Source organism: Sphingomonas lutea, assembly GCF_014396785.1.
GTDB classification, from domain to species: Bacteria; Pseudomonadota; Alphaproteobacteria; order Sphingomonadales; family Sphingomonadaceae; genus Sphingomicrobium; species Sphingomicrobium luteum.
The window spans coordinates 111,479-224,292 of record NZ_CP060718.1; the positions used below are offsets into that span (position 1 = coordinate 111,479).

At 66.3% G+C, this 112,814-nt stretch carries 105 protein-coding genes and 4 pseudogenes (2 of these 109 running past the window's edge); 67 read left to right on the plus strand and 42 right to left on the minus strand.

Annotated elements, in window-relative coordinates; genetic code table 11:
* Together H9L13_RS00580 and H9L13_RS00585 are read right to left on the minus strand one after the other, a co-directional pair.
* Positions 1-1,281 carry the beginning of a DUF5801 repeats-in-toxin domain-containing protein gene (locus tag H9L13_RS00580; RefSeq protein ID WP_425326503.1) on the minus strand. Its footprint begins 5,592 nt before the window's first position, so only the first 1,281 of its 6,873 coding nucleotides appear in the window; the start codon lies at positions 1,279-1,281; the stop codon falls past the left edge of the window.
* Entirely contained in the window at positions 1,176-6,128 is a 4,953-nt protein-coding gene (locus H9L13_RS00585; RefSeq protein ID WP_187538108.1) for a beta strand repeat-containing protein, read from the minus strand. The genes H9L13_RS00580 and H9L13_RS00585 overlap by 106 nt, the downstream gene beginning before the upstream one ends.
* 619 nt (positions 6,129-6,747) lie before the next feature.
* On the opposite strand from H9L13_RS00585, the gene H9L13_RS00590 reads away from it, so the two are divergent.
* Positions 6,748-7,737: a histone deacetylase family protein gene (locus H9L13_RS00590; protein WP_187538110.1), complete on the plus strand. Its 990-nt coding sequence runs from the start codon at positions 6,748-6,750 to the stop codon at positions 7,735-7,737.
* Positions 7,737-9,218, plus strand: a complete 1,482-nt coding sequence (locus H9L13_RS00595; protein WP_187538112.1) for a M20/M25/M40 family metallo-hydrolase — start codon at positions 7,737-7,739, stop codon at positions 9,216-9,218. Before H9L13_RS00590 ends, H9L13_RS00595 begins: the two co-directional genes overlap by 1 nt.
* Here H9L13_RS00595 and H9L13_RS00600 read toward each other — a convergent pair.
* The 3 genes from H9L13_RS00600 to sucC all read right to left on the minus strand — a co-directional run bounded on the left by H9L13_RS00600 (position 9,215) and on the right by sucC (position 12,233).
* Complete coding sequence (locus H9L13_RS00600; RefSeq protein ID WP_187538114.1) at positions 9,215-10,144, minus strand: electron transfer flavoprotein subunit alpha/FixB family protein; 930 nt, start codon at positions 10,142-10,144, stop codon at positions 9,215-9,217. The two genes, H9L13_RS00595 and H9L13_RS00600, sit on opposite strands and share 4 nt — an antisense overlap.
* Positions 10,141-10,890 (minus strand): electron transfer flavoprotein subunit beta/FixA family protein, encoded by a 750-nt coding sequence (locus H9L13_RS00605; protein WP_187538116.1) that lies wholly within the window; start codon positions 10,888-10,890, stop codon positions 10,141-10,143. The genes H9L13_RS00600 and H9L13_RS00605 overlap by 4 nt, the downstream gene beginning before the upstream one ends.
* A 137-nt stretch (positions 10,891-11,027) precedes the next feature.
* The gene (sucC, locus tag H9L13_RS00610; protein WP_187538118.1) at positions 11,028-12,233 is read right to left on the minus strand and encodes an ADP-forming succinate--CoA ligase subunit beta; all 1,206 of its coding nucleotides are present in this window, start codon (positions 12,231-12,233) and stop codon (positions 11,028-11,030) included.
* 243 nt (positions 12,234-12,476) lie between these two features.
* Here sucC and dinB point away from each other — a divergent pair, with 243 nt between their 5' ends.
* Positions 12,477-13,559 (plus strand): DNA polymerase IV, encoded by a 1,083-nt coding sequence (gene dinB, locus H9L13_RS00615; protein ID WP_235091025.1) that lies wholly within the window; start codon positions 12,477-12,479, stop codon positions 13,557-13,559.
* Positions 13,560-13,722: 163 nt separating this feature from the next.
* Positions 13,723-14,256 carry a CarD family transcriptional regulator gene (locus tag H9L13_RS00620; RefSeq protein WP_187538121.1) on the plus strand — a complete coding sequence of 178 codons (534 nt, stop codon included), beginning with the start codon at positions 13,723-13,725 and terminating at the stop codon, positions 14,254-14,256.
* 127 nt (positions 14,257-14,383) lie between these two features.
* Here the strand turns inward: H9L13_RS00620 and H9L13_RS00625 are convergent, their stop codons facing one another.
* Positions 14,384-15,712: a tetratricopeptide repeat protein gene (locus H9L13_RS00625; RefSeq protein ID WP_235091027.1), complete on the minus strand. Its 1,329-nt coding sequence runs from the start codon at positions 15,710-15,712 to the stop codon at positions 14,384-14,386.
* A gap of 235 nt (positions 15,713-15,947) precedes the next feature.
* A pseudogene (locus H9L13_RS12970) lies at positions 15,948-16,247 on the minus strand (toll/interleukin-1 receptor domain-containing protein); the annotation flags it as partial.
* A gap of 736 nt (positions 16,248-16,983) precedes the next feature.
* Here H9L13_RS12970 and H9L13_RS00635 point away from each other — a divergent pair.
* Together H9L13_RS00635 and H9L13_RS00640 are read left to right on the plus strand one after the other, a co-directional pair.
* Entirely contained in the window at positions 16,984-17,715 is a 732-nt protein-coding gene (locus H9L13_RS00635) for a head GIN domain-containing protein (RefSeq protein WP_187538127.1), read from the plus strand.
* Between the two features lie 36 nt (positions 17,716-17,751).
* Entirely contained in the window at positions 17,752-18,456 is a 705-nt protein-coding gene (locus tag H9L13_RS00640; RefSeq protein ID WP_187538129.1) for a GIN domain-containing protein, read from the plus strand.
* Here H9L13_RS00640 and H9L13_RS00645 read toward each other — a convergent pair.
* A complete protein-coding gene (locus H9L13_RS00645; RefSeq protein ID WP_187538131.1) occupies positions 18,453-19,127 on the minus strand; it encodes a CADD family putative folate metabolism protein in 675 nt (224 codons plus the stop codon). The genes H9L13_RS00640 and H9L13_RS00645 overlap by 4 nt on opposite strands.
* A 75-nt stretch (positions 19,128-19,202) precedes the next feature.
* On the opposite strand from H9L13_RS00645, the gene H9L13_RS00650 reads away from it, so the two are divergent.
* Entirely contained in the window at positions 19,203-19,526 is a 324-nt protein-coding gene (locus tag H9L13_RS00650) for a GNAT family N-acetyltransferase (protein ID WP_187538133.1), read from the plus strand.
* On the opposite strand, the gene H9L13_RS00655 is transcribed toward H9L13_RS00650, so the two are convergent.
* Positions 19,523-19,918 carry a DUF1489 family protein gene (locus tag H9L13_RS00655; RefSeq protein WP_187538135.1) on the minus strand — a complete coding sequence of 132 codons (396 nt, stop codon included), beginning with the start codon at positions 19,916-19,918 and terminating at the stop codon, positions 19,523-19,525. The two genes, H9L13_RS00650 and H9L13_RS00655, sit on opposite strands and share 4 nt — an antisense overlap.
* A gap of 39 nt (positions 19,919-19,957) precedes the next feature.
* On the minus strand, positions 19,958-21,370 hold the full coding sequence (mgtE, locus tag H9L13_RS00660) for a magnesium transporter (RefSeq protein WP_187538137.1): 1,413 nt from the start codon (positions 21,368-21,370) through the stop codon (positions 19,958-19,960).
* 118 nt (positions 21,371-21,488) lie between these two features.
* On the opposite strand from mgtE, the gene H9L13_RS00665 reads away from it, so the two are divergent.
* From H9L13_RS00665 to H9L13_RS00675, 3 genes and pseudogenes are all read left to right on the plus strand, one after another.
* Positions 21,489-21,944 (plus strand): peptidylprolyl isomerase, encoded by a 456-nt coding sequence (locus tag H9L13_RS00665; RefSeq protein ID WP_187538139.1) that lies wholly within the window; start codon positions 21,489-21,491, stop codon positions 21,942-21,944.
* 137 nt (positions 21,945-22,081) lie between these two features.
* Positions 22,082-22,843 carry an SDR family NAD(P)-dependent oxidoreductase gene (locus tag H9L13_RS00670; protein ID WP_187538141.1) on the plus strand — a complete coding sequence of 254 codons (762 nt, stop codon included), beginning with the start codon at positions 22,082-22,084 and terminating at the stop codon, positions 22,841-22,843.
* A gap of 15 nt (positions 22,844-22,858) precedes the next feature.
* Positions 22,859-25,173 (plus strand): annotated as a pseudogene (locus H9L13_RS00675) (CDC48 family AAA ATPase).
* Here the strand turns inward: H9L13_RS00675 and H9L13_RS00680 are convergent.
* Positions 25,170-26,471, minus strand: a complete 1,302-nt coding sequence (locus tag H9L13_RS00680) for an MFS transporter (RefSeq protein WP_187538143.1) — start codon at positions 26,469-26,471, stop codon at positions 25,170-25,172. The pseudogene H9L13_RS00675 and the gene H9L13_RS00680 sit on opposite strands and share 4 nt — an antisense overlap.
* Before the next feature lie 183 nt (positions 26,472-26,654).
* On the opposite strand from H9L13_RS00680, the gene H9L13_RS00685 reads away from it, so the two are divergent.
* Entirely contained in the window at positions 26,655-27,284 is a 630-nt protein-coding gene (locus H9L13_RS00685) for a class I SAM-dependent methyltransferase (RefSeq protein ID WP_187538144.1), read from the plus strand.
* On the opposite strand, the gene H9L13_RS00690 is transcribed toward H9L13_RS00685, so the two are convergent.
* A complete protein-coding gene (locus H9L13_RS00690; protein ID WP_235091030.1) occupies positions 27,281-28,453 on the minus strand; it encodes a phospholipase D-like domain-containing protein in 1,173 nt (390 codons plus the stop codon). The two genes, H9L13_RS00685 and H9L13_RS00690, sit on opposite strands and share 4 nt — an antisense overlap.
* Positions 28,454-28,553: 100 nt before the next feature.
* On the opposite strand from H9L13_RS00690, the gene rpoZ reads away from it, so the two are divergent.
* Positions 28,554-28,895 (plus strand): DNA-directed RNA polymerase subunit omega, encoded by a 342-nt coding sequence (gene rpoZ / locus H9L13_RS00695; RefSeq protein WP_187538146.1) that lies wholly within the window; start codon positions 28,554-28,556, stop codon positions 28,893-28,895.
* Here the strand turns inward: rpoZ and H9L13_RS00700 are convergent, their stop codons facing one another.
* Entirely contained in the window at positions 28,896-29,381 is a 486-nt protein-coding gene (locus H9L13_RS00700) for a winged helix-turn-helix transcriptional regulator (protein WP_187538148.1), read from the minus strand.
* A gap of 123 nt (positions 29,382-29,504) precedes the next feature.
* On the opposite strand from H9L13_RS00700, the gene H9L13_RS00705 reads away from it, so the two are divergent.
* Positions 29,505-31,595 (plus strand): RelA/SpoT family protein, encoded by a 2,091-nt coding sequence (locus H9L13_RS00705; protein WP_187538150.1) that lies wholly within the window; start codon positions 29,505-29,507, stop codon positions 31,593-31,595.
* A 38-nt stretch (positions 31,596-31,633) separates the two neighbouring features.
* Here H9L13_RS00705 and H9L13_RS00710 read toward each other — a convergent pair whose 3' ends face one another.
* Positions 31,634-33,928, minus strand: a complete 2,295-nt coding sequence (locus H9L13_RS00710) for an NADP-dependent malic enzyme (RefSeq protein WP_187538152.1) — start codon at positions 33,926-33,928, stop codon at positions 31,634-31,636.
* Positions 33,929-34,065: 137 nt separating this feature from the next.
* Between H9L13_RS00710 and mutS the strand changes: the two genes are divergently transcribed.
* Positions 34,066-36,657, plus strand: a complete 2,592-nt coding sequence (gene mutS, locus H9L13_RS00715; RefSeq protein ID WP_235091031.1) for a DNA mismatch repair protein MutS — start codon at positions 34,066-34,068, stop codon at positions 36,655-36,657.
* Here the strand turns inward: mutS and H9L13_RS00720 are convergent.
* Positions 36,654-37,811, minus strand: a complete 1,158-nt coding sequence (locus H9L13_RS00720; RefSeq protein ID WP_187538154.1) for an aspartyl/asparaginyl beta-hydroxylase domain-containing protein — start codon at positions 37,809-37,811, stop codon at positions 36,654-36,656. The two genes, mutS and H9L13_RS00720, sit on opposite strands and share 4 nt — an antisense overlap.
* An 88-nt stretch (positions 37,812-37,899) precedes the next feature.
* On the opposite strand from H9L13_RS00720, the pseudogene H9L13_RS00725 reads away from it, so the two are divergent.
* Positions 37,900-40,625, plus strand: a pseudogene (locus H9L13_RS00725) ([protein-PII] uridylyltransferase).
* A 135-nt stretch (positions 40,626-40,760) separates the two neighbouring features.
* On the opposite strand, the gene H9L13_RS00730 reads toward H9L13_RS00725, so the two are convergent.
* The 3 genes from H9L13_RS00730 to thrS all read right to left on the minus strand — a co-directional run bounded on the left by H9L13_RS00730 (position 40,761) and on the right by thrS (position 46,702).
* Positions 40,761-43,829 carry a TonB-dependent receptor gene (locus tag H9L13_RS00730; RefSeq protein ID WP_280528169.1) on the minus strand — a complete coding sequence of 1,023 codons (3,069 nt, stop codon included), beginning with the start codon at positions 43,827-43,829 and terminating at the stop codon, positions 40,761-40,763.
* 192 nt (positions 43,830-44,021) lie between these two features.
* On the minus strand, positions 44,022-44,525 hold the full coding sequence (infC, locus tag H9L13_RS00735) for a translation initiation factor IF-3 (protein WP_235091035.1): 504 nt from the start codon (positions 44,523-44,525) through the stop codon (positions 44,022-44,024).
* A gap of 167 nt (positions 44,526-44,692) precedes the next feature.
* Positions 44,693-46,702, minus strand: coding sequence for a threonine--tRNA ligase (gene thrS / locus H9L13_RS00740; RefSeq protein ID WP_187538158.1), 2,010 nt, complete (start codon positions 46,700-46,702; stop codon positions 44,693-44,695).
* A 195-nt stretch (positions 46,703-46,897) separates the two neighbouring features.
* On the opposite strand from thrS, the gene H9L13_RS00745 reads away from it, so the two are divergent.
* The 7 genes and pseudogenes from H9L13_RS00745 (at position 46,898) to H9L13_RS00775 (ending at position 51,014) form a co-directional block, all read left to right on the plus strand.
* On the plus strand, positions 46,898-47,338 hold the full coding sequence (locus H9L13_RS00745; protein ID WP_187538160.1) for a hypothetical protein: 441 nt from the start codon (positions 46,898-46,900) through the stop codon (positions 47,336-47,338).
* A 68-nt stretch (positions 47,339-47,406) separates the two neighbouring features.
* Complete coding sequence (locus tag H9L13_RS00750) at positions 47,407-47,970, plus strand: uL30 family ribosomal protein (RefSeq protein WP_187538162.1); 564 nt, start codon at positions 47,407-47,409, stop codon at positions 47,968-47,970.
* A pseudogene (locus tag H9L13_RS00755) lies at positions 47,913-48,715 on the plus strand (alpha/beta fold hydrolase). Before H9L13_RS00750 ends, H9L13_RS00755 begins: the two are co-directional and overlap by 58 nt.
* Entirely contained in the window at positions 48,712-49,410 is a 699-nt protein-coding gene (locus tag H9L13_RS00760; protein WP_187538164.1) for a tetratricopeptide repeat protein, read from the plus strand. The pseudogene H9L13_RS00755 and the gene H9L13_RS00760 overlap by 4 nt, the downstream one beginning before the upstream one ends.
* Before the next feature lie 5 nt (positions 49,411-49,415).
* The gene (locus H9L13_RS00765) at positions 49,416-49,832 is read left to right on the plus strand and encodes a VOC family protein (RefSeq protein WP_187538166.1); all 417 of its coding nucleotides are present in this window, start codon (positions 49,416-49,418) and stop codon (positions 49,830-49,832) included.
* The gene (gene gloB / locus H9L13_RS00770) at positions 49,832-50,551 is read left to right on the plus strand and encodes a hydroxyacylglutathione hydrolase (RefSeq protein WP_187540006.1); all 720 of its coding nucleotides are present in this window, start codon (positions 49,832-49,834) and stop codon (positions 50,549-50,551) included. Before H9L13_RS00765 ends, gloB begins: the two co-directional genes overlap by 1 nt.
* 49 nt (positions 50,552-50,600) lie before the next feature.
* Positions 50,601-51,014: a DUF6491 family protein gene (locus tag H9L13_RS00775; protein WP_187538168.1), complete on the plus strand. Its 414-nt coding sequence runs from the start codon at positions 50,601-50,603 to the stop codon at positions 51,012-51,014.
* A gap of 2 nt (positions 51,015-51,016) precedes the next feature.
* Here the strand turns inward: H9L13_RS00775 and H9L13_RS00780 are convergent, their stop codons facing one another.
* Positions 51,017-52,762, minus strand: a complete 1,746-nt coding sequence (locus H9L13_RS00780) for an AMP-dependent synthetase/ligase (RefSeq protein ID WP_187538170.1) — start codon at positions 52,760-52,762, stop codon at positions 51,017-51,019.
* A 96-nt stretch (positions 52,763-52,858) separates the two neighbouring features.
* Between H9L13_RS00780 and H9L13_RS00785 the strand changes: the two genes are divergently transcribed.
* On the plus strand, positions 52,859-54,571 hold the full coding sequence (locus H9L13_RS00785; RefSeq protein WP_187538172.1) for a gamma-glutamyltransferase family protein: 1,713 nt from the start codon (positions 52,859-52,861) through the stop codon (positions 54,569-54,571).
* On the opposite strand, the gene H9L13_RS00790 is transcribed toward H9L13_RS00785, so the two are convergent.
* Entirely contained in the window at positions 54,568-55,599 is a 1,032-nt protein-coding gene (locus H9L13_RS00790; protein WP_187538174.1) for a quinone-dependent dihydroorotate dehydrogenase, read from the minus strand. The two genes, H9L13_RS00785 and H9L13_RS00790, sit on opposite strands and share 4 nt — an antisense overlap.
* 168 nt (positions 55,600-55,767) lie before the next feature.
* Between H9L13_RS00790 and H9L13_RS00795 the strand changes: the two genes are divergently transcribed.
* The 10 genes from H9L13_RS00795 (at position 55,768) to H9L13_RS00840 (ending at position 62,430) form a co-directional block, all read left to right on the plus strand.
* Positions 55,768-56,172, plus strand: a complete 405-nt coding sequence (locus H9L13_RS00795) for an SUF system Fe-S cluster assembly regulator (RefSeq protein ID WP_187538176.1) — start codon at positions 55,768-55,770, stop codon at positions 56,170-56,172.
* Positions 56,169-57,644 carry a Fe-S cluster assembly protein SufB gene (gene sufB, locus H9L13_RS00800; RefSeq protein WP_187538178.1) on the plus strand — a complete coding sequence of 492 codons (1,476 nt, stop codon included), beginning with the start codon at positions 56,169-56,171 and terminating at the stop codon, positions 57,642-57,644. Before H9L13_RS00795 ends, sufB begins: the two co-directional genes overlap by 4 nt.
* Complete coding sequence (locus H9L13_RS00805; RefSeq protein ID WP_187538180.1) at positions 57,641-57,898, plus strand: hypothetical protein; 258 nt, start codon at positions 57,641-57,643, stop codon at positions 57,896-57,898. The genes sufB and H9L13_RS00805 overlap by 4 nt, the downstream gene beginning before the upstream one ends.
* Before the next feature lie 8 nt (positions 57,899-57,906).
* Positions 57,907-58,716: a Fe-S cluster assembly ATPase SufC gene (gene sufC / locus H9L13_RS00810; protein WP_187538182.1), complete on the plus strand. Its 810-nt coding sequence runs from the start codon at positions 57,907-57,909 to the stop codon at positions 58,714-58,716.
* On the plus strand, positions 58,713-59,012 hold the full coding sequence (locus H9L13_RS00815; protein WP_187538184.1) for a hypothetical protein: 300 nt from the start codon (positions 58,713-58,715) through the stop codon (positions 59,010-59,012). The genes sufC and H9L13_RS00815 overlap by 4 nt, the downstream gene beginning before the upstream one ends.
* On the plus strand, positions 59,009-59,749 hold the full coding sequence (locus H9L13_RS00820) for a SufD family Fe-S cluster assembly protein (RefSeq protein ID WP_187538185.1): 741 nt from the start codon (positions 59,009-59,011) through the stop codon (positions 59,747-59,749). Before H9L13_RS00815 ends, H9L13_RS00820 begins: the two co-directional genes overlap by 4 nt.
* Before the next feature lie 124 nt (positions 59,750-59,873).
* Positions 59,874-61,064, plus strand: a complete 1,191-nt coding sequence (locus H9L13_RS00825; protein WP_187538187.1) for a cysteine desulfurase — start codon at positions 59,874-59,876, stop codon at positions 61,062-61,064.
* A complete protein-coding gene (locus H9L13_RS00830) occupies positions 61,061-61,519 on the plus strand; it encodes an SUF system Fe-S cluster assembly protein (RefSeq protein ID WP_187538189.1) in 459 nt (152 codons plus the stop codon). Before H9L13_RS00825 ends, H9L13_RS00830 begins: the two co-directional genes overlap by 4 nt.
* Before the next feature lie 123 nt (positions 61,520-61,642).
* Positions 61,643-61,999 carry a HesB/IscA family protein gene (locus H9L13_RS00835; protein ID WP_187538191.1) on the plus strand — a complete coding sequence of 119 codons (357 nt, stop codon included), beginning with the start codon at positions 61,643-61,645 and terminating at the stop codon, positions 61,997-61,999.
* Complete coding sequence (locus H9L13_RS00840; protein WP_187538193.1) at positions 61,996-62,430, plus strand: GNAT family N-acetyltransferase; 435 nt, start codon at positions 61,996-61,998, stop codon at positions 62,428-62,430. Before H9L13_RS00835 ends, H9L13_RS00840 begins: the two co-directional genes overlap by 4 nt.
* Here the strand turns inward: H9L13_RS00840 and H9L13_RS00845 are convergent, their stop codons facing one another.
* Complete coding sequence (locus H9L13_RS00845) at positions 62,431-64,767, minus strand: S8 family peptidase (protein WP_187538195.1); 2,337 nt, start codon at positions 64,765-64,767, stop codon at positions 62,431-62,433.
* A gap of 111 nt (positions 64,768-64,878) precedes the next feature.
* On the opposite strand from H9L13_RS00845, the gene H9L13_RS00850 reads away from it, so the two are divergent.
* The 3 genes from H9L13_RS00850 (at position 64,879) to H9L13_RS00860 (ending at position 67,515) form a co-directional block, all read left to right on the plus strand.
* Entirely contained in the window at positions 64,879-65,547 is a 669-nt protein-coding gene (locus tag H9L13_RS00850; protein WP_187538197.1) for a pyrimidine 5'-nucleotidase, read from the plus strand.
* On the plus strand, positions 65,547-66,359 hold the full coding sequence (dapD, locus tag H9L13_RS00855) for a 2,3,4,5-tetrahydropyridine-2,6-dicarboxylate N-succinyltransferase (protein ID WP_223176460.1): 813 nt from the start codon (positions 65,547-65,549) through the stop codon (positions 66,357-66,359). Before H9L13_RS00850 ends, dapD begins: the two co-directional genes overlap by 1 nt.
* A gap of 226 nt (positions 66,360-66,585) precedes the next feature.
* Complete coding sequence (locus tag H9L13_RS00860) at positions 66,586-67,515, plus strand: DMT family transporter (protein WP_223176461.1); 930 nt, start codon at positions 66,586-66,588, stop codon at positions 67,513-67,515.
* On the opposite strand, the gene H9L13_RS00865 is transcribed toward H9L13_RS00860, so the two are convergent.
* On the minus strand, positions 67,475-68,050 hold the full coding sequence (locus H9L13_RS00865; RefSeq protein WP_187538201.1) for a TlpA family protein disulfide reductase: 576 nt from the start codon (positions 68,048-68,050) through the stop codon (positions 67,475-67,477). The genes H9L13_RS00860 and H9L13_RS00865 overlap by 41 nt on opposite strands.
* 70 nt (positions 68,051-68,120) lie before the next feature.
* Here H9L13_RS00865 and H9L13_RS00870 point away from each other — a divergent pair, with 70 nt between their 5' ends.
* Together H9L13_RS00870 and H9L13_RS00875 are read left to right on the plus strand one after the other, a co-directional pair.
* Positions 68,121-68,447, plus strand: coding sequence for a hypothetical protein (locus H9L13_RS00870; RefSeq protein WP_342354484.1), 327 nt, complete (start codon positions 68,121-68,123; stop codon positions 68,445-68,447).
* Positions 68,444-69,304: a UTP--glucose-1-phosphate uridylyltransferase gene (locus H9L13_RS00875; protein WP_187538203.1), complete on the plus strand. Its 861-nt coding sequence runs from the start codon at positions 68,444-68,446 to the stop codon at positions 69,302-69,304. Before H9L13_RS00870 ends, H9L13_RS00875 begins: the two co-directional genes overlap by 4 nt.
* On the opposite strand, the gene H9L13_RS00880 is transcribed toward H9L13_RS00875, so the two are convergent.
* A complete protein-coding gene (locus tag H9L13_RS00880; protein WP_187538205.1) occupies positions 69,288-69,785 on the minus strand; it encodes a response regulator transcription factor in 498 nt (165 codons plus the stop codon). The two genes, H9L13_RS00875 and H9L13_RS00880, sit on opposite strands and share 17 nt — an antisense overlap.
* Positions 69,786-69,828: 43 nt before the next feature.
* On the minus strand, positions 69,829-70,395 hold the full coding sequence (locus H9L13_RS00885) for an HNH endonuclease (RefSeq protein ID WP_187538207.1): 567 nt from the start codon (positions 70,393-70,395) through the stop codon (positions 69,829-69,831).
* 179 nt (positions 70,396-70,574) lie between these two features.
* Here H9L13_RS00885 and gluQRS point away from each other — a divergent pair, with 179 nt between their 5' ends.
* The 9 genes from gluQRS to H9L13_RS00930 all read left to right on the plus strand — a co-directional run bounded on the left by gluQRS (position 70,575) and on the right by H9L13_RS00930 (position 76,935).
* The gene (gene gluQRS / locus H9L13_RS00890) at positions 70,575-71,420 is read left to right on the plus strand and encodes a tRNA glutamyl-Q(34) synthetase GluQRS (RefSeq protein WP_187538209.1); all 846 of its coding nucleotides are present in this window, start codon (positions 70,575-70,577) and stop codon (positions 71,418-71,420) included.
* Positions 71,421-71,430: 10 nt separating this feature from the next.
* Positions 71,431-71,634 (plus strand): twin transmembrane helix small protein, encoded by a 204-nt coding sequence (locus H9L13_RS00895; protein ID WP_187538211.1) that lies wholly within the window; start codon positions 71,431-71,433, stop codon positions 71,632-71,634.
* Positions 71,635-71,637: 3 nt separating this feature from the next.
* Entirely contained in the window at positions 71,638-72,198 is a 561-nt protein-coding gene (locus H9L13_RS00900) for a cob(I)yrinic acid a,c-diamide adenosyltransferase (RefSeq protein WP_187538213.1), read from the plus strand.
* A gap of 65 nt (positions 72,199-72,263) precedes the next feature.
* Positions 72,264-73,499 (plus strand): ergothioneine biosynthesis protein EgtB, encoded by a 1,236-nt coding sequence (gene egtB, locus H9L13_RS00905; protein ID WP_187538215.1) that lies wholly within the window; start codon positions 72,264-72,266, stop codon positions 73,497-73,499.
* Positions 73,483-74,442, plus strand: a complete 960-nt coding sequence (gene egtD / locus H9L13_RS00910; protein ID WP_187538217.1) for an L-histidine N(alpha)-methyltransferase — start codon at positions 73,483-73,485, stop codon at positions 74,440-74,442. The genes egtB and egtD overlap by 17 nt, the downstream gene beginning before the upstream one ends.
* 36 nt (positions 74,443-74,478) lie before the next feature.
* Positions 74,479-74,775: a YggT family protein gene (locus H9L13_RS00915; RefSeq protein ID WP_187538219.1), complete on the plus strand. Its 297-nt coding sequence runs from the start codon at positions 74,479-74,481 to the stop codon at positions 74,773-74,775.
* A complete protein-coding gene (gene folD, locus H9L13_RS00920) occupies positions 74,775-75,662 on the plus strand; it encodes a bifunctional methylenetetrahydrofolate dehydrogenase/methenyltetrahydrofolate cyclohydrolase FolD (RefSeq protein ID WP_187538221.1) in 888 nt (295 codons plus the stop codon). The genes H9L13_RS00915 and folD overlap by 1 nt, the downstream gene beginning before the upstream one ends.
* Positions 75,659-76,303 carry a hypothetical protein gene (locus H9L13_RS00925; protein ID WP_187538223.1) on the plus strand — a complete coding sequence of 215 codons (645 nt, stop codon included), beginning with the start codon at positions 75,659-75,661 and terminating at the stop codon, positions 76,301-76,303. The genes folD and H9L13_RS00925 overlap by 4 nt, the downstream gene beginning before the upstream one ends.
* Positions 76,300-76,935, plus strand: a complete 636-nt coding sequence (locus H9L13_RS00930) for a MarC family protein (protein WP_187538225.1) — start codon at positions 76,300-76,302, stop codon at positions 76,933-76,935. Before H9L13_RS00925 ends, H9L13_RS00930 begins: the two co-directional genes overlap by 4 nt.
* On the opposite strand, the gene H9L13_RS00935 is transcribed toward H9L13_RS00930, so the two are convergent.
* Positions 76,932-78,731 (minus strand): AcrB/AcrD/AcrF family protein, encoded by a 1,800-nt coding sequence (locus H9L13_RS00935; RefSeq protein ID WP_187538227.1) that lies wholly within the window; start codon positions 78,729-78,731, stop codon positions 76,932-76,934. The genes H9L13_RS00930 and H9L13_RS00935 overlap by 4 nt on opposite strands.
* Positions 78,732-78,791: 60 nt before the next feature.
* Here H9L13_RS00935 and H9L13_RS00940 point away from each other — a divergent pair, with 60 nt between their 5' ends.
* Both H9L13_RS00940 and H9L13_RS00945 read left to right on the plus strand, forming a co-directional pair.
* Entirely contained in the window at positions 78,792-79,205 is a 414-nt protein-coding gene (locus H9L13_RS00940) for a GtrA family protein (RefSeq protein ID WP_235091037.1), read from the plus strand.
* Positions 79,205-79,933 carry a class I SAM-dependent methyltransferase gene (locus H9L13_RS00945; protein WP_187538229.1) on the plus strand — a complete coding sequence of 243 codons (729 nt, stop codon included), beginning with the start codon at positions 79,205-79,207 and terminating at the stop codon, positions 79,931-79,933. The genes H9L13_RS00940 and H9L13_RS00945 overlap by 1 nt, the downstream gene beginning before the upstream one ends.
* Here the strand turns inward: H9L13_RS00945 and H9L13_RS00950 are convergent.
* A complete protein-coding gene (locus H9L13_RS00950; protein ID WP_187538231.1) occupies positions 79,867-80,883 on the minus strand; it encodes a glycosyltransferase family 2 protein in 1,017 nt (338 codons plus the stop codon). The two genes, H9L13_RS00945 and H9L13_RS00950, sit on opposite strands and share 67 nt — an antisense overlap.
* Complete coding sequence (locus H9L13_RS00955; RefSeq protein WP_187538233.1) at positions 80,883-82,439, minus strand: hypothetical protein; 1,557 nt, start codon at positions 82,437-82,439, stop codon at positions 80,883-80,885. Before H9L13_RS00955 ends, H9L13_RS00950 begins: the two co-directional genes overlap by 1 nt.
* Positions 82,440-82,573: 134 nt before the next feature.
* Here H9L13_RS00955 and H9L13_RS00960 point away from each other — a divergent pair, with 134 nt between their 5' ends.
* Positions 82,574-83,560, plus strand: coding sequence for a phosphatase PAP2 family protein (locus H9L13_RS00960; RefSeq protein ID WP_187538235.1), 987 nt, complete (start codon positions 82,574-82,576; stop codon positions 83,558-83,560).
* A 70-nt stretch (positions 83,561-83,630) separates the two neighbouring features.
* Entirely contained in the window at positions 83,631-84,224 is a 594-nt protein-coding gene (locus tag H9L13_RS00965; protein ID WP_187538237.1) for an EF-hand domain-containing protein, read from the plus strand.
* Between the two features lie 34 nt (positions 84,225-84,258).
* On the opposite strand, the gene H9L13_RS00970 is transcribed toward H9L13_RS00965, so the two are convergent.
* Positions 84,259-85,434, minus strand: a complete 1,176-nt coding sequence (locus tag H9L13_RS00970; RefSeq protein ID WP_187540013.1) for an SAM-dependent methyltransferase — start codon at positions 85,432-85,434, stop codon at positions 84,259-84,261.
* A 162-nt stretch (positions 85,435-85,596) separates the two neighbouring features.
* Between H9L13_RS00970 and H9L13_RS00975 the strand changes: the two genes are divergently transcribed.
* Genes H9L13_RS00975 through H9L13_RS00995 form a run of 5 tightly spaced genes read left to right on the plus strand, consistent with a single transcriptional unit; the run spans position 85,597 to position 91,216 of the window.
* Positions 85,597-86,592 carry a glycosyltransferase family 2 protein gene (locus H9L13_RS00975; protein ID WP_187538238.1) on the plus strand — a complete coding sequence of 332 codons (996 nt, stop codon included), beginning with the start codon at positions 85,597-85,599 and terminating at the stop codon, positions 86,590-86,592.
* Positions 86,593-86,599: 7 nt separating this feature from the next.
* Positions 86,600-88,312, plus strand: a complete 1,713-nt coding sequence (locus tag H9L13_RS00980; RefSeq protein WP_187538240.1) for a hypothetical protein — start codon at positions 86,600-86,602, stop codon at positions 88,310-88,312.
* A 14-nt stretch (positions 88,313-88,326) separates the two neighbouring features.
* On the plus strand, positions 88,327-89,472 hold the full coding sequence (locus H9L13_RS00985) for a glycosyltransferase (protein WP_187538242.1): 1,146 nt from the start codon (positions 88,327-88,329) through the stop codon (positions 89,470-89,472).
* Positions 89,469-90,275: a class I SAM-dependent methyltransferase gene (locus H9L13_RS00990; RefSeq protein WP_187538244.1), complete on the plus strand. Its 807-nt coding sequence runs from the start codon at positions 89,469-89,471 to the stop codon at positions 90,273-90,275. Before H9L13_RS00985 ends, H9L13_RS00990 begins: the two co-directional genes overlap by 4 nt.
* Complete coding sequence (locus H9L13_RS00995) at positions 90,272-91,216, plus strand: lysylphosphatidylglycerol synthase domain-containing protein (protein ID WP_187538246.1); 945 nt, start codon at positions 90,272-90,274, stop codon at positions 91,214-91,216. The genes H9L13_RS00990 and H9L13_RS00995 overlap by 4 nt, the downstream gene beginning before the upstream one ends.
* On the opposite strand, the gene rlmN is transcribed toward H9L13_RS00995, so the two are convergent.
* Genes rlmN through H9L13_RS01020 form a run of 5 tightly spaced genes read right to left on the minus strand, consistent with a single transcriptional unit; the run spans position 91,213 to position 93,943 of the window.
* Positions 91,213-92,388: a dual-specificity RNA methyltransferase RlmN gene (rlmN, locus tag H9L13_RS01000; protein WP_235091038.1), complete on the minus strand. Its 1,176-nt coding sequence runs from the start codon at positions 92,386-92,388 to the stop codon at positions 91,213-91,215. The genes H9L13_RS00995 and rlmN overlap by 4 nt on opposite strands.
* Before the next feature lie 38 nt (positions 92,389-92,426).
* On the minus strand, positions 92,427-92,930 hold the full coding sequence (locus H9L13_RS01005; RefSeq protein WP_187538248.1) for a hypothetical protein: 504 nt from the start codon (positions 92,928-92,930) through the stop codon (positions 92,427-92,429).
* Positions 92,931-92,934: 4 nt separating this feature from the next.
* A complete protein-coding gene (locus tag H9L13_RS01010) occupies positions 92,935-93,432 on the minus strand; it encodes a hypothetical protein (RefSeq protein WP_187538250.1) in 498 nt (165 codons plus the stop codon).
* Positions 93,419-93,718: a CcdB family protein gene (locus H9L13_RS01015; RefSeq protein WP_187538251.1), complete on the minus strand. Its 300-nt coding sequence runs from the start codon at positions 93,716-93,718 to the stop codon at positions 93,419-93,421. The genes H9L13_RS01010 and H9L13_RS01015 overlap by 14 nt, the downstream gene beginning before the upstream one ends.
* A gap of 12 nt (positions 93,719-93,730) precedes the next feature.
* Positions 93,731-93,943, minus strand: a complete 213-nt coding sequence (locus H9L13_RS01020; protein ID WP_244954817.1) for a type II toxin-antitoxin system CcdA family antitoxin — start codon at positions 93,941-93,943, stop codon at positions 93,731-93,733.
* Positions 93,944-94,193: 250 nt separating this feature from the next.
* Between H9L13_RS01020 and H9L13_RS01025 the strand changes: the two genes are divergently transcribed.
* From H9L13_RS01025 to H9L13_RS01050, 6 genes are all read left to right on the plus strand, one after another.
* Positions 94,194-95,564: a glycosyl transferase family protein gene (locus H9L13_RS01025; RefSeq protein WP_187538253.1), complete on the plus strand. Its 1,371-nt coding sequence runs from the start codon at positions 94,194-94,196 to the stop codon at positions 95,562-95,564.
* Positions 95,561-96,649 (plus strand): hypothetical protein, encoded by a 1,089-nt coding sequence (locus H9L13_RS01030; RefSeq protein ID WP_187538255.1) that lies wholly within the window; start codon positions 95,561-95,563, stop codon positions 96,647-96,649. The genes H9L13_RS01025 and H9L13_RS01030 overlap by 4 nt, the downstream gene beginning before the upstream one ends.
* A gap of 100 nt (positions 96,650-96,749) precedes the next feature.
* A complete protein-coding gene (locus H9L13_RS01035) occupies positions 96,750-97,658 on the plus strand; it encodes a sulfite exporter TauE/SafE family protein (RefSeq protein WP_187538257.1) in 909 nt (302 codons plus the stop codon).
* Positions 97,659-97,705: 47 nt separating this feature from the next.
* Complete coding sequence (locus H9L13_RS01040; protein WP_187540022.1) at positions 97,706-98,422, plus strand: TIGR02186 family protein; 717 nt, start codon at positions 97,706-97,708, stop codon at positions 98,420-98,422.
* Between the two features lie 75 nt (positions 98,423-98,497).
* The gene (locus H9L13_RS01045) at positions 98,498-100,183 is read left to right on the plus strand and encodes an ATP-binding protein (protein WP_187538259.1); all 1,686 of its coding nucleotides are present in this window, start codon (positions 98,498-98,500) and stop codon (positions 100,181-100,183) included.
* A gap of 66 nt (positions 100,184-100,249) precedes the next feature.
* Entirely contained in the window at positions 100,250-101,041 is a 792-nt protein-coding gene (locus H9L13_RS01050) for a hypothetical protein (RefSeq protein WP_187538261.1), read from the plus strand.
* Here the strand turns inward: H9L13_RS01050 and H9L13_RS01055 are convergent.
* The 4 genes from H9L13_RS01055 to H9L13_RS01070 are packed head-to-tail and all read right to left on the minus strand — an operon-like array spanning position 101,029 to position 103,704.
* Positions 101,029-101,391 carry a hypothetical protein gene (locus tag H9L13_RS01055; RefSeq protein WP_187538263.1) on the minus strand — a complete coding sequence of 121 codons (363 nt, stop codon included), beginning with the start codon at positions 101,389-101,391 and terminating at the stop codon, positions 101,029-101,031. The genes H9L13_RS01050 and H9L13_RS01055 overlap by 13 nt on opposite strands.
* The gene (locus H9L13_RS01060) at positions 101,388-102,002 is read right to left on the minus strand and encodes an alpha/beta hydrolase-fold protein (RefSeq protein ID WP_187538265.1); all 615 of its coding nucleotides are present in this window, start codon (positions 102,000-102,002) and stop codon (positions 101,388-101,390) included. Before H9L13_RS01060 ends, H9L13_RS01055 begins: the two co-directional genes overlap by 4 nt.
* Before the next feature lie 53 nt (positions 102,003-102,055).
* The gene (locus H9L13_RS01065) at positions 102,056-102,790 is read right to left on the minus strand and encodes an ABC transporter permease (protein WP_187538266.1); all 735 of its coding nucleotides are present in this window, start codon (positions 102,788-102,790) and stop codon (positions 102,056-102,058) included.
* Positions 102,787-103,704, minus strand: a complete 918-nt coding sequence (locus tag H9L13_RS01070) for an ABC transporter ATP-binding protein (RefSeq protein ID WP_187538268.1) — start codon at positions 103,702-103,704, stop codon at positions 102,787-102,789. The genes H9L13_RS01065 and H9L13_RS01070 overlap by 4 nt, the downstream gene beginning before the upstream one ends.
* Positions 103,705-103,775: 71 nt before the next feature.
* Here H9L13_RS01070 and H9L13_RS01075 point away from each other — a divergent pair, with 71 nt between their 5' ends.
* Positions 103,776-104,267: a DUF2975 domain-containing protein gene (locus H9L13_RS01075; RefSeq protein WP_187538270.1), complete on the plus strand. Its 492-nt coding sequence runs from the start codon at positions 103,776-103,778 to the stop codon at positions 104,265-104,267.
* A 2-nt stretch (positions 104,268-104,269) separates the two neighbouring features.
* The gene (locus tag H9L13_RS01080; protein WP_187538272.1) at positions 104,270-104,506 is read left to right on the plus strand and encodes a helix-turn-helix domain-containing protein; all 237 of its coding nucleotides are present in this window, start codon (positions 104,270-104,272) and stop codon (positions 104,504-104,506) included.
* Here H9L13_RS01080 and H9L13_RS01085 read toward each other — a convergent pair.
* Positions 104,503-105,654, minus strand: a complete 1,152-nt coding sequence (locus tag H9L13_RS01085) for a M23 family metallopeptidase (RefSeq protein WP_187538274.1) — start codon at positions 105,652-105,654, stop codon at positions 104,503-104,505. The two genes, H9L13_RS01080 and H9L13_RS01085, sit on opposite strands and share 4 nt — an antisense overlap.
* 84 nt (positions 105,655-105,738) lie before the next feature.
* Here H9L13_RS01085 and H9L13_RS01090 point away from each other — a divergent pair, with 84 nt between their 5' ends.
* From H9L13_RS01090 to fdxA, 3 genes are read left to right on the plus strand one after another with little or no spacing between them, the layout of a single operon-like run.
* On the plus strand, positions 105,739-108,279 hold the full coding sequence (locus tag H9L13_RS01090) for a helicase-related protein (RefSeq protein WP_187540024.1): 2,541 nt from the start codon (positions 105,739-105,741) through the stop codon (positions 108,277-108,279).
* Between the two features lie 45 nt (positions 108,280-108,324).
* Entirely contained in the window at positions 108,325-108,597 is a 273-nt protein-coding gene (locus H9L13_RS01095; RefSeq protein ID WP_187538276.1) for an RNA-binding S4 domain-containing protein, read from the plus strand.
* Positions 108,598-108,623: 26 nt separating this feature from the next.
* On the plus strand, positions 108,624-108,962 hold the full coding sequence (gene fdxA / locus H9L13_RS01100) for a ferredoxin FdxA (protein ID WP_187538278.1): 339 nt from the start codon (positions 108,624-108,626) through the stop codon (positions 108,960-108,962).
* Between the two features lie 52 nt (positions 108,963-109,014).
* On the opposite strand, the gene H9L13_RS01105 is transcribed toward fdxA, so the two are convergent.
* The 4 genes in view from H9L13_RS01105 to H9L13_RS01120 are tightly spaced (at most 53 nt apart) and all read right to left on the minus strand, a layout consistent with a single transcriptional unit that may run on beyond the window.
* Complete coding sequence (locus H9L13_RS01105; protein ID WP_187538280.1) at positions 109,015-109,794, minus strand: MipA/OmpV family protein; 780 nt, start codon at positions 109,792-109,794, stop codon at positions 109,015-109,017.
* A gap of 53 nt (positions 109,795-109,847) precedes the next feature.
* On the minus strand, positions 109,848-111,713 hold the full coding sequence (gene cysN, locus H9L13_RS01110) for a sulfate adenylyltransferase subunit CysN (RefSeq protein ID WP_187540026.1): 1,866 nt from the start codon (positions 111,711-111,713) through the stop codon (positions 109,848-109,850).
* A 41-nt stretch (positions 111,714-111,754) separates the two neighbouring features.
* Positions 111,755-112,654: a sulfate adenylyltransferase subunit CysD gene (gene cysD / locus H9L13_RS01115; RefSeq protein WP_235091041.1), complete on the minus strand. Its 900-nt coding sequence runs from the start codon at positions 112,652-112,654 to the stop codon at positions 111,755-111,757.
* Positions 112,655-112,689: 35 nt separating this feature from the next.
* Positions 112,690-112,814: the 3' end of an autotransporter outer membrane beta-barrel domain-containing protein gene (locus H9L13_RS01120; protein WP_187538284.1), read on the minus strand. 4,147 nt of this gene lie beyond the right edge of the window; the window shows 125 of its 4,272 coding nt (coding positions 4,148-4,272); its start codon lies beyond the right edge, outside the window; the stop codon is at positions 112,690-112,692.

Below are 112,814 nucleotides of genomic sequence, written 5' to 3' on the forward strand. Positions count from 1 at the left end.
GTCGCCAGGCCCGTCGGCGTTGCCGCCGAGCGTATCGTCGTCGAGCCAGACTTCGTCGGGCTGCGTCGCGATCGGCGTGCGATTGTTGTTGGTCAGGTTGATGGTCAGCGTCGTCGTCGACGTATCCCCATCCGCGTCGCGGATGGTGTAGACGAACGTATCCGTGGCGCCCGCCGCCGGCACCAGCCCATCCGTGCTGACATAGGTATAGCTGCCGTCCGCATTCAGCGTCAGCTTGCCGAAGTCACCGTTGATCTGCACGCCGACATTGCCCGTCACCACCGTATTGACGTTGGTGCCCTTGGCGACGCCGATGATCGTGCCGGGACCATCCGTCCCGAAATCGTCGTCGGCGCGAACGCCATTTGCCGGGACGACCAGAGTCTGGCCCTCGACAACCGTGCCCGTGTCGGGGTCGGCCGTCGGACCATCGTCCTCAAAGCGGAAGACGTTCTGCGACAGGTCGATCTCCGCCTTGGCGGTGTCGCCGTCGGCATCCGTGACCGTCTTTTCGAGCTTCAGCGTACCGGTGGCGGCAAGCAGGAACTCGGGATCGTCATGCGCCGCAGCGCTGCTGCCCGCATCGTCGTGCCACATGTTGAGCGTCGCGCTTCGGGTCAGCGTCACATCGCCCGCGCCATCCACCGAAATGGTGAAGTAGGTGTTCCCCGGAAGGACTCCCGCGACATCCGCCGCGGTCGAACCGTAGATCACGCCGCCGATCTCATAGAGCACGATGGCCGCGCCCTTGCCGAGGCCGCCGGCAGGATCGGTGTCCGCCGGGTTGAGCGCGAACAAGCCCGTCGCCGACCCTTGGGCCAGCAGCAAGAACTTGTATCCAACCTTGCCCGCACCGTCCGTGCCGTAATCCGGCGATGCCGGCGGCGAGGGCGTGAATGCGCCCGCGAACGATTCGGTATCCGAATTGTCGCCGTCGTTGCCGACCCCGGCCAGCGGGCTTTCGTCAACGATCAGGACCGGCTTTTGGAAACCAGTCGTCAGGCCGACAGCCGGTCCATCATCCTGGATTATGAAGCGACCGCTGAGGTTCAGCCCCTGCGAATCCTTGTCGCCGTCGCCGTCGGTGATAGTCTGGACGAGCGTCAGCGTCCCGCCATTCGGAACCAGCGATTGCGCATCGTCGTGGTTGGCCGAATCCGGGTGCCAGATGTTGATCAGTTGCGTGAACGTGACCTTGCCATCGCCGTTGACCGAGATGCGGAAATATTCCGTCGTGCCGATGCGACCCTCAATGGTCGTGCCGTCCGTATAGAGCAGGATCTCCGCGCCCTTCCCGAGACCCCCGCGGGGTCGACATCGAGGGGATTGAGCGCGAACAGGCCCGAACCGATTCCTTCGGCGCTCAGGATCAGCGCATAATCATCGCCGCCGTTACCGTCCGCGCCGAAGATCGTCGTGAACGCAGGCGAGAAGTCGACCTGAAGGCTCGCGACGCCGTTGGGCAGGACGCCCCCGGTGCTGTCCGTGCTCGCGTCGCTTTCGTCGAGCGTGATCGTCGGATTGGCCTGCGAAAGCTCGGTGTTCGGGACATCGTCGCGAACGTTGACGGTGATCGTGCCCTGGCTCTTCGCGCCGGTGGAGTCGGTCGCTTCATAGGTGAAGACGACGACGCCCGGCTCGACATTGATGCCGTCATTGGCATCGGGCTGGCTGTCGAACGGCGCAGTCAGCGTGAAGCTGTAGGTGCCGTCAGGATTGAGCGTGAGCGTGCCATAAGGCGACGTGCCGCCCCCGACCAGGGCGAAGGTGTACGGGCCGACGCCGCCGGTGACGAGCCCCGCAAGGCTTCCGCCCTGAGTCTCATTCGGGCTGCCGGGGTTGCTGCCAACCGAATTGAGCGCCGCTTCGTCGACGAGGATCGTGACATTGGGGGTGTTCGACGGTGCGCCGAGATCGACGTGGATGTCGCAATAAACGGAATCGTTGTCGAAGTCGGTGAACTTGATCGGCACCGAGAAGGCAACATCCGTCTGGATGGTCGACGTGATGTCGATGAAGCCGAGCTTGAACGTTCCCGTGCCTGTCGTCGCTTCGATCTGCACCGCGTTGAACGGCGTCGCCGAAACGATCTCATAGTCGTAATTGTTGGGCAGGCCGGTGACCTGCCAGCCGGTCACGACGCTGGTCACGGTGATGCCGAGCCCGGCATAGCTAGCCGGACTGACCAGCACGCCCGCATCATTGTAGATGTTGAGCGTGGTTCCCGTCAGGAAGGTGTCATTGCCGTCGCCGAAGAAAACGTCGTCCCCGTCCGCCGGGTCGCCCGGAACGCTGCCCGCCGCCTCATTGACGTCGACCGCGCGGATGATGAAGTTGGCCCGCTGCCCGCCGGCTAAGCCGGAGACATCCTGGCGGAAGGCATTGGCGGTGTAATATTCGCCGAAGTTCAGGACCTCACTTCCGCCCGACCCGCTCTGGAACACGTTCTGCACCAGGTCGATGCGCAGGACTTCGCCGTTCTTGAAGCTGTTTCCGTCGGAAATGCCAATCTCGGTCGCATTCGTATTGACGCTTTCACCGGCCGCCGTGGTGAGGATCAGGTCGAACGGCGAATCCGGGACGTTGATGCCCTTGGCATCGACGTTGCCGCCGCCGACGCTCGACAGATTGGTGATGCTGAGCGTCGTCGTCGAACTGATGTCCTCGATCTGCTCATACAAATAGGTACCGTTCGGATTGAGCGTGATGCGGAAGACCACGTCCCCGGCAGCATTGGTTTCGCGCGCTTCGAGCACGTTGCCATTGACGAAGTAGAACAACAGGTTGCCGTCGGAGCTCAGCTGCTTGCCGGCGGAATCGAGCACCGGATCGCCATTGCTGACGTCGAAGCTCGCGACCCCGGGTTCATCCGCACCGACGGGGGGCAGGTTGAGGCTGCCCGAGTCGCTGGCACCAGCCGCGTTGGTTACCTCAACATCGTCGGGGCAGATCTCGCCGAACGACTTGGGCATGTCGTCATCGACATCGATCACGAACAGGTTCGCAGGCAGGCTTGCAGTATCGCCGTCGGCATCGACCGCCAGGATGACGGAGCTGAAATCGATCAGCAGATTGTCTTCGGTATCCGCCCCGTCCACCCGATTATGGTCGAGCTGGTCGGCGAGGTCGAATTTCCAGGTACCGTTCTGATTGGCCGTGAGCGTGAAGACGACACGGTCCTGTCCTGCCTGGAACCCGGCGGTCGCACCGCTTTCGACATAGCCAGTAAGGACGCCAGTATCGACGTTGACGTTGTAGGCCAGCGCCGCGCCCTTCGAGGTCAGGCCTTGCGAAACGAGGCCCGAGACATTGGTCGACAAAAGGATCTTGATTGGCTGGTCGGCCCCGCCGTCGAACAGCGTGTTGAGGTTCGTGCCGTTGCCGCCGGTCGTCGTGCCGTCGCCGTCGCCGTCGAGATTGCCCGGATCGTCGTCGCCCGGCGCCAGGTCGTCATTGCCGGTCGGGAGGTTGTCCTCGTCCACCAGCCCCTTGATCTGCCTCGGCTCGGGAGCGGCGACCGGCAGGTCGTCGTCGACGTCGACGACGAACTTGTTGGCGCCAAGGCCGGCACGGTCGCCATCGGAATCTTCCGCGACGATGACGCCGGAGAAGTCGATCAGGATGTTATCTTCGGTGTTCTTGCCGGCGACCGGGTCATGGTCGAGCTGGTCCTTGAGAAGGAACGTCCAGCTGCCGTCGGGATTGACGGTGAGCGTGAAGACTTCGGTCTCCCCGCCGTCGATCGACCCGTTGCCGTTGAGGTCGGCGACCGCCGTCAGCACGCCCGTCGCGACGTTTACCGTGTACAGCAGCGCTTTGCCGTTCGAGGTCAGGCCCTGCGCGGTCAGACTCGACGTGCTGCCGGTGAAGAGGATCTTCAGCGGCAGGTCGGCGCCTGGATTGAACAAGGCGGTCAGGCTGCCGGCGAGACCGCTCGCGGTCGTCGTGCCCGGATCGTCGCCCGTGGCCGAATCATTGTTGCCATCGGGAACCAGCGCATCTTCATCGACCCGGCCCGTGACCGCCGGTGCGTTCGCGATCGGCAGCGGCACGTCATCGTCGAAGGTGATGGTCAGCGTGTTGTTGACGGCATCATTGTTGCTGTCGACCGCGGTGAAGGTGAGCACCGCCGTCGCGTTGTTTTCGGTATCCGCGGCCTGGTCGAGGTGCAGGACATTGCGCACCAGCGTGACCGTGAACTGGTCGCTGCTTGCATCCGGAGTCACGTCGATATCGACCGTGAACAGCACGAGGCCATTGCGCGCGCCGCCTTCGATCGTCGCGGTAAGGACGCCGTTTACGGCGTTCCAGCTGTACCGGACGGTTTCCTGGCCGACCGTTGCGGTCTGATTGTTCATCGCCGCAAGATTGAAGCTGCCCGGAACGTCGGTGGAAAAGTTGGCCGACAGGGTGCCGCGGAACGTCGCTTGATTGTTGTCGCCGTCGTTGTTGGGAACGACATCGTCGCCGTCGCCATCGTCCTGGTCGCCGCCGACCAGCCCGTCGTCATCGACGATCGCCGTGGCCGCGGCCGGTACCGGGATCGGATCCGCAGGAACCGTGATGGTCAAGGTCGCCGTCGTCTCATCCCCGTCGCCGTCGAAAATGCGATAGGTGAAGACGTCGGTGCCGCCCTGCCGGCTGTTCTCGAAGCGCGTATAAACATAGCCGCCGTTCTGATTGATCAGCAGGCTGCCGAATTGGCCGTTGATCGTGACGCCACCGGTGGGCACGGCGGTGAAGGCGCCGCTCGTCCCCGCCAGGATACCATTGACGCCGTCTGTGGCGGTCGCCGGCGAACCGAGGCCGTCGGCACCGGGCGAGTCTGCGCTGCCGGGCGCACTGGTGGTGCCGACCGCGGTAACGACGTTGCCGTCGGTGCTCTTTTGCCCAGCCGCGAGCGCGTCCGTGTCGTTGCGCGCGATCGGCGTATCGTCGTCGACGTTGACGTTCAGCGTCCCGATTGCGGTGTCGCCATCGTCGTCGGTGACGCTGTAGCTGATCGGAAGGGTCAAATTGTTTTCGTCACTGCCCGCGGCGTGCGCAATCGCGCCGAGCTGGGTGACCGTGTAGGCACCGGTCGCCGAATTGACGGTGATCGACAAGACGGCATTGGGATTGCCGTTCTGGAACACGAGAATGGAGCCATTCGGGCCGGCCGAGTAGCTGAAGCCCGTCGGCGCACCGGCCGTCAGTAGGGCCCATTGAAGCGACCCGTCGCCGTCCGATCCGGGCAGGAAGCCGCTGTCCGTCGATCCGAACGGGTCGTCGCCAACGCCGCCTGGATTGCCGCCGCTTTGCTCATCGTCATCGACCTCGGCGGAGGTGACGCCGGCCTCCGGCTCCTCGTCGATGTCCTGGCCGATCTCTTCGAAATCGGGCTGCGGGAAGAAAAGCTCGGTCGGGGGAATCAGGTCGCCGAGCGGAACGCCGGGATCGAGGGGCGGGACGGGATTGGCGAAGTTGCCGCCGGAGCTCTGGAGCGAACCGGCCGCCGGAGCCGGCGGCTCGGAATTGATGAGCAGCGCCGCCACGTTCGACGCAGGAACCTGCGTGTCGCCGATAACCAGCTGTGGCACGAACACCGCGCCGCCCGGGATGACCATCGTCGAGCCATCGGGAAGCGTGACGACCAGGTCGCGGCCCTGGACGCGAATGTCCGAAAGCTCGACCCCGGCGGGGAGGTTGACGACGCCGTCAAGCGCCGCAGTCTGCGTCTGGCCGATCTGGATGGTCAGCGTGCTTGCCGATGTGGAGCCGTCGCGGTCGGCCAGCGTGTAGCCGAACACATCTTCGACGCCGTCCGGCGTGCCGCCATTGCGGGTATAGCTGAAATTGCCCTGGGCATCGATGCTGAGGACGCCATATTGACCGGGAACCTGCGCGCTTCCCGCGGATGTCGAGGCGGAACCGCCCGCGCCCTGGACGGAGACGACTGCGGCCGGACCGTTGCCTGCCGAGTCCGCACCAGTCGTGCCCGTGATCGTGCCTGCGCCGGAGATGGTGTTGCCGGTGGCCGGTCCGAAACTCCCGGGTGCCAGGGCATCGACATCAGGCCGCGCAACGGGGCTTGCGCCCGTGCCGGTGGTGTCCGTCGCAGTCGGCGAGCTGGTGTCTTGATAGTCCATAACCGTCCCCGTTTCATCGCGGCGCATGGCCGTTCCAAATGAACTGCGCGCAAGCGAACCAACTTCCATCGGCCTTAAGCCAATGGTTAAGGAAGCGGCGTTGCCCCACGCACTCACAGGAAAAAGATCACCAACGGGACAGAAACGCAAGGACGATGATTCCCCATACGCCTTGCGCTAGGTTATGACAGACGGATTACATAACTATAACTAAGTTAACGACCAAGTAGATCAGCAGCATTTTGCAAGATCAAATCTTAAGGTTCGGGCGCAAACAGATTCGCGCAGAACAGGAACATGCGATTTATATCTCTGCAGAAACCTTGAGTTACTTCCGCATTACTCTTGTTATCAATTCGTTAAATTCAATAGAGATCATCAACAAATTGCTAACAGCGATGTAACACCCTTCATATTGCGGCAGGGTCGGGACTCTCGTTTCGCTTTGTCCACGCAGGAAATTTTTGCGTCGCGCGTCCCGAATCGAGACTGGCAAGCTTCAAACCGCGTAGCTTTCGTTCAATCCAGCACGCGACTCGGGCGGTGCGACTCGCGAGTCCATCGATCGCGAAGCACGTCCCGCGAAGCTGCTGCATTGTGGGCAAAAACGGAGGGTCCGATGCGCTGCTTTTGGGACGAACGTCAGCGACTGCACGATCCGCTGCAGGAATTCTTCAACGGCGCTCTCCACCCGGCCGCAGATCAGGCGAAGCGCGTGGATGCGATCCTTGCGGCGATCGGCCGGACGGACGCGCCGGCGGACGCCGGTCTGGATCCGATCGCCCGGACCCATGATGGCGGCTATCTCCAATTCTTGCGCAGCGCGAACGATCGCTGGCAGGCGGCGGGCCGGGACGGCGATGCGTTCCCCTACACCTTTCCCGTCGTCCGGCGCCGCGCGCTCAAGCTCGACCGCATCGACGCGCTGCTCGGCCGCTATAGCTTCGACACCGCGACGCCAATTGGCCCCGAAACCTGGACCGCCGCTTATTGGAGCGCGCAAGGGGCGCTGTCCGCGCTCGTGGCGGTGACGGGCGGTGAGCGCGCTGCGTTCGCCCTGTGCCGGCCGCCCGGCCACCACGCCGGCGCCGATTATTGCGGCGGCTATTCCTACCTCAACAGCGCCGTGATCTGCGCCGACGCGGCGATCGCGGCGGGCAAACGCAGCGTCACGATCCTCGATGTCGACTATCATCACGGCAACGGGACGCAGGACATGATGGCGGGGCGCGACGAGATCGCATTCGTCTCGATCCACGCCGACCCGGCGACAGATTACCCCTTCTACTGGGGCCACGCCGACGAAAGCCGCGGCAACATCCTCAACCTGCCGCTGCCCCGCGGGACCGACTGGACGGCCTACCAACCGGCGCTGATCCAGGCGATCGACTGGATCGAGCAGCGGGCGCCTGAATTGCTGATCGTCTCCTACGGCGCCGACACGCACGAAACCGACCCGATCAGCCACTTCAAGCTCAAGACCGGCGACTATGGGTCGATGGCGCGGCGGATCGCATCGCTTGGCGTACCGACGGTCATCCTGATGGAAGGGGGCTATGCGATCGATGCCCTGGGTGCCAACGTGGCCGAATTTCTTGGGGGGTTTTGATGAAGCACGCATGGTTGGGACTGGCTGCCGCTGGCTTGCTTGCCGCACCGGCGCAGGCCGCGGACCGCGCAGCGATCCTGGCCGAATATCAGGCGCTGCTGGCCATCCCCAACGTCGCCACCGACGTTGCCGACATCCGCCGCAACGCCGACCATATCATGGCGATGATGGCCAGGCGCGGCCTCGCCCCACGATTGCTCGAGGGTGCCGACAACAAGGTCCCGCCGGCGATCTACGGCGAGTGGCGGGTTCCCGGGGCGAAGCGCACGCTCGTGCTTTACGCCCACTATGACGGCCAGCCGGTCACGCCGGAAGATTGGACGTCGACGCAGCCGTTCACGCCGAAGCTTTATTCCGACCGTCCCGACCGCGGCGGCAAGCCGATCGCTTTCCCCGCCGCGGGCCAAAAGGTGGATGACGATTGGCGGGTCTATGGCCGCTCGGCGTCCGACGACAAGCTTGGCGTAATGGCCATCCTGGCCGCCGTCGACCAGCTCAAGGCGAAGGGCGAACAGCCCGGCTTCAACCTCAAGATCTTCTTCGAGGGCGAAGAGGAAATGGGCTCGCCCAACCTCGCCGCCCTGCTCGCCAGGCATCGCGACACGCTGAAGTCGGACGGCTGGGTGATCATCGACGGACCCGCCCATCCGAGCGGCGCGCCGCAGGTTTCGCTCGGCGTTCGCGGCGACGTCAATGTCGACATTGTCGTCCACGGCCCGGTGCGGCCGCTGCACAGCGGGCATTACGGCAATTGGGTGCCCAACCCGGCGATGGTCCTGTCGCAGCTCCTCGCCTCGATGAAGGACGCAAGTGGGCGAGTGACCGTGCCCGGATGGTATGACGATGTCGTGCCGCTGACCGAGGCCGAGCGCGCCGCGATCCGCGCCGTCCCCGCCGCCGATGCGCAGCTCAAGGCCGAGCTCGGCCTCGGCTGGACCGAGGGCAACGGCACCGCCTTGCTCGACGCGATCCAGCAGCCCTCGCTCAACATCAACGGCATCCGCGCCGCCGATGTCGGCGACAAGGCCCGCAACGTCATCCCGACCTCCGCCGCGGCCACGCTCGACCTGCGGCTGGTCAAGGGCAATGACGTCAAGCGCCAGGTCGACAAGCTGATCCGCCACATCCGCGCCCAGGGCTTCCACGTCCTCGACCGCGCGCCGACGCTGGACGAGCGCCGCGCCCACACCAGGATCGCCACCGTCACCGTCGGCGCGGGCTACAATGCCGAGCGCACCCCGCTCGACGATCCGTTGGCGCAAAGCGTCGTCGCAGCAGCGCGGCCACACCGCGCCGTCGTCCTGCCCTCGCTCGGCGGCTCGTTGCCGCTCTACATCTTCCGCGAGACGTTGGGCGCGCCGACGGTCTCCCTGACGCTGGCCAACCATGACAACAACCAGCATGCCGAGGACGAGAATCTGCGGCTCGGCAATCTCTACCGGGCGATCGACGTTACCGCCGACGTTCTTCGGATGCGCTAAAGCTTCTCGGTCAGTTCCGGCACGATCTTGAACAGGTCGCCGACCAGGCCGATGTCGGCGACTTGGAAGATCGGGGCTTCCTCGTCCTTGTTGATGGCGACGATGACCTTGGAATCCTTCATTCCCGCAAGATGCTGGATTGCGCCCGAGATGCCGACCGCGACATAGACTTCCGGGGCGACGATCTTGCCCGTCTGGCCGACCTGGTAGTCGTTGGGCGCATAGCCTGCGTCGACCGCCGCGCGGCTGGCGCCGACCGCGGCGCCGAGCTTGTCGGCGAGCGGGTCGATAAGCGCATGGAATTGCTCTGCGCTGCCGAGCGCGCGGCCGCCCGAGACGACGATCTTGGCGCTGGTCAGTTCGGGGCGGCCGGACTTGGCGGCTTCCATGCCGACGAAGCTCGACTGGCCACTGTCGGCCGCGCCGCCGACCTGCTCGACCGTTCCCGAACCGCCCTCGCGCGCCGCCTTGTCGAAAGCGGTGCCGCGCACGGTGATGACCTTCTTGGCATCCGACGACTGGACGGTGGCGATGGCATTGCCGGCGTAGATCGGGCGGGTGTAGGTATCTTCGCTTTCGACCGAGAGGATGTCGGTGATCTGCATCACGTCGAGCAAGGCGGCGACGCGCGGCGCGATGTTCTTGCCGGTGGTGGTCGCGGGGACGACGAAGGCGTCATGATCGGCCATCAGCCTGGCAGCGAGCGGCGCGACATTTTCGGCCAGCGCATGTTCGAGGCTGGAATCGTCAGCGACATGGACCTTGCCCACGCCGGCGATCTTGGCGGCCGCGTCGCCGACCGCGCCAACGTTCGCGCCCGCGACCAGCAGATGGACTTCGCCAAGCTGTGCGGCGGCGGTCACCGCGGCGAGCGTGGCATCCTTGATCTGCCCGCCTTCATGTTCGACCAGGACCAGCGTCTTCACTTGGCAACTCCCATCGATTTCAGCTTGTCGACCAACTCGTCGACCGAGCCCACCTTGATCCCCGCCTGGCGCTTGGCGGGTTCGACGACCTTCAGCGTCTTCAGCCGGGGCGCGGTGTCGACGCCGTAATCGGCGGGCGACTTGGTCGCGAGCGGCTTGGACTTGGCCTTCATAATGTTGGGCAGCGAGGCGTAACGCGGTTCGTTCAAGCGCAGGTCGGTGGTGACCACCGCGGGCAGCTTGAGCTGCACCGTCTCGAGCCCGCCATCGACTTCGCGGGTGACGTTGACCTGGCCCTCGCCCGGTTCGACCTTCGACGCGAACGTGCCTTGCGGCCAGCCGAGCAGGGCGCCGAGCATCTGTCCGGTGGCGTTATTGTCGTCGTCGATCGCCTGCTTGCCGAGCACGACCATCTGCGGCTGCTCCTCCTCGACGACCTTGGCGAGGATCTTGGCGACGGCGAGCGGCTCGACCTCGTCATCGGTCTGGATGAGGATCGCGCGGTCGGCGCCCATGGCGAGCGCGGTGCGCAGCGTCTCCTGCGCCTTGGCCGGGCCGATCGACACCGCGACGATCTCGGTCGCGACGCCCTTTTCCTTGAGGCGGATGGCTTCTTCGACCGCGATCTCGTCGAACGGGTTCATGCTCATCTTGACGTTGGCGAGATCGACCCCCGAGCCGTCCATCTTGACCCGCGGCTTAACGTTATAATCGATCACCCGTTTGACGGCGACGAGTAGCTTCATTCCTTCACTCCCTGCCCGGTCCTTCGAGACGGGCCTTCGACTTCGCTCAGTCCCTCCTCAGGACCAACGGATTCCCAAATGCCCGCTTGTGCTGAGGAGCCGGTGAGCGCAGTCGAACCGGCGTCTCGAAGCACACATCACGCCATTTCCACCTGCTTCACTTCGGCAACGATCTTCCGAGCCGCATCGCCCAGATCGTCGGCAGAGATGATCGGAAGGCCGCTGTTCGCGAGGATCGCCTTGCCCTCGGCGACATTGGTGCCTTCGAGGCGAACGACGAGCGGGTCGTTGAGCGACACTTCGCGCGCCGCGGCGACGATGCCTTCGGCGATGATGTCGCACTTCATGATGCCGCCGAAGATGTTGACGAGGATGCCCTTCACCGACGCGTCCGACAGGATGATCTTGAATGCCGCGGTGACCTTTTCCTTCGACGCGCCGCCGCCGACATCGAGGAAGTTGGCGGGCTCTCCGCCTTCCAGCTTGATGATGTCCATCGTCGCCATGGCGAGGCCGGCGCCGTTGACCATGCAGCCGATGTTGCCGTCGAGCTTGATGTAGGCGAGGTCGTGCTTCGACGCCTCGATCTCCATCGGCTCTTCCTCGGTCAGGTCGCGTAGCTGCTCGGTCTCGGGATGCCGAAAGGCGGCGTTGCTGTCGAAGCCGATCTTGGCGTCGAGCACCATCAATTGCTGCTGGTCGGTGATCGCCAGCGGGTTGATTTCGATCTGCGAGGCATCGGTGCCGACGAAGGCGTCGTACAGCTTGGCGAGGACCCGCGTCGCCTGCTTGGCGAGGTCGCCGGTGAGGCCGAGCGCAGCAGCGACGGCGCGGCCGTGATGCGGCATCAGCCCGGTCGCGGGATCGATGGTGAAGGTCTCGATCTTGTCGGGCGTGTCGTGAGCGACCTTTTCAATATCCATGCCGCCTTCGGTCGAGGCGACGATCGCGATCCGGCCGGTTTCGCGGTCGACCAGGAGCGCGAGGTAGAATTCCTTGGCGATGTCGACGCCGTCGGTGATGTAAAGGCGCTGGACCTGCTTGCCGTCGGGGCCGGTCTGGATCGTGACCAGGGTCTTGCCCAACATCTCTTCGGCATGGGCGCGGACTTCATCAACCGAATGCGCAAGCCGGACGCCGCCCTTGGCGTCGGGGCCGAGTTCCTTGAACTTGCCCTTGCCGCGCCCGCCGGCATGGATCTGCGACTTCACCACCCACAAGGGCCCGGGCAGCTTGCCCGCCGCGGCGACCGCTTCGTCGACGCTCATCGCCGCATGGCCGGCCGGGACCGGGACGCCGTACTTCGCGAGCAGCTCTTTGGCTTGATATTCGTGGATGTTCATTGCGCGGCCCTAAAGCAGATTGCGCTGCCCGTGCAAAGCCGGGCGGAAGCGCGGAAGGTCACTCGAAAGTCGCAGTCATGCGGCTTTTTCAAGCGGAAGGTCGCACGAAGGTCGCACTCATCACGCGCGCGAGCAGACCGCACCCTGGGCCGTGGGGCGCTAACGGGCGGAAGAGTCGGACAGGCGCGGGGCATTGCGAAGAGCCTAGACTCAGGCTGGTCGTGTAGGACAGGAAATTGCCACGTGGCCGACGATTCCCGCCCCCTACGCAAGATCATCCATGTCGACATGGACGCCTTCTACGCGTCGGTCGAACAGCGCGACGACCCGGCGCTCCGCGGCAAGCCCGTGGCGGTCGGTGGCGGGCATCGCGGAGTGGTGACGGCGGCAAGCTACGAAGCGCGGCCGTTCGGCGTGCGATCGGCGATGCCGTCGGTCACCGCCAAGCGCAAATGCCCCGAGCTGATCTTCGTCAAGCCGCGTTTCGACGTCTATCGCGCGGTCAGCCAGCAGATCCGCGCCATCTTCCTCGACTATACCGAGCTGGTCGAGCCGCTCAGCCTCGACGAGGCCTATCTCGACGTCACCGAGGACCGCCGCGGCCTGGGCAGCGCGCGGGCGATCGCGCAGGACATCCGCCGGCGGATTCGCGAGGAGTGCCGGCTGACCGCTTCGGCCGGTGTCAGTTACTGCAAGTTCATCGCCAAGCTGGCGAGCGACCATCGCAAGCCCGACGGGCTGTGCGTGATCACGCCCGAGAAAGGGCCGGAGTTCGTCGCCTCGCTTCCGGTCGCGCGGTTCCACGGCGTGGGGCCGGTGACGGCGCGCAAGATGGAGCGGCTCGGCATCCTCACCGGCGCCGATCTGCAGGCGTGGACGCTGCCCCAGCTGCAGGCGCATTTCGGCAGTTCGGCCGATTGGTATTGGCGCATTGCCCACGGCATCGACGAGCGCGAAGTGAAGCCCGACCGGCCGTACAAATCGGTCAGCGCCGAGCGCACCTTCGACGAGGATCTGCGCGACCCGGAACGGCTGGCGGCCGAGGTCGAGCGCGTCGCGGGTTATGCCTGGACGCGGATCGAGCGCGCCGAAGTTACCGGACGAACGGTGACGCTGAAGGTCAAATATGCCGATTTCGAGCTGATCACGCGGTCGAAGAGCTTTGCCGTGCCGGTGCCCGACCAGGCCGCGTTCGTCGCCACCGGGCAGGCGTTATTGCAGGCGCTCTACCCATTGCCCAAGGGCATTCGCCTGCTCGGGCTTGGCCTGCACAATCTGGGCGATCCCGACGCGCCGGCGGCCCGCCAGCTCGGATTCGCAATTTGAGCGTTTATCTGCTATATAATTGTCACACGGGGCCGCGAGCGATTCAGCAGCGGCCTTAAGTTCAAGGGAAAGCCACGAAATCGGCTGCGAGCCACGACCATCGGTCGTTTTGGGGGGCGACACGGATGTGCCGGCTCTGCCGCTGAAACTGGAAAGGATCGCAATGGCTAGTAAGGCGCTCAGCTTCGACGTTGGTGATTATGTTGTGTACCCCAAGCATGGTGTGGGCCGCGTCGTCGAACTGCAAAGCACCGAAATCGCCGGGACCCGTCTCGAGCTTTATGTTCTTCGCTTCGAAAAGGAAAAGATGACCCTGCGCGTGCCCGTCGGCAAGGCGGACAGCGTCGGCATGCGCAAGCTGTCGTCGGACAAGACGATGAAGGACGCGCTCGAAACCCTGACCGGCAAGCCCAAGGTCAAGCGCACCATGTGGTCCCGCCGCGCCCAGGAATATGAAGCCAAGATCAATTCGGGCGACCTGACCAGCATCGCCGAAGTGACCCGCGACCTGTTCCGCCCCGACGATGCGCCCGAGCAGAGCTATTCGGAACGGCAGATCTTCGAAGCCGCAAGCTCGCGCCTGGCGCGCGAACTCGGCGCGATGGAGCAGACCGACGAGAAGGCCGCGCTGGCCAAGATCCTCGAGATTTTGAACAAGGCTGCGCTGATCCATCACAAGGTGAAGGAAGAGGCGTAAGCTTCGGCCTTACGATTGAGAAAAGCGAAGGGCGTGCCTTAACCGGCGCGCCCTTTTCTTTTGGGGCGCGGAAACGGAGCAATGTCAGCTTTGGGTGGAAAGCGGACATTAGGCTTTTGCCTCCCCCTCAAGCGGGAAAGTTCATCTTGCGAAGCAGCGCCGCGTAGCGGGGATCGATGCGCAACGGGTCCAGGTATGGGTCGGTCTTCAACCCCGCCAGCCCCCTATCCCGGATATCCCACGCACGATCCAATGCGTCGAATGCAGCGTCCTTGTCGCCCAGCTCCGCCAAGATGCGGCCGTATTGAAAGCTCGCCATGTCCCCGTCACGGCTGCGCATCTGCGCGAGTTTGGCAAAAGCAAGATCGCGCTCGCCGCTCCTGGCCGCAAGCAACGCCTCCCCAACAATGTTTCCTCCGAAAGCGAGAGCCGCTTCCCTAGTTCGCCCGAGCATCAGAAGCGCGTGCCCGAGCAAGTGCTTTAACTTGAACAGCTCGGGCGATTCTCGTCTCACCTGGAGTGAATAACTGACTACGTCCGCATAACGGCGTGCATCAAACAGGACGTCAGCGTGGGCCGAATGTGAGGCCGAGTTGAGAGGATCGAGCGCGCGTGCTTCGTCGACAAGCCGGAGGCCTTCCTTCGTCTCGCCGAGGACTGTGCTCCTAGTCCATCCGTAGTTGCGGATCACATCGGGATCGCCGCTGGCGAGCGAAAACGCGATCCTGTGTTCATGCATCGCTTCGCGTAGCCGCAAACTGAGCTGATACGCGTAGGCGAGCGCGGATCGCGCGATCGGCAAGTTCGGCGCGATCGAAAGCGCTTTTCTCGCATGTTGCACGGCCTCCCGAAGGTACTTCGCCCCGTCGGCGGGTGTAGTTCCAAAGCCGGCCAAATTGCTCGCGAAGAAGGACTTTAGTGCATAGGCGCGCGCGTAATTGGGATCGATCGCGATTGCTTTGTCGATCAGTTGCAGGCTGCGATGAAAGTCCGATTCGGTGAATTGATAGCTCAGCTCCCGTGCTTGGAACGCGAGCTGCTGGGCAGCAACGTTGGCGGTCTCTCCGGCTGCAAGCGCTCTTATGGCGCTTGCCCCCAGCGCCACTGCGAGAGCGCGGGCAACATTTTCGGCGATGTCCGTCTGAACCTTGATCACGTCGCCGGGTGTCCGATCGTAATTCTGCGACCATTTGGCGAGACCCGTACGGCCATCGATCAGCTCGGCCGTGACGCGGATGGTCGAGGGCGTCTGGCGCACGTTCCCCGTCAAGATGTTCGCGACGCCGAGCTTCTTCGCTGCAGTCGGTGCGTCATCCTCGCGAACTGCGGCGGACGATGTGCTGCCCGCAACCTTGAGGCCGCCAATCCGCATTAGCGTGTTCCTGATTTCTCCGGCCATGCCGTCGGCAAAATACGCTTGGCGCGGGTCGCCACTCAGGTTGGCGAACGGGAGCACGGCGATGCTGTCTGGTGCATCCGCCGCCTCGCGCTTCAGGAACGCCCATGCGCCGATCCCGACGATGGTCGCCCCGCCAGCCAGAACAGCGCGCCGGTCTATGCCCCGTTTCGGGAGCCTTCGGCGCCACTCGAAGTGAAGACGCGGTCGCAGTCATTTTCGCGACTGCGCGTAGCAGCTCATCCACTTGTGCAGGTCCGGCGGCCCGCCGCCGGTCCGATAGGTCAATCGTCTGAAATTGGCGAAAGCCCATGGGCGGCTTCACCGGCTCGATGAGCACCGGGATCAGCTTGCCCGCGTCTCGACCCTCCGCGGCTTCATCGCGCACCCAGGTGGACTTGATGGATCGCCCAGACCACATCACAACGACTGCATCCGCTTCCTCGACGGCTTTTTCGATCTCGCTTTGAAATTCAGCGCCTCCATGGATGTGGCGGTCCCACCACACTGAATGGCCCGCATTCTCGAGCGCTGAGACGATGCGCGTCGCGCGAGCGACGTCCTCGTGATCGTAGCTTAAGAACACGCTGGCCATGAGCAGCCCCTCTGGCTCTTGATCGTGCCTGCAAACAGTCAGGGGAGCAAGGTGACCACCGCCAAGCGCGCACTAGCGGGCCTTCAGCGTTGGGCTGGCACGAGTGATAATGTCCGCTATGGGTGGAAAGCGGACGCTAGGGGTTGCTTTTCGTAGATCGGAACCGCCTATCGTGTTGCACGGCATAGCCCAGTGGCCGGAACATCCCCAGCTCAAGGGCCGATCCTCTGCGCCGGTAATAGAACACCCATTGCTCACCGCGGCGCGGCGCCTCGTAGCGCGGCCATTCACCACAGAGAGGGACAATCTCCGCGTCCCCTTTGTCTCCGAACTGAATCTTGTTCGAGGGAATTGAACCCTCGACCGAGAGAAGCGCTGTGGCGGTACCCTGCCAAGGCCGGTCTGCGGCGGGCAGGCTCGATGCCTCTGGCGTGGTATATTCCGCATGTTCCACGACGCCAACAACCACAGCATCCCAACTGATATTCAGCATCGCGCTAGCGGGCGGGGGGGAATGATACAAGCGCTCGCCGGAGCGGCGCCAGCCACCGCCAAAGCGACAATCATCAAAGCTGACCTTGCACCCGTCACAGTGCGACTGTGGCACCGCATCCTTTCAGCATGGTGAATGTCTGCAATGGGTCGAAAGCGGACGCTAGCGGCCACTTTCTTTTTCCTCTTGAACCCTGCCGCAATACCGGTGTATTGTGTTGCTAATACAGTCTGGAGATCCGTCATGCGCAAGGTCCTCGCTATCGTCCTAATCGGCGCCGCCGCCGCCACCTCCGCTTGCGGGCGCGATCGTAGCGAAGAGGCGGGGCCGGTCGTGTCCCGCACCTTTCCCGTCGGCAATTTTTCCGAGATCGAGGTCGCGGGGCCGTTCGACGTCGACGTGAAGACCGGCGGGCAACCAAGCGTCAGCGCGCGCGGCAACCAGAATCTGATCGATAAGCTCGAGGTCGAGGTTCGGGGCGACACGCTCGTCGTCCGGCCGAAGAAAGGCCGCAACTGGTTCGGTGGTGGCAATTGGAACATCGGCGGCAAGGGCGCGCTGACGATCAGCGTGCCGATGATCCGCGCGGCGACGCTGGCGGGCGCGGGCGACATGAACATCAACGCCGTGCGCGGCGACGAGTTCGAAGGCCAGATCGCGGGCGCGGGCGACCTGCGCGTCGATTCGATCGAGGTCGGGCGCCTCAAGCTCGGCATTGCGGGATCGGGCGGGGTCAATGCGCGCGGCGGCAAGGCGCGGCGCGCCGAATATTCGATCGCCGGATCGGGCGACGTCGATGCCGGCGCACTGGCGACCGAGGATCTGGAAGTGTCGATCGCCGGATCAGGCGGAATCCGCGCCAACGCCAGCAAATCGGCCGACGTCAGCATCATGGGATCGGGCGACGTCGAAGTGACGGGCGGCGCCAAATGTTCGGTCAGCAAGGCCGGGTCGGGCAACGTCCGCTGTTCTTAAACCGGTCTTAACCATGGTGGCGCGAGAAGGCAGGCCATGCGCTTCTGCCTTCCCGCCCTCCTCATCGCCGCAGTGCTTGCGCCGCAAGCACAGGCCGCGACCCGCAACTTCGGCCTGTCCGGCTATGACCGGATCCGCGTCGAGGGGCCATTTCGAGTCCGCCTGGCGACGGGCGTCGCGCCATATGCGCGCGCGGTCGGCACGGCCGATGCGGTGGATCGCGTGGCGATCACCGTCGAGGGCCGCACCCTGGTCGTGCGATCGAGCAGCGCGTGGGGCGGCAGCGTCAGCGGGGGCAACTTCACCCCGGCGACGATCGAGCTTGGCACGCACGACCTGACGTCGGCCTGGCTCAACGGCGCGGGCACGCTCAAGATCGACAAGGTCAAGGGGTTGAGCTTCGACGCGTCGGTGCAGGGGTCGGGGGCGATGCAGATCGACCGCGCCGACGTCGATCAATTGAAGGTCGCGGTCAGCGGCACCGCGGCGGCGATCATCGCCGGCAAGGCGGCGCGCATGACGACCACGGTGCGCGGCATCTCGACGCTCGATTCGGCCAACCTCATCGTCAAGGACGCGACTGTTGGCGCGGAAGGCGCGGCGACGGTCAAGGCGCACGTCACCAACGCGGTCAAGATCGACGGCAGCGGGCCGGCGACAATCAGCCTGAGCGGCAATCCCGCCTGCACCGCCAAGCTTGCCGGATCGGCAAGCGTCAGCGGGTGCAAGGAAACACGCTAGTTCAGCGCGGCCGTCCGCTCGACGCCCGAGAGGAAATTCCACAGCGCGCCGGCAAGTTCCTCGCCCGCCGCGACGGCTTCGGCCTTGTCGGCTTCGGGCAGGCGGTCGAGCAGGTCGCGGCACACCGCACTATGCTCCACGTCGGCATGTTGGTGGACGCGGAAGAAGCGCAGCGTCTCCTCGTCCTTGATACCGTAGCGGTCGATCAGCCCTTCGATCTTGGCGCTCGCGACGCCGGGGAACTGGCTTTCATAGGCGTAGAGCGCGCCGAGGCCGGCGGCGTAGGACTGGCGCGAGAGCTTGCGGAAAGTGTCGATCAGCGCCTGCGTTTCCGGATTGAGATTCGCGGACTTCACCGACGCTTCGTCCGCGCCGATGCCGGCGGCGAACATCAGCCACAAAGAGGCGTGGTCCTGCTTTCCGGCCTCAATGCCTTCTTCCTCGGCAAGGTTTTCGGCGAGCATGCGGCGGCCGTCGCGGTCGGGGCAGGCGCTGTGCACCGCGCTGACCGCGCGCGGAAAGGCTTCGACATGATGGAAATATTGGCGCGAATAATCGGCCAGCGTGGCGATCGGCAGGCGGCCTTCGGTCCACGCCTGGTAGAAGGGATGGCTGAGCATGGCGCGGTCGGCCACCTTCGCGTCGATCGCGGTTGAAGTTGCCAGGGTCATGCGGGCCTCCAGTTGTTGATCATCCGCGTTGCCGATACCGGTGACGCTTGCGGCGGACAAGTGGAGTGCAGGCGGGTGAACGACAAGAGCAAATGGGACGTCCGCGACAATCCCGAGCGCAAGCGCTTCGAGATCGACCTTGGCGACGGCGCGGTGGCCATCGCCGAATACAATCTGATGGCGGGCAAGATCATGTTTTCGCACACGGAGGTGCCGGAAAGCCACGAAGGCCAGGGCGTCGGCACCGCGCTGATCGAGGCGGCGCTGGCGAGCGCGCGTGAGCGCGGTCTGGAAGTCATCCCGACCTGCCCCTTCTTCGCCGCTTACATGAAGAAGCATGCCGAGGTGCAGGACCTGCTGGTCCCGCATTACCGCAAGATCCTGGGGCTGCCCGACTAGACCAGGCCGAGCCCCGCGAGCTTGGCGTACATCCGCGGCGGCAGTTCGCCCGCGCCGCTGTCGTCATCTGCGATCACGCCGTCGATCTCATAATAGCGCCAGCCTTGATGGGCGCGCTTGGGGATCGGGGTGATCACCTCAAGATCGCCCGCGCAGACGATGTCAATGCGCCCATCCTTGCGCGGGTCAAAGCGCAGGATGCGCTGGCGCGCGACGAGCCGGTGCTTGACGATCCAGTAGAGGTCGCCGCCGATCAGTTCATCGGCGCGCTTGGGTCGGAAGCGCGTCGCGACCTTGAGCTCCCCACCTTCGGCGCGCTTGGCGATTCGGCGCTGCAGCGTCTCGACGCTGGCGCAGCTGAACGCGACCTTGGTCAGGTGGAGGGACGGCACGCGTTCAAAATGGCGGCCACGCCAAGGAATCGCAATGGTTTAGCGGCCCAGGCCAGCCAGCGTCGCAAGCCCGAGGAAGGCGAGGAAACCCATCGAATCGGTCACGGTGGTAAGGAACACGCTGCTCGCCACCGCGGGGTCGGCGCCGTAGCGGTCGAGCGTCAGCGGCACGAGCACGCCGGCGAACCCGGCGACGATGATGTTGACGAAGATCGCCGCGGCGATGACCAGGCCGAGCGTCTCGCTGCCAAGCACCGCCCATACGCCGAGGCCGAGCAGCACGGCGATGGTCGCCCCGTTGAGCACCGCGACGCTGACCTCGCGCCCCACCGCGCGCCAGCGGTTGGAGCCGGTGAGCTGGTTGGTGGCGAGCGCGCGTACCGTGACGGCGAGCGCCTGCGTGCCCGCATTGCCGCCGATCGCAGCGACGATCGGCATCAGCGCGGCAAGGATCGCCAGCCGCTCGATCGTCCCTTCGAAGCGCGAGATGACGAACGCCGCGATCATCGCCGTGCCGAGATTGGCGATGAGCCAGCGGACGCGGTCCTTATAGGCGGCGCGGATCGGCTCGTTGATGTCGCCCTCGTCGCCGACGCCGGACAGAAGCAGGACGTCCTCGCTCGCTTCCTCCTGAATGATGTGGACGATGTCGTCGACGGTGATCATGCCGACCAGCCGCCCCTGCCCGTCGACCACCGCAGCCGAGACCAAAGCATATTTCTGGAAGCGCAGCGCGACATCTTCCTGGTCCATGTCGACCGGGATCAGGGTCTGCTCCTCGACCATGATTTCGCTGACGGGGCGGTCGCGCTTGGTGCGCAGGATGGTCGACAGCTTGCAGGTGCCAACGGGATGGTGATCGGGGCTGACCACGAACACTTCCCAAAAATCATCGGGCAATTCGGCGGTCGAGCGAAGATAGTCGATGACTTTGCCGACGTTCCAATGCTGGGGCACCGCGCACACGTCGCGCTGCATCAGGCGGCCGGCGGATTCTTCCGGATAGCCAAGCGCCTCCTCGACCGCGGCGCGGTCGTCGGGCTCCATGCGTTCGAGCACCGCCTGCTGGTCGTCGGCGTCGAGATCCTCGATCAGCGCAACGGCGTCGTCGGTTTCAAGCTGGCCGGCGATGTCCGCGACCTGCTGCGGCTCCATTTCGTCGAGCAGGTCTTCGCGGACGAAATCGTTAAGCTCGGCATAGACGTCGGCGTCGACGAGGTTGGCGAGAGCAGCGACCAGGCCGTCGCGTTCGTCGGCGCGGGCAAGCTCGATCAAATCGGCGACGTCGGCGGGATGGAGCGGCTCGACCAGATCGCGCGCCGTCGCGACATCGCCCGCCGCGACGGCGTCAAGCACTCGAGCGACGAACTCGGGACGGAGCCGATCTTCATTGTCCATGTGAGTCGCGGGATCGCCGGGGGGTGCGGCGGCGATATGCTCGCTCTCGCTCATGACGCTCCCCTTGGACTTTAACGGTGTGCCGACCTCCTATGGGGCGGGCTGCTCTGGCGCAAGCGCGGCGGCATCCCTAAATCGCCGCCTCGACCTTTCTTTACATGGAGTGTTCCTCATGGCCGATGCCGACCGCTTGACCCTGTCCCTGTCCACCGGCGGCGATGTCGTCATCAAGCTGCGGCCCGATTTGGCCCCCGCCCACGTCCAGCGTATCACCGAGCTCGCCAGCAGCGGATTCTATGACGATGTGAAGTTCCACCGCGTCATCCCGGGCTTCATGGCCCAGGGCGGCGATCCGACCGGCACCGGCATGCACGGGTCCGACTTGCCCGATCTCAAGGCCGAATTCAGCCGCGAGCCGCACAAGCGCGGCATGGTGTCGATGGCCCGCAAGGGCGACCCCGACAGTGCCAACAGCCAATTCTTCATTTGCAACGCCGACGCCTTCTTCCTCGACGGACAATATACCGTGTGGGGCGAGGTCGAGAGCGGCATGGAGCATGTCGATGCGCTGCCCGCCGGCGAACCGCCGCGCGAACCCGGCAAGATCGTCAAGGCGACGGTGGGCTAGGTGCTGGCGGTCCTTCGATACGGGCCTTCGGCTTCGCTCAGTCCCTACTCAGGATGAGCGGGTTTGGGAGTGCACTCTCTTCCGCTCATCCTGAGTAGCCGCGACAAGCGGCGTATCGAAGGAGCATTAGCTCAGCCATGACCCCCGTCACCGTCATCACCGGCGCATCCGCCGGGCTGGGCGTCGAATTCGCGCGGCAGCTGGCGGGACGCGGGCAGAAGCTTGTCCTGGTGGCGCGGCGGGAGGATCGGATCGCGGCGCTGGCGGCGGAGCTGGGCAATGCCCGCGCCGTCGCCATCGACTTGTCCGAGCCGGACGCAGCCGCGCGGCTGATGGCCGACATCGAAGCCGCGGGCGAGCAAGTGGACACGCTGATCAACAATGCCGGCTTCGGCCTGTGGGGCCGGTTCGCGAGCCAGGATCCGCGGCGGCTGCGCGAGATGATCGACCTCAATATCGCGACATTGACCGACCTATGCCGCGCAGTCGCGCCGGGGATGATCGAACGGCGGCGCGGCGCGATCCTCAACGTCGCGTCGACCGCGGCATTCCAAGCCGGCCCGGGGATGGCGGTCTATTTCGCAACCAAGGCCTATGTCCTGAGCCTCAGCGAGGCTTTGCACGAGGAATTGCGGCCGCATGGAATCAAGGTCAGCTGCCTGTGCCCGGGACCGACGCGGACCGAGTTCGGCGACGTCGCAGGCTTCGGCAACCGGCTCGGCAAGGCGTTCGAGCGGATATCGATGACGGCCGACGACGTTGTCGCCAAGGGGATTGCAGCGCTTGAAGCGAACCGCGCCGTCGCCGTGACCGGCGTAACCAACAAGATCGGGGCGCAAGCGACGCGCTTCCTGCCGCGTTCGTGGCTGCGCCGGATCGCCGGCGCGATCAAAGACTAAGGAATCGGAGCTTTTATGCCAGATACCGACACCATCGACCGCGCCGATTCGCGCAAGGTCCAGATCGGCAGCTTGTCACCTGGGGACAGCGGTCGCGGCTTCGCCCGGCTGTCGGTCAAGCTGATGGAAGCGCTCGGCATCCGCGAAGGCGAAGTGATCGAGATCATCGGCAAAAGATCGACCCCGGCGATCGCGCTTCGCCCCTATGACCAGGACGAGGGCATCGACATCATCCGCGTCGACGGCCTGCAGCGCGCCAACGCCGGCGTCGGGTCGGGCGATTTCGTCGAGGTGCGCAAGGCGCAGTCCAAGCCGGCGACGCGGATCGTCTTTGCGCCCGCGCAGCCCAATATGCGGCTGGAAGGGTCGGCCGATGCGCTGAAGCGCAGCTTCCAGAACCGGCCGCTGACCGAAGGCGACACCGTCGCCACCACCGGACACCAGCGGGTCAATGCCGACATGCCCGATTCCATCCGGCAATTGCTCAACGCCCCGGCCTTCGCGCTTCAGGAAGTGCGCATGGTGGTGGCGCAGACCGTGCCCAAGGGCATCGTCCACATCGACGCCAAAACGGTCGTCGAGCTTCTTCCCGAATATACCGCCAAGGATGGCCAGCGCCGCGCCGACGTTACCTATGACGATTTGGGCGGCATGCGCGACACGATCGACGCGCTGCGCGAAATGGTCGAGCTTCCGCTGCGCCACCCCGAGCTGTTCCAGCGCCTGGGCGTCGACCCGCCCAAGGGCGTGCTGCTGCACGGCCCGCCCGGCACCGGCAAGACGCGGCTGGCACGGGCCGTCGCCAACGAGGCCGCGGCGCGCTTCTTTTCGATCAACGGGCCGGAGATCATGGGGTCGGCCTATGGCGAGAGCGAGCGCCGATTGCGCGAGATTTTCGAGGAGGCCGCCAAGTCCGCGCCGTCGATCATCTTCATCGACGAGATCGATTCGATCGCGCCCAAGCGCGACCAGGTCACCGGCGAGGCTGAAAAGCGGCTGGTCGCGCAGCTGCTGACGCTGATGGACGGGATCGAGCCGCGCCAGAACCTCGTCGTCATCGCCGCCACCAACCGGCCCGAGGCGATCGACGAAGCGCTTCGCCGGCCGGGCCGGTTCGACCGCGAGATCGTCATCGGCGTTCCCGACGAACCGGGGCGGCGCGAGATCCTGGGCATCCACACGCGCGGGATGCCGCTGTCGCCCGACATTGACCTCGATGGGCTGGCCAAGCGCACCTACGGCTTCGTCGGCGCCGACCTGGCCGCGCTGACGCGCGAGGCGGCGCTGGAGGCCGTGCGGCGGATCATGCCGCGCATCAATCTGGCCGAAGAAGCGATCCCGCCCGAGGTGCTCGATGCGCTGTCGGTCGAGCTCAAGGATTTCGACAATGCGCTAAAGCGCGTGCAGCCGTCGGCGATGCGCGAAGTGATGGTCGAGGCACCGCAGATCCGCTGGGACGATGTCGGCGGGCTTGATCAAGCGCGCGACCGGCTGCGCGAGGGCGTCGAGCTGCCGCTCAAGCATCCCGAGGCATTCCGGCGATTGGGCATTCGGCCGGCCAAGGGGTTCCTGCTTTATGGTCCGCCGGGCACGGGCAAGACGTTGCTGGCCAAAGCCGCGGCGCGCGAGGCCGAGGCCAATTTCATCGCCACCAAATCGTCCGACCTCCTCAGCAAATGGTACGGCGAGAGCGAGCAGCAGATCGCGCGCCTGTTCAACCGTGCGCGGCAGGTGGCGCCGACGATCATCTTCATCGACGAGCTCGACAGCCTGGTTCCGGCGCGCGGCGGGGCCTGGGCGAGCCGCAAGTGACCGAGCGCGTGGTCAACACCATCCTCGCCGAGATGGACGGGCTCGAGGAGATGCAGAACGTGGTCGTCATCGGCGCGACCAACCGGCCGACGCTGATTGACCCGGCGCTGCTTCGGCCGGGGCGGTTCGACGAATTGATCTATGTCGGCACGCCCGACACGGCGGGGCGGCGGCGGATCCTGGCGATCCACACCAAGGCAATGCCGCTGGGCAAGGACGTCGACCTTGAATCGCTGGCGCGGCGAACCGAGCGGTTCACCGGCGCCGACCTTGAGGACCTGGTGCGCCGCGCGGGCCTCACCGCGCTTCGCCGCGGGCTCGACACGGGCAGCGTCAGCCAGGCGGATTTCGAGGCCGCGTTGCTTGAAACGCGCGCGTCGGTAACGCCCGAAATGCTCGAGGAATATGAACGCATCCAGGCGACGCTGAAGAGCGAAGCGACGCGGCCGCTGGGCGGGATCGGCTTCGTTCTTCCGGGCATGTTGCGCCCCAAGACGGGCGGGAAACCGCCGGCCTAAGCGTTGGTCAGCGCCGCGCGGGCCCAGGCGAACAAGGCCACGAGCAGTCCGCCGCACAGCGCGAACGGAACGTCGGGGTGCAGCGTGTAGAGGCTGATGCCGAGTGCCGGCGCAAACACGAAGCTGATGCCATTGGCCCAGGTGATGACGCCCGCGACCGCGCCCTGTTCGGCCAGCGGGACGGCAAGCGAGGCGCCGCCGGTAAAGCCCGGGCGCGTGAACCCGAAGCCGAGCGACGATAGCGCGAAGGCGATGGTGATGCCGTACAGGTCGCGCGCGAGGATGGTCCCGAACAGCCCGGCCGCGGCGATCAGCGCGCCGACCAGGATGAGGGCGCGCGGCTTGAGCGCGAGGCGTGGGATCAAGCCCCATTGCGCCGCCAGCGTCGCCGCCGCGCCGGCGACCATGACGATCGCGATCGGCCCTTCCGAGCCGCGCGGCGTCAGCTGCAGCCGGTCGATGACGAAGAAGCCGAGGCAGGTCAGGATCGCGGCCTGGGCGTGGCCGGCGACGACCCCGGCAACGATCCACGGGCGAATGCGCGGGTCGTTCCACTTGAGGCGGCGGCGCGACCGGCCGGAGGTCGCGGCAACGACGCTGGCCCCGGTCGGCGGCGTGGCAAGCGACGGATAACTCATCGCTGCCCCGCGCCCGACGCGCCGGCCGTGGCGGTCGTTGGGCAGCCACACCAGGATCGCCGCGGCGACGATGATCCCGATCGCGGAAAAGGCGAACAAGGGGCCCGACAAGCCGACGAAGGGCAGGACGAACAAGGGCGCCACGGCGGGACCGATGATCGTGCCCAGGCCGAACGAGGAGGACAGAGCCGAAAGCGCTGCGACGCGCCCGCTGCGCCGCGTCTTCGATGCCAGATAGGCCTGCGTCGCCGAAGGTGTCGCGCAACCGAGCGCGCCGTAGATGGCGCGGAAGATCGCGAACAGGCCGAAGGTCAGCGCGCCGCCGATCAGCCCATGGAGCCCGGCAAGCAGCGCCAGCCCGCACAGCAGCATCGACACGATGAAGCCGCCGACGCCAAGGATGGTCAGCGCCTTGCGCCCGTGGCGGTCGCTGCGTTCCGCCCAATATTGCGCGAGCGCGACCCACAGGATCGCCGACCAGGTGTAGGCAATCGCCACCCAGAAATCGGCGATCCCGACCGCGCGGCCGATCGCGGGCATGACCGATTGCAAGGCGGTGTTGCCCGCCGCAGCGACGAGCATTGCGGCGTAGAGCAACAGGAAATGGGTCGTGGTCAGCGCGCTTGCGCCGACTCCCCGGTCGCGCGCGATGGAAGCCATCGGGCGTCATTGCGAGGAGCGGCGCGACGAAGCAATCCATTAGCGTTCGGGCATGGATTGCTTCCCCCGGATCAAGCCCGGGATCGCAATGCCGGATGAGAAAAGCAGGCGGTCGCCCGGAACCTTGCCAAGCCGCCGGGCTTTTGCCAACGCTCGCCCTCCCCTCGTTCCCACGGAGCTTCCATGCCGCCGACGACTGCGCGATCCTTGAAAGGCCACCGGCGTCTCGACCGCCGGCGCGATCGCCGTTCGCCGAGCCCGCGCTGGCAGTTCCTGCGCGGCTTCCTCAAGAATCCGGTGATGGTCGGATCGATCATCCCGTCGAGCCGGGTGCTGATCGAGCGCATGCTGCGACCGGTGGACTGGGACAATACGCGGCTGTTCGTCGAATATGGGCCGGGCGTCGGCACCTTCACCCGCCCGATCCTCGACCGCATGGGCCCCGACGCGCGGCTGGTGACGATCGACACCAATGCCGACTTCACCAAATATCTGCGCGAATCGATCGACGACCCGCGGCTTGTCCCGGTCACCGGGTCGGCGTCGGACGTGGAGACGATCCTTGAGGAGCGCGGGCTGGGCAAGGCCGATTACGTGCTTTCGGGCCTGCCCTTTTCCACCCTGCCGCCGGGCATTGGCGACGACATTGCCGAAGCGACATCGCGCGTGATCCGCCCTGGCGGCGCCTTCCTGGTCTATCAGTTCAGCCCCAAGGTGAAGGAGTTCATCGACCCGCATTTCGAACGGATCGAGCGCGGCTTCGAATGGGTCAACGTGCCGCCGGCCACCCTGTTCTGGGCGTATCGCGCCTAGCGTTCGAAGCGGAAATTCAGGCGGCGGGTGACGGTGTAATCGAGCACGTTGACCAGGAAATATGAGACCGCCCACTTGATCCGCAGCCACGGGTTGGAGCGGCTCTTGTGGCCTTCGGGCGTGATCCACTTGCTGTCCGCCACTTCCCGGTCGATGAAGCGGCGCATCATTTCGGCAAATTTGGCGTCCTTGACCCGAAGCATCACTTCAAGGTTGATGTAGAGGCTGCGGTAATCGAAGTTCGACGAGCCGATGTAGACCACGTCGTCGACCACCGCGAGCTTGGTGTGCAGCTTGGCCGCCTGATATTCGTACATGCAGACGTGCCGGCGAAGCAGCCGGCTGTAGGTATGGCGCGAGGCGGCGATCGTCGCGCTATTGTCGGACTTGGCGGCGGTGACGATCCGGACGTGGCCGCGGCGCCCCAGGCGGCCGATGCGCCGCAGCATCGTCCCCGGCGGCGCGAAATACGCGAAGACCATGTCGAGGCTCTTGCCGCGCCGGATGTCGCGGCCAATGCTTCGCCACCAGCTGTTCTTGGCGCTCATCGGCCCGGAAAACTTCCACTGCACCGGGCCGCGCCACTGGCTGTAGTGACTGACCATCCGCCGCAATGACCGCAAGCTGCCGTTCTTGCGGTGCGTCCAGCGGAACAAGGAATCGAAATATTCTGACGCGCAGATCACCGCGGGCCCTTCGATCGTCATCCACAGGTCGCGCCAATGCTGCGGGCCATCGTCCTGCAGATAGGTCTTGTCGATGTTGGCGCCGCCAATGAGCGCGACGCGGTCGTCGATGATCACCAGCTTCTGGTGGTTGCGCAGCAGGTAGCGGCGCCCGATCGCCGGGTTGAACACGCAGAACTGCCCGCCGGCGAGGCCGAGGCGGTCGAAGAATTCGGACGGCGCGCCCGATCCGAAGCCGTCGATCAGCAGTTTGACCACCACGCCGCGCTTCGCCGCTGCAGTCAACGCGTCACGCACCGCGCGCCCGCTGCGGTCCGCGTTGAACATGTAGAAGAGCATTTCGATGTGGCTCGTCGCGCCGGCGATCAGCGCGAGCAGGCGTTCAAGGCGCGCCTCGCCGCTCTCAATGACGGTCAGCGCGTTGCCGCCCACCTCTGCAGTGAGCATGCCGGTGGCCGGCGCCTTGGGAACGACCTTGGCCATCGCGTCCGCTTTCGTTGACTTTTCGAGTGGCCGCAAGCTATTGGCGCGCCCTTCCTGACATCCCATATTCCCGCTTCGGGAATTGCTTGCGAGGCGACGAATGGCGCGCGTTACGGTTGAAGATTGCGTTGATAAGGTTCCGAACAGGTTCGACCTCGTCCTGCTCGCGGCTCAGCGCGCGCGTCAGATTTCGGGCGGCGCGGACCTCACCATCGATCGCGACCGCGACAAGAACCCGGTCGTCGCCCTGCGCGAGATCGCCGAGGAGACGGTGCGCCCCAAGGAACTCAACGAATCGATCGTGACCAACCTGCAGAAGGTGCGGATCGACGAAGAGGACGAGACCGAGGAGCTGGCGTCGCTGAGCGATGCCGCCGAAGCGCTCCGCCTGACCGCGGCCGCCCCACCGCGCCCCAGCCCGTCGGGCGGCGACTACGAGTAATCACTGCGCGGCAGTGGTCAGCTGCTGCCGTTTCTTCTCGTCGCGATAAGCCCAGGTCAAATCGCCAAGTTTGAGCTCACGCCCGTCGTGCGCCTGGACGCATATCCTGCGGACCGGAAGGCCGTCGCGATTGTCGGCGAGGACGATATCCGGCTCGCCATGTCCCCAGGCTTCGCCCCACTGGCGGATGGCAATCAAGGCCGGCAACAGTTCCTCGCCCTTGCGGGTCAGCGAATAGACGATCCTGCGTCGGTCACCCGGATCCGGAAGGCGTTCGAGCACCCCGCCGGCAACGAGCTTTGCAAGCCGGTCCGAAAGGATATTGCGGGCGATTCCCAGCCCCGCCTGGAATTGCTCAAAATGCTGAAGCCCGTTGAAAGCCCCGCGGAGGATCAGGAACGCCCATTTTTCACCGACCAGCTCGACAGCTGCGGGAATGGGACAGGACAGAGCCGATTCCCGGAACGCGTCGATGTCGGACGACATAGGCTCCTCACTCACTCGGCGATTCCCATCAAAGCATAAGCGGGCGCTGAAAAACAGCCGGCATAGGCGCGCATCGACCTTTCGCACTTGCACAATGGCGGGTGCTCCGCCCATTTTAAGCGCGTGCTGCGCCAATATGAACTGGTGGAGAAGGTCCGGTCGTACGACCCCGACGCCGACGAGGGTCTGATCAACCGCGCCTACGTCTTCTCGATGAAGGCGCACGGCAGCCAGGTGCGCGCGTCGGGCGATCCCTATTTCAGCCATCCGATCGAGGTCGCGGGCATCCTCACGGACCTGAAGCTCGACGACCAGACGATCGCCACCGCCATCCTCCACGACACGATCGAGGACACGCTGGCGACCCCGCAAGAGATCGAGAAGCTGTTCGGCAAGGACGTCGCGCGGCTGGTCGACGGCGTCACCAAGCTGTCGAAGATCGAGGCGCAGTCGGAAAATGAGCGCGCGGCGGAGAATCTGCGCAAGTTCCTGCTTGCGCTATCCGACGACATCCGCGTGCTTTTGGTCAAGCTGGCCGACCGGCTGCACAACATGCGCACGCTCCATCACATCCCCAATGAGGACAAGCGCCGCCGAATCGCCAAGGAGACGATGGATATCTACGCCCCGCTCGCGGAGCGGATCGGCATGTACGAAATGATGACCGAGATGCAGACGCTGGCGTTCCGCGAGATCGAGCCCGACGCCTACGCCTCGATCACGCGGCGGCTCAAGCAGCTGCAGGAACAGGGCGGCGACCTGGTCAACCGGATCGGCCTTGGGCTCCAGCTCTATCTCGCCGACAATGGCCTGGAGGCCGAGGTGCGCGGGCGGCAGAAGCACCCCTATTCGATCTGGAAGAAGATGGCCGAGCGGCACATCAGCTTCGAACAACTGTCCGACGTGATGGCGTTCCGAATCATCGTCGACGATGCCGCCGACGTCTATCGCGCGCTGGGCCTGATCCACGGCCGTTGGCCGATGGTCCCGGGGCGCTTCAAGGACTTCATCTCGACGCCCAAGCGCAACGGCTACCGCAGCCTGCACACGTCGGTGATCCACGATTCCAAGATGCGCATCGAAATCCAGATCCGCGACAAGGCGATGCACGAGCAGGCCGAGCGCGGGCTGGCCGCGCACTGGGCCTACAAGGAAGGCAAGCCGGCCGCCGACCTGCATGTGCCGTGGGTCGACGACCTGGTCGAGATCCTCGACCATGCCGAGAGCCCCGAAGAGCTGCTCGAACATACGCGGATGGCGATGTACCAGGATCGCATCTTCGCCTTCACCCCCAAGGGCGAGCTGATCCAGCTGCCCAAGGGCGCGACCCCGGTCGACTTCGCTTATGCCGTGCACACCGACCTTGGCGACCGCACCGTCGGGGCCAAGGTCAACGGCCGCGTTGTGCCGCTGCGCACGATGCTGGAGAATGGCGACCAGGTCGAAATCCTGGCGTCCGAGGCGCAGCACCCGCAGCCGTCATGGCTGCGCTTCGTCGCCACCGGCAAGGCGCGCGCAGGCGTGCGCCGCTTCGTCCGCCACAAGGAGCGCGAGGAGACGATCGAGCTGGGGCGCAAGATCCACGAGGAGATCGTCGCGCGGCTGCCGGCCGAGCTCGACGCCGCGGCGCACAAGCGTGCGCTCAAGAAACTGAAGATCGACAATGACGACGAACTGATGATCGCCATCGCCCGCAAGCGGGTCAGCGACGAAGCGCTGATGGAAGCGCTGATGCCGGGATCGGCGGGCGGCGATGTCGCGCCGCGCCCGCTCGGCCAGCGGCAGGCGATCTCGATCAAGGGACTGACGCCGGGCGTCGCCTACCAGCTGGCGAGCTGCTGCCATCCGATCCCGGGCGATCGGATCGTGGGGTTGCGGCGCGAGGACGAGGGGATCGAAGTCCATGTCATCGGCTGCGACACGCTAGCAAGCGGGATCGATGCCGACTGGCTCGATTTGGCGTGGGGCGAAGGCTCGGACGGCGGCGCGGCACGGCTGGCGGTGATCCTGCGCGACATCCCGGGCGCGCTCGGCGCCATGTCGGGCATCCTCGGCGCCAAGCACGCCAACATCATCAACCTCGCGCTGGTTCATCGCGACGGCAATTTCCACACGTTCCACCTCGACATCGAAGTGCACGACCTGGCGCACCTCCACGCCATCATCGCCGCGCTGCGCGACTCCGAGCCCGTGTCGAGCGTCGAGCGGATCTGAGACCCTCCCCGCTTGGGGGAGCGGAGCTCTTGCGAAAGCTAGACCTGCACCCGCCCCTTTTCCCGCTTCTGGCGGGCATGGGCGTCGCCGCCGGCAAGGACGGCGAGCATGACGAGGTCGGACGCGCTGGCGGTCATCGGCGCGATCTGCACCGGGAGCTCGAGCCCTAGCATGTAGGGCCCAAGCACGCTTTCGCCGCCAAGTTCCTTGAGCAGCTTGGTCGACACGCTGGCGGATTGCAGGCCGGGCATGACGAGGATGTTGGCCGGGCCCGACAGGCGGCTGAACGGATAGAAGCGCTGCTGCATTTCATAGTTGAGCGCGACGTCGGGCGCCATTTCGCCTTCATATTCGAAATCGGTGTGGAAGCCGTCGAGCAGCTTCACCGCGCCGCGCAACTCCTCGATATGGACGCCGGGCGGGTTGCCGAAGGTGGTGTAGCTGATGAAGGCGACGCGCGGCTCCAGCCCCATGCGCCGCGCGAAGGCCGAGGAGCGCATTGCAATTGCGGCATATTGCTCGGCCGTCGGGCGCTCGGTCACCGCGGTGTCGGCGATGAGCACGGTATGGCCGCGACCGACGATGACGTTGACCCCGAACGGCGTGGTTTCGGGCGCATCGTCGATCACCGTGCGGACCTGGCGCAGCGACTGACTGAACGGGCGCGTGGTGCCGGTGATCATCGCATCCGCTTCGCCCAGCGAAAGCATCGCCGCGGCGAAATAATTGCGATCCTGGTTGACCATCCGCTCGATCTCGCGGCGCAGCAGGCCGTGGCGCTGGTGCTTCTGGTAGATGTGCTCGACCGCGCGCCCGACCAGCGGCGAATTGCGGCTGTTGAGCACTTCATACTCCTGCGGGTTGTCGACCCCGAGCTCCTTCAGTTGATCGTACACCTCGTCGCGCCCGACCAGCACCGGCGTGCCATAGCCGCCTTCCTTGAAGGCGATCGCGGCGCGCAGCACGTTGGGCTCCTCGCCCTCCGCGAACAGCACGCGCTTGGGGTTGGCGCGCGCGCCTTCGTAAGCGAGCGTCATCACCGCCACGGTCGGGTTGAGCCGCGAGCGCAGCTGATGGCGATAGGCCTCGATGTCGGCGACGGGCTTTTGCGCCACGCCGGTGCGCATCGCGGCTTCGGCGACGGCCGAGGCGACGATCTCCATCAGCCGCGGATCGAACGGGGCGGGGATGATGTAATCGCGCCCGAAGCTGTGCACTTTCCCGCCGTAAGCCGCGGCGACCTCCTCGGGCACCGGCTCGCGCGCCAGCTCGGCCAGCGCTTCGGCGGCGGCGATCTTCATCTCATCGTTGATCGCGGTCGCGCGTACGTCAAGCGCGCCGCGGAAGATGAAGGGGAAGCCGAGCACGTTGTTGACCTGGTTGGGATAGTCCGAGCGGCCGGTGGCGAGGATCGCGTCAGGGCGCACCGCATGCGCTTCCTCCGGGCGGATTTCGGGATCGGGATTGGCCATTGCGAAGATGATCGGCTGGTCGGCCATCGTCTTGACCATCTCGGGCTTGAGCGCGCCGGCGGCGGATAGGCCGAGGAAGACGTCGGCGCCGACGCAGGCATCGGCAAGGTCGCGCGCTGGCGTGTCGATGGCGTGGGCCGACTTCCACTGGTCGAGGTCGGTGCGGCCCTTGTGGATGACGCCCTTGCGGTCGCACATGGTGACGTTGTCGCCGCGAACGCCCATCGCCTTGATCAATTCGGTGCAGGCAATCGCCGCGGCCCCGGCGCCGTTCACGACAACCTTGATATCCTTGAACTCGCGGCCGGTGAGCGCGCAGGCGTTGATCAGGCCGGCGGCGGTGATGATTGCGGTGCCATGCTGGTCGTCGTGGAAGACCGGGATGTTCATCCGCTCTTTCAGCGTCTGTTCGATCACGAAGCAGTCGGGAGCGGCGATGTCCTCGAGGTTGATTCCGCCGAAGCTGGGCTCGAGCAGTTCGACGCATTCGATGAAGCGCTGACAGTCCTGCGTGTTGACCTCGATATCGATCGAATCGACGTCGGCGAAGCGCTTGAACAGCACCGCTTTGCCTTCCATCACCGGCTTGGAGGCGAGCGCGCCGAGATTGCCGAGGCCGAGGATCGCGGTGCCGTTGGAAATGACGGCGACGAGGTTGCCCTTGGCAGTGAAGTCGTAAGCGGTGCCCGGATCTTCGGCGATGGCGCGCACCGGCACGGCAACGCCGGGCGAATAAGCCAGGCTGAGGTCGCGCTGGGTCGCCATCGGCTTGGTCGCGACGATCTCCAGCTTGCCGGGACGACCGCGCGCGTGGAATTCGAGCGCTTCGGCTTCGGTATATTTGACGTTGCTTTCGGACATGGCGGGGAGTTAGCCGTTCACCTCCTTTCCGTCACCCCTACCGTTCGTCCTGAGCGGAGCGCAGCGAAGTCTTCGGCCTTCGCTTGAGGACGAACGAAACGGTTTGTGCGGGGCGCCGAAGTGGCTAACCCTAGCCCATGGCCCGCGCCGACGCACCGACGCCGATGATGGCGCAATATCACCGCCTAAAGGCGGAAGCGGCCGATGCCTTGCTGTTCTACCGCATGGGCGATTTTTTCGAATTGTTCTTCGACGACGCCAAGGTCGCGGCGGCGTGCCTCGACATTGCGCTGACCAAGCGTGGCGCCGATGCGGGCGAGCCGATCCCGATGTGCGGCGTGCCGGTGCATTCGGCCGATTCCTACCTCGCGCGGCTGATCAAGGCGGGGCATCGCGTGGCGATCGCCGAGCAGACCGAAAGCCCGGCCGAAGCACGCAAGGCGCGCGGATCGAAGGCTTTGGTCGACCGCGCGATCGTGCGGCTGGTCACCCCAGGGACGCTGACCGAGGACAGCTTGCTGGAAAGCGCGTCGGCGAACTGGCTGGCGGCGATCGGCCGCGCGGGCGAGGATTATGCCGTCGCCGCCGCGGACATTTCGACGGGGCGGTTCGAGCTGATCGCGTGCGGCGTTGGCGAATTGACGTCGGAGCTGGCGCGTCTCGGCCCGGCGGAGACGATCGCCCAGGGCAAGGTGCCGGGCGTGCGCGCGGCGCCGGGCAAGGGCGGCTTCGACAGCCTGGCGGGTGAAGCGGCGTTGAAAGCCAGGTTCGGGCTGGCGACGCTGGACGGCGTGGGGTCGCCGTCGCGCGCGGAGCTCGCCGCGGCGGGCGGCCTCCTGACCTACCTCGACGCGACGCAGAAGGATGCGGGCGTGCTGCTCGACCTGCCGCGGCGGATCGCGCGCAGCGGGCACATGGCGATCGACGCCGCGAGCCGCGACAGCCTCGAGCTGACGCGCTCTGCGAGCGGATCGGTCGCGGGCAGCCTGCTGGGCGAGATCGACCGCTGCCAGAGCGCGGGCGGGCGACGCATGCTGTGCGAGGATATCGCCGCGCCGCTGACCGACCGCGCGGCGATCGAAGCGCGGCTTCACCTCGTCGCCTGGCTGCACGAAGACGCCATCCGCCGCACCCGCGTGCGCGACGCGCTGAAGGCGATGCCCGATGTCGCGCGCGCGCTGGCCCGGCTCGCGGCGGGACGCGGCTCCCCGCGTGACCTCGCGCAATTGCGCGACGGCCTGGCGGCGGCTGCGAGCCTCAAGCAGGAGATCGAGGCGCAGGGCGATCGCCCGCATTTGCTCGACACGCTATTGCCGCGGATGGCCGGGCATCATGCGCTGATCGACGAGTTCGCCCGCGCGCTGGTCGAATCGCCGCCGATCGACGCTTCCAAGGGCGGCTATATCGCGACCGGTTACGACGCCGCGCTCGACGCGTTGCGCGAGGCGTCGTCAGACGGGCGGCGCGCGATTGCCGCGCTGGAGAGCCGTTATCGCGAGGCGACGGGCGTGTCGTCGCTCAAGATCCGCCACAACGCCGTGCTCGGCTATCATGTCGAAGTGTCGGCGCGCCACGCCGACCGGCTGATGGCGCCCGACAGCGGCTTCACCCATCGCCAGACGCTTGCGGGGGTGGTGCGATTCAACTCTCCTGAACTCCACGCCGAGGCGAGCCGGGTGATCGAGGCCGGCGCGCACGCGCTCGCCGCCGAAGCCGCGCATGCCGAGAAACTGACCGAGGCCGCGGTCGCGGCGGCGCGGCAGATCACCGCCACCGCCGACGCCATCGCGCGGATCGACGTCGCAGCGTCGCATGCCGAGCGCGCGGCCGAGGGCGGCTGGGCGATGCCGCAGCTGACCGACCAGCCGTGCATGGAGGTGACAAGCGGGCGCCACCCGATCGTCGAGAGCGCGCTTTCGGGCAGCGGCGAGCGGTTCGTTGCCAATGATGTCGCGCTTGGCCCCAACGACCGACTGTGGCTGATCACCGGGCCCAACATGGGGGGCAAGTCGACCTTCCTGCGCCAGGCGGCGCTGATCGCGGTGCTGGCGCAAGCCGGGAGCTTCGTGCCCGCCAGCCGCGCCAAGCTGGGGATCGTCGATCGGCTGTTCAGCCGCGTCGGCGCGTCGGACAACCTTGCGCGGGGGCGGTCAACGTTCATGGTCGAGATGGTCGAGACCGCCGCGATCCTGGCGCAGGCGACCCCGCGCAGCCTCGTCATCCTCGACGAGATCGGGCGCGGCACCTCGACCTATGACGGGCTGGCGATCGCCTGGGCGGTGGTCGAGGCGATGCACGACGACGTGCGTTGCCGCACCCTGTTTGCGACCCATTATCACGAGCTGACGCGGCTCGCCGGCCGGCTCGATGCGCTGTCGCTGCACCACGTGCGCGCGCGCGAATGGAAGGGCGACCTGGTGCTTCTCCACGAAGTCGCCGACGGCGCGGCGGACCGCAGCTACGGCATTGCCGTGGCCAAGCTGGCGGGCTTGCCGCCGGCGGTCGTGGCGCGCGCCAAGTCGGTGCTGGCCAAGCTCGAGGCGGGGCGCGATGCGACGGGCGGGATCGCCGCCGGGCTCGACGATCTGCCGCTATTCGCCGCAGCTGCCGAGCCCGAAGGCGCACCCGATGCGCTGGCCGAGGCGCTCGACGCGATCGATCCCGATTCGCTGACGCCGCGCGAAGCGCTCGAAGCGCTCTACCGGCTCAAGCGCCTGCGGCTCGATTAATCGTCCGCGCCGTAGCCGGTGACGGCTTCGTACATGGCGGTGAGCGCGGTGCGCTCGTCCTCGTCGAGCTCGGGCCGCCAGATTTCGAACAGCAGCACCGCGCGCGCCGAATCACCGTCGTTCCACGCTTCATGTTCGAAGCTGTCGTCGAAGATCATCGCTTTGCCCTCGACCACGTCGCGAATTTCGGCGCCGACGCGCAGGCGGCAGCCGGGCGGCACGATCAAGGGAATGTGGCAGATCAGCCGGGTGTTGAGCATGCCGTTGTGCGGCGGGATGTGCGTTCCGGGCTTGAGGATCGAAATCAGCGCCATCGGCGAGCGACGCGCGATGCGCGGGATCGGCGGCAGGTCGAGCAATTCCATGATGCGCGGGCAGCGGCTGGCATTCTCCTCGACGCGCTCGCCCTGCTTGTAGAGGTGGAAGGCGCTCCACCGCGCGTCCCCCAGCAGGCTGTGCCCGCGCGACGCGCGGTCCTCGTCGGCTTGGACATAAGGCTCCAACCCTTGCTCGCCGGCAAGCACCGCTTCGATCTCCGCGCGCATTTCGGGCACCGCGGCTTCGAGCTTGGCCGCCCAGGGAAATTGCGCCGGGTCGTACCACGGGATCTGCGGCAGCTCGGGGAAGTAGAAATTGGTCGGTTCCTGCAGGAACACCGGCTGCTGGCCCGCGGCGATCGCCATCGCCTGCGCGAACCGGCGCGGCGGCGCGGAAATGCCGCGGCTGGCGAGCACGTCGTCGAGCTGCTTGCGAAAGCGGTCCTCGGCCTGCTGGAGGAAGGCGTGGGCGCGGTCGGCGCGCTGGTGCAGGTCGCCGGGCAAAGCCTCGAGCTCGGCCGCGCGCCGCATGCCCATGCGGTAGAAGGACACCGCCGCGCGGTCGTCCCCATCACGCGCGTAAATGTCGCCCTTCATCAGCAAGGCGAACGGATTGCTGGGATCGACGGCAAGCACGCGGTCGAGCGCGGTCAGAGCCGCGGGACGGTCGTCGAGGCCGTCGCACGATTGGGCGAGCAGTAGCCATGCCTGCGGCGATGCGCTGCCCGACTGCGTCACGCGGTCGAACGCGGCGCGCGCCGTACGGAAATCGCCCGATTGAAGCGCGCCGATCCCGCGGCGGGCTTCGTCTTCCATGGTCGTGGAGGTCATCTGCATGGCCCGCGCCTATAGCCATCCGCCCGCGAAGCGCCAATGCGAGGGGAAAGGCCTTGGGCAGAGGACGCGCAGCGGGCAAGATGCGGCCATGAATGGGCCAGGGTTCGACTCGATTGCCAAACCGCGCGCGGTCATCGACCGGCGCACGGTCGCGGCGCGCCTTGCCGTCGTGGAAGATGCCGACGCCGCGGTGGCCGTTCTCCGCGCGGCGCTCGACGCCGGTCGCGAGGAGGTTGCCGCGAGGTTTGCCCGCGACCCCAGCGATGGCCGGTCCGTTGCCGGCGCGACCGCCTTCCTTCACGACCAGATCGTACGCCTGGCCTTCGACTTCGTAACGCGGGATGTCGCCGACACATCCGGCGACACTTTCGCCTTAGTCGGCCTGGGGGCACGGGACGGGGCGAGATGGCGCCGTTCAGCGATGTCGACCTGATGTTCCTGACCCCCGGTGCGCCCACGGATACGCAAGGAATAGCTGCCGAGGCCGTTCTGCACCTGCTGTGGGCGCTCAAGCTGAAGGTCGGCCATTCGATCCGATCGATCGATCAACTGATCGATCTCGCCAAGTCGGATATGACCGTGCGCACGGCGTTCCTCGAAAGCCGCTGGATTTGGGGCGATTCCGCGCCGTTCGACGCCGCGATGGCGCGCTACCGCAAGGAGGTCGTCACCGGCACGGCGGCGGAATTCGTCGCCGCCAAGCTGGCCGAACGTGACGCGCGGCACGTGCGCATGGGCGACAGCCGCTACGTCGTCGAACCCAACGTCAAGGACGGCAAGGGCGGGCTCCGCGACCTCCACACGCTCTATTGGATCGGTAAATATGTGCATGGGGTCGCGCATCCGTCGGAACTGGTCGGCGCCGGGCTGCTGAGCGCCGCGGAGTATCGCAAGTTCGACCGTGCCGAGCGCTTCCTGTGGGCGGTGCGCTGCCACCTGCACATGCTCGCGGGCCGTGCAGAGGAGCGGCTGGGGTTCGAGCATCAGCGCCAGATTGCGGCGCTGATGAATTATGCCGACCGCCCGGGCAAGAATGCGGTCGAACGGTTCATGCGCTTCTACTTCCTCAATGCGCGCGCGGTCGGCGACCTGACCGGGCTGTTCCTGGCCCAGCTCGACGAGCAGCTCGGCAAGTCCGGCTTCCGCTTCGCGCTGCCGACGATCCGGCGGCGGCCCAAGCGCCTTGCCGGCCTCGTCCTCGACCGCGGGCGCTTGTCGATCCCGTCCGACAATTACTTCAAGAGCGACCCGGTGCGGCTGATCGAGCTGTTCGCGCTGGCGGCGCGCGAGCAGCTGGAAATCCACCCGAGCGCGATGCGCGCCGCGGCGCGCGATGCCGCGCTGATCGATCGCGCGGTGCGCGACGATCCGCGCGCCAACCAGCTGTTCCTGGAGGTGCTGACCTGCATCAACAAGCCCGAACTGGTGCTGCGATGGATGAACGAGGCGGGCGTATTCGGCCGCTTCGTGCCCGACTTCGCGCGCGTCGTCGCGCAGATGCAGTTCGACATGTATCATCATTATACCGTCGACGAGCATTCGATCCGCGCCATCGGTTTGCTTGCGGCGATCGAGCGCGGCGACCTTAAGCAGGATCATCCGCTGTCGACCGCGATCCTGAAGCAGATCGGGTCGCGACGGCTTCTCTACGTCGCGGTGCTGTTGCACGACATCGCCAAGGGGCGCGGCGGCGATCATAGCGTGCTGGGCGCGGAGATCGCGCTGAAGCTGTGCCCGCGCCTTGGCCTCGACGCGGCGGAGACCGAGACCGTCGCCTGGCTCGTCCGCTATCACCTTCTGCTGTCGGCGACGGCGTTCAAGCGCGACCTGGCCGACCCCAAGACGATCGAGGATTTCGTGCACCAGGTGCAAAGCCCCGAGCGGCTGCGCTTGCTGCTGGTGCTGACCGTGGTCGACATCCGCGCGGTCGGGCCAGGGGTGTGGAACGACTGGAAGCGCACCTTGCTGCGGACCCTATTCGAAGCCGCCGAGGAGCGCCTCCGCCTGGGCCACAAGCAGCATGGCCGCGCCGAGATGGTCGCGCGGCGGCAGGCGGAATTGGCCGATGCGCTGGGTTGGAAGGCGAGCGCGATCCGCGCCCATGCGCGGCGCTTGCCCGACAGCTACTGGCTGGCCGAGCCGCTGCCATGGCAGACGGCCAATGCGCGGCAGGTCGCCGCCGCTGAAGCGCGCATCGGCGAGGCCAAGCCAAGCGTGGTGGTCGAGGACGATCCCGACAGCGGCGCGACCCGAGTCAGCGTGTTCACATCCGATCGCGAAGGCCTGTTCTACCGCATCTGCGCGGGCCTTGCCGCGGCGGGCGCGAACATCATCGACGCCCGAATCCACACGACGCGCGACGGGCTGGCGCTCGACAACCTCCTCGTCCTCGACGGGCGCGGGCAGGCCTATTCCGACCGCAGGCTGCGGACGCGGCTGGTCAAGGCCGTCGAGGCGGCATTGGCCGGCGGCGACGCGCCGCCCCTGCCGGTGACGCAGGCGCGCGGTGGGCGCGACGCCGCCTTTCGCGTCGCGCCGTCGGTGACCATCGCCGACCGCGCCTCGACACGGACAACGGTGGTCGAAGTGAATGCGCGCGACCGGCCGGCGCTGCTCGCCGGACTGGCGCGGGCGATCCACCAGCAAGGCCACCGCATCCATTCGGCGCATATCGCCACGTATGGCGAGCGCGCGGTGGACGTCTTTTATCTGTCGCGGGCCGACGGGAAGAAGCTCGACGAGTCCGACATGGCCCGGCTGCGCGAGGGGCTTCTGGCGGCAGCGAGCGAGGGCGCCGAAGCCAAGGCCGCCTGACGTCGGATGTGCGAAGGGCCCCGCAGTCGCCTGCGGAGCCCTTCATCATTCCTCGACCTTACTGGCCGCGTTCCGGCGCCGGCGGCGGCGGCGGCGGGGGCGGCGGCGGCGCCGGGCAGACATCCGTCGCGAGGATCACCGACCCGTCCGGGCAGGTCTGCGTGGCCGGGGCGGAGGAGGCGGGGGCGGCGGCGGGGGCGGCGGCGCAGCAACGGCGGGACGCGCGAAGCCAAGCTTGGTGCGCAGCGTGATGCCGTACAGACGCGGTTCGCCCAGGAAGACCCCGAACAGCTGGTTGGCGCGATTGACGCCGTAGGTCGGGCTGCAGAAGCTGCGCTCGGCACCGCGCTCGGTGCAATTGCCCTGCGCGAAGGCATCGAAGGCGATCTGCTTGACCTTGGCGTCGAACAGGTTCTGCGCCCACAGCTCGACCCCCCAGCGGTCTTCCGGACCGCGCAGGCCGATGCGGCCGTTGACGACCGTGTACCCATTTTCGACCTTTTCAAGGTCGAGGTCCGAACCGGTGTTGAACTTCGACTGGTGCCGCATGTCGGCGTAGATCAGGCCGCGGATGCCGCTGTCGGTGATGCGCGGGGTCCAGCCGATCGACGAGGTCACCGTCCACAGTGCCGCGCCCGAGACGCGCTCGCCCGGCAGCTGGAACAGAGCCGTGGTCAGCGGACGGCCGCCGGCGCCAACCAGATTGTCGCGATACTTGGTGTCGGACAGGGTCACGCCGAGGTTGAAGTTCACGTCCGGCAGAGGCCGCGAGAACAATTCGAACTCGATGCCGCGCGACTTGACGCCGGCCCTGGTGTCGCCGGTGCACGCCCCGGTTTCGGTCGGCACGCCGCCGACAACCGTAACGTTGTCCGAATCGAGGCCGCCAAGGTCATCCGAACAGCTGTTGATGTTCTCGACGATGAAGTTGACGCCGTTGAACGTGTTCAGCTGGAAGTTGCGGAACAACTGGTGGAAGACGGCGACATTGACGTCGATGATCCGCCCGTTGAACTTCGCGCCGAGTTCGAACGCGTCATTGGTTTCAGGCAGGAATTCGAGCTGGTCCGAGCTGGCGAAGTCGACGCAGCCGGGGCGCGCGCCCGGGACCGGGGTCGGCAGCGTTCCGGACGCGGGGCAGACTTGTCCCGCGACGATCTGGCCGAACGTGTTGAACGAACGGTCGCGGTTGAGCGCCGAACGGTCGAGGTTGAAGCCACCCGCCTTGTAGCCGCGCGAATAGCTCGCATAGGTCAGCAGGTTGTCGGTCGGCTTGTAGCTGATGACGGCAGTGCCGGAGAGCTTGCTTTCCTTGCGCTTGCCGTCGAGGTCGAGGCTGCCGCCGGCGACGCTCGGGTTGAGACACGGCAGCTGCGCCAGCGCCGTTCCCGTGTAGACCGCACAACCGATGTTGTTGTCGGTCAACTCGGCGTCGAGCCGCTTGGTTTCCGTCGTGTAGCGCAGGCCGACCGTCAGCTTCAGCCCCTCAGTGATTTCAAAAATGTTGTGCGTGAAGATCGCGAAATTGTTGCTGCGCTGGCGGTAGTCGTCGATGAAGCCGGCGTTTTCGAACTGGAAGTCCGGAGCGGCCGGATTGGCGAGCGCGAGGTTTTCAAACCCGCTGTCGCCGAAGACCGGAAGTGCAAAGTTCACCGGGAAGAACGGAAAGGCCGCGTTGTTCAAGCGAGCGAACGCGCTGAGCACCTGGATTTGCTGCAGGATCGCATCCCGCGCCGGGCCAGGCGGGGTCGCCCCGAACCCCGCGATCAGGCTGGCGTTGACGCCGCCCGCAATCGCCTGGTTGAAGCAATTCACGCCTGTCGGGTCGACAATATTGTCCGGGACCAACGGCGATGCGGCGAAATTGTACGCCACCGGGCAGTTGGTGAACCGGCCGTAATCGTTGCCGTAGCGAAGGCTGTCGCGGCTCCGCAGCCGCTCATTGGCGTAATAACCGCCGACCAGCCAGTCGAGCCGGCCCCCAAAGGCTTCGCCCTGAAGCCGAAGTTCCTGCGTAAACGTCTTGAAGCGATTGGTCGCAGTGCCGTCGTCGGGGCGGTAAACGAGGTCGAGGTTGGAATAATCGACGTCGGTGCCGCGCTTGAGGTCATTGTCGCGATAGGCGGTGATCGAGGTCAGCTCCGCCCCGCCGAAATCATAGACCGCCTCGGCCGACAGACCCCAGTCCCTGACGTCGCCGCGATAGCTGCGGCCCGGCGAGATCACCACGTCACGCGCAAAGGGATCGTCCGGGACGATCGCGCCCAAAGCTTCCATCAGCGGCTTGAACGTCGACGGCTGCTCACCCGAACCGCCCACGAAATCGCGCGCAGGAAGATAGGGAGCAGCGCAGCATTCCTCGTCGCGCTTGGCGATGTCGCCGATCACGCGCACCGACAAATCATCGCTCGGCTGGAACAGCAGCTGGCCACGCAGCAGGAAACGGTCGCGGTCGTTGACGTCGCGGCCGGAGATGAGGTCGTTGACGAAGCCGTCGCGCTTCATCGACACGCCGTCGATGCGCGCCGCAATCGTATCCGACAGCGGACCGGTGACGCCCGCTTCGAGGCGGCGCATGCTGTAATTGCCGAACGACACTTCGGCGTGGGCCATCGGCTCGAACAGCGGGCGCGCGGTGATGATCGAGATCAAGCCGGCGGAGGTGTTGCGGCCGAACAGGGTGCCCTGCGGCCCGCGCAGCACTTCGACACGCTCGATCGGGCCCAGCTCGGTCAGGCCGGCGCCGACGCGGCTGCGATAGACGCCGTCGATGAAGATGCCGACCGAACTTTCGAGGCCGGGGTTGTCGCCGACGGTGCCGATGCCGCGGATGTTGGCGCGCGATGCGCCGGCTTCCGATTGGGTCGAGGAGACGAGCAGCGAGGGAGACACCTGCTGCAGCTGACGAATGTCCGACGCGCCGGTGTTCTCGAGCTGCTCGGCAGTGACCGCGCTGACCGCAAGCGGAACGTCCGACAGCGCCTGGTTGCGGCGCGTGGCGGTAACGATGATCTCACCGCCCGTGGCGTCTTCCTGCGGCTCGACGGCCTGCAAGTCCACCGCCGCGGCTTCGGCCGTGGAGCTCTGCGCCGGCTGTGCCGAGGTTTGATCGGTGTCGGTTTCGGGTGCGGGCGTTTGCGCGAAGGCTGGCGCGGAAATCGCGAACATACCTGCCGAAAGCAGCCAGACAGATTTGCGGAACATGATCTCTCCCCTTTGAAGCGTGTCGAACGCCCTCTGCCGGGGAGGCTAGTCGCGAAGATTGCGCAACGGAAGCGGTTCGCCCCCGCAACGAGTGAATTGCTGAGGGCTGCAGCCATTTTGCAACAGCAGTGTAAGTAAGGGCCACGCGCGGATCATCCGCGGGATGGCCGCGCAGGGCGCCCTGTGAGAGGCCTATTTCGGCGCGAGCACCATCAGCATCTGGCGGCCTTCCATGCGCGGGTGCGCTTCGATCTTGGCCATTTCCGCGGTCTGCTCCTGAACTCGGCGGAGGACCGCCATGCCGAGCTCGCCATGCGCCATTTCGCGGCCGCGGAAGCGCATCGTGACCTTCACCTTGTCCCCCTCCTCAAGGAACTCGAACACCTTCTTCATCTTGGTGTCATAGTCGTGGTCGTCGATGTTCGGACGCATCTTGATCTCCTTGATCTCCTGCGTCTTCTGCTTCTTGCGCTGCTCGTTGGCCTTTTTCTGCGCTTCGTACTTGTAGCGGCCGATATCGAGGAACTTGGCGACCGGCGGATCCGAATTGGGCGAAATCTCGACCAGGTCGAGGCCCACTTCCTGCGCCTGCTCGAACGCTTCGCGCGTATACATCACGCCCAGATTTTCGCCGTTTTCGTCGATCACCCGGACCTTCTGGGACTGGATGAACTCATTGTAGCGAGGGCCGCTCATTTGTGGCGGCGGCGCCATTCCTCGGCGCGGATAGGGCGGTGGTATAGCGTGGTCTCCTGGTGGTCGTTGAGCGTGCCGAGTTAGGCGCTCGAACGGCGGAAGAAAAGGTTCGGCAAGCCAACTGAGTCATTTTTGCCGCAACCTGTGGCGCGGAGTCGTCAACGCCGTCAGCGCAGATCCGGTGCCACTGCCTCGGCGGTGATCATCGCCACCGCTTCGTCGAGGGTCATCATCTTCTGATGCTCGTCGCTGCCGAGGCGGCGCAGGGCGACGGAGCCTTCCTCGGCCTCGCGCTTGCCGACGACAAGGAGCAGCGGGACCTTCTTCAGCGAATGTTCGCGCACCTTGTAGTTGATCTTCTCATTCCTAAGGTCGGCCGTGGCGCGGAGGCCCACGGCCTTCAGCCGGCTCAGCACGTCCTTTGCATAATCGTCGGCGTCGGAGACGATCGTCGCGACCACCGCCTGGACCGGCGCCAGCCACAGCGGGAATTTGCCGGCATAATGTTCAATGAGGATTCCAATGAAGCGTTCGTAGCTGCCGAAGATCGCGCGGTGGAGCATGATCGGGCGATGCCGCTCACCATCCTCGGCGACATAGGTCGCGTCGAGACGGTCGGGCAGCACGCGGTCGGACTGGATCGTTCCCACCTGCCACGTGCGGCCGATGGCGTCGGTCAGGTGCCATTCGAGCTTGGGCGCGTAGAAGGCGCCCTCGCCCGGCAATTCTTCCCAGCCATATTGCTCGGTGGCGAGGCCGGCCGAGACAACCGCGTTGCGCAATTCGCTTTCGGCCAGGTCCCAGTCCGCGTCGCTGCCGAAGCGCTGGTCGGGGCGGAGCGCAAGCTTGATCGAATAGGTGAAGCCGAAATCCTGGTAGATGCGATCGGCGAGCGCGCAGAACGCCTTCACTTCGTCGACGATCTGGTCTTCGCGGCAGAAGATGTGCGCATCGTCCTGCGTGAACTGGCGCACCCGCATCAACCCGTGCAGCGCGCCGTGCGGTTCGTTGCGGTGGCAACAGCCGTTCTCGTAAATGCGCAGCGGAAGGTCGCGGTAGCTGGTGATGCCCTGCTTGAAGATGAGCACATGCGCGGGGCAGTTCATCGGCTTGATCGCCATCAGGTCGGCCTGACCCGACAGCACCGGCGCATCCTCGTCCGTCCCCGGAATTTCGTCGGGGACGATGAACATGTTTTCGCGATATTTGCCCCAGTGGCCGCTCTGCTCCCACTGGCGCGCGTCCATGATCTGCGGAGTCTTGACCTCGCGATAGCCCGCAGCGTCGATGGCACGGCGCATATAGGCCTCGAGCTCGCGCCAGATGATGTAGCCGTTGGGATGCCAGAAGACGCTGCCATGCGCTTCGGCCTGGAGGTGGAACAAGTCCATCTCCTGCCCCAGCTTGCGGTGGTCGCGCTTGGCCGCTTCCTCGAGCCGGACGAGATGCGCGTCGAGCTGCTTCTTGTTGAGCCACGCCGTGCCGTAGATTCGGCTGAGCATCGGGTTCTTGGGATCGCCGCGCCAGTAAGCGCCCGACACGCGCGTCAGCTTGAACGCCTGCGGGTCGAGCTTTCCGGTCGAGGCGAGGTGCGGGCCGCGGCACAAGTCGATCCAGTCGGCCTCGCCATGCCCCGTCTTGTACATGGTGATCGGCTCGCCCTCGGGCAGCTCCATCACCCATTCGGCCTTGAAGCTTTCACCATGGTCGATGAAGAACTGGCGGACGCGGGCGCGGTCCCACACTTCGCGCACCAGCGGCTTGTCGGCGGCGATGACGCGCCGCATCTCCTCCTCGATCGCCGGCAAATCCTCTTCGGTGAAGGGGCCGCGCTCAGCGGTCGGCGCGAAGTCGTAATAGAAACCGTCGTCGGTCGCCGGGCCGAAGGTGATCTGCGTGCCGGGGTAGAGGTTCTGCACCGCCTCGGCGAGGACGTGCGCATAGTCGTGGCGCACCAGTTCGAGCGCGTCCTTTTCATCGCGGCTGGTGATCAGCGCGAGGTTCGCGTCGCCTTCGAACGGGCGCATGATGTCGCGCACCTCGCCGTCAACCCGCGCCGCGAGCGCGGCCTTGGCGAGGCCCGGCCCGATCGCGGCGGCGACGTCGGCCGGGGTCGACCCCTGCGGCATTTCCCGAACCGAACCGTCGGGAAGCGCGATCTTGAACATCTTGGTCATTGTGCAGCGCATCTAGCGAGCGCGCCCCAAAGGCTCAACCTGACTGCGCTCACCCGCAGCGCGAAATCGCGCGCGTTAATCTCCCAGAAATGTGTTACGGTCGGGAGCTTCGACTCCGAAGCGCCTGTGGTGACCCAACAGGGGGAGATGATGATGATCAAAAGAATCTTGTCAGCGTCCGTAGCAACTGCGCTCATGTTCGGTTCGATTTCACCCGCCTATGCCCAAGCCTATATGGACGGGCCGCAAGCCCCGCTCGGCATGACCGCGAGCTTGAACCTCAAGGTGCCGATCGGCGAGCAGCGCTATAAGGCGAAGAAGGCATCGGCCGGTCTCACCCTGGCTTATGGACAACGGACGAACACGCTGACGTCCGACAACAGGATCGCCACGCGGCAGATGAAGCTGGCCGACCTGCGCTTCGCGCGGACCGACCAGTCAATCAAATTGGCCAAGGCCGAATTCGCGAGCTTCGACCTGGCGAACCTCGACAAGGACAAGAGGCTCAACATGGGTCCCGACGGCGGCAAGGGATCGACCACCTGGATCGTCCTGGGTGCCGTTGCCGCGGGCGTCCTCATCTACCTCCTCGTCAGGGACGGCGACGACGACGATGATGATGACGAAGTCCTCTGATTGAGGTGTGACTTCAGCGGGGCCGTCAGCAATGACGGCCCCGCTTTTGCAATGGTAGAAACCTTATCATGCGTTTTGCCCCTGTCTGCCTGGCGATCCTTTGCGCCGGCTGGTGCAGCCCCGCCGCCGCGGCAATCGACATTCATTTCTACTCCAAGGATTTCGCTTCAACCTTTCCGCATGCCTATGTGCGCTTGACGGGCACCGTCGACGCAACGGGCGAGGTCGTCGACACCAATTACGGATTCACCCCGGTGCGCCTCAATCCGTCGATCCTGATGGGTCCGGTCAAGGGCATGATCCAAACGGTGAAGCCCGACTATGTCGCGCGCAGCGACAAGCACTTCACGCTGCGCCTGACCGACGCGGAATATCAGGCGGTGTTGGCGCGCGTCGACCAATGGCGCACCGCGACGCAGCCCAATTACCGACTGAACAGCCGCAACTGCGTCTATTTCGTTGCCGACATGGCCGCAGCGCTGGGGCTTGAAGCCCCGCCCGTCCCGGCACTGATGAAGAAGCCCAAGTCGTTCCTGATGAAAGTCACCGCCGACAATCGCGCGCGGATCGCGCAATGGCCCGGCGGATCGGTGGCGCAAGCAGCGGCGAGCGTGCCGGCGACTTCGCGATAGTGCCGCAGCCCGATATCCAGCACATCGACGCCGCGGGCCGGCTTATTGCCGTCCGCGCCCGCGCGGGCGCTGGTCCGACACTGCTGTTCCTGCCCGGCTATGCGTCCGACATGGAAGGGTCGAAGGCGATCGCCCTCGACGCCTTTGCCGAGCGGCGCGGAATGGCCATGGTGCGCTTCGACTATTCCGGGACAGGGTCGAGCCCCGGCGCCTTTGAGGATGGCACGCTGACGGCCTGGCTCGGAGAAGCGATCGCCGTGCTCGACCAGATGACGCGCGGGCCCGTGATCCTGGTCGGGTCGTCGATGGGCGGATGGATCGCGCTCCACCTCGCGCTGCGCCGCGCCGACCGGGTGGCCGCGCTGGTCGGCATCGCCGCTGCGCCCGACTTCACCCAATGGGGCTTCACGCCCGCGCAGAAAGCCGAGCTCCAAGCGCGCGGGCGGATCGTGGAAGACAATCCGTACGGGCCCGAGCCCTCGATCACCACCCGCGCCTTCTGGCAATCGGGCGAGGCGCTGCGCCTGCTCGATGGTCCGATCGCGGTCGATTGCCGGTGCGGCTGATCCACGGCGAGGCGGATCGCGACGTCCCGCTCAACATCGCCTTGTGGACCATGCGCCAGCTTCGTTCAGCCGATGTCCAGTTGCTGACCGTCAAAGGGGGCGGCCATCGCCTGTCGGAGCCGCATGAGATCGATGCGATCCTGCGCACCGTCGCCAGCCTAGTGGAGCCCCCGTCTTGATCCTGCCCGTCGCTTTCCTGCTTGCCGCCGCCGCGCCGACCACGAGCCAGGTGATCGGCCAGGTCGAATGCGCGGCGCGATCCGGGACCGAAGCGCAACTGTGCCTGGCGACCGAATATTCACGCAGCGGACGCTTTGCCGAATCGGCCGCCGAGTTCGAGAAAGCGGCGGCTTCGGCCGGCCCGCGCGCGGACTTTGCGCTGGCCGCGGCGGGCAACATGTGGATCGCCGCGGGCCAGCCGGGGAAGGCCGCATTCGCGCTCGACCGTGCGCTGGCCGGCAAGTCGCTTGTCGCCGAGCAGCGTGGCGAGGCCCTGCTCGATCGCGCCCGCGCGGCGGAGGCGCAGAACGACCTCGCGACAGCGCGCGCCCGCCTCAAGATGGCCGAGCCGCTGATCGCGCAAGACCCCTTCTACTGGTATTTTTCCGCCGCGCTCGCGATCCGCGAGGGCGATCGCGCCGTCGCGCAATCGGCCATCGGCAAGGCGCTTGCGCTGGCGCCGAACGACCCGACCGTGCTGTTCGAAGCGGGGCATGTCGCGGACTTCTTGGGCAATGCCGACCAGGCGCGCAGCTACTGGATGCGCGCGGCGGGCAACGACCCCAATGGGCCGATCGGCAAGGCGGCGGCGAAGGCGGTCGAAATGATGGGCGTCACGCCGGTCGTGAAATCGCAGGCGCAAACGCCTAAGTAGCGCATATGCGCTTTCTTCATTCGATGCTTCGGGTCAGCGACCCCGAGCCGACCATCCGCTTCTTCAAGCTGCTCGGCCTCGAGGAGCGGCGACGCTTCGACGTCCCGGCGGGCAAGTACACGCTCATTTTCCTCGGCGTCCCCGGCGATCCGGGCGGCGAGGTCGAGCTCACGCACAATTGGGGTGAGCAGGGCTATGGCGGCGGCCGCAACTTCGGCCACCTCGCTTACGAGGTCGACGATATTTACGTGACCTGCCAGCGGCTGGCGGAGGGCGGCGTAACGATCAATCGCCCGCCGCGCGACGGGCGCATGGCCTTCGTCCGATCGCCCGACAATATCTCGGTCGAATTGCTGCAAAAGGGTGGCGCGCTGGAACCCGCCGAGCCGTGGGCGTCGATGCCCAATACGGGCGAATGGTGATGCTGGAGATCGTCTCCGTCCCGGCCTTTGCCGACAATTACATCTGGCTGGTGCATGATCCCGACAGCGGCGAGACGGCGGTGGTCGATCCGGGCGACGCGGCGCCGGCGCTGGCCGAGGCACAGCGGCGGGGATGGACCATCGGGCAGGTGTGGAACACGCACTGGCACCCCGACCACACCGGCGGCAATCTGGCGGTCAAGGCGGCCACGGACGCAACCATCTCCGGCCCCGCATCCGACCGCATCCCCGGCCGCGACGTCGTGCTGCGCGAAGGCGACAGCGTCCGCATTGGACGGCATTCCGGACGAGTCATCGAAGTGCCCGGCCATACGCTCGACCATATCGCGATCGTCTTCGAACAGGCGGGCGCCGCGTTCGTCGGCGACACCTTGTTCGCCATGGGCTGCGGCCGCCTGTTCGAGGGAACGCCGGAGCAGATGTTCGAATCCCTTCGGCGGTTCGCCAACCTGCCGCCGGACACGCGGCTCTATTGCGCGCACGAATATACGCTGTCCAACGCGCGTTTCGCAGCGCACGCCGACCCCGGCAATGCGGACATTGCCGAGCGCCTGTCGCGCATCGAGGCGCTGCGCGAGCGCGGGGAGATCACCCTGCCCACGACGGTAGCCGAGGAACGCGACACCAACGTCTTCGTTCGAGCATCGAACGCGGCGGAATTCGCAGCGCTTCGGGCGGCCAAGGACAGCTTCCGTTAAGCCGCCAAGGCGCTTCGTGGAGGCGCTCATGGGCGCCAAGGAGGTTGAGATGAGAACCGTTCCCTTATTGCTGATCGCCGCCGCCGGGCTGGGATCATGCGCGACGGCTTCGCCGGAGCAAGTCGCCGCGGCCGCTGCCCGCGACCAAGCCAAGCTTGCATCGCTTACGGCCGGCAAGGTGGCTGGGCCGCCGATGAGCTGCCTGTCCAACTGGCGGTCTCGCGACATGGTTGTGGTCAACGAGAATGTCGTTGCCTTCCGCGACGGCCGCAACCGGGTCTACATCAACAACATGAACGGCCCGTGCAACGGCCTTGGCCCCATGCGCGGCACGCTGGTGACTCAGACCACCGGCACAAGCCTGTGCCGCGGCGATATCGCGCAGGTGCTGGACATGACGAGCCGGACGAACATCGGCGCCTGCTCGTTCGGGGACTTCATCCCCTTCACCACGGGGCGCTGACCCTAGCGCTTGTATAGCGCGTCGAGCTGCTCGCCGTAGATTTTGCCGATAACGTGCCGCCGGATCTTCATCGACGGCGTCATCTGTTCATTGTCGATGGTGAAGGGGTCCTGCGTGACGATGAAGCGGCGCACGCGTTCGAGGATCGAGACGTCGGAATTGACGCGGTCGACCGCGCGCTGGAGCCGCTGCTGCACATCCGGCAACCCGGCGATTTCGGGATCGGGCACAAGCAAAGCGACGAGGTGCGGTCGGCGGTCGCCATAAACCATCGCTTGCGCAATTTCGGGCTGGAGCGTCAGCATCCCTTCGATCCGCTGCGGGGAGACGTTGTCGCCCTTGTCGTTGACGATCAGATCCTTCTTGCGGTCGGTGATGCAGATGCGGCCCTTGGCGTCGAAATGGCCGACATCGCCGGTGGCGAGCCACCCGTCCTTGAGCACACGCGCCGTTTCTTCCGGATTGCGCCAATAGCCGTGCATGACATTTTCGCCGCGGACCATGATCTCGCCGTCGTCGGCGATTCGGACTTCGCAATTCTTGACCGGCGGCCCGACCGTTTCATGGCGGATCCCGGCGCTTGGCCGATTGCAGCTGATGACCGGCCCAGCCTCGGTCTGGCCGTAGCCCTGGAGGAAGGTGATCCCGAGCGACTGGAAGAAATTGCCGACTTCGGGATTGAGCGGCGCGCCGCCCGACACCCAGGCCTTGGTCCGCCCGCCGACCTTGGCCTTGACCTTGCGCCGCAGCGTCAGCGACAGGATGCCGTCCATCGGCAGGTCCCACGGTTTGACTCCGCCTTCGTGACGGTCGTTGCCGATCTTGAGCGCGCGCCGCAGCAGATATTGTGACAGGCCGCCGCTGGCTTCGATCGTCTTCATGATGCGCGTGCGCAGCATTTCGAACAGCCGCGGGACGACGACCATGATCGTCGGCTGCACCTCCTCGATATTGGCGGCCAATTTCTCGAGGCTTTCGGCGTAGTAGATCTGGGCGCCGAGCGCGACGGGGAAGTGCTGGCCGCCGCTATGTTCGTAGGCATGGCTGGCCGGCAGGAAGGACAGGAAGATCTCGTCCTCCCAGCCGAAGTCGGTCGAGATGATGTCGATGCAGCCTTCGACGTTGTGGAGGATCGCGCCGTGATGCTGCTGCACCCCGCGCGGTGCCCCGCCGGTGCCGCTGGTATAGATGATGCACGCCAGCGCGTCGCGCGCGACCGACGCGACTCGTTCGCGCATTTCGCCGACGTCGCTCGGCCCGGCGACCAGTTCGTCCCAATGATAAAATTGCAGCTCCTCCGGCGCCTGGCCTGTGCGGATGTCCTCCATGCCGATGACGTGATGGCATTCGGACGATGTGACGACCGCGGGGATCAAGGTCTTCGCCAGCTTCTGCGTCGACACGATCACCGCCCGTGCCCCGGAGTTGCCGAGGATATGCGCGTGATCGCGCGTGGTGTTGGTCGTGTAGGTCGGCACCGTGACGCAACCGGCGGCCATGATGCCGAGGTCGGCGATCAGCCATTCGGGGCGATTTTCGCTGACCAGCGCAACACGGTCGCCCGGGTTCATGCCGATGTCCCTCAGTGCCGCCGCCATCGCGGCAACCTGGCGCGACGCTTCGGTCCAGGTGATCGGTTGCCACTGGCCATTGCGCTTGGCCCACAGGAAGGGCGCGTCGCCTTTCTCCTCGGCGCGCGTGAGGAACATCGTCACCAGGTTCGGAAAATGTTCGAGTTGGCGCGCCATGCTCTTCCCTTCTGCCACGGCGGCGCTTCTTAGCGGAAAGCGTTCCGGGTGCCACTCCTCGTGGACGCCCCGGCGATGGTCGGCTAGGCGGACGGCATGCGCCTGTTGCTCATGCTTTCCGCCGCGCTTGCCTGTCTTGGTGTCGGCGCCGCCGCCCCCGCCCAGCAACGTGCCCCGCAGACGACGGTTGCGGTCGCGACCCAGCCGTTCGTGATCGCTGCCAATCCCCTCGCAAGCGAAGCCGGCATCAACGTGCTCAAGCGCGGCGGCAGCGCGGTCGATGCGGCGATTGCGGTGCAGGCGATGCTGTCGCTGGTCGAACCGCAAAGCTCGGGCCTCGGCGGTGGCGCGTTCCTTCATTACTATGACGCGCGCACCCAGCGGACGATGGTCTATGACGGGCGTGAAACCGCCCCAGCGCAGGCAACGCCGGGCATGTTCCTCGATTCCGCCGGGCAGCCGCTGCCGTTCGGCACCGCGGTGCTGAGCGGGCGCGCGACGGGCGTCCCAGGCGCGGTCAAGATGCTGGCGCTGGCGCATCGCGAGCGCGGGCGGCTGCCGTGGCGAACTCTTTTCGGTGAGGCGGAGCGCACCGCGGCGCAGGGCTTCCTGGTCAGTCCGCGCCTCGCTAAATTGCTGCGCGGCAACTTCGCCGAAAATCGCGCGCCCGACGTGATCGCTTATTTCGGCAAGCCCGACGGAACGCGCGTCGACGTCGGCGATCGGCTGCGCAACCCGGCCTATGCCGATTTCCTGCGTCGCCTCGCCGCGCAGGGCCCGAACGCAATGTATGCCGGATCGACCGCCGCGCGGATCGTCGCGCGCACCCGCGCCGCGCCCCTCGGCGGATTGATGACGTTGGCCGACCTGGCCAATTACCGCCCGGTCAAGCGCGACAGCCTGTGCCGCCCGGTGCGCACCTACATCATGTGCGTGCCGCCCCCGCCGTCGAGCGGCGTCGGTTTGCTCCAGCTGATGAAGATGCTCGAGCTGACCGACATCGCGCGGCGCGGGCCGAACGATCCGCAGGCCTGGTTCCTGTTCGCCGAAGCCAGCCGCCTGATGTACGCCGACCGCGACAAATATGTCGGTGACGTTGCGACGGTGCCCGTCGCCGGGCTGCTTGCGCCCGACTATGTCGCCAGCCGCGCCCGCCTGATCGGGACGACCGCCGGCCCACCGCCGCAAGCGGGGACGCCGGCCGGCGCGCTGGTCGCGGGCGTCGACGGCACGCACGAGGTCGCGGGCACGTCGCACTTCATCGTCGGCGATGCGCAGGGCAATGTCGTGTCGATGACCACCACGGTCGAATCGATCTTCGGCAGCGGGCGGATGGTCGACGGCTTCTTCCTCAACAACCAGATGACCGACTTCGCCTTCGCGCCAGTGGATGCGCAGGGGCGCCCCGTGGTCAACGCCGTCGCGCCGGGCAAGCGCCCGCGATCGTCGATGACCCCGGTGATCCTGCTCACCCCCGACCGCCGCTTCGCGGGTGCGATCGGATCGGCCGGCGGCAATGCGATCCTCGCTTATGTCGGCAAGTCGCTGGTCGGGGCGATCGACTGGAACCTGCCGATGCAACAGGCGATCGCGCTTCCCAACCTCGTCGCGCGCGGGCCGAACTTCCAGGGCGAGGTGACCAAGTTTTCGCCCGAGCTTCTCGAAGGCCTGCGTCAGCGCGGGATCGAGCTTCGGCCCGGCCAAGGCGAGGATTCGGGCGTGCACGGCGTGATCATCCGCGGCGGGCGAGTCGATGGCGGCTTCGATCCGCGGCGCGAGGGCCGGGTGCTGACGCTGCCGCGCCGCTAGGCGCTGGTGCCGACGGCGTCGGCGATCGTCGCGAATTCCGAAACACGCAGCCGCGCGGCGAGCCCGCGCACGATGCGCTGGGCGATGCGCGGGCCTTCATAGACCATCGCGCTATAGAGCTGGATCAGGCTCGCCCCGGCGCAGATCCGCTCCCACGCATCTTCCGCCGTCGCAATCCCGCCGACGCCGACCAAGGGGATTTCCCCCCCGCTCGCCGCTCGGAAGGCGCGCAACGCCTCGAGCGCGAGCGGCTTGAGCGGGCGTCCGGACAACCCGCCCTCCTCCCGCGCGAACCGCGATTTCAGCGGCGGCCGCGACAGCGTCGTATTGCCGACGATGAGAGCGGCGATCTTGTGATCGATGGCGGCGCGCACGATCCGTTCGGGATCGCCGGGCGCGAAATCGGGCGCGACCTTGAGGAAGATCGGCTTGCGCACCCCGACGGCCCGGACGGCGGCAAGCAGATCTTCGAGCGCGCCCTGGTCCTGAAGCCCGCGCAGGCCTGGGGTGTTGGGTGAGCTGATGTTGATCGTCATATAGCGCGCGACCGGCGCCATCGCGCGGACGCCGCGGACATAATCGGCGATCCGGTCCGCACTGTCCTTGTTCGCCCCGACGTTGACGCCGATGATCTCGCTACGGTGGGCGCATTCGCGCAGGCGGCCAAAGGCAGCGGGCTGGCCGTCGTTGTTGAAGCCGAGCCGGTTGATGACCCCGCGGTCCTCGGCCAGCCGGAACACGCGCGGGCGCGGATTGCCGGCCTGGGGCAGCGGCGTCACCGTTCCCACCTCGACGAAGCCGAAACCGAGCGACAGCATCTGCTCGGGCACCTCGGCATTCTTGTCGAACCCCGCGGCGAGCCCGACCGGCGAGGGGAAGTCGAGACCCGCGACGCGCGTGTGCAGCGACGCCGGCACCGGCGGCGGCGCGTGCGTCGGCATCAGCTTGAGCGCGGCGATGGTCGCGCGGTGCGCCGTTTCGGCATCGAGTGCGAAGGCGAACGGGCGAAGGAATGGGTAGAGGTGCATTTAGCTCTCCCCCTCGATGGGGAAGGGTTGAGTGGGGGTGAACTCCGACATCGGGCGCGCCTTACGACGAACCTCACCCCACCCCAACCCCTCCCCATCAAGGGGAGGGGCGCGGTTGCGAATCCTTCAGCGACACCCTAAATCGGACTGGAAAGCTCCGAATTAGATATGCGCCTGTCCCATCTCGCCGATTATGCGGTCGTGCTGATGACCGCTGCCGCTCGCCGGCCCGCGGCCGCGCGCCTGAGCGCGACCGAGCTGGCCCAGGAGACTGGCGTGCCACTCCCGACCGCGCAGAAACTGATGGGCCAGCTCGCAACGTGCGGGCTGCTGACCAGCGCGCGCGGCGCCGGTGGAGGCTTCACGCTGGCGCGGCCGGCCGCGGAGATCAGCCTCGCCGACATCGTCGAGGCGGTCGAGGGGCCGATCGCAATGACGGTCTGTTCCGGCCTTGAGGGCGCGTCGGATTGCGCGCTTGACGCGCATTGCCGGGTCAAGCCGCACATGGGCGTGGTCGGAAATGCGGTGCGCGGCGCGCTCGGCGCGGTTTCGCTGACGGAGCTGTCGCGATGACCGACGACATCCGCAACGCCGAGGCCCACGCCGCAGCCGAGAAGCTGTCCGATTACGAATGGGGCTTTTCGAGCGATATCGAGCAAGAATTCGCGCCCAAGGGGCTGAACGAAGACACGGTCCGCTTCATCTCCGCCAAGAAGAACGAGCCCGAGTGGATGCTCGAATGGCGGCTGAAGGCCTATCGCGCCTGGCTGGAGATGGAGGAGGTGGACTGGGCCAAGCTCGACATCCCCAAGATCGATTATCAGGACAGCTATTATTACGCCGCGCCCAAGGCCAAGCCCAAGCTCGGCAGCCTCGACGAGGTCGATCCCGAGATCCTGCGCGTCTATGAAAAGCTCGGCATCCCGATCGAGGAGCAGAAGGTGCTCGCGGGAGTCGAGGGCGCGCGCAAGGTCGCGGTCGACGCGGTGTTCGATAGCGTCAGCGTGGCGACGACCTTCCGCGAGGAATTGAAGCGCGCGGGCGTCATTTTCCTGTCGATCAGCGAGGCGATCCGCGAGCACCCCGAGCTGATCCGCAAATATCTCGGCAGCGTCGTGCCGCAGCGTGACAACTACTTCGCCTGCTTGAACGCCGCTGTCTTTTCCGACGGGACGTTCGTCTACGTTCCCGAAGGCGTTCGCTGCCCGATGGAATTGAGCACCTATTTCCGTATCAATGCCGAGAATACGGGGCAGTTCGAGCGCACCCTGATCGTCGCCGACAAGGGGAGCTACGTCAGCTATCTCGAAGGCTGCACCGCGCCGATGCGCGACGAGAACCAGCTGCACGCCGCGGTGGTCGAGATTTTCGCGCACGAGGATGCCGAAGTGAAATATTCGACGGTGCAAAATTGGTATCCTGGCGATGCCGAGGGCAAGGGCGGGATCTTCAATTTCGTCACCAAGCGCGCTTTGTGCTCGGGCGACCGCAGCAAGGTTTCGTGGACGCAGGTCGAGACCGGCAGCGCGATCACCTGGAAATATCCGAGCTGCATCCTCAAGGGCGACGGCAGCGTCGGCGAATTCTATTCGGTCGCGCTGACCAACAACCGCCAGCAGGCCGACACCGGCACCAAGATGATCCACATTGGCGCCAACACGCGCTCGACGATCGTGTCGAAGGGCATCAGCGCGGGGCGTTCGAACAACACTTATCGCGGCTTGGTCCGCGTGCTGCCGCGCGCGGAAAATGTGCGCAACTTCACGCAGTGCGACTCATTGCTGCTCGGCAGCGACTGCGGCGCGCACACCGTACCTTATATCGAGATCAAGAACCCGACCGCGCAGATCGAGCACGAAGCGACGACGAGCAAGATCAGCGAGGACCAATTGTTCTACGCCATGTCGCGCGGGCTCGACGCCGAAAGCGCCGTCGCGCTGATCGTCAACGGCTTCGCGCGCGAGGTGCTCAAGCAACTGCCGATGGAGTTCGCGGTCGAGGCCCAGAAATTGCTGGGGATCAGCCTTGAGGGGAGCGTGGGATGAGCTTGCTCGGACTCGCTTTTGCTGCGGCCGTTTCCGGCGCCGAGCCGTGTTCCGCGGTGCGGCGTGAGCAGGCAGCTTTCACCGCCAAGATATTCGACCGTATGGAGCGCATGAATCGCGATCTCCGCCGACCAGATGGATCGCAACGCCCCCTGACCGCCGCTCAGCGTAAGGAATTTGCCGGCGTGGAGGCCGAAGTCGAAGCATTCATCGACCGGTTCAACACGCGCTTGAACCAATGCCGGGAAAATTGAACTTAAACATGCTCGAAATCACCAACCTCCACGCGTCCGTCGCCGACAAGCCGATCCTGAAGGGCGTTTCGCTGCACGTGCCTGCGGGCGAGGTGCATGCGATCATGGGGCCGAACGGGTCGGGTAAGTCGACGCTGGCTTATGTGCTCGCGGGGCGGCCGGGGTATGATGTGACGGAGGGGTCGGTGATGTTCCGTCACCCCGGCGAAGGCCGGGGCCCAGCGCAACAAGAAAAACTGGATCCCGGCCTTCGCCGGGATGACGAGTTGGATCTGCTGTCTCTCGAACCGCACGAGCGCGCGGCCGCCGGGCTGTTCTTGGGCTTCCAATATCCGGTCGAGATTCCCGGCGTGTCGTATCTGCAATTCCTGCGCGAAAGCCTCAATGCGCAGCGGCGTTCGCGCGGCGAGGCCGATCTCAGCGGCGCTGAATTCATCAAGCTTGCGCGCGGCCAGGCCGAGGCGCTGGGCATGGACATCGAGATGCTCAAGCGGCCGGTCAACGTCGGCTTTTCGGGTGGCGAGAAGAAGCGCGCCGAGATGGTCCAGATGGGCATCATGCAACCCAAGTTCGCATTGCTCGACGAGACCGACAGCGGGCTCGACATCGACGCGCTGCGCATCGTCGGCGAAGGCATCAACCGCATCATGCGCAGCGCCGACAAGGGCGTGCTTCTGATCACCCATTACGAGCGCCTGCTCGAGCATGTCCGCCCCGACCGCGTGCACGTGCTGCAGGCCGGGCGGATCACGCGTTCGGGCGGGATCGAACTGGCCCGCGACCTCGAGCGCGCGGGCTATGTCGAGGCGGTCGCGTGACCGCTTTCTGGATCGTCGTCGCCAGCCTGGCGATCATTCTTCTCGCGGGGTCGGCACGCCACAATGCCGGCCGCGCGCTGACCGACATCACGGTCTTGGTCGGGATGTTTGCGCTGCTGGCGATCGGCAACCTGCTGCTCGGCACAATGTTCGATACCGGCGACGCCGCGTGGACGATCGCGGCCGTCGTTGCCGGTGGTTTCGCGCTCGATGCGATCTACGGCTATATGGCGCCGCAGCGAAAGCGCCGCCGCGATCGCGCGCTGCGCGATTTCTGGCATCGGCGGCGCGCATGACGGCGCCCTTCCCAAGCCGCAAGCAGGAGGCGTGGCGCTATGCCGACCTCGATGCGCTGAAGCCTGTGTGGGATCAGCTCGGCGATGTCGCGACGCTGACCGTCGGCGCGGGCGAAACGCTGGAGCAAGTCTGGCTGCCGAGCGGCGATGACGTACAGGTCCGGCGCGTCCGAATGACACTTGACGACGGCGCGCGCGCGCGGATCTTCGCGCTCAATGTCGCGCCGGTTTACGGGCGGATCGAGCTTGAGGTGACGCTTGGCGAGGGCGCGGACTTCGAGCTTTACGCCGCGAACATTGGCGGCGGGATATCGACCAACGAAGTCGTCACCCACGTGCGCCATCTGGGCGAGCGCGGCCGATCGCGGCAGGTGATCCGCAGCGTGCCTGGGCACAAGGCGGTCGGATCCTACCTCGGCAAGGTCGAAGTTGCGCGCGGCGCGCAGCAAACCGACGGCGAGCAGTCGGTCAAGGCGATGCTGCTCGATCGCGGCGCGACTGCGAATTGCAAGCCCGAGCTCGAAATCTACGCCGACGACGTCAAATGCGCACACGGCGCGAGCATTGGCGAGCTGGACGCGATGCAATTATTCTATGCGCAGAGCCGCGGGCTCGATCCGGCGGGCGCGCGTGCGCTGCTGCTCGAAGGGTTCGTGATGGATCTGTGGGACAGCGCCAGCGACGGCGATGCGATCCGCAATGCGGCGCGCGCTGCGCTGCACCGGATTGTCGCATGAAGCGGCAACGCACATTCGTCCGTCCTGAGCGAGGCGCGCAGCGCGTAGTCGAAGGGCTCTCGGCTCGCACGTCGGCGCAGCGCCCTTCGACTTCGCTCAGGACGAACGAGGTTGGGAGAGCGGCATGAACGCGCCCATTCGCATCACATCGACCCTGAACGTCCGCGCGCAGTTTCCGGCGATCGAGAATTGGCATTATCTCGACAGCGCCGCGACCGCGCAGAAGCCGCAGGCCGTGATCGACGCGATCACCAACGCGTACGCGCGCGACTACGCAACCGTGCACCGCGGCGTGTACCAGCGCTCGTCGGAGATGACCGGCCGTTACGAGGCGGCGCGCGAGGCGGCGGCAGCGCTGATCGGCGGCAAGCCCGCGCAAACCGTCTTCACCCGCGGCGCGACCGAGGCGATCAACTTGGTCGCCTACACATTGCCGCGCGAAGGGCGACGCCGCGTGCTGGTGTCGACGCTGGAGCATCACAGCAACATCGTGCCGTGGCAGCTCGCGGGCTTCCAGGTTGATGCCGTGCCGCTCACCGATGATGGGCAGATCGACCTCGACGCCGCCGAGGACATGCTGACCAACGAGCATTTGATCGTCGCCTTTGCGCATGTGTCCAACGCGCTCGGTTCGATCCTCGATGCGAAGCGCGCGGCGGAGATCGCACATGCCAAGGGCGCCTATCTGCTGCTGGATGGCTGCCAGGCGGTGGCGCGCCTGCCGGTCGATGTCGCCGCGCTCGGCTGCGACTTCTACGCGTATTCGGGTCATAAGCTCTACGGCCCGACCGGCATCGGCGTCCTGTGGGGTTGCCCCGACCTGATGAAGACCATGCCGCCGTGGCAGGGCGGCGGCGCGATGATCGACCGCGTGACGTTCGAGTCGACGACCTATGCCGATCCGCCGCAGCGGTTTGAGGCAGGGACGCCGCACATCGTCGGCGCGGTTGGCCTCCACGCGGCGATCGACTGGATCACGAACATCGGCCTCGACGCGGTGCACGCGCATGAGGCGGCGCTGGTCGCCGAATGCCGCGCGGCGTTGGCGGGCATCGACGGGGTGACGCTCTACGGGCCGGAAGCGAGCGCCGGAATCGTCAGCTTCAACGTCGATGGGGTGCATGCGCATGACGTCGCCACCATATTGGATGATGCGGGCGTCGCCGTTCGCGCCGGGCACCATTGCGCACAGCCGCTGATGGACTCGCTTGGCATTGCGGCGACCGCGCGCGCCAGTTTTGCCGCGCATAGCGACAGCAGCGACATTGCCGCGCTGGTGCGCGGGATTGAACAAGTGAAGCGGATTTTCACATGAACGAGGAGCGCAAGATCGAGACCGAGGAAGTCGAGGCGGTGACGCCGCCGCCGCGCGCCCGCGTCACCGAGACGTTCGAGCGCAAGCGCGATTATCTGACGGGCTTCCTTGCGGGCGAGACCGAGACCCAGCCGGGCGGATCGGCCGGCAATGAGGAATTGCGCGATACGGTGATCGCGGCGCTGAAATCGATCTACGATCCGGAAATCCCGGTCGACATCTATGAGCTCGGACTGATCTACGATGTCGAGATCAGCGAGGATGGCGATGCTTTGGTGACAATGACTCTGACCACGCCGCATTGCCCGGTCGCGGAAAGCCTGCCGCAGGAAGTCGAGCTGCGCGTGCTGTCGGTGCCCGGGATCCGCGATTCGGAAGTGAAACTGGTGTGGGACCCGCCGTGGGATCCGTCGAAGATGAGCGACGAAGCGCGACTTGAATTGGGGATGCTGTGATCCTTCGTCATCGCAACCCCGTAAGCCCGCTCATCCTGAGTAGCGCCAAAGGCGCGTATCGAAGGACCGTGCTTCGATACGCCGCTTCGCGGCTACTCAGCATGAGCGGATTGGGAGCGTAAGATGAACATTGAAAGCCGTCGCCCCAGACCTGCCGCGATCACCCTCACCCCGCGCGCCGAAGCGCGCATCGCCGAGCTGATGGCGCGTGCGCCCGAGGGCGCGATCGGGGTCAAGCTGTCGACCCCGCGACGCGGCTGTTCGGGCCTCGCTTATTCGGTCGATTATGTGAACGAGGCGCAGGCGTTCGACGAGAAGATCGCGACGCCGGGCGGCGACTTCTACGTCGACGGCGCGTCGGTGCTGTACCTGGTCGGATCGACGATGGACTGGGTCGAGGACGATTTCGCCGCCGGCTTCACGTTCGAAAATCCCAACGCCAAGGGTGCCTGCGGCTGCGGCGAGAGCTTTACCGTTTGATCGTCCGGCGGGCGACCGTCGCCGACTTTCCGGCATGGGCCGAGATGCTGGCCGCGCTGCACGGCGACATTGCGGATTTCGCGGCGGAACTGCCGGTCTTCACCGCGCTCGACCAGCCTTATGTCGGGTTCATCGCTTTTGACGGCGACGCAGCCATCGGCATGATCGACGCGCGCGAACGCAATTTTGCGGAAGGGGCGCCGAACCTGCGCGCGGCTTATGTCGAGGATTTGTGGGTCGCACCATCCCATCGCGGGCGCGGCATTGCGCGCCTGCTGCTCGACGCGGTCGAGCAATGGGCGCGCGATCAGGGGCTCGAATGGCTCGGCTCGGATGCGCTGATCGACAATGAGGCCAGCCACGCCTGGCACCGCGCGGCAGGCTTCACGGAGATCGAGCGGCTGGTCGTCTTCGGCAAGCCGCTCGACTGATCAATAGCCGAGCGTGAAGCGGATCGCCGCGCCGGCATCGTCGCGGCTGTTGGCGATGTGGCCGGGCTGGCGACGGTAGAAGAGGTTGCCGCCGAGCAAGCCGCGCCCGCCGAACAGGGTCGATCCGTAGCTGATCTCGCCATCGATTTCTCGGCCGCTCGGCGCCAGCGACATGTGCGTCACCGAATGCGTCGCGCTTGTCGTCGCATAATCATAGGCCGTCGGCAGCAGCGCGGCGAAGCCGCCGCGTTCCACGCGCAGCGGCTGCGCGATGCGCAGACCAAGGCGGTCGTGCGCGCCCAGCACGCCGAGCTTGGCGAGGTCGAACCCGTAAGCGCCGGTCTGGAAACGCCCGGCGGCGAAATCGGTCCACCCGCGCCGCGCCGACACGCCCGCGCTCCACCCGCGGCCCAATTCGCGCCGTGCTTCGAGGTCGACGAAGAAGGATGTCGATCCGCCGCCGCCAAGCATCGCACCCATGCGGCCGCCAAGCAGGCTCTGCCGTTCCTCGAGCCGGCTGATCCCGCCGGACAGCGACGTCGCGCCGAATGTGCGGTCGAGCGCCAGGCTCGTCCAGCGATAGGGCGAGCCGGTCGCGCTGGTCTCGATCTCCTGCCACACCTCACCGGTTTCCCCCGACAAGGTGACGCCGGTCGCGCCGAACTTGCGGCGGATGGCAAGGCTGCCCTCACGGCGTGCGCCAAAGCCCGGATCGCCGGCAATGTCCTTGGCAATCAGGAATGCCCCGGCGGTGTTTCCGCTAAGCTTGCGCTCCATCGCCTTGGCGCCCTCGGCAAAGCCGAACGCGACGGCCGTGCGGTCATCGAGCTTGGCAACCGCGGATCCGGCGACGAGCCGCGCCTTGCGCGCGTCCTCGGGCCCGATACCCATCTGATCGATCGCGACACTGCCGACGAGGTCGCGGCGCTCATGCACCGTCACTGCCACCGAAAGCGGCCCCGCCGCCATGGCGCCCGACCTGATGTCGTTCTGAATCGCGCGCGACAGTGGACGATCGATATCCGCGCGGCGCAACGATGCCGCCAGGTTCGCCACATAAGCCCGGTCGTAGCCGTCGAGGATGATCGCACCGAGCGATTGCCCGGTCGCTGCATCGCCGGCCGCCGGGGGCAGATCGCCCGCGCTTCCGGTCACCGGGACCTGGCTTCCCGCAAGCGACATCGGGCCCTGCGGCTGGAATGCCTTTGCGATATTCAGGCGCCCGCGCCCGAAGACGCTGTCGGTGCCCGCCGCGCCGAGATCGTCGGCGCTTTTCATCAGGATCGAAACGATCTGCGCGCCCGACAGGTTCGGGAAGGCCTGGGCAAGAAGCGCAACCGCACCGCTGATGGTCGGTGCCGAAAAACTGGTGCCGGACCACAGGAACTGCTGGCCGGTCTGATCCGGCGCGCGGTCCTGGAAGCCGCGTGCGGTCAGATAATGCTCCGCGCTTCCCCCGGCGCGGTTGGAGAAGCTCGAAATCTGGTTGATGTCGATGCTGCTGCCGGCGTCGACCCCGACCGATCCGGCGATAATGACCATGCCGGGGAACTGGCTTGCAGGGGTCGAAGCGAATTCGTCGGGACTGCCGCCGGTCGCTGTTTCGCCGTCATTGCCGGCGGAAATCACAAGAACGATGCCGTTTTGCACCGCACGGCTCATCGCCGACATCAGCCCAGACGAAATCCCCCCGCCGCCGAGCGACAGGTTGATGACCTTGGCGCCCGCGGTGCGCGCAATATCGACCCCGCGCGCGATCGTATCGTCGCGGAAGGAACAGCCGTCCTTGGTAGCGCAGCTGCCCGGGACGTCGGCGCGAAGGCTGACGATCGTCGCGTCGAACGCGACGCCCATGGTGTTGGACCCGTTGCGGGCGCCCGCCGCGATCGCGCTGACCGCGGTCCCGTGCCCGCCCTCGTCGCTGACGCCGCGGCTGCCCGCAACATCGGCGCTGGCCGCGTCGATGCGACCGGTGAATTCGCTCAGGTCCGGATTGATGCCGCTGTCGATCACCGCGATCTTGACCCCGGCGCCGGTCGCGCCCGACTGATACGCGCTGATCGCATTGGCCGCGACCGATGACGCCGAATTGCGATATTCGGGCGTGTCGTAGTTCACGCCGGGAGTCGGCGTCGGCGTCGGAGTGGGCGTTGGAGTCGGGGTCGGAGTCGGAGTCGGCGTCGGTGTTGGTGTCGGCGAGGGCGTCGGCGTGGACGCTTTGGGCGGTGGCGGGGTCGAACCGACGCTGCCGCCGCCGCCACCGCCGCCGCAAGCGGACACGGCAAAGGCCAGGACGATCGCGCACGCGCTACTGCTGTAAAAGCGCCGGTTACTCATCGTGCAACTCCCCGCAAGCCGCTGAAAATTAACGGCTTCCCCGAGCAACTTATGGTTCCCAATATCTTACAATTTCCTGAAGAAGTAAAACGGGCTAGGCGCCGGCGACGCATGGACCCCGCCTACGCCCACATCCGCGACTGGATCTTCGATCTCGACAATTGCCTGTACCCGGCATCGACCGGGCTGTTCGGGCTGATCGACGAGCGCATGGGCGCCTACATCCAGCGCCTGCTCGACTGCGACCCGGTCGAGGCGCGGCGGGTGCAGAAAGCGCATTTCCACGCGCATGGGACGACCCTTGCCGGGCTGATGGCCGAGCATGACATCGACCCGCACGATTTCCTCGACGACGTCCACGCCATCCCGCTCGACCGCGTTTCCCGCGACGACCGGCTGGTGCGCGGGCTCGGGCGGCTGCCCGGCCGCAAGTTCGTCTTTACCAACGGCGACGCGCCTTATGCGCGGCGCGTGCTCGATGCGATCGGCGTTCCCGACGATTTCGAATGCCTGCACGACATCCACGCCAGCGAGCTTCGACCCAAGCCCGACCCGCACGGCTATCGCTTGCTGTGCGACCAGTTCGGCATCGACCCCAAGCGCGCGGTGATGGTCGAGGACATGGCGCAGAACCTGCGGCCGGCGAAGGCGCTCGGCATGACCACGGTGTGGGTCGACAATGGGTCGGAGCGCGGCAATCACGATTATGACGCGGCGGCGATCGACGCGCGCATCACCAACGTCGGCGAATGGCTCGAACAGATATTAGGGGACGATTGATGCAGCAGGTGATCGAGCAGGCGTGGGACGCGCGCGACACGATCGGCGCGGATACGCAGGGCGAGGTGCGCGACGCGGTCGAGGCCGCGCTCGATGCGCTCGACCGCGGCGAAGCGCGCGTGGCCGAGCCCTCGGCGGACGGTTGGCAGGTCAATCAATGGCTCAAGAAGGCCGTGCTTCTGTCGTTCCGCCTCAACCCGATGGAGGCGATTTCGGGCGCGCCGGGCGGCGCGCACTGGTGGGACAAGGTGCCGAGCAAGTTCGCCGGCTGGGGCGCGTCCGAGTTCGGCGCGGCCGGCTTCCGCGCCGTGCCGGGGTCGATCGTCCGGCGCGGCGCCTATATCGCGCCGGGCGCCGTGCTGATGCCGAGCTTCGTCAATATCGGCGCGTATGTCGGCGAGGGGACGATGGTCGACACGTGGGCGACCGTCGGCAGCTGCGCCCAGATCGGCCGCAACGTCCACATCTCGGGCGGCACCGGGATCGGCGGCGTGCTCGAGCCGCTCCAGGCGGGCCCGGTGATCATCGAGGACGATTGCTTCATCGGCGCGCGCTCGGAGGTGGCGGAAGGCGTCGTCGTCGAGCGCGGATCGGTCATCTCGATGGGCGTGTTCCTTGGCGCATCGACCAAGATCGTCGACCGCGCGACGGGCGAGATCCATTACGGCCGAGTCCCCGCTTATTCGGTCGTCGTCCCCGGCGCCCTCCCAGCCAAGGACGGCGGCCCGAGCCTCGCCTGCGCGGTGATCGTCAAGCGCGTCGATGAACGCACGCGTTCGAAGACCAGTATCAACGAGTTGCTGCGGGATTGACCGTCATTGCGACGGGCCACAGGCGACGCGGCAATCCACGTCGGCCGCTTCGCTTCGCTCGCAATGACGCGATAACATAAGCCCAGCTTATCGCCGCGCGCGGCACATTTGTTGGCGCCGGCGCACCCGGCGGCCCTAGCTTGCGTGGATGAAACCCGCCGCACCTTCCGAGTTCGAGCGCAATTGCGCGGATGGTGCGGGAGCGCCCGACGTTTACGCGACGCCCATGATTCATACCGTGATGAACAAGAGCGAATGGGCGATCCTCGGCGTGCTCGCGCTGATCTGGGGCGGCGCCTTTGTCTTCATCGGCATTGCCGTGCGCCACGTCGACCCGCTGACCTATGTCTGGCTGCGACTGACGATCGCCGCGGGCGCGATGTGGCTGTTCCTTACGCTCCGCGGCCAGGGGCTCGGCCTGCCGCCACAGGTTTGGGGATCGATCCTGCTGCTTGCCCTGCTCAACAATGCCCTGCCCTTCACGTTGTTCGGCTGGGGTCAGACGCATATCGCCAGCGGCCTAGCGGCGATCCTCAACGCCACGACGCCGATTTGGGGCGTGATCGTCGCCCATCTCCTAACCCGCGACGAGCGGATCACTCCGCGCAAGGCCGCGGGCGTACTGCTCGGCTTTGGCGGGGTGGCGGTGATGATCGGCCCGACCCTGCTTGCCGATATCGGCACCGGCGCGATCGCCCAGCTGGCGTGCATCGCGGCTTCGCTCAGCTATGCGCTGGCCGCGGTCTGGGCGCGGCGCTTCAAGGCGCTTGGCCTGTCGCCAATGGCGGTGACCACCGGCCAGCTGACTGCAGGCGCGGCGATGATGCTGCCGCTGATGCTGCTCGTCGACCGGCCGTGGACGCAGCCCTTCCCGCCGCTCTCGGCCTGGGGCGCGATCATTGCCTTGGCCTTGTTCTGCACCGCCTTCGGCTACGTGCTGTATTTTCGCCTGATCGAATCTGCCGGCGCGACCAACGCGCTGCTGGTGACTTTGCTCGTGCCCCCGGTCGCCATCCTGCTTGGCGCACTGCTGCTCGGCGAGACGCTTGCGCCGCAGGATTTCGCGGGGCTCACGCTCATCGCGCTGGGCCTGGCGGCAATCGATGGACGGCTGTTTACGGCTTTGACGCGACTCGGCCCTCGGCCAGCAATTTAGCCGCTTCCGCCCCGCTCCAGTCGAGGTCGCCGACGTAGCGCCACACTTCCTTACCCTGCGCGTCGTACAGTACGGTGGTCGGCATCACTTCGACCCCCAGCCCGCCCGACAGCGCCATCTTCGGATCATGATAAGCGCCGAGCCGCTTCACCTTGAGCTTGGCAAGGAACGCCTCGACCGAGCCCTGCGGCGCACTGTCCTGGCTGACTGCAATCACGCCGAGGTCGCCGTCGCGCTCATGCCGCGCCGCAAGCGCATCGAGCGTCGGCAACTCCTTGACGCACGGCGCGCACCAGCTGGCCCACAGATTGACCAAAGTCGGCACGCCCTTGCAATCGGCCAGGTCGATCTCGCCGCCGTCGGGATTGTTGAAGGTCACGTCAGGCGCGGGCCGGCCCTTGCGGCTGCGGTCGACGCCCTTGACCGGGCCCGCGGGCGCTTCGGCGCCTTCGCTTTGGTTGGCCGGCGCGGGCGCTGGCGCCTCACGCTGGCAAGCGGCGACAAGGATCAAGGAAGCGACGGCGAGGATGCGCATGGCGCGGCGATAAGAGGCTGCCGTTCGCGCGGCAAGCTGGACGCCGCCGCGTCGGACGCGCTAACCGGCGATGATGATCCGCGCGCGCCTGTGTCTGCTGACCGCATTGAGCCTGCTGGCCGGCTGTGGCCGCGTCGCGGACCTCGAGCCCGCGCCGGGCCAGCCCTTGCCGGTCAAGCCGCTGATGGCCCGGGCCACGCCCACCCCGGCCGAATTGCTGACCGCCCCGCCTTACGCCCGGCCCGAGCGCGTCGATGAGCTTGTCCGCCGGTCGGAGCCGCGCAAGCCCGACGCGTTCGACCTGCCGCCGCCGACCGGCAGCGCCGCGCCGCCCGAGCCGGCCGGCACCGACCCCGACCCCGTCACCAACGAAACAGGACCTGCCGTTCCCCAATGACAAATCGCGTTCGCAAGGCCGTCTTCCCGGTCGCCGGCCTGGGCACGCGCCTGCTGCCCGCGACCAAGAGCATCCCCAAGGAGATGATCACGATCGTCGATCGGCCGCTCATCCAATATGCGGTCGATGAAGCGCGCGAGGCGGGGATCGAGCAGCTGATCTTCGTCACCGGCCGCGGCAAGAGCGCGCTGGTCGATTATTTCGATCACGCTTTCGAGCTGGAGGCGACGATGACGGGCAAGGGCAAAAGCCTCGACTCGCTGAAATCGTCGCGCGCGCGCTTTGGCGAGATCGTCACCGTCCGCCAGCAGGAGCCGCTCGGCCTCGGCCATGCCGTGTGGTGCGCACGCGACATCGTCGGCGACGAGCCGTTTGCGGTGCTTCTTCCCGACGAGCTGATGCTGGGGAAGCCCAACTGCCTGGCGCAGATGATGGAGGCTTACGCGCGGGTCGGCGGCAATATCGTCGCGGCATTGGAAGTCGCGCCCGAGGAAACGCATCAATATGGCGTGATCGATCCCGGCGCGCGCGATGGCGCGCTGACCGAGATCCGCGGCATGGTCGAAAAGCCCGCGCCGGGCACCGCGCCGTCGAACCTGATGCTGCCCGGCCGCTACATCCTCCAGCCCGAAGTGATGCACCATCTCGATGCGCAGGAAGCGGGCGCGGGTGGCGAGATCCAGCTGACCGACGCCATGGCCAAGCTGATCGGCGACCAGCCGTTCCACGCCTTGACCTTCGACGGGCAGCGTTACGATTGCGGCGGCGCGGCGGGGTTCGTCATCGCCAATCTGGCACTGGCCCTGCAGCGCGAGGACGTCGCGCCGCAAGTGCGGACGTTCATGCGCGGGCTCTAGCCTGCGCTTCGGCCAATTGCTCCTTGAGCTCGCCGATCTGGATTGCGCGCTCGACCACGCGGGCATCGAGCGCAGCTTTGTCCTGCGCCAGCTGCTCGACCGCCCGCATGCGCGCGATCCGGCGCTCGATCCGCGCCACCAGCACTTCGAAGTGGAACGGCTTGAGGATCACGTCGTCGGCGCCCGCTTCGTAAGCGAGCACCGCGCTTTTGGGCGCCGAGCGGCCGGTGATCAGCATGATCGGCAGATCGGCCAATTGCACGTGTGAGCGGATCAGCCGCGCCAGCTCCGCACCGCTCATCCGCGGCATGCTGATCTCGGCCAGGAGGAGATCGACCGGTACCCGGTGAAGCTCGGCAATCGCCCCGCTGCCGCTATCGGCGGTGGCAACGCGGAAACCAGCGTCCGACAGCCGCCGGGCAAGCACCGACAAAGCAGTCTTGTTGGGCTCGACGACCAGGATGCGCGGACGATCTTCCATGATCCCGCGGCTAAACGAAAATGGTTAACGCCGAGGAAAGACCCTACGGCTCCAGCTCGACGTCCCAGTAGAGATAATCGCGCCAGCTATCGTGAAGATAGTTGGGCGGGAAGGCGCGGCCGTGGACTTGCAGGTCCCAGGTCGTCGGCCGCTCGGGCTCGCGATAGAGCTGCATGTGCGCTTCGGCCGGGGTGCGGCCGCCCTTGCGCAGGTTGCATGGGGCGCAGGCGGTGGCGACATTCTCCCACGTCGTTCGCCCGCCGTGGGCGCGCGGAATGACGTGATCGAAGGTCAGTTCGCGCCCCGACCCGCAATAGACGCAGCGGAATTTGTCGCGGAGGAACAGGTTGAAGCGGGTGAACGCCGGATATTCGTTGGGCCGCACATATTCGCGCAGCGCGATCACCGACGGCAGCTTGAGCGCCAGGCTCGGCGAGTGCACTTCGCGGTCGTAATGGGCGACGATGTCGACCCGTTCGAGGAACATCGCCTTGACCGCGGTCTGCCACGGCCACAGTGACAGCGGATAATAAGACAGCGGCGTGTAATCGGCGTTGAGGACCAATGCCGGACAGCTGTCGGGATGGCGGATCAGCTCGGGATGATACAAGCGCGACTGCCTTTCGTTCGGTGGTCCGAACTGCAGCTCCCCGGCCCCGTCGCACGCCCAGTGAAGGGCAGGGAGGAGAGGGCACTCGGCCCGTCTTCCCTTGTGACCCGCCGGATGCCAACCCGACGTGACATTGCCATGAATCGAGGATTGCCGATTCGCCGTCAAGGGGGTGTGACGTGAAGGTCTCGCGCTTTGCGCCGTCGCCGACCGGGCGGTTGCATCTGGGCCACGCCTATAGCGCGGTGATTGGCCACGACCTGGCGGGCGAAAGCGGTGGGACATTCCTGGTCCGGATCGAGGATCTCGACCAGACCCGCAGCCGCGCCGAACATGTCGACGGCATTTTCGAGGATTTGCGCTGGCTCGGCCTCGACTGGGCCGAGCCGGTGCTGGTGCAGTCGCAGCGCAGCGAAGTCTATGCCGACGCCCTCGACCGCCTCCGCGCAATGGGTCTGGTCTATGCCTGTTATTGCACGCGGGCCGACATCGCAGCGGCGCTGGCCGCTCCGCATGGGCCCGCCGCGAGCCATTATCCGGGGACCTGCCGCGACCTGCCCGAGGATGCGGCCCGGCGACAGGCGCAACCGCACAGCTGGCGGCTCGACACGGCCAAGGCCTTGGCGCTGGCGGGAATGCCGTCGTGGCGCGAAGGCGGCACAACCATCACCGCCGATCGCGCCGATCTCGACGACGTCATCCTGGCGCGCAAGGATGCGCCGGCCGCTTACCACCTCGCCTGCGTGATCGACGATTCGGCAAGCGGCGTGAACCTGGTCGTGCGCGGCGCCGATTTGCGCTCCTCGACCCCGGTCCAGCGCCTGCTGCAGACGCTGCTCGGCCTGCCCGAACCCGACTATCTCCACCACCCGCTCGTCAGGCATGACGACGGGCGGCGGCTGGCCAAGCGCGACCTTGCGCCGACGCTGGCGGCGATGCGCGCGGCGGGTGTCGACGGCCGCCAGTTCGCACATGCCCTAAAGCACGGGGAGCTTCCGGCTGGTTTTCGGCTGCGCGACGCCTAAATAGGCGTGCATGAACACGCTCCTCATCACCCTCCTCGTGATCGCCATGGCGGCGACGGCTTACGTCCTCGTCCGCGGGGTCATGAACATGGCGTCGGGCAAGGATGTGAGCGGCGCCAAGTCGCAGGAATGGATGCGCAAGCGCGTGCTGTTCCAGGGCGTCGCGATCTTGCTGGTGGTGCTGATCCTGATCGTCGCCGGCGCGGACAAATAAGGCTTGGTCAAGCTCAACAAGATCTACACCAAGACCGGCGACGGCGGCAGCGCCGGCCTGGTCGACGGCAGCCGGGTGAGCAAATCGAGCGCGCGGATGCGCGCCATCGGTGAGGTCGATGAGGCCAATGCCGCGATCGGCATGGCCATCGCGTATCTCAAGGACAGCGATCTCGCGCTTAAGCTGCTGGCGGTCCAGAACGAGCTGTTCGACCTTGGCGCGGACGTGGCGACGCCGGGCGAGGTCGAAGGCGCGCTGCGGATCGTCCCGAACCAGGTCGCGCGGCTCGAGATCGAGCTCGACGAGATGAATGACGCGCTCGACCCCTTGACCAGCTTCATCCTTCCCGGCGGCTCGCCGGCGGTCGCCGCGCTGCACCTGGCGCGGACGGTGACGCGACGGGCGGAGCGCGTGGCGGTGGCGCTGCATGAACGCGAGCCGCTCAACCCGCACCTTCTCTCCTACCTCAACCGCTTGTCGGACTTCCTGTTCGTGGCCGCGCGCTTCGTCGCCAGGCAGGAAGGCGGCGATGTCCTGTGGCAACCGGGCAGCACGCGGGACTAAAGGCGGTAGCCGCGTCCTGAACTAAAACGAGTTTCATCGGTTCGTTTCGGGTGGGCAATGCAATCATGGCACGCGCGGATGCAGCAGCGGGAGGATCGACCCTTGCCGAGCGGCTGCGCGCGACCCGGCGGCTGACACGCGATCTTGCGGCGCCGCTGAGCGATGCCGATGCGACCATCCAGCCCTTCCCCGACGCCTCCCCGGCGAAATGGCATCTGGCGCACACGACCTGGTTCTTCGAAACCTTCATCCTGCGCGAACAGGTGCCGGGCTACGCGCCGTTCGACGACCGCTTCGCCTTCCTCTTCAACTCTTACTACGAGGCCGCCGGCCCGCGCCACGAGCGGCCCAAGCGCGGCATGGTCAGCCGTCCATCGCTCGACGAGGTGCGTGACTATCGCGCTCATGTCGACGATGCGCTCGAGGCCGCAATGCCATCGCTTCCGCCTGCAGCGCTAGAGCTGATCGAACTCGGCATCAACCATGAGCAGCAGCACCAGGAGCTGTTCCTGACCGACATCCTGGCGACCTTCGCCGAGAACCCGATCGAGCCGGCTTATGGTGAGTTGCCCGAGCCCGCCTGCTGGTCGGTCGAGCCGCTGACCTATCATTCCGGCCGCGCGGGGATCGTCGAGATCGGCGCGACGGGCGACGCCTTCGCGTTCGACAGCGAACGGCCGCGCCACCGCGCCTTCCTTGCCGGCCACGCCATTGCCAACCGCAAGGTCACCAACCGCGAATGGCGCGCGTTCATCGACGACGGCGGTTATCGCACGCCGACGCTGTGGCTGTCCGAAGGCTGGTACTGGGTCCAGCGCGAGGCGATCACCGCGCCGCTCTACTGGCACGACGACGGCACGGCGTTCACGCTCGGCGGCCGGCGCGAGATCGATGGGGCGGCGCCGGTCGCGCACATCAACTATTTCGAGGCCGACGCCTTCGCCCGCTGGGCCGGCGCGCGCCTGCCGACCGAGGCGGAGTGGGAAAGCTTCGCCGACAGCGCCGATCCAATGCTTGGCAACCAACTCGACATTGCTGGAGCGGTCGCGCCGCGGCCGGGCGGCGGCATGTTCGGCGACGCGTGGGAATGGACCCAGAGCGCCTTCGCCGCTTACCCCGGCTTCACCCCCGCCGAAGGCGCGGTCGGCGAATATAATGGCAAGTTCATGTGCGGGCAGTTCATCCTCAAGGGCGCGAGCTGCGCGACGCCGCGCGGGCACAGCCGGGCGACCTACCGCAATTTCTTTCCGCCCAGCGCGCGCTGGCAGTTCACGGGGGTGCGCCTTGCTCGCGACGCTTGACGACCAGACGCTGGCCTTCCGCAAGGACGTGCTTGCCGGCCTGGCCGCGCCCGTCCCCGCAATCCCCGCGCGCTGGTTGTACGATCGTCGCGGGTCGGAGCTGTTCGACGACATCACCCGCCTGCCCGAATATTATCCGACGCGGACCGAGACGGCGTTGCTGCAACAGGTCATGCCGCAGGTTGCCGCGCGGCTCCCCGCCGGCGCGGCGGTGATCGAATTCGGCGCGGGATCGGCGACCAAGACGCCGATCCTGCTCAAAGGCATCCACCCCGCCGCTTACGTGCCGGTCGATATCTCGGGCGACTATCTGCGGGCTAGCGCGGCCGATCTGCAAAGGGAGTTCCCCAACCTCGAGGTGATCCCCGTCGTCGCCGATTTCATGCGCAAGTTCGATCTGCCCGGCGGTCTCGACGGCTTGCCGCGCATCGGCTTCTTTCCCGGTTCGACCATCGGCAATTTCGTGCCGTGGAGCGCGACCAACTTGCTGCGGCAGTTTCGCGATCTCCTGGGCGATCGCTCCAAATTGCTGATCGGGATGGATCGCCTGAAAGACGTCGATCGCCTGGTTGCCGCTTATGATGATCCGCGGGGTGTCACTGCCGAGTTCAACCTCAACCTGCTGGAGCGCATCAACCGCGAATTGGGTGGCGACGTGCCGGTCGACGCCTTCGCCCACGATGCCCGCTGGAACGAGATGATGTCGCGCATCGAAATGCACCTGGTGGCGACGCGCGACGTGACGTTCGAGATCGACGGCCAGCGCTTCGACTTTGCCGCGGGCGCGTCGATTCACACCGAAAACAGCCACAAATACGGCCCCAACGGCGCGCGGCTGATGCTTCTTGCCGGCGGCTGGACACCGATCGCCGAATGGACCGACCGGCAAGAGGATTTTGCCGTGATCCTGGCCGAGGCGCAGCCCGAACGCTTCGCCCCGTAGATTGCGGCTGCCCGGTCGTCCCGCTAAGCCCCGCCCATGTTCCTCGCCCTCATTTCCATCGCGGACCTGCTGCTCAGCGTGCTGATGTGGATCATCATCATCCAGGTGATCCTCAGCTGGCTGTTCGTCTTCAATGTCCTCAACACCAGTTCCGGCGGGGTTCGCGCCTTCTCCCTCGCGCTCGAGAAGATTACCGCACCGATTTACCGCCCGATCCGCAAGATCCTGCCCGATTTCGGCGGCATCGACTTTTCGCCGCTGATCGTCCTGATCCTGATCCAGGTGCTCAAGAAGCTGCTGGCCGGGGTCGCGATGGAATATTCCTACGCCTGATGACCGCGCGGCGTATCGACGGCAAAGCCGCCGCGGCGGCGCTTCGAGAGCGGGTCGCGGCGGGCGTTGCCGCGTTCCGCGCCAAGGCCGGCCGCGCGCCGGGCCTCGCCACCGTCCTGGTCGGGGAGGATCCGGCGAGTGCGGTCTATATCCGCTCCAAGAATCGCGCGACCGCCGAAGCGGGGATGGAAAGTTTCCACCACCAGTTGCCCGACACGATCAGCGAGGCGGAATTGCTCGACCTCGTCGGGCGTCTCAACGCCGACCCAGCGGTCGACGGCATCCTCGTCCAGCTGCCCCTACCCGGCCACATCGATGCGTCGCGCGTGATCGAGACGATCGAACCCTCCAAGGACGTTGATGGCTTCCACGCCATGAATGCCGGACGGCTGGCAACCGGCCTGCCCGCAATGGTGCCGTGCACGCCGCTCGGTTGCCTGCAGATGCTGAAGGATGAGCTTGGCAGCCTGTCCGGCGCCAATGCCGTCGTCATCGGCCGGTCGAACATCGTCGGCAAGCCGATGGCCCAGCTGCTGCTCGGCGAAAGCGCCACGGTGACCATTGCCCACTCGCGCACCCGCGACCTGCCCGATGTCGTCCGCCGCGCGGACGTCGTCGTCGCCGCGGTCGGCCGGCCGGAGATGGTGCGCGGCGACTGGATCAAGCCGGGCGCGATCGTCATCGACGTCGGCATCAACCGCGTGCCGACCGACGACGGCAAGGGCCGCCTGGTCGGCGACGTGGCGTTTGACGAAGCGGCCGAAGTGGCCGCCGCCATCACCCCCGTGCCTGGCGGGGTCGGGCCGATGACCATCGCCATGCTGATGCGCAACACCCTGGTCGCAGCGCACCGCCGCGCAGGCCTGAACGACCCGGAGGGTCTATGATCATCACTGCTTTGTTCCTCGCCGCCGCCGCACCGACCGCGGTCGATGCCGAACGCGCCTTCGCCCGCGATGCGCAGCGCATCGGCCAGTGGACCGCGTTTCGCAAATGGGCCGACGACACCGCGGTCATGTTCGTGCCGCAGGCGGTCTGGGCACAGAATTTCCTGAAAGGCCGCAAGGATCCGCCTCGCTCGGTCGAATGGTGGCCCGACAAGAGCTGGGTGTCGTGCGACGGCCGGATCGCGGTCAACACCGGCCCGGCCTTCCAGCCCGACGGCACGCCGTACGGCCGCTTCACGACCGTGTGGCAACGCGACAAGGGGCAATGGCGCTGGGTCTATGACAATGGCGTCCCGCCCGAGCCTGGCGCATCGCGCAAACCGCTTCGGACCAAGGTCACGCGCGCCTCCTGCCGCGCCCGCGCGCCCGGCGCGCCGGTGATTGCGCCGCCGGCTTTGTCATCGAAGGCCGCGCGCTCCAACCCTGAAGACCAAGGGCGCGGCGAATCCGCCGACAAGTCGCTGGGCTGGGACTGGAAGGTCGAGAAAGACGGCGCACACCGCTTCCGCGTGTTCCTGTGGAACGGGCGCGGCTATGACCAGGCTTTGGTCAATACCGTCCCGGCACCGCCCAAAAAATGATCGAACTGTTCAGCTCGGCCCTGATCACCTTGCTGGTGATCATCGACCCGCCGGGCTGCGCGCCGATCTTCGCCTCGCTGACCAGCGAGGCCGCGGAGGCCGAACGGCGACGCATGGCAATCCGGTCGTGCATCGTTGCCTGGTGTATCTTGACCTTCTTCGCCCTGCTTGGGGAACCGCTGCTCAAGCACCTCGGCATCTCGCTTTCGGCCTTTCGGCTCGCGGGCGGCATCATGCTGTTCATGATCGCGCTCGACATGGTGTTCGAACGCCGCACCGAGCGCCGCGAGAAGCGTGCCGAGGAAATCCAGAACACGCCCGAGGTCGAGGACATCAGCGTCTTCCCGATGGCCATCCCGATGATCGCCGGGCCCGGGTCGATTGCGTCGGTCATGTTGCTCAACGCACGCGCCGAGGGCCTTACGGAATCCCTCACCGTGCTCGCGGCGATGACCCTGGTCATCCTGCTCACGCTGCTCGCCTTGCTTGCCGCCGGCCCGCTGATGCGCTTCGTCGGCGCGAAGGTGGAAGCGATGATCACCCGGATCCTGGGGGTGATCCTGGCAGCGCTTGCGACGCAGTTCGTGCTCGATGGCCTGGAACGGTCATTACCCGGTCTGGCGGGCGCCTAGTCGATCACTCGCCACATGCGGTATGGCGAACCCGCGGGCAGTTGCACCGGCTGCAGCCAGCCCGGCACCTGGCCCCGCGACAATTGGCCGTAAAAGCCCTTCGGCGTTTCCGACATGAAGATCGTCGTGGTCGAACTGTTCGGGCACGTGAGCAGATAGTCAGCCCCATATTTGCGCATGATGCGCCGCGCCTGGTCCGCATTTCCGCGAAAGGCGTTCATCACGTCGCCGATCTGTTCGCCATTGCGGTGGTACGGTCCCGTAACCGCATCGTGGTGCGTGACGTTGATCAGGCGGGGGCCAAGGTCGACGAAAGTGAACACCATCCCCTTGGGCTGCAGGCCTACCGCGCGGAGACCCCAGAGCGAATTGCACAGCCGATTGGCCTTGCCGATGGCGATCGTGCGGTTGGTTTGCGGCTTGGGCGGCAGCTGCTCCATCAAGAATGGCACGGCAGCCCCCGCGCAGATCAGGACGACGGCGGTGACCGCAAGCACGCGAACGATACCGCGGGTGGCGTTCCAGACCTTTGGCACAACCCACCACAAAAGCGCCGCGGCCCCGATCGTCGCGAGCATTTGCGCCGCCGGACCGGTCCGCGTTTGCCACATCAGCAGAAGCGCGGCGACAAGGCCGGGGGCCGAGGCCGCAAGGGTCCGCCGAAGCGCTTCGGGATCGTTGCGACGAAGCCAGACGAGCACGCCCCATCCGACGATCCCGGTGATCGGCAGCGCGACGATGAGCGGTGCGACGCGCCACCCGTGCGCCCATACCGGCCGCGCTTCGCGCACATGGCTTAGCCATAATTGCTCGACCTCCGGCGATACGCCCTCGAGCCGCTGCAGGCAGTGCGGCCACATGAACGCGTGGAAGGCGGCGATGATCAGCCCCGCGCCGACCCCGAGCGCCAGACGATGCTTCCAGTCTGAAGGGGAGATCCAGGCCAATCCGAACAGCAGGGCACTCCCCACCAAGGCATTTGCAAGCCAGACAGGCGACAAGGCGTCGCAGACGGCCTGCCAATTGGCGTTGGAGGCGAAGAGAAGGAACGCCGCTGCGGTCCCGCCGCCAAGCGCCACGGCATAAGCGCGCAGCCGCTCCGCCTCGTCCCGCTCCTGGACCCAGAAAAGCGTCATGGCGACGCCTCCGATCGCCAGATAGATCAGCAGTTCAAGGCCGATCGCCAGCGACGCTGCGGTTGCGAAACCCAGCGTCAGGCCGCCGCGGACTTTCCGCGGATCCGCGATCCCCGCGACCGCGATCGCCAGGAACGCGAGCTGCCAGCCGTGATGATCGATTCGCGTCGGTCGGAACATGCCATTGGTCGAGCCGGCGAAGAACAAGGCCAGGAAGACGAGGAGGTAAGCCCGCGGGGAGATCAGCCGGCGGGCGGTCAGTGCCAGCGCGAAGAGCATGACGAGAAAGGGCAGGAAGGGCGCAATTGCCACCGCCGCGCGTTCGGCCGTCGCGCCCCCGAGAAGCGGCTTCAGGAAGAGGATCAGGCCGGCAAGGGGAAGGTCCACCAGTCGCGACCAATGCATGTCGAGGCCCGCCGGTACATTCATCCGATACTGGCGCAGGTCGTACCAGTCCTGCCCCGCGAGCAGCCCGCGGACCTGCATCATGCGCATGTTGTCGTCGGTATCGGCGAGGTTGAAGAAGCGGATGTCGGGCCATTTCGAATAGACCGACCAGGCCGCGAAGCCGAGCCACACGATGATTACGAGCAGCTTCCAGTGGCGTTCGAGCAGGCCCACGGCGCGTTGCTCCAGTGTCTCGTCCTTGCGCTGGGCCATTTTTCGCGCATAGCCGCTCAACCGCTAAGGGCAAGCTGCCCTTTTGGAGCTTCGTGTTTCGTGTTGAGTCCGTCCACCCTGCCGCCCGAGCGCCGCGCGATGATCGGCCAGCTTGCCCGCTTCATCGTCAGCGGCGCCTTCGTCACCGCGCTCGGCGTCGGCGTCTATGCGCTGGTGGCGCTCGGCCTGCGCTGGCATCCGCAGCTGGGCAATTTCCTGGCCTATGTCGTGGCCATGGCGACGGGTTACATCATGCACAGCCGCTGGAGCTTCCGCGACCATGGCGGTGAGCGCACCGGCGGGACCAAGCTCAAGTTCGTCATCGTCTCGCTTGCCAGCCTGGCACTCAACAGCTTCTGGGTGTGGCTGCTCTACACGAAGCTGCAATGGGGGCGCGGCGCGCCGATCGTGCCGATGCTGTTCGTGACCCCGGCCGTCACCTTCACGCTCAACCGTCAGTGGGTTTTCCGCTGATGGAGCGCGTCGTCTACGAGCAGATGGCGGAGCTCGACCAGCGCCACTGGTGGTACCGGGCACGGCGGGAGGTTGTCGCCGCCCTGATCCGGCGCCTCGCGCCCCCGCCGCCAGGGGCGCGCATCCTCGAAGTGGGCTGCGGCACCGGCCATAATCTCGCAATGCTTGAACGCTTCGGTACGGTCGATGCGGTCGAGCTTGACGAAGAAGCGCGCGCCATGGCGGCCAAGCGGCTGGGGCGCGTGGTGCACGACGCGCCGTTGCCCGAGCTCAAGGGCATCTCCGAAGGTGCCTACGACCTCGTTGGCGCCTTCGATGTGATCGAACATATCGATGACGACGCGGCGGCGCTGGCGTCGATCGCGGCGCGACTGAAGCCTGGCGGGAAACTGGTCATGACGGTTCCCGCCCACCAGTGGATGTGGTCGGCGCACGATGTCGTGAACCATCACAAGCGGCGATATTCGAAATCCGCGCTGCGCCGGCTGATCGAGGGGTCGCCGCTGACGCTGGAAGCCGTCGGTTATTTCAACAGCCTTCTCTTTCCCGTCGCCGTTACCGAGCGCATGGCGTCGAAGCTGCGCGGCAAGGAAAATGCCGATCTGGCACTGCCGGCGCGACCGCTCAACCTCGCGCTCGAGCGGACCTTCGCGGCGGAACGTCACTTGATCGGGCGCGTGCCCTTGCCGCCCGGCCTGTCGCTGTTCGCGGTGGCATCGGCCAAGTAACCGAGCCGCCCCGGGCGCGGGTCGCCGCCGGCGATCTCCTGCACGATGTACAGCGGCCGCTGCTTGGCTTCATTGTACAGGCGGCCGATATATTCGCCCATCAGCGCCAGCACGAACATCTGGATCGCGCCGAGTACCACGACGATCAGCATCAGCGAGGTCCAGCCGGGAACGTTGCGCCCCGCGCTCCAGGCGTAGGCAATGTAAAGGATGAGCAGCACCGAACCGACCGACAGCGCAAGGCCGGCATGGCTGGCGAGCTTCAGCGGGGCGGAGGAGAAGCCGGTCAGCGCATCGAGCGCGAAGCGGATCATCTTGCCCAGCGGATATTTGGTCGTCCCCGCGAACCGCTCCGAACGGTCGTAGGGGAAAGGCATTTGCTTGAACCCGATCCATGCGACCATGCCGCGGATGAACCGCGCCTGCTCGGGCATCGCCAGAAGCGCGTCGAGCGCGCGCCGGCTCATCAGCCGGAAGTCGCCGGTATCGACCGGGATGTCGACGTCGGTGGCGCGGCTGAGCAGGCGGTAGAAGCCGTGCGCCGTGGCCCGCTTGAACGCGGTCTCGCCCGCGCGGCTCCGGCGCACGCCATAGACCACGTCGGCCGCTTCCGATTCCATCGTCGCGAGCATGTCCTTGAGCAGTTCCGGCGGATCCTGGAGGTCGGCATCGATGATGAAGATGCGTTGCCCGCGGCACAGGTCGAGCCCGGCGGTCAGCGCCAGTTGGTGCCCGTGGTTGCGCGAAAGGTTGACCGCGACCAGGCGCGGATCGCTTTCCGCCAGGCGCTGCATGATCGCCCAGCTGCCGTCGCGCGAACCGTCGTTGACCAGCACGATTTCATAATCCTCGCCCGCTGCATCGCGCGCCGCCCCCGTCAGCCGCTCATGCAGCGCGGGCAGGCAGGCTTCCTCGTTGAAGCAGGGAACGACGATCGACAGCCGTGGCATCAATCCAGCCGATAGAGGATCGACCGGCCATTGCGCCAGACCGGTGTCAATCCTTCGACATAGACCGGGTTGAACGGCGGCGGATCGATCATCCACAGATAATCGAACTTGTCGCGCGGGAATTGATACAAGGCCGCGTTGACGAACCAGCCGCCGCGGCCGCGGCACCAGGACGGCCGCGTGATCTGCGACGGATCGGACGCGAACTTGCCCGCGGCGCGATATTTGAGGTCGAGCAGGTTCAGGCCCTCGATCACCCATTGGTCGTTTGAAAAGCCGTGGCGGCGGACGATGACCATCGCCCCCAAATGGCTGTTGGTCGGCAGCCGCCAGCCATGTCCGCAGCTGAGTTCGTCGGTGATCCAGCCAACGCGGGCGCCCATCGGCACATGGTCAAGTGCCTCCAGCTCCGCTTTCTGGTCATTGGCGGCCAGCGCCATGCTGACCGTCGTCCCGCCGAGGCGGATCGCATAAAAGCCGAGGCCGAGGATGGCGAGCACGCGCGCCAGCGGCAGGTGCGTCGGCCCGTGGAAGCGAATCGCGAGCACTGCCGTTGCAAGCACGTAGGGCAACAGCCGCATGTCGGCGTAGGTCGACCCGAACACGGTGCGCGGCAGGATCACGAAACCGACCGTAAGGACCATCGCGGTAAACAACAGGTTGCGCGAAAAGGTCAGCCGGCGGACGGCGATCGCGGTCAGCAAGACCAGACCGACCGCCGCGACCGAGGCCAGGTCGAACCACTTCCAGCGGTCGCGCAGCGCCTGCTTGATATAGGTCCACTTATAATCCCAGTCGAACCAGCCCCGGGTCATCCCGCCATGCGCCTCGCTGCGCCAGGCAAGCATGATGAACAGGGGCAGCGCCATGACCGAGGCATGGAGCGCGGCGTTGATGCCCGATCGCCACCAGCTGCGCCCCTCGTCGTGCTGGCGCACCGCCTCCGCCGAAAAGCATAGCAGGCCGAGCATGCCCCAGCCGAACGTATGGGCGAAGAAAACCACGATCGAGATCGGCACGAACAGCATCGCGCGCAGGCGCAGCTTGCCGAGCCGGCCAAGCCGTAGCCACAAGCCGAAGGCGAGGAACGCCAATGCCACCGACAATGCGAAATTGACGAAGCCGAACATGAACGGATGGCTGTAGGCGAAGGGAAGCGCAAACAACGCGGTTGGCGGCAGGCGGTGGTGCACCTCGCGCGCGACCCACAGGAAGCCCGCGACCGTCATCGGCGGGATGGCAAGGACGATGAGCTTGACCGCGGGCTCGAGCCCGATCAGCCGCCCCAGGGGCATGACCAGCAGGTCGACGCCCAGATTGCCGATCGCTGCCCAGTGGAAGCCGTAATATTGCGACAGCCACGGCGAATTGTGGAGGTCGAGCTGCACCCGGTAGCGCCCCATGTGGCCGAACAAATCGACTAGCGGCGGGATCGGCGGGTAGAGCAAGGGGACCATCGACAGCAGGATGACGGCCGCGACGAAGGGCCGGGTCTCCCACCATGGCCGGTGGGCCCGATCCTCTCGTTCGTCGTCCAGAACCGGTCCGAGTGCCATTCGCCCCTTGCGCCTGATTGGCAGCGCCTTCGCCAGCAGCGCGTCGCTTGGCAATGGCTAATCGACGAGGGACTTTCGCATGGTTCGCATATTGTTAACGGTCGCACCGTAGATCGAAGCGCATGGGGGAGCGCATGAGCGAGCGTAGCTGGCTGGTTCCGAGCCTGGTGCTGACGGTGGCGCTGGGCACGCTTGCGCTGGCCCTGATGCCCGACTGGTCGGGCGTCCTTCCAGCCCTTGGCCTGCTGCCGTTATGGCTGTTCGCAAGCGCTGCGCTGGCCAGCGTCACCGCCTTCGTCACCATGCTGATGCGCGGCGTGAAGAGCCCGATCGGTCACATCATCCACACCGTCCGCACCGATTGGCGCGGGCTGGCAATGATCGGCGGCGGCATCGCCATCGCCGGGCTGAACATGGTCGCCTTCATGTGGGCCAAGCCGCTGCTCAACCATTACGTGCCGTTCTGGGCGGACCCCCTGCTGGCCGGATTCGACCGGCTGCTGTTCCTGGGGCATGATCCGTGGAGATTGCTCGGCTGGCTGAACGGCTTCGGCACGGCGCTCTTCTATCACCGCGGCTGGTTCGCAATGATGATCGTCACGCTGCTGGTGGTGTTCTGCCAGCCGGCGTCGGCGCGCAAATCGGCGGTGCTCATCACCTATTTCCTGCTGTGGTCGGTGCTTGGTCCCGTGATCCACATCCTGCTGCCCGCGGCGGGACCGGTGTTCTACCAGAAACTGGGCTACGGCAGCGACTTCGCCGGCATCCAGGTGCCGGCCGAAATGGTGCAGATGTCCGACTATCTGTGGCGTACCTACGCCGGCGCTGGCTTCGGTCCGGGCAGCGGGATTTCGGCCATGCCCTCGATGCACATTGCGACCACGGCGTGGATGGTCATCGCCATCTACGCCCTCGCGCGGCGCTGGACCTGGGCGATGGCGGCGCCGGGCTTCGTCATCTTCCTGCTCTCGATCAGCCTTGGCTGGCATTATGCCGCCGACGGCGTCGTGGGTGCGCTGGCCGCACTCGGCTGCTACCGTCTTGCGCTCGCTTATTACGAAGGACGCTTGAAGCTGCCGCTGCTGCCGGCCCAGCCAGCCGCGCCGGCGGCCGCCGACTAAACCTTCATTCAAGCGCAATACAGGTTTCCGTCCATAGGCTCCCTTCGAAATGATCGAGGAGGGTCGGATCATGAAGTCACTTGCAATGATCGCTGCAAGCGTCGTCGCATTGTCCTTTGCGCCCGCGGCGGCGCAGCCCGTGCAGCCGATGAATCCCGCGCCAGCGCGCATGGCCGCGCCGCAAAGCCGCGCGCAGGTGGTCGAGAATATCCGCGCAACCTTCGCTCGCCTCGATGCCGACCGCGACGGCGCCCTGACCAGAGCCGAGGCGCAGGCCGGCCGTGCGATGCGCGGACAGCGGATGCGCGGCAACGCCCAGCGCAATCGCGGGCAGGCGCGCACCGCCGCCTTCGACCGCTTCGACACCAATCGCGACGGCGCCATCTCGCGCGCCGAGTGGGACGCGATGACCGCGCTGCGTCAGCAGCGCCGCGCCGCGATGGGCGGCCAGGCCCGCGGTCCGCGCATGGCCCGCATGGGCGGCCTTGGCGGACGCATGTTCGACACCGCGGACGTCGACCGCGATGGTCGCGTGACGCTGGCCGAGGCGCAGAATGCCGCACTGCAGCGCTTCGACCGCACCGACATCAACCGCGACGGTCAGGTCACGCGCGAAGAGCGGCGCCTGATGCGCCAGCAAATGCGCGCGCAGCGCCGCGGCTAGCGCAACCGAGGCCCGGCTTCACTGCCGGGCCTTTTCATTTGGCCGCGGCAATCTCGCGGTACCGCCCCTCGGCCTCGAACATGTAGTCGCGGGTGATCGGCAGCGCATTGCGGTCGCGCACATATTGTACCTGGTAATTGCACGCCGCCCCGGTCTCGAACATCACCACGCCGCCCGACAGATAATATTCCCACATGCGGAAGAAGCGTGCGTCGTACATCGCTTCGATCTCCGCCCGCGCCGCGGTCGCGCGGGCCAGCCAGTGGCGCAACGTGTAGCCGTAATGGCGTCGCAAATTCTCGACATCTGCGGAGATCAGCCGCGCCCGCGCGCTCGCCTCCGCCATCTGCGCCAGCGACGGCAAATGGTAGCCGGGGAAGATATATTTGTCGGTGAACGGGTCCGGCCCCTTCGACGGGTTGCCGAGCTTTCCGATGGTGTGCACCAGCATCACGCCATCGGGGTTCAGCAGATCGCGGCACTTGGCGAAAAATTCGTCATAATGTTTCAGCCCGACATGTTCGAACATGCCGACCGACACGATGCGGTCGAAGGTTTTGTCGAGCTGGCGGTAGTCGATCAGCTCGAACTTCACCCGGTCGGCGACGCCCGCCGCCGCCGCGCGTTCGCGCGCGATCTTGAGCTGATGTTCGGACAAGGTGACACCAAGCACGTCGACGTCCGCGACCTTGTGCAGATAGAGCGCCATTCCGCCCCAGCCGCTGCCGATGTCGAGCACGCGCAGCCCGGGCCGGAGCGCGAGCTTGGCGGCGATGTGCGCCTTCTTGTGGGCCTGCGCCTGTTCCAGGCTGTTGGCGGGGTCGGTGAAGTAAGCGCAGCTATATTGCTTGTCGTCGTCGAGGAAGAGTTCGTAGAGCTCGTCCTTAAGGTCGTAATGATGCGCGACGTTGCGCCGCGCGCGCCCGAAGTCGTTCGGCTTTAGCCAGCGCAGGAACTTGCCCTTGCTTTTGCGCTTGTTGAGCGCCTTGCGCCCCGCCCCGCCGTCCTCCCAGCGATTGGCGCCGACGATCATCTCCATGAGGTCGAGAATCGTCCCGTCCTCGATTGTCAGACGACCGTCCATATAGGCTTCGCCAAGGCCAAGCCGCGGGTTGCGCACGATGTCGAACGCGACCTTGCGGTCGGTCAATGCGATCGTGAAATGCTTTCCGCCCGTGGGCCCGAATGTCTGCGCCGGCCGGCCGGGCATCTTGATCGTCAGGCTGCCGGATTTGAGCAGCTTGCCCAGTAACGTGTCGAGAAGCACGCTTCCTCCGCAAAAATTGGCGCTCAACGATGGCTTCGCTTTAACCCGAACGCAATCATTCCGGACTAGCCGTTTACCAAGTTGGGGAAGAAAGCGGCGCGGTCCATGAAGTTGATCATCCAGATCCCGTGCTTCAACGAGGCGGAAAGCCTTCCGGCGACACTCGCCGCCCTGCCGCGTACCCTGCCGGGGATCGACGCAATCGAGCTTTTGATCATCGACGACGGAAGCCGCGACGACACGTCCGGCGTGGCGCGCCGCTGGGGCGTTCATCACGTTGTTCGGCATCGTACCAATCGTGGTCTGGCAGCTGCCTTCCGCAGCGGATTGCAGCGCGCGCTTGACCTGGGCGCGGACATCATCGTCAACACCGATGCCGACAATCAGTATGAAGGCGCAGACATCGCCCAGCTGGTGGCGCCGATCGTTGCCGGCCAGGCCGACGTCGTCATCGGCGACCGCAGGGTTCGCGACAACGCGCACTTCGGCCGGGTCAAGCGGCTGCTCCAGCGCCTTGGAAGCGCCGTCGTCCGCCGCTTGTCGGGAACGCAGGTCACCGACGCCGTCAGCGGCTTTCGCGCCATCACGCGGTCGGCCGCGCAGCGGATCAACATCACGTCCGACTTTTCCTACACGACCGAAATGCTGATCCAGGCCGGCCGTAAGCGGATGGCCGTGGTTTCGGTGCCCATCCGCACCAACGGCGCGGTGCGCCCGTCGCGGCTGTTCAGTTCGATTCCGCAATTCATCATGAATACCGGCGTCACGCTGGTTCGCGCCTACATGATGTACAATCCGCTGCGCGTATTCGCGTCGATCGGCCTTGCCGCATTCCTCATCGGCCTGGCCCCCATGCTGCGCTTCGCCTTCTTCTATTTCACCGGCGACGGTGCGGGCCATGTCCAGTCGCTGGTCATTGGCGGCGTCCTGATGATCGTCGGGGTCATCGCCGCCATGCTGGGCGCGCTGGCCGATCTGATCGGCCGCAACCGTCAGCTGATCGAACAGATGCTGGAGCGCGTCCGTGCGCTGGAATCGGCGGTGGCAGCGCGGGAAGATCCGGCTGTGGCGCCCGCAATCAAGCAACGGCGCGCAGGCTGATCGACCAATGTCGTTGAGCTTGACGATCGGTGCGCGCGCACCTGGGCACCCGCGCCACGCGCACCTGTTCGACCAGATCGGTGCGCGGCAGGCGTGGATCGCGGCCGCATGTGCCGTCGTGTGCCTGCTTCTTCAGGCGCGCATGATTTTCCTGCAGCCCATCCATTGGGACGAATATCGCTTCCTTGCCGACATCCACGCCTTCCAGCGCGGGGAATTGTCGAGCGCCTTCCTGACATTCCAGGTGCATTTGTTCGGGTGGCTGACACGCTTCCCGAACGAGATGGACCAGATTCACGTCGCGCGCGGCGTGATGCTTGCGTTGGAAAGCGGGACGGTGGTCTTCATCTGGCTTATCGCCCGGCGCTTCTTCGACGCGACCGCGGCCGCCTTCGCTGCGACCGCTTATTTGTCCTTCAGCTACGTCTTCCTGCACGGCGCAAGCTTCCGGTTCGATCCGATCGCCATCTTCCTGGTGATGTTCGCGACGTGGCTGCTGATCTGCCGGCCGCTCCGCCTGGTCACGATTTCCGCAGTCGCGCTGGCCGTCGCCATTGCCACCATGGTCACGGTGAAAGTCGCACTTGCCGCGCCGTTGCTCGTCGCCGCGGGTGTCTACCGCATCATGGAGGCGGAGCGGCGCGTGCCGACACTCCTCGCCTTGGCCGGCGGTGCCGCGCTTTCCGCACTGTTCCTGGCGCTGCTCTACGCGTGGCACGCAAGTACGCTCGCCGCGCCGACCGTGAGCGCGACCCAGCAGCAATTGGGGTCGAGCTACGACAAGACCTTAAGCGACTGGCGGCCGTTCTGGACGCACCGCTACTTCATTCGTGCCGTGCTCGAAAACCCGGTCTACTGGGTAATGCTCGCGGCCGGAATTTTCGCGATCGGGCGGCGCCTTCGCGACCAGCCGGTCCGGTCGCTGATGCTGCTGGCCTTCATGCTGCCGTTCCTGACGCTAACTTTCTACCGCAACGCCTTCCCCTATTTTTACGCCTTCATCCTGGCGCCTGCGGCGATCACTGTCGCAGGTGCGGCAACTTTGTCGTGGCTGCGGCCCTTCCTGTGGCTGGTCACGACCGGCTGGACGATCGTCGCCGCACTGATGATGATGCGCATCAACCCGGCGACCGCGGCCGACCAGGCGGCGGCGACAAACCTCGTCCACCGCTTGTTTCCAAGTCCCGTTCCCTATCTCGACCGCAGCTCGATGATCCCGACCTTTCCGCAGGCTGGAATGTTCATGAGCAGCTGGGAGATGGAGAATTATCGTGACGGCAAGCGCCCAACGATCCGGACGTTGCTCGCAACGCGCCAGCCGGTTTTCATCATCGCCAACAGCCCGATCATTTCCGAGGGCTTCGGGATTGCGCCCAGTGCAACGCCGCGCATCCTTTTCCATCCCGAAGACCGTGCGGCACTGCAGTCGCAATATGTGCATTACACGGGGCCGATCTGGATCGCCGGAAAGCGGATTGCAGCCTCCCCGCGGCCGGTCGTCGCGGACTTCCAAGTCGCGGGAACCTATGTGCTGAACAGCCGTGTTCCCGTCCAGATCGATGGTCGCACCGTGGCGCCCCACGCGGCCGTGACGATTGGTCAGGGCCGGCATCGCATTGTTTCGCCGCAGGGCGCGCAGGGGATTCTTCTGCGGTGGGGCGCGGGGCTTCCGCAGGCCGCGCAATCCGCGCCGCGCGAACTCGTCTTCGACAATCTGTAGCGCGGCGTGACGAGGTGAACGCGCCCTTCCCCGCCATCGACGCCGCCGCTGCGCAGCGGCCGCTGCGCCGGGTCATGGCATGGGGCACGGCCGACCGCGACAAGCCGCGCAACCGCATCCTCCTCGATGCGCTGCGCGACGCCGACTTCGAACTTCAGGAAGTGCATGCCGACGTTTGGGCGGGCGTCGCCGACAAAAGCCGGCTGGGGCGCGCTGCGCGCCTGGCCCGCTATCTCCGGCTCGTCCTCGTCTATCCGAAACTGCTGATCCAGTTCCTGCTCGCGCCGCGGCCGGATGCGCTGGTGGTCGGCTATCCCGCGCAGCTCGACGTGTCGATGCTGTGGCCGGCGGCAAAGCTGCGCCGCGTCCCGATCCTGATGGATCTGTTCATCTCGATCTACGACACGACCGTCCACGATCGCGCGCTGACGCGACCGGGGTCGCTCAAGGCGCGGCTGCTTTGGGGCATGGAATGGCTCGCGTGCCGCGCGGCGGACCGAGTGATCATCGATACCGCGGCCCATGCGCGCTACGTCGAAGAATTGTTCGACCTGCCGGCGGGGTCGGTCGGCCACGTCGCCGTCGGGGCGGAGATTGCGAAGTTCGAACGCCTGCCGCGCCGAGCCAAGGCAGGCCGGCCGCGGCTGTTGTTCTACGGCCAGCTGATCCCCCTGCACGGGATCGAAACCATCCTCGCCGCCGCTTGCTCGGACCGGGGGCAGGCTTTCGATTGGACCATCATCGGCGACGGGCAGGATGCGTCAAAGGTGGCCGCCGCGCTTGGCCCGTCCGGCCCCCGTCACGTGCATTGGATCAAGTGGGTGCCATATGCCGAACTGCCGCACTGGATCGCGCAGTCCGATATTTGCCTCGGCATCTTCGGCACGTCGCGCAAGGCCGCGTCGGTGGTGCCCAACAAGGTCTTCCAATGCCTGGCGAGCGGCCGCCATGTCGTCACCCGCGCATCGCTCGCGCTTGCCGAGCTTCCGGCCGACGCGGGCCTGACGATGGTTGAGCCGGGCTCACCGGATCGCCTGCTCGACGGCATCGAAGCCGCACTGGCCGCCGGGTGCCCTGAGCCCTCTTCGCATCTCGTTAACCACTTTTCGGCAGACAGGCTGGGGTCGCAAATGATCCGCTACCTCGAAGGACTGCAGTGAGCACGGTCACGTATCATCCGCATTTCGGGCCGGCGATGCCGTCGCTGAACTGGACGCCCGCGCCACGCTACGTCCTGCGTCGTGATCGCATTTTGCGGCATCTGCGACGGATCGGCCCGTGCCGCATTCTCGACATCGGCTGCGGCCCGGGTGCGCTGGTCTCGGAACTGCGCCGCGCGGGATACGATGCGCATGGCGTCGATCGATCGGCCAAGGCCATCGCGCTTGGCCGCCATCTCCAGCAGCAGGCGCCGGGGATGGAATTGCGGGCCGAGATTGATGAATCGTGGCAGGGCAAGTTCGACGTCGTCATGTCGTTCGAAGTGATCGAGCATCTGGCGGAAGATGTCCGGGAAATGCGCAATTGGCGCCGTTTCCTGCGACCCGGCGGACAATTGATTGTGTCCACGCCGGCGCATCAGCGTCGCTGGAACGCGGCCGACGAATGGGCCGGGCATGTGCGCCGTTATGAGCGCGACGAGCTGATCCGTGCGGTGGAAAGCGCCGGCTTTAACGTCGTCCTTGTCGAGACCTACGGGTTTCCCCTGGCGAACCTCATGGAGCGCTTGTGCGCGCCGGGTTATCGCAAGCGCTTGGCTGAAAAGGCCAGGATGGGCCTGGATACCGCCGCGCTGACCGACGACAGTGGATCGGACCGTTCGGCGCACGCGCGCTTCTGGCCATTCTACGCCAGCCTGCCGGGCACGCTTGCAATGCGTGTCCTGTGCCAGGTGCAACGCCTGTTCGTGAAGACGCAGCTCGGTCCGGGCTTCATCCTTATCGCGCGACGACGCGAAGGATGACGCGCTGGGCAGCGTGGGCGGGCAGCCTGGCAGCAATCCTCGCCATGGCCCTCGTCATCTACCTCTTCGGCGGCGACCTCCGTGCGGCAGCGACGTGGAATCGCGCCGTCGCCGCAGGCTTCGCCACTTCGGTCGCGCTTTACGTCGCGGCGATGCTGGTTGCGGCATCGGTGTGGAAAATCATCCTCGACACGTTTGGATCGGCGCAATCTTGGCCGGCGGCGGGTCGTCAGGTGCTGATCTCACAGATCGGCAAATATGTGCCCGGCGGCGTCGCCCAATTCCTCGGACGCGCCGCAATGACGATGAAGGCAGGCGTCCCGGCCAGGACGGTCGGCTTCGCACTCATCGCCGAAACCTTCGTCACGTTGGTCGGCGGGGCGTGCGCCGTGGCGGTCGCCATTGCGTTCGACCCAGGCCTGCTGACCCGGGTCGAAACCATCCTTCCGCAGGATCAGGCATGGAGCCGCGTTGCCGTGACCCTGTGCGCGGTTGTGCTGGCGCTGGTGACATGGCTCGTCGTGGCCAAGCGCGTGCGCGCCGACTTGCTGCCGAAGATCCGCCTTGAACATCTCGCCGCCTTGATCGCCATGCACGTCGTCGCGTTCCTGCTTCTCGGCGCCTCCCTGCATTTCATTGCGACGGCCGTATCGCAAGCCAGCGTGTCGCTGTCGCTGTCGGTCGCCATATTCGCCGCGGCCTGGGTGGTCGGCTTTGCCGTTCCCGGCGCGCCGGGCGGCCTGGGTGTGCGCGATTCGGTGATCGTCCTTGGACTGGCCCCGTTCGTGGGTGGCGGCCCGGCGCTGTCGGCTGCCTTGATGCATCGCGCGGCAAGCGTGCTGGGCGATGTGATCTCGCTGGGCGTAGGTGTCTGCCTGCCCAAATCGCCCCAAGTGCCCGCTGACCCTTTGAGCGAGCGCAAAAGTCTCAAAAGCGCCTAGGCGGTCTCCCGGGACTTCCGTTTCCGTTCCGCCGAGGTCTTGAGCTGGCCGCAGGCGGCGTCGATGTCGCGGCCGCGCGGCGTCCGGACCGGGGCGGAAATGCCCGCTTCGAACACGATGTTGCTGAAGGATCGGATGCGCTCGTCGGTCGAGCACTCGTAGCCCGCACCCGGCCACGGGTTGAACGGGATCAGGTTGACCTTGGCCGGGAGCCGATACTGGCGGATCAGCCGCACCAGCTCGCGTGCGTCGGCGTCGCTGTCGTTCTTGTCCTTGAGCATCACATATTCGAACGTGATGCGCCGCGCATTGTTGGCGCCGGGGTAAGCCGCGCACGCCTCGAGCAACTGGTCGATGCCGTACTTGCGATTGAGCGGCACGATCTCGTCGCGAACGTCCTTGGTCACCGCATGGAGCGAAACGGCAAGGTTGACGCCGATCTCCTCGCCCGCGCGGGCCATCATCGGCACCACGCCCGAGGTCGACAGCGTGATGCGGCGCTTGCTCAGGCCCAGTCCGTCGCCGTCCATGACGATCTTCAGCGCGTCGCGGACATTGTCGAAATTGTACAGCGGCTCGCCCATGCCCATCATGACGATGTTGGTCAGCATCCGCCCTTCGGGCTGGCTCGGCCATTCGCCCAGCGCATCGCGGGCGAGCATCACCTGGCCGACGATCTCTTGCGGCTCGAGGTTGCGCACCAGCGCCATCGTCCCGGTGTGGCAGAAGCGGCAATTGAGCGTGCACCCGACCTGGCTCGACACGCACAATGTGCCGCGGTCGGCATCGGGAATGAACACCATTTCGAATTCGTGGCCGTCGTGCGTCTTGAGCAGCCACTTGCGCGTGCCGTCGGTCGAAACCTGCGCCTCGACCACTTCAGGGCGCGAAATGGCGAAGCGCGCGGCGAACCACGGGCGCTGCGCCTTGGCGATGTCGCTCATCGCGTTGAAGTCACCGACCCCGCGATTGTAGATCCAGTGCCAGATCTGCTTGGCGCGCAGCTTGGCCTGGCGCGGCTCGAGCCCGGCCGTTTCAAGCTCTTCACGAATACGTTCGCGCGGCAAGCCGACAAGCTCGATCCGGCCGTCGGCACGCGCGGATGCGCCGCGCGGCACGGGCACAGGATCGACGGCGCCCGGAATGGGCATCAGGTTGGTGTCGGCGCTCATGGTGAGGCGGCCTATCTAGTGCGAATGCGGTGAAATTTCTAGCGGCGCCGGTAGATGAAGTCGAACGAGGTCGACCAGCTCTTGCCCTCGTCCTTGGACAGCTCGCCATGCTGGCGCACGGTGCCGTCGGGGTTCGCCGATATTGTCATGCGCGTGACGCCCGCCGGCGTGCGTTGTGACAGAATGACGGCGCCTTTTCGCCAGGGTCCGGTCAATGTCGCCGCGCGGCCGCCATTATCGACGTAAAATTGGCGCCATTCCTTGTCGGCCGGGACGTAGGAACTGATCGACCGGCCATGATAGTCGATGGCCGTGCCTCCCGGACCGACGGTTTGATGATAGGTTTCGCTGATTGCGCACCCGACGACTTTCTCGATCTTGCTTTTGGCAAGAAGAGTGGTCGATCCCGCGGGGAAAACGTCCCAGTCGCCGATCCAGAAATCGAGCGCGCTATGATCGGCGTCAGCGCAATTCACCGGTGGCGGCGCGGCGGGAGGACTCGTCTGCGCCGCAGCCAGCATCAGCAGTGCCATCACGTTCATGAGGTTACCCCTTCCTCGCGCAGCGCGCGGCCGCTGCATCGATCGCCGTCGGTGCCCCAGCAAGCAAGTAGCGGTCGACGAAGCGGCGGCCCGCGGCGTCGCGCGCATCGATCCGCATCCCGCTAGCGCCCCGCGCTGCCTCGATCATCGCCTGCTCCTGCAGCGGTCCCCTGCTCCACGCCCAGCCGCCGCGGGCGACCAGCAGGAATTGTTGCGTGCCCACGGTTAGCATCACGCTGGAACCCGGTCGCGGCGCCCGGCTCAGCCGCGCGTGAAACTCGCCCCAGCGCCGCCGGTCGACCGAAAAGGCAAACCCCGCGATCGCCTGCATCTTGCCCTTGGCGGCAATGCGCAATGCGCGCGCCCGCGCCTCGCACACCCCGCCCCGGTCGATCGCCGCCCAGGTCGGGTTGGCGTGGATCACGGTACCGGACGCGTGAGCAGCGCTGGCGCACGCCGCTACCGCTGTCAGTGCAAGCGCGGGCTGGCTAAACCCCACCAAGCAGGACGTCCAAGGCGTCAATGATATCAAAATGATGATCCCGCAGCGATGTTACGACCTCGCCAAGCTCTTTCTGCGCAACAGCGCCGGCGAGGTGCGTTGCCATCACATATTGCTGGCCTTCGATGATAAAGAGCGGATGTAGTCGGCGCGTCTCCGCTTGCCGGCCGCTGTGGGCGATCAGCGGCACAACGAAGCGCGTCGGCAAACTGTCGAGCAGGTCGGCTTGGCAGTCCAAAACAAGCCCGGCCTCATCTCGTAGCCGTCGTGCATCGAATTGAGCCAACGCGTCTGCGACCTAGAAAAGACGATACTTGGCGAGGGGGAGTCCATTTTCCTCGACATAGTTGTTCCACCACTGAAGCGCCGCCCGATTTTCCTCGAGCCAGGCTTCGCCGCGCGCAATCTTTACCGCCTTCTCCAGCCCCTCCGACGAGGCCTGCGAGATATTGACGCCAAGCTCGCGCGCTTCAGCGACTAGCGCGGCATCGAGCGAAACGTTGGTCGGCACGCTCTTTCTGCGACCACGCGGAGCTTTTTGAATGCGAGCATGATTCATGCGCATAATTTATGCGCAGTGTATGACCCATGTGGCAAGCCTTGGCGGAGCGGAAAATCATCCATTCTTGCGGGATGGCTAGCAGTGTGCCACTTTTCCCTCGCTCGGTTTTGCGTTTGATTCGCCCGCAGGGGAGGCATGTCATGTACCGAGCGTTCCGCCACATCACGCTGCGCTCATCCGCTAACTAGCGGCGCCTCCCATGTTCCTTGCCGAACTGCTCAGCCGCGCCGCGGCCGAGCTGGCCTTGTTCGCGGGTGTCGGGTTCCTGCTGTTCGCGCTCAACGACCTGCTTGTCGACCTGATCTACTTTGCCCGGCGCGGCTGGCGCGCGCTGACCGTGTACAGCCGCTATCCGCGTGCCTTCGCCAGCGAGATCAAGCCCGCGCCGGAGCCCGGCCTGATCGCCGTCTTCATTCCCGCGTGGGACGAATCGGCGGTCATCGCCGACATGCTGCGGGCGACGTTGCAGCGCTTCGACTACGCGAACTACATCCTCTTCGTCGGTCATTACCGCAACGATCCGGCGACCGCCGCGGCGATCGCCAGCGTCGCCGACCCGCGCATCCATGCGGTGCAGATTGGCCATTCCGGCCCGACAACCAAGGCCGATTGCCTCAATCACCTCTACGACGCCCTGATCGCGCATGAGATTGCGATCGGCCGCACCGCCAAGGCGGTGGTGCTGCACGATGCCGAGGATGTCGTTCACCCGCTCGAGCTCCGGCTGTTCGACCGCCTGATCGACCGCGCGGCGGTCATCCAGCTGCCCGTGCTGCCTTTGGTCGATCGCGGGTCGCGCTGGATCAGCGGCCATTATTGCGACGAGTTTGCCGAGGCGCATATCAAGGAGCTGGTCGTGCGCGAAGCCGTTGGCGCGGCGGTCCCGCTGGCCGGCGTCGGCTGCGCGATCGCGCGCAAACCGCTGGCCGAACTTGCTGCGCGCCAGGAGGGCAAGCCGTTCGCCGGCGCCAGCATGACCGAGGATTACGAACTTGGGCTCCGGCTCGGGGCGCGCGGCTTCAAGACGATGTTCGTCCGTATCCCAGCGCAAGCCGGCGACCGGGGCGTCGTCGCAAGTCGCGGGCATTTTCCGGCCACGCTTGGCGCCGCCGTACGGCAGAAGGCCCGTTGGCTAGGCGGAATTGCGCTTTCCGGCTGGGACCGGCTGGGCTGGAGCGGGAGCTGGGGCGAACGCTGGATGCGGATGCGTGACCGGCGCGGGCCGATTGCCGCTTTGCTGCTGGTCGCGGCCTATCTGGCAGCGCTCCTCTGGTCGCAATTGTGGCTTGCCGAGGCACTGGGCGCGCCCGTCCAGGCGCGGCTCGACCCGGCGCTGACGGTGCTGTTGACGATCAACGCCTGGCTTCTCGCCTGGCGGATCCTGATGCGCGCGGCCTTCACGACCTCGGCCTACGGGCTGGCCGAAGGGTTGATGTCCATCCCGCGCCTGGTCATCGGCAACGTCATCGCCATGCTCGCCGCCGCGCGGGCCATATCCCAGCATATGAGCGGGGGACCGCGCCGCTGGGACAAGACGCGGCACATCTTCCCGGTGGAGTTAGCGCAATGAGCCCGTCCCTGCGCTTCCTCGCACTGGCGCTGGTCGGTTGGGGCGTGTTGCGTGCCGCAACGCTCGACAAATTGCCGGGGCGCGAACTGTTCGCGGTGCAGCCGAGCGAAGCGCGCGTGCCGCCCATCGTCCCAACCCAGTTCGCGCCGATCGAACCAATCGCGCCGCAGCAGGCGGAGAGCGCGGGAATGATGCCGGGCTATCCCTATGTCTACGGCGCCATGCCGCAATCCTATCCCGTGGTCATCCGCCCGATGATCATGCCCGCGCAATACCCCGGCACATCGCTTCCGGCCCAGCCGTCCGCGCCGACCGCCGAACCGCTGTTCTACGGCCCGATCCCCGGCCTCGACGACTGGACGCTTCCACAGATGGCGCAAGCCTCGCGTCCGGCGCGGCGATCCGCCGGCATCCCGCCGACCCAAAGCGTGCCGGCCGTGCCTGCCAAGCCCGCGCTCGACCGGCTCCAGCTGACTGCCTGGGCGCTGATGCGCGGCCAGCAGGGCCAACCGCTCGGTCCCAGCTCGCTCGCCAACGGCGGGCAGCTCGGCGGAGGCCAGGCCGGGGCGCGGCTATCGATCCACGCCACGCGGCAGATTGCCGGCGTGCTGCGCACCAGCACCGACGTCGGGCGGCGCGGCGGCGAAGTGGCCGCGGGGCTGCGCGTGCAGCCGGTCAGCGGGCTCCCCGTCTGGATCACTGCCGAGCGGCGCCAGCGCATCGGCCGCGCCGGCACCGGACGCAACGCCTTCGCCCTCTTTGCCGAAGCCGGCCTGTATCAGAGCCCGCTGCCGTGGGGCTTTGCGCTCGACGCTTATCTGCAGGGCGGCGTGGTCGGGGTGCGCAGCCGCGATGCCTTTGCCGATGGCGCACTGGCGATTTCGCGGCCAGTGTTCGGCCGTTTCAGCGCCGGCGCGGGCGCGTGGGGCGGGGTGCAGCCCGGCCTCTACCGCCTCGACGCCGGGCCGCGCGTCAGCATGAAGGTGCGCGACAATGTGCGCATCCACCTCGACTGGCGCCAGCGCGTCGCCGGCAACGCCGCTCCCGGCTCCGGCCCGGCGGTCACCCTGGCAGGCAATTTCTGAGCCGAGCGGCGAGCGCGGGATTTAGACAGCACGCATTAGCCCCCGGCGCGCGCAAGCTTGGCCCGCGGCGCCTTTTGCGGCTAGTCCTGCTGGCCAGCCGATGGACATTTACCTTCCGATCGCCGGTCAGTCGGTCAACGCGCTCTTCATCGTCGCGCTCGGCTTTCTGGTGGGCATCCTTTCTGGCATGTTCGGCGTAGGCGGCGGCTTCCTGACGACGCCGCTGCTGATCTTCTACGGCATCCCGCCATCCGTCGCCGTCGCATCGGCAGCGACGCAGATTACCGGCGCAAGCGTGTCGGGCGTGATGGTCCATGCGCGCAAGAGCGGCGTCGATCTCCACATGGGCCTGGTGATGATCGTGGGCGGGCTCGTCGGCTCGCTTGCCGGTGCAGCCATCTTCCGCGCGCTTCAGGCCAGCGGGCAGATCGACGTGGTGATCGGCGCCCTCTACGTCCTGATCCTCGGCGGCATCGGCGCGCTGATGTTGCGCGATGCGCTGGTTGGCCTCGGCTATGTCAAGGCCAGCGCCAGTGCCAGTCCGCCGCGGCACAATCGCTGGGTGGCGTCCCTGCCCCTGCGCTGGCGCTTCTACGCGTCCGGGCTTTACATCTCTCCGCTGGCGCCCCTCGCGCTGGGCTTCGTCGCCGGCATCCTCACCATGCTGCTCGGAATCGGCGGCGGCTTCATCCTCGTGCCCGCGATGATCTATCTGCTCGGCATGGCCGCGCGCGTCGTCGTCGGCACCAGCCTGGTGATGATCCTCGCGATCAGCGCGGCGACCACGATGATCCACGCGCTGACGACGCAGGCGGTCGACATCGTCCTTGCCGGCCTGTTGCTCATCGGCGGCGTGATCGGCGCGCAATATGGCGCGCTGTTCACCACGCGCATCAAGCCAGACCTGCTGCGTCTGGCGCTGGGCTTCATCATCCTCGTCGTCGCGCTGCGCATGGCACTTGGCCTCGCCTGGCAACCCGACGAAATCTACTCGATCGAATATCTGTGAACGCGCGCCTCCGGCTTGCCCTGATATCGCTGCTGACGCCGCTGCTGATGGCGCAGGCCAAGCCCGTCCTGGTCCCCGACATCTCCGCGCGGGAAGTGCAGATTCGCTACAGCTTCACGGGCGCCCAGCTGCTTCTGTTCGGGGCGATCATCTATCCCGGCGGGCGCCCGCCCGAAGAGCCGGCCGACATCGTCGTCGTGCTGCGCGGGCCGGTGCAGCCCATCCTCATCCGCGAAAAGCAGAAGATCGCCGGCATCTGGATGAATGCCGACTCGGCCCGCTTCCGGTCGGCGCCCTCCTTTTACGCGGTCGCCTCGTCGCGCCCGATTGCGGAACTGGTCGATGAGCGCACGGCCGCCATCTACGAAATGGGCGTCGGCAATCTCCAATTGTCGCCCGGCGGCGGCAATTTGCCCGAAAAGGAACGCCGCTTCGAAGCCGGCCTCCTCGACCTGCGCAAGCGCCAGGCGCTCTATTCGGAGAATCCGCGCGGGGTCGAGATCACCGATCGCGTTCTCTACCGCGCCACCATCCGCATTCCCAGCCAGGTCCCGGTTGGGACCTACACGGCCGAAACCTTCCTGATCGACGGCAAGGACGTGATTGCGGTTGCGACGCGCGACATCCAGATCAACAAGTTCGGCTTCGAACGCTTTGTCGCGGCAGCTGCCGAACGCCACGGTTTGCTCTATGGCTTGGCGGCAGTTGTCCTGTCGCTTTTCCTTGGCTGGACGGCCGCAGCCGCCTTCCGGCGCCGCATCTAGCAGAACGCGTTCCTAAGCCAATCTTAACCGCTTCCGCCTAAATGCTTTTCGCACCACCGGTGGAGTAGGCTTAAGATGAACGATCAACCCAATCTGCGGCAGTTCGTGGATCAGATCAGCAGCTTCAGCGAGGAGGAGACGCCGTCTGCGCCCGCCGCGAAGCCCGCGCAGAAGCTGTCGCCCATCGGGAGGGTGGTGGAAATTGCCGGCTCCGGCTCGCAAGTCCGTCTCGACGGCGCAGCGCTGACCGCGACGCAGGCCAATCCGGACGCGTCGGTCGCCATGTCGGGTCAGGTCGGCAGCCAGGTCAAGATGATCGTCGGCGCAAACTGGCTGATCGCCAACGTGCGCACGATGCGCGAGGGCGATGAGGGCGAAATCGTCGCGCAGATCGATTTCCTGGGTGAAGGTACCAAGGATTCGAGCGGCCGCATCAGCAACTTTCGCCGCGGCGTGACGCGTTATCCGATACCCGGATCGGAAGTGCATCCCGTGTCGACCGAAGACTTGCGCGCGGTGTTTGCAGCAAGCGACGAGCCGCATATCGAAATTGGCACCGTCTATCCGACCGAGGATATTCGCGGCGCTCTCTACGTCGATCCGATGCTGTCGAAGCATTTCGCCATCCTGGGATCGACCGGTACCGGCAAATCGACCTCGGTCGCGCTCATCCTTCACCGCATTTCCCAGTTGTCGCCCGAAGGTCACATCGTGATGATCGACCCGCACGGCGAATATTCTGCGGCGTTCAAGGGCTGCGGGGAAATCTTCAACGCGGACAACCTGCAGTTGCCCTATTGGCTGATGAACTTCGAAGAGCATTGCGAAGTCCTGCTGACCACCGATGGGGCGGAGCGGCAGCGCGATGCCGACATCCTGGCGAAATGCCTGCTGGCGGCGCGAATGAAGGGCAAGGCCGCCGAAACGCTCGGCAAGGTCACTGTCGACAGCCCGATCCCCTACCTGCTCGCGGATCTCAACACGATCCTCGTCAATGAGATGGGCAAGCTCGACCGGGCCGGCGACACGCTGCCGTACCAGCGGCTCAAGACCAAGCTCGACGAGCTGAAGTCCGACCCGCGCTACACCTTCATGTTCTCGGGCATGCTGGTCAGCGATTCGATGGGCAGCTTCATCGCCAAGCTGTTCCGCCTGCCCAGCCACGGCAAGCCGATCTCCATCGTCGACGTGTCCGGCGTTCCGTCCGAAGTCACCTCGGTCGTGGTCTCGGTGCTGGCGCGCATGGTGTTCGACTATGCCATCTGGTCGCGGACCGAAGCGCAGCGCCCGCTGCTGCTGGTCTGCGAGGAAGCGCACCGCTACGTTCCCAAGGATGAGAATGCGAATGGCCAGGCCGTGCGCAAGATCCTCGAGCGGATCGCCAAGGAAGGCCGTAAGTACGGCGTCTCGCTCGGCCTCATCACGCAGCGTCCGTCGGATTTGGCCGAAGGCGTGCTGTCGCAGTGCGGTACGATCATCTCCATGCGCCTCAACAACGACCGCGACCAGGCCTGCGTCCGAGCGGCGATGCCGGAAGGCGCGCGCGGGTTCCTCGATGCCATTCCTGCGCTGCGCAATCGCGAATGCATCGTCTGCGGTGAAGGTGTCGCCATTCCGATTCGCGTGCGTTTCGACGACCTCGAGCCGGAGAAGCGTCCGGCCTCGTCCGACCCGAGCTTCGCTCGGCTGTGGTGTGAAACCGGCGACGAAGCCGGTATCATCCAACGCACCATCAAGCGCTGGCGCGGCCACGGCCGTTAAGGCCCGCCGCTGCCTCGGCGCGCGGTCGCTCAGGCGGTGAAGCGGCCGAACCCATGGCTGGTCGGCTTGGCGGTCCTCTTTGGAGGCCTGCTGATCCTGGCTGCGGCTTATCGTCTCGTTTCAACCTACGCATATGAAACGACCGCGCGGTCGCTGCTGGCGCGCACGCCCGAAGCGCCAAGAATATGGGCGCATCGCGTCAACTCGATCGGCGCCTTGCTCGAAGCGAAGTCTTTGTTCGCTGGGGTCGAGGTCGATCTGGTGTTCGATCCTCGAACGCAGCGCTTCGACGTGCGGCACCCGCCCGCGCCCAGCACTGGCTTGAATCTCGACGCTTATCTCGCGGCGGCGGCAGACCGCCCGAATCTCCGCCTGTGGCTCGACTGGAAGAATCCGAGACCGGACAATCTGGCCCAGGCCATGCGCGAATTCGGCCGTCTCGACGCCAAATACCGCATCCGCGGTCGAGCGCTGGTCGAAACGCCGTCGGATGCGACCTTCCCCGAAATCGTCTCCGTTTCCGGCAGTGGCTTTCGACACGGCTTCTACCTGCCGACCGAGCGCATTGCGGCGGCCCTCGGACAGGGCCCGCAAGCCACGGACCGGCTGGGTGCCGAGCTCCGCGCGACCATCGACAGGGGCCGCTTCGGCGCAGTCACCTACGATGCCCGCCTGCAGCCTTTCGTCGACCGCGAGCTGGACCGCTTTCTTACAGCGCGCAAGATCCACCGCTTCAGCTGGGACATCGGGATCAACAGCGGCGACCCGCTGACCCGCGCCGGCACACTTTCCCGGACGGTCCGCGAACGAAAGCTCGACGCTCTCCTGATCGTCTTCCCCTCCCGTTACCGCGTCTGATCGGCCGCCGGCCGGGCCGGCCATGACGAGCCGAGCTTGCGCGCTTCATCGCGCCACAGATGGCGAATGCCGTCCCCGATGACGCGGGGGACAACGGTGTAGTGGTCCTCGTCCGAATAGATGCGCGTGGTGACCTCGGCACCCGCATAGCCGCGCAAGTGCAGCGTCTCCGCGAACGAAGCGGTCGAACTGACAATGTTGGACGCAGCCAGAAACCATTCGTCGACTTCGCCCCCGCCCACGCCGATGAACAGCGCGACGGGAAGCGTCTTGTGGCGCTTCGCATAAGCCGCTTCGGCCTTGAACACGGCGCCATCCACCCCGGCAAGATACGGGCTGCCTAGGATCACTTTCTGGAAAGCGCCGCGCTGAAAGATGGAATATGCCGCCACCATCCCCCCGCGGAGTGGCCGTAGAGCGTATGCTCCCCCGAGAAGCGGTAGCGAGCCGCAAGCCGCGGCCGCAGGTCGTCGATCAGCATTGCCAGGAAGTCGTCGGCACGGTGCGGGAAGTCGGGGATCGGCGCGACCTTGGCCCAGGCTTCGCCCGCCAGTCCCGGCGGTGCGTAGCCGCGACCTTGCGGCGAATATTCGACGATCCGCCGGCCCACCCCGGCGAGCCCGTCCTTGGCCGGGCTGCCGATTCCGATGACGATCATTTCCGGCGCGTGGTTGCCGATCACCAATGTGTCGAGGATGCCGACCACCGCGCGCGTCATCAATGGCCCGTCGAGCACCCACAGCACCGGATATTTGCGCCCGGGCTGCGCCGCATAGCTCGCCGGCAGCGCAATCGTCAGCTCGTGCGGATAAGCGAATGCGCGCGACTGGAACGGCTGCGGCGCGAGCAGGTCCATGTTCGCCCGCGCGCCCGGGATCGCCGCCAGCTGCGGATTGGCGTCCGCGGGCTGGCCGAGCGACAGCAAGGCAAAGGCGACGACAGTGATGATCGGCAGGCGCATGCGACTCTCCGGTTTTCAAATTTCCCTGTATCACTGGAATAACACACCGCAAGTCACGCGGTGCGCATTTCGCGGCGGCCGAGGTCCCACAGCATCGCCAGCAGAATGCCCGCGCCGCTCGCCAGCGCTGCGTATACGCCGATGACGCCCGCCGGCTTCGGCCACATCGTCGCATAGATCTGCAGCAGCCAGGGAATGTAGACCGTGACCCCCGACGCAGTGATGACCAAAGCGAAGAAGGTGCCGAGGATGCCGACGATCAGCGGCACGACGAAGCTGCGCCAGCGCAGCGCGACCCACAATTGCAGCAGCACCGTCGGGATCGCGCCCAATGCCATGGCGGCCATGCCCACTGCCATGTCGTCGAACTGCCGGTCGCCCACCGGTGCACGGTCGGGCAACACCGCCCCCACCGCATAGCCGACGGCATAAAGGCCGACATAGACAATCAGCTGCATCGCCAGCAGCAGGATGAAGGCCACGCCTGCCTTGGTTGCGAACAATGTCGCGCGATGCGTCGGCAGCGCGAGCAGGTGGTTCCACATGCGCGACCCATGCTCGATCTGCGCCAGCAGGGTCGCGACCGCGGTCACCGACATCGGCAGCATGAAGAAGGACCACATGGCGAGGCCTTCGTCGAGGTAGCGTTCCCACTTCACTTCCGCGGTGCGCGTGCCGAGCGCGATCGCGGCAAAGGCGAGCACGCACAGCGGCGCCGCGAAGGTCACCAGCAGGACGAGCGAGCGGCGGAGCTTGAGCAGCTCGGCAGTCAGCGGCGCGGGCATCATGCTGCCCGCGCAAGCGAGGTGTCGGTCAAGTCCATGTAGATCCTTTCCAACGAGGGCCGCTCCTGCGTCAGCCGCGACACCGCAACGCCGTGATTGACCAGCAATTGGTTGAGGTCGGCCGGGGACAGGCGCGGGTCGGGCACTTCGATCAGCCGCCCGTCGCGCGCGGCGGCGCATATCCCTTGCGACCGGAGCAGGCGCAGCGCGCCCAGCGCGTCGCCGACTTCGACCAGGATGCGCGGGCCGCCATCGGACAGCACGCCGGCAAGCGGCCCCTGCGCCAGAAGCCGCCCGCCGTGGATCAGCGCGACATGATCGACGGTCTGCTCGACTTCGGCCAGCAGATGGCTCGACAGGAGGACGCTGGTGCCCGCGTCGCGCGGCAGCGCGCGGATCAGTTCGCGCACTTCGACGATCCCATCGGGATCGAGGCCGTTGGTCGGCTCGTCGAGGATCAGCAGCTTGGGCGCGCCGAGCAATGCGCGGGCGATGCCGAGGCGCTGGCGCATGCCCAGCGAATAGTCGCCGACGCGCTTGCCCGCCGCACCGTGCAATCCCATCAGCGCGAGCACGCGGTCGGGCTCGTCCGCGTCGAGGGCGAGCAGCCGGCGGCTGATCTCGAGATTCTCGCGCCCGGTCAGATTGTCGTAATGGCACGGCGTTTCGACCAATGCGCCGACGTTCCGTGCAACCCGCCGCCGCGCACCGGGCATGGCCATCCCCAGCATCGTGATGCGCCCCGCATCCGGCCGAGTCAGGCCGAGCAGCATGCGGATGGTCGTGGTCTTCCCCGCCCCGTTGGGCCTAAGGAACCCCGTCACCGACCGCGCTGGAACCCGAAGGTCGATCCCATCGACCGCATGCACGCCCCCATAGGCCTTGCGCAGCCCAGCCGTCTCAATCGCATATTGCATCCACCGCTCCGAATCTTTAGCTGTAACTTAAAGATGGTGGATGAGTGTTCTTTAAGTCAAGGTTAAGTTTCATGGCTCGAGACGAAGGCGATCCGGTGCGTGTTTCCGCAGTGCGACTGCGCATGCTGCTGACGGGCGCGGCGGTGGGGTTGCTGCTCATCCTGGTGGCCGAGCGCCTGGGTTATGCGGGCGCTTACCGGCGGGGCGGCGTCGATGCAGCACAACTCCCGGCGCAGCTTCTGCTCAGCCTGCCGGCACTGATGAACCTTGCTGCTTTGTGGTGCCTGCGCACCGCGGCAGCGGCCGCCGCCGCCGGTCAGCCGTTCGGGCGGGTCGCCGTCACCGCCTTCCGCCGCGTCGGCGCCTTGCTTGCGGCAAGCGCCGCCACGGCCCTGCTGGTCGTACCGCTGCTTGCGCGCGCAATTGGTCAGACGCCGACGCGGCTGATCGACGCCGATATCTCGACCCTCGTGCTCGGCGTTATTGGGCTCGGCATGATCTTCGTCGGCCAGCTGATCGCCCGCGCGGCCCATGCCGAGCGCGAGCTCGAGGCGTTCTTCTAGCCATGCGCATCCGCGTCACGCTCGACGAGCTCATCACCCGCAACGGCCTCAAGGCCAAGGACGTCGCGCGCGCCGTGGGCGTCAGCGAGACGCACTTGTCGCTGTTCCGCTCGGGCAAGGTGAAGGGCGTCCGCTTCGAGACGCTGGCCAGGCTCTGCGCCGTCATCGGCTGCCAGCCGGGCGACCTGCTCCGGTTCGAGGATGAGGGGAACGAGCCCCCGACACGAAGCGCTGATTAGCTGGTCGTTTGCGGGATCGACGTCATCTCGCGGACGCGCGCCTTCATCGCTTGCTGCTGCGCTTTCGAATAAGCCTGGCGCTGGACCAGTTGCACCGCGAGCGGATTGACGGCCCGGCCGTTCAGGCGAACCTCGAAGTGAAGGTGCGGGCCGGTCGACAGGCCGGAGGACCCGACGTAGCCGATCACCTGGCCCTGGCGGACTGGAGTCCCTGCAGCGGCGGCAAAGCCGCTCATGTGCGAATAAGTGGTAACGATCCCGCCGCCATGCGCCACCGCGACGCGCCGTCCGTATCCGCCGGCCCAGCCGGCATCGACGACTTGGCCGTCGGCGGCGGCAACGATCGGCGTTCCCATCCCCGCACCGAAATCGATTCCGGCATGGAAGCGGGTGAAGCGCAAGATCGGGTGGGTACGCGATCCGAAGCCGGAGGTGATTCGGCCCGCCACCGGGCTCATGAGGCCGCTCAGCGTGCGATGCTCGCCGGCGTTGGACGAATCGAGCCACGCGCCGTTCGGCCCCGGCCAGCGGATGACCGCCACGTCGCCTGCCCATTGCCGGTCGAGTGCCGCATAGACGAGCGCATCTCCGCGCCGCGTATCGACGACGAAATCGAAGCGATCGGATGGCGCCACCTCGCCGACGTCGATCTGGGTTGCGAGCGCCTGGAGATAGAGCGCGGCGGTCTCGCTCGACGCCCCCGCGCCGCGCAGCGACCAATAAAGGCCGTCGGTGATGTCGCCGCTGATCCGCTTCAGGCCGGCGCGCTCGCCGGTCGCTACGCCGCGCGGCTTTGCGATCCTGTCGGGCGTCTCGGCAGAAACTTCCGTTGCGATTGCGGCTGCAGCGGCGAGCGGCTGATATTGCCGCATTTCCCCGGGCGGAAGGCGCGGGGAGGTTGGCTTGGCGGCAGCGGAAAAGTCCAGGCCGGGGGCAAGCGCGAGGGCGCTGGCGCATAGTCCGGCAAGCGTTGCCGCACCGGCGCACCAGCGCCAGCCGAGCGGTTCGCGTGTCAGATCGACGACGAGGCTGAATGGCCGGCGCGGTCGTGCGCGCCCGAAGCCAGCGCGCGCCGGAAAGGGCACGACCTTCCCCGCGGGCGCGCTACGCATTTCCGCAGCGAACGGCTTTTGCGCGGGCAAGCTCATCCAGCGGTGATGCCGCAACAGGGTTAAGGCCGTGCTAAAAATTGGAACCTTGCGCTTGGTGCGCGCGCTGCCACATTGACGATGATGGCGCCGCGTTCAGACGCACCGGTCCGGGCGATCCTCGGGCCGACCAACACCGGCAAGACCCACTTGGCGATCGAGCGCATGTGCGGTCACAGCTCGGGCGTCATCGGCTTCCCGCTGCGCCTGCTCGCACGCGAGGTGTACGACCGCGTCGTCGCCCTCAAGGGCGAGGCACACGTTGCGCTCCTCACCGGCGAAGAGCGCATCGTCCCGCCCAAGGCGCGTTATTTCCTGTGCACGGCCGAATCGATGCCTGTCCTGAGCGGCGCCGAAGGGCCTGTCCCGGGCGGGCAAACGCACCACAACGACGATTTCCAGCGCGACTTCGCCTTCGCCGCGATCGACGAGGCGCAGCTCGGCATCGATCCCGAACGCGGGCACGTCTTTACCGACCGGATGCTCCGCGCGCGGGGCCGCGAGGAGACGTTGATCCTCGGTTCGGACACGCTTCGGCCGCTGATCCGCGAGCTTCTGCCCGAGGCCGAGATCGTCAGCCGTCCGCGCTTTTCGACGCTGCGCTATTCGGGCAGCGTCAAGCTGTCGCGCCTGCCCCCGCGATCGGCCGTCGTCGCTTTCTCCGCCGAGCAAGTCTATGCGCTGGCCGAGATGCTGCGCCGCTTCAAGGGCGGCGCCGCCGTGGTCATGGGCGCCCTGTCGCCGGCCACGCGCAACGCCCAGGTCGCCATGTTCCAGCGCGGCGAGGTCGATTACCTTGTCGCCACCGACGCCATCGGCATGGGCCTCAACATGGACGTCACGCACGTCGCCTTCGCCGGGCTGGAAAAGTTCGATGGCCGCCGCGACCGCCGCCTGACCATCCCGGAAATGGCGCAGATCGCTGGCCGCGCGGGGCGCCACCAGAAGGACGGCACCTTCGGCACGCTCGGACTCACGGAAGAATCAGGCGGCTTCAGCGAGGAGGAAGTCGGGGCGATCGAGGAGCATCGCTTCCGCCCGCTCGATTCCCTCTACTGGCGTAACGCGAGCCTCGATTTCAGCGACGTCGCCGCGCTCATTCGCAGCCTCGAGATGCGCAGCGACGACCCGCTCCTGCGATCGGCGCCGCAAGCGATCGATCTTGCCGTCCTCAAGCTCATTGCCGAGGATCCCGCAGTGGCCGCGCGGCGCGGCGCACATGCGCGGCGGCTGTGGGCGGTGTGCGGCCTTCCTGATTTCCGCAAGGTCGGCCCGATGCACCATGCGCGCATGGTCCGCCGCTTGTTCAGCTATATCGAGGAAGGCGGGCATGTGCCGCACGAATGGTTCGCTGCGGAGGTCGCCCGGCTCGACAACGTCAACGGCGACATCGAGGCGCTTGCGGATCGCCTCGCGGGGGTGCGCAGCTGGGCCTATATCGCGCACCGCGCCGACTGGCTGAAGGAGCCGGCCAAATGGGCCGAGCGCACGCGCGAGGTGGAATCGCGGCTGAGCGACGCCTTGCATGAACGCTTGACCCAGCGCTTCGTCGACCGCCGCACCGCCGTCCTCGTCCGCGACATTGGTGCGCGCGGCGCCGATGCGCTGCCCGTCACTGTCGCCGCGGACGGCGAAGTCAGCGTCGGCCCCGAGCCGATCGGCCATCTCGCCGGCTTCGAATTCCGCGTCGACCCATCGGCGCGGCTGGCCGACAAGCGCCTACTGCTCGCGGCCGCCGAGCGTCGCCTGGGCGAGGAGCTGGACCGCCGCGCCAACGCGCTCGTCGAGGGATCGAGCGACCAATTCACCCTGGTCGTCGAAGAGTCCGGCACGCTTGCGGTGGGCTGGCAGGGTCACGTCCTCGCACGCCTGGCGCCGGGACGTGCCCTGCTGGAGCCCGCCCTGCGCACTGCGCGCGCGCTCGACCGCCTCTCCGCGCCCAGTCGGGCCGCGCTCCGCTCGCGCCTCGAACAATGGCTCGAGCAGGAAATCGACACCCACCTGCGCGCCCTGAAGCGCCTCGCCACCGCCGCATCGGATCGCGAAAGCTCGGCCGGCGTGCGCGCCCTGGCGGCGATGCTTGCCGACGCCGGCGGTGCGATACCGCGCAAAGCCGTGCTGGCCGCCATCTCGCATCTCGAGCAGCCCGACCGGCAGGCCCTCCACCGGCTTCGTGTCCGCCTCGGCCCACTCGATGTGTTCGTGCCCGCATTGCTCAAGCCAAGGGCGCAATTTTGGCGCGCGGCCCTGCTCGCGGTGCGCACGGGATCGCCGATGCCGGGACTTCCGCCGCCGGGGGCGGCAACGCTCGGACCCGATGCCGACCCGCGCGGCGCGGCGCAGGCCTATCGCCGCATCGGCCGCGACTGGATCCGCATCGACCTCGCCGACCGGTTGGCGAGCCATGCGCGCAAGGTGCGTTCGGCCGGCGGCGCCGACCCGGTCGACACCGCACTCACGACTTCGCTCGGCCTGAGCGAGGACAGCGTCGCCCGGCTGATGGGTGAGGTCGGCTTCACCAGGGCCGGCGACGCCTGGCGCTGGCGCGGGCGTCGGCCCGACCGGCCGGACCGGCGCGGGACCACGTCCAACGCGTTCGCCGAATTGGCCAAGCTCAAGCGATGATCGTCATCGCGATGAACGAAGCGACGAACTCGCGATGACGGCGCAATGCGGATCGACCGATACCTCCACTGCATCCGACTGACGAAGAGCCGCACTTTGGCGCAGGCGGTGATCGACGGCGGCTATGTCCGCATCGACGGCAAGCGCGTCGAGAAGCATAGCGAAGAGGTGCGCGTCGGCAGCGTGGTCGCGCTTCCGCTGCATGGGCAGGTCCGCATCCTCCGAGTGCTTGCTTTGCCCGCCCGGCGGGGCCCGCCGGCCGAGGCGCGCGCCTGCTTCGAAGAGCTGGGAATTGACGCCGGCCAGCCCGCGACATAGCGAGCGAGCAAAGGGAGCCTTCAACCATGACCTACGTCGTCACCGACGCCTGCATCCGCTGCAAATATATGGACTGCGTCGAGGTCTGTCCGGTCGACTGCTTCTACGAGGGCGAGAATATGCTCGTCATCAATCCCAACGAATGCATCGATTGCGGCGTGTGCGAGCCCGAATGCCCGGCCGAAGCGATCCTGCCCGATACCGAAAGCGGCCAGGAAAAGTGGCTGGAGCTCAACGCGACCTTCTCGTCGCAATGGCCCAACATCACGCGCAAGAAAGACAGCCCCGCCGACGCCGACGAGCACAAGGGTGAAGCGGGCAAATACGACAAATATTTCTCCGCCGACCCCGGTCAGGGCGATTGAGCGCAGGACGGGCCGGGGGCCTGTTCGAGCACAATCGGATCGCGGCGGCCGCCTAGCGGTCGATCGTGAAGGTGTAGTTGAGGCCGATTCCGCCCGACAGCTGGTTGCGCGATCCGAGTTCGCGCACGATCGGCGAATCCGCGGCATCGCCGACCAGCCGCTCGTAACGCGCGTAACCGAACATGCCGATGCGCGGCGTGAACTGGGTCGACAGGCCGCTTGCCAGCGCGACGCCGTGGATTCCGCCGCTCGGGCGATATTCGGGCAGGCCCGTCGCCAGCGCCGCCGCAGGGGTCACCTCGAAATAAGCGCGGTGGTAACGTGCGTTGGAAAACAGCAGCCGTGGTCCGACCGAAAAGACATAACGGTCGCCGTCGCGCCACACGGCGTCCGCGCCAAGCTGACCGACGATCCCCTTGTGCCCGCCCAGGCCTTTCACGATTTCGGCGCGCAGATGGATCGTGTCGGACACCGCGTAGCTCGCAAACGCGCCCAATTCGACGGTGCTTTTGACCTTCCCCACCGGCGCGCCGACATCGGATTCCTTCCGGCTGCTCGCGAAGCTCGCGGATGGCCCCGCCGAGAAGCCGCCGCTCGAGATCACGTCCAGACCGAAGCGGTAGTCGGGCGCCTCGAAGTCGAACGCATTCGATCCGCGCGCGAAATCGAGTTCGAACAACGGCGCCAGCTCGCTTTCGTCCGCACCGATGAACTTCGGCTGCACCTGCGCGCCCAATCCGACGCGCACACGAAGGTCGTCGCTGTCCTGCGCAAGTGCCGCCCCCCACGCCGGGAACAGGGCAACGGCGGCAATGAGGATCGGTCTGATCATGGTGGTCCCCTTTTTCGCGAGTCTCGTAGCCGATTCGCGGGCCGAAGGGCAGCCTAACGCCGCTTCAGAAGCGCTTCGACGATGAGCTCTGCAGCCTCCTCCGCCGACATCTGCGTGGTATCGATCCGGATGTCAGGCGCTTCCGGCGGCTCATAGGGGCTGTCGATGCCGGTGAAGTTCTTGAGCTCGCCGGCGCGGGCCTTGGCGTAGAGGCCCTTGACGTCGCGCTGCTCGGCATCGGCCAGCGGCGTGTCGATGAAGATCTCGATGAACTCGCCTTCCGGCAGCATCGCGCGCACCATCGCCCGCTCGGCCCGGAAGGGGGAGATGAAGGCGGTCAGCACGATCAGCCCGGCATCGGCCATCAGCCGCGCCACCTCGCCGACACGCCGGATATTCTCGATCCGGTCAGCCTCGGTGAAGCCGAGGTCGCGGTTGAGGCCGTGGCGGACATTGTCGCCGTCGAGCAGGAAAGTGTGGCGCCCGCGCTCCGCCAGCTTCTTCTCGACAATGTTGGCGATGGTCGATTTGCCGGCGCCCGAAAGTCCGGTGAACCACAGCACCGCGGGCTTCTGCCCCTTGATCACGGCGTGCGTGTCGCGCCCGATTTCGAGGTGCTGGCGGTGGATGTTGTGGGCGCGGCGAAGCGCGAAGTGCAGCATCCCGCACGCCACCGTCGCATTGCTCAGCTTGTCGATCAGGATGAATCCGCCGAGTACCTTGTTCGTGCTCGCGCCCTCGGCGGCATAGGGCTCGAACACGATCTCCCGATCTGTTGCCACTTCCGCCACGCCGATCGCGTTAAGCCTCAGCGTCGGCGCCGCGAGCTGCTCGAGCGTGTTGACGTTGACCTCATATTTCGGGCGCTGGACCGTCGCAGTCACCGTCTGCGTGCCGATCTTCAGCCAATAGCCGCGGCCCGGCAGCAGGTCCTCCTCGGCCATCCACACGATGGTCGCTTCGAACCGGTCGGCCACTTCGGGCGGCGCGCTTGCCGCGGCAATGACGTCGCCGCGTGAACAGTCGACCTCGTCAGCGAAGGTGATCGTGACCGATTGCCCGGCGCGCGCTTCGTCGAGATCGCCGTCGCTGGTGACGATCCGCGCAACATGCGTCGTCCGGCCCGACGGCGCGATGCGGACTTCGGTCCCCGGGGCCAACGTCCCCGCGGCGATCTGTCCCGCGAAGCCGCGGAAGTCATGGCTTGGCCGGTTGACCCATTGCACCGGCAGGCGGAGCGGCTTGGCCGCATCCGCGGCGGTATCGAGCGGCACCGTTTCCAGCACCTCGAGCAGGCTCGGCCCATCGTACCACTGCATGGCGCTGCTGCGCTCCATCACATTGGCGCCGGTCAGCGCCGACAGCGGAATCGCGGTCCAGTCGGGCACGCCGATCTGTTCGGCGAACAGGCGATAGTCTGCGCAGATTCCGTCGAACGCTTGCCGGTCATGATCGACCAGGTCCATCTTGTTCACCGCCAGAACGAGGTGGCGGATGCCGACCAGGCGGGCGAGATAGGAATGGCGCCGGGTCTGGGTCAGCACCCCCTTGCGCGCATCGACCAGCAGGACCGCCGCGTCGGCGGTCGACGCGCCGGTGACCATGTTGCGCGTATATTGCTCGTGCCCCGGTGTGTCGGCGACGATGAACTTGCGCCGCGCGCTGTTGAAGAAGCGGTAGGCGACGTCGATCGTGATGCCCTGCTCGCGCTCGGCCGACAGCCCGTCGACCAGCAGCGCGAGGTCGACCGCATCCCCTTGCGTGCCGTGCCGCGCGCTGTCGGCCTCGACCGCCGCAAGCTGGTCGTCGAAGATCTGCTTGCTGTCGAAGAGCAGCCGCCCGATCAGCGTCGACTTGCCGTCGTCGACGCTGCCGCAGGTGATGAAGCGCAGCAGCTCCATCCCGTCCTGCTCGCGCATCCATGATGCGATATCCGGGGCGACGCCGGGCGCGGAGGCGCTCAAAAATAGCCCTCCTGCTTCTTCTTCTCCATGCTCGCGCTGCCGCCGTCGCGGTCGATCGCGCGGCCCTGGCGTTCGGACGTGGTGGTGGTCAGCATTTCGGCGATGATCTCCTCGACACTCGCCGCATCGCTCTCGATCGCGCCCGACAGCGGATAGCAGCCGAGCGTGCGGAAGCGGACCCGGCGCATCTGCGGCGTGGCCCCGTCGAGCCGGAAGCGATCGTCATCGACCATCAGCAGCAGGCCGTCGCGCTCGACGATCGGCCGCTCGGCGGCGAAGTACAGGGGCACGATCTCGATCCCCTCGCGCAGGATATATTGCCAGACGTCGAGCTCGGTCCAGTTGGACAGCGGGAACACCCGCATGCTCTCGCCGGCGTTGGTGCGCAGATTGTAATTGGCCCACACCTCGGGCCGCTGGCGCTTGGGGTCCCAGCGGTGGTTGCGGTCGCGGAAGCTGAAGATGCGCTCCTTGGCGCGGCTCTTCTCCTCGTCGCGCCGGGCGCCGCCGAACGCCGCGTCGAACCTGTGCGCGTCGAGCGCCTGCTTGAGCCCTTGCGTCTTCCACAGATCGGTGTGCGCAGGGCCGTGGTCGAAGGGGTTGATCCCCTGACTCTCGGCGTCGCGGTTGACGTGGACAATCAGCCTGACGCCCGGATCCGCAGCCACCTTGTCGCGAAGCGCGTACATGTCGCGAAACTTCCAGGTCGTATCGACGTGGAGCAACGGGAACGGCAGCGGCGCCGGAAAGAACGCCTTCCTGGCGAGGTGCAGCATCACCGCGGAATCCTTGCCGATGGAATAGAGCATGACCGGGCGAGCGGCCTCCGCGACCGTCTCGCGCATGATGTGGATGCTCTCCGCCTCGAGCCGGTCGAGATGCGTCAGTTCCGCCAAAGAAGGTCCCCGCGTGGTGCCCTGAGCGATGCTGCCTAGCACGCGCATTGCGCGACGCGAACGCCCGGCGCGCACGCACAAAGAAAGAGGGAGGGGATTGCTCCCCTCCCTCCTCTTGTCATGTCCGTTCCCAGGCCCGGTCGAGCCCGAGGCCGTCCCT

Excerpts from the sequence above, each read along its gene's own strand:
- H9L13_RS00585 (WP_187538108.1), bottom strand. The coding sequence starts at position 6,128 with ATGGACTATCAAGACACCAGCTCGCCGACTGCGACGGACACCACCGGC.
- H9L13_RS00590 (WP_187538110.1), top strand. The coding sequence starts at position 6,748 with ATGCGCTGCTTTTGGGACGAACGTCAGCGACTGCACGATCCGCTGCAG.
- H9L13_RS00595 (WP_187538112.1), top strand. The coding sequence starts at position 7,737 with ATGAAGCACGCATGGTTGGGACTGGCTGCCGCTGGCTTGCTTGCCGCA.
- H9L13_RS00605 (WP_187538116.1), bottom strand. The coding sequence starts at position 10,890 with ATGAAGCTACTCGTCGCCGTCAAACGGGTGATCGATTATAACGTTAAG.
- sucC (WP_187538118.1), bottom strand. The coding sequence starts at position 12,233 with ATGAACATCCACGAATATCAAGCCAAAGAGCTGCTCGCGAAGTACGGC.
- H9L13_RS00620 (WP_187538121.1), top strand. The coding sequence starts at position 13,723 with ATGGCTAGTAAGGCGCTCAGCTTCGACGTTGGTGATTATGTTGTGTAC.
- H9L13_RS00635 (WP_187538127.1), top strand. The coding sequence starts at position 16,984 with ATGCGCAAGGTCCTCGCTATCGTCCTAATCGGCGCCGCCGCCGCCACC.
- H9L13_RS00640 (WP_187538129.1), top strand. The coding sequence starts at position 17,752 with ATGCGCTTCTGCCTTCCCGCCCTCCTCATCGCCGCAGTGCTTGCGCCG.
- H9L13_RS00645 (WP_187538131.1), bottom strand. The coding sequence starts at position 19,127 with ATGACCCTGGCAACTTCAACCGCGATCGACGCGAAGGTGGCCGACCGC.
- mgtE (WP_187538137.1), bottom strand. The coding sequence starts at position 21,370 with ATGAGCGAGAGCGAGCATATCGCCGCCGCACCCCCCGGCGATCCCGCG.
- H9L13_RS00665 (WP_187538139.1), top strand. The coding sequence starts at position 21,489 with ATGGCCGATGCCGACCGCTTGACCCTGTCCCTGTCCACCGGCGGCGAT.
- H9L13_RS00670 (WP_187538141.1), top strand. The coding sequence starts at position 22,082 with ATGACCCCCGTCACCGTCATCACCGGCGCATCCGCCGGGCTGGGCGTC.
- H9L13_RS00680 (WP_187538143.1), bottom strand. The coding sequence starts at position 26,471 with ATGGCTTCCATCGCGCGCGACCGGGGAGTCGGCGCAAGCGCGCTGACC.
- H9L13_RS00685 (WP_187538144.1), top strand. The coding sequence starts at position 26,655 with ATGCCGCCGACGACTGCGCGATCCTTGAAAGGCCACCGGCGTCTCGAC.
- H9L13_RS00690 (WP_235091030.1), bottom strand. The coding sequence starts at position 28,453 with ATGGCCAAGGTCGTTCCCAAGGCGCCGGCCACCGGCATGCTCACTGCA.
- rpoZ (WP_187538146.1), top strand. The coding sequence starts at position 28,554 with ATGGCGCGCGTTACGGTTGAAGATTGCGTTGATAAGGTTCCGAACAGG.
- H9L13_RS00700 (WP_187538148.1), bottom strand. The coding sequence starts at position 29,381 with ATGTCGTCCGACATCGACGCGTTCCGGGAATCGGCTCTGTCCTGTCCC.
- H9L13_RS00710 (WP_187538152.1), bottom strand. The coding sequence starts at position 33,928 with ATGTCCGAAAGCAACGTCAAATATACCGAAGCCGAAGCGCTCGAATTC.
- mutS (WP_235091031.1), top strand. The coding sequence starts at position 34,066 with ATGGCCCGCGCCGACGCACCGACGCCGATGATGGCGCAATATCACCGC.
- H9L13_RS00720 (WP_187538154.1), bottom strand. The coding sequence starts at position 37,811 with ATGCAGATGACCTCCACGACCATGGAAGACGAAGCCCGCCGCGGGATC.
- H9L13_RS00730 (WP_280528169.1), bottom strand. The coding sequence starts at position 43,829 with ATGTTCCGCAAATCTGTCTGGCTGCTTTCGGCAGGTATGTTCGCGATT.
- infC (WP_235091035.1), bottom strand. The coding sequence starts at position 44,525 with ATGAGCGGCCCTCGCTACAATGAGTTCATCCAGTCCCAGAAGGTCCGG.
- thrS (WP_187538158.1), bottom strand. The coding sequence starts at position 46,702 with ATGACCAAGATGTTCAAGATCGCGCTTCCCGACGGTTCGGTTCGGGAA.
- H9L13_RS00745 (WP_187538160.1), top strand. The coding sequence starts at position 46,898 with ATGTTCGGTTCGATTTCACCCGCCTATGCCCAAGCCTATATGGACGGG.
- H9L13_RS00750 (WP_187538162.1), top strand. The coding sequence starts at position 47,407 with ATGCGTTTTGCCCCTGTCTGCCTGGCGATCCTTTGCGCCGGCTGGTGC.
- H9L13_RS00765 (WP_187538166.1), top strand. The coding sequence starts at position 49,416 with ATGCGCTTTCTTCATTCGATGCTTCGGGTCAGCGACCCCGAGCCGACC.
- gloB (WP_187540006.1), top strand. The coding sequence starts at position 49,832 with ATGCTGGAGATCGTCTCCGTCCCGGCCTTTGCCGACAATTACATCTGG.
- H9L13_RS00775 (WP_187538168.1), top strand. The coding sequence starts at position 50,601 with ATGAGAACCGTTCCCTTATTGCTGATCGCCGCCGCCGGGCTGGGATCA.
- H9L13_RS00780 (WP_187538170.1), bottom strand. The coding sequence starts at position 52,762 with ATGGCGCGCCAACTCGAACATTTTCCGAACCTGGTGACGATGTTCCTC.
- H9L13_RS00785 (WP_187538172.1), top strand. The coding sequence starts at position 52,859 with ATGCGCCTGTTGCTCATGCTTTCCGCCGCGCTTGCCTGTCTTGGTGTC.
- H9L13_RS00790 (WP_187538174.1), bottom strand. The coding sequence starts at position 55,599 with ATGCACCTCTACCCATTCCTTCGCCCGTTCGCCTTCGCACTCGATGCC.
- H9L13_RS00795 (WP_187538176.1), top strand. The coding sequence starts at position 55,768 with ATGCGCCTGTCCCATCTCGCCGATTATGCGGTCGTGCTGATGACCGCT.
- sufB (WP_187538178.1), top strand. The coding sequence starts at position 56,169 with ATGACCGACGACATCCGCAACGCCGAGGCCCACGCCGCAGCCGAGAAG.
- H9L13_RS00805 (WP_187538180.1), top strand. The coding sequence starts at position 57,641 with ATGAGCTTGCTCGGACTCGCTTTTGCTGCGGCCGTTTCCGGCGCCGAG.
- sufC (WP_187538182.1), top strand. The coding sequence starts at position 57,907 with ATGCTCGAAATCACCAACCTCCACGCGTCCGTCGCCGACAAGCCGATC.
- H9L13_RS00820 (WP_187538185.1), top strand. The coding sequence starts at position 59,009 with ATGACGGCGCCCTTCCCAAGCCGCAAGCAGGAGGCGTGGCGCTATGCC.
- H9L13_RS00825 (WP_187538187.1), top strand. The coding sequence starts at position 59,874 with ATGAACGCGCCCATTCGCATCACATCGACCCTGAACGTCCGCGCGCAG.
- H9L13_RS00830 (WP_187538189.1), top strand. The coding sequence starts at position 61,061 with ATGAACGAGGAGCGCAAGATCGAGACCGAGGAAGTCGAGGCGGTGACG.
- H9L13_RS00835 (WP_187538191.1), top strand. The coding sequence starts at position 61,643 with ATGAACATTGAAAGCCGTCGCCCCAGACCTGCCGCGATCACCCTCACC.
- H9L13_RS00845 (WP_187538195.1), bottom strand. The coding sequence starts at position 64,767 with ATGAGTAACCGGCGCTTTTACAGCAGTAGCGCGTGCGCGATCGTCCTG.
- H9L13_RS00850 (WP_187538197.1), top strand. The coding sequence starts at position 64,879 with ATGGACCCCGCCTACGCCCACATCCGCGACTGGATCTTCGATCTCGAC.
- dapD (WP_223176460.1), top strand. The coding sequence starts at position 65,547 with ATGCAGCAGGTGATCGAGCAGGCGTGGGACGCGCGCGACACGATCGGC.
- H9L13_RS00860 (WP_223176461.1), top strand. The coding sequence starts at position 66,586 with ATGATTCATACCGTGATGAACAAGAGCGAATGGGCGATCCTCGGCGTG.
- H9L13_RS00865 (WP_187538201.1), bottom strand. The coding sequence starts at position 68,050 with ATGCGCATCCTCGCCGTCGCTTCCTTGATCCTTGTCGCCGCTTGCCAG.
- H9L13_RS00870 (WP_342354484.1), top strand. The coding sequence starts at position 68,121 with ATGATGATCCGCGCGCGCCTGTGTCTGCTGACCGCATTGAGCCTGCTG.
- H9L13_RS00875 (WP_187538203.1), top strand. The coding sequence starts at position 68,444 with ATGACAAATCGCGTTCGCAAGGCCGTCTTCCCGGTCGCCGGCCTGGGC.
- H9L13_RS00880 (WP_187538205.1), bottom strand. The coding sequence starts at position 69,785 with ATGGAAGATCGTCCGCGCATCCTGGTCGTCGAGCCCAACAAGACTGCT.
- H9L13_RS00895 (WP_187538211.1), top strand. The coding sequence starts at position 71,431 with ATGAACACGCTCCTCATCACCCTCCTCGTGATCGCCATGGCGGCGACG.
- egtB (WP_187538215.1), top strand. The coding sequence starts at position 72,264 with ATGGCACGCGCGGATGCAGCAGCGGGAGGATCGACCCTTGCCGAGCGG.
- H9L13_RS00915 (WP_187538219.1), top strand. The coding sequence starts at position 74,479 with ATGTTCCTCGCCCTCATTTCCATCGCGGACCTGCTGCTCAGCGTGCTG.
- folD (WP_187538221.1), top strand. The coding sequence starts at position 74,775 with ATGACCGCGCGGCGTATCGACGGCAAAGCCGCCGCGGCGGCGCTTCGA.
- H9L13_RS00925 (WP_187538223.1), top strand. The coding sequence starts at position 75,659 with ATGATCATCACTGCTTTGTTCCTCGCCGCCGCCGCACCGACCGCGGTC.
- H9L13_RS00930 (WP_187538225.1), top strand. The coding sequence starts at position 76,300 with ATGATCGAACTGTTCAGCTCGGCCCTGATCACCTTGCTGGTGATCATC.
- H9L13_RS00935 (WP_187538227.1), bottom strand. The coding sequence starts at position 78,731 with ATGGCCCAGCGCAAGGACGAGACACTGGAGCAACGCGCCGTGGGCCTG.
- H9L13_RS00945 (WP_187538229.1), top strand. The coding sequence starts at position 79,205 with ATGGAGCGCGTCGTCTACGAGCAGATGGCGGAGCTCGACCAGCGCCAC.
- H9L13_RS00950 (WP_187538231.1), bottom strand. The coding sequence starts at position 80,883 with ATGCCACGGCTGTCGATCGTCGTTCCCTGCTTCAACGAGGAAGCCTGC.
- H9L13_RS00955 (WP_187538233.1), bottom strand. The coding sequence starts at position 82,439 with ATGGCACTCGGACCGGTTCTGGACGACGAACGAGAGGATCGGGCCCAC.
- H9L13_RS00960 (WP_187538235.1), top strand. The coding sequence starts at position 82,574 with ATGAGCGAGCGTAGCTGGCTGGTTCCGAGCCTGGTGCTGACGGTGGCG.
- H9L13_RS00965 (WP_187538237.1), top strand. The coding sequence starts at position 83,631 with ATGAAGTCACTTGCAATGATCGCTGCAAGCGTCGTCGCATTGTCCTTT.
- H9L13_RS00970 (WP_187540013.1), bottom strand. The coding sequence starts at position 85,434 with ATGCCCGGCCGGCCGGCGCAGACATTCGGGCCCACGGGCGGAAAGCAT.
- H9L13_RS00975 (WP_187538238.1), top strand. The coding sequence starts at position 85,597 with ATGAAGTTGATCATCCAGATCCCGTGCTTCAACGAGGCGGAAAGCCTT.
- H9L13_RS00980 (WP_187538240.1), top strand. The coding sequence starts at position 86,600 with ATGTCGTTGAGCTTGACGATCGGTGCGCGCGCACCTGGGCACCCGCGC.
- H9L13_RS00995 (WP_187538246.1), top strand. The coding sequence starts at position 90,272 with ATGACGCGCTGGGCAGCGTGGGCGGGCAGCCTGGCAGCAATCCTCGCC.
- rlmN (WP_235091038.1), bottom strand. The coding sequence starts at position 92,388 with ATGAGCGCCGACACCAACCTGATGCCCATTCCGGGCGCCGTCGATCCT.
- H9L13_RS01005 (WP_187538248.1), bottom strand. The coding sequence starts at position 92,930 with ATGAACGTGATGGCACTGCTGATGCTGGCTGCGGCGCAGACGAGTCCT.
- H9L13_RS01025 (WP_187538253.1), top strand. The coding sequence starts at position 94,194 with ATGTTCCTTGCCGAACTGCTCAGCCGCGCCGCGGCCGAGCTGGCCTTG.
- H9L13_RS01030 (WP_187538255.1), top strand. The coding sequence starts at position 95,561 with ATGAGCCCGTCCCTGCGCTTCCTCGCACTGGCGCTGGTCGGTTGGGGC.
- H9L13_RS01035 (WP_187538257.1), top strand. The coding sequence starts at position 96,750 with ATGGACATTTACCTTCCGATCGCCGGTCAGTCGGTCAACGCGCTCTTC.
- H9L13_RS01040 (WP_187540022.1), top strand. The coding sequence starts at position 97,706 with ATGGCGCAGGCCAAGCCCGTCCTGGTCCCCGACATCTCCGCGCGGGAA.
- H9L13_RS01045 (WP_187538259.1), top strand. The coding sequence starts at position 98,498 with ATGAACGATCAACCCAATCTGCGGCAGTTCGTGGATCAGATCAGCAGC.
- H9L13_RS01060 (WP_187538265.1), bottom strand. The coding sequence starts at position 102,002 with ATGCGCCTGCCGATCATCACTGTCGTCGCCTTTGCCTTGCTGTCGCTC.
- H9L13_RS01065 (WP_187538266.1), bottom strand. The coding sequence starts at position 102,790 with ATGATGCCCGCGCCGCTGACTGCCGAGCTGCTCAAGCTCCGCCGCTCG.
- H9L13_RS01070 (WP_187538268.1), bottom strand. The coding sequence starts at position 103,704 with ATGCAATATGCGATTGAGACGGCTGGGCTGCGCAAGGCCTATGGGGGC.
- H9L13_RS01075 (WP_187538270.1), top strand. The coding sequence starts at position 103,776 with ATGGCTCGAGACGAAGGCGATCCGGTGCGTGTTTCCGCAGTGCGACTG.
- H9L13_RS01080 (WP_187538272.1), top strand. The coding sequence starts at position 104,270 with ATGCGCATCCGCGTCACGCTCGACGAGCTCATCACCCGCAACGGCCTC.
- H9L13_RS01085 (WP_187538274.1), bottom strand. The coding sequence starts at position 105,654 with ATGAGCTTGCCCGCGCAAAAGCCGTTCGCTGCGGAAATGCGTAGCGCG.
- H9L13_RS01090 (WP_187540024.1), top strand. The coding sequence starts at position 105,739 with ATGGCGCCGCGTTCAGACGCACCGGTCCGGGCGATCCTCGGGCCGACC.
- H9L13_RS01095 (WP_187538276.1), top strand. The coding sequence starts at position 108,325 with ATGCGGATCGACCGATACCTCCACTGCATCCGACTGACGAAGAGCCGC.
- fdxA (WP_187538278.1), top strand. The coding sequence starts at position 108,624 with ATGACCTACGTCGTCACCGACGCCTGCATCCGCTGCAAATATATGGAC.
- H9L13_RS01105 (WP_187538280.1), bottom strand. The coding sequence starts at position 109,794 with ATGATCAGACCGATCCTCATTGCCGCCGTTGCCCTGTTCCCGGCGTGG.
- cysN (WP_187540026.1), bottom strand. The coding sequence starts at position 111,713 with ATGCGCGAGCAGGACGGGATGGAGCTGCTGCGCTTCATCACCTGCGGC.